A 91,609-nucleotide genomic window follows, 5' to 3' on the forward strand; every position below is an offset into this window, starting at 1 on the left:
CAGCGGAGATTACAGCAAGTGATCAATACGATCCAGATAGTGATCCAACAACAGGTGCCGGGACAGATGAAGATGGAGATGGTAACGGAGATGATGATGATGAGGATACAGTAACAATTGTGCCAGCTCAAGCAGATTTATCATTAACTAAAATAGTTGTCGATGGCGATTTAACACCTTTAGTAGGGACAGAAATAACGTTTCAGATCACAGTATTTAATGATGGACCACAAGACGCAACAGGAGTTACTGTTACGGATTTATTACCATCAGGATATGATTTTGTACTGTTCAGTTCAACAACAGGTGCTTACGATGAGACAACAGGATTATGGACTGTAGGTTCTATTCTTTCAGGTGATTCAGAAACCTTATTAATAGATGTATTAGTAAATGGAACAGGTGATTATTTAAATGTTGCAGAAGTAACTGACTCAGATGTATTAGATATCGATTCTATACCTAATAACGATGACGGAGATCAAAGTGAAGATGATGAAGATAATGCGATAGTGACACCGATTGAATCAATAGCTGATCTATCTTTAACTAAGGAGGTTGTAGATAATGACACTTCACCACTAGTAGGAGAAGAAATTACATTTATTATAACGATTACGAATAGTGGTCCTGAGGACGCAACTGGAGTAGAGGTAACGGATTTATTACCATCAGGGTTTGATTTTATCTTATTTAGTTCTACAGCAGGTACTTATGATGAAATAACGGGCGTATGGTCTATAGGAACTATTGATAACGGTTCTTCAGAAACACTTCTAATAGATGTATTAGTTAATGGAACAGGTGACTATTTAAATATTGCAGAGGTTACAGCTTCGGATATTTCAGATTTAGATTCTGATCCTAACAACGATGATGGAGACCAAAGTGAAGATGATGAAGATAATGTGCTTGTAACACCATTAGATGCAATGGCAGATCTTTCATTATCTAAAACCGTTGTAGATAACGATACAACACCTTTAGTAGGAGAAGAAATTACATTCCAAATCTCGGTCACTAATGCTGGTCCAGATGCTGCCACAGGAGTAGAGGTTGTAGACTTACTTCCAATTGGTTTTGACTTTGTATTGTTCAGTGCTACGTCAGGAATTTATGATGAGACGACAGGTTTATGGACACTTGGTACAATTGCTAGTGGTGACACTGAAACATTATTTATTGATGTAATAGTAAACGCCCCAACAGGAGCTGCAGGTGAGTATTTGAACATAGCAGAAGTTACAGCAAGTGATGTTATAGATCCTAATAGTAGCCCTAATAATGATGACGGTGATCAAAGTGAGAATGATGAAGACAACGTATTAGTTATACCAGTGGAAGCAATGGCAGATTTATCGCTTACTAAAACCGTTGTAGATAATGATATTATGCCAAATGTTGGTGATGAAATTACATTCCAAATTGCAGTGAGTAACGCTGGACCAGATGCAGCTACAGGAGTAGAAGTGACGGATTTATTACCAGCAGGTTTTGACTTTATTCTTTTCAGTGCAACATCTGGAACTTATAATGAAGTAACAGGTTTATGGAATGTTGGTACCGTTGACAGTGGTGATACAGAAATACTATTTATTGATGTTCTTATTAACGAACCTACTGGAGCGGCTGGTGAATATTTTAATACGGCTCAAGTTACAGGAAGTGATGTAATAGATCCGAATAGTAGCCCTAATAATGATGATGGTGATCAAAGTGAAAATGACGAAGATGGTGTCTTAGTAATGACAGAAACTGCTGATTTAAGTTTAAACAAATCAGTAAGTAATGTTAATGCTAACGTTGGTGATGTTGTGACTTTTACACTTCAAATTATTAATGGCGGTGCAAATACGGCAACAGGTGTGGCAGTAGAAGATATTTTACCTATAGGTTATAGTAACATTTCTAATATAAGTAACGGTGGTATATTAACAGGAAACATTATTGAATGGACCAATTTATCGGTTCCTTTGACAGGCTTAGCTTTAACATATGAGGCTACTGTAAATATCCCAACACTAACTGAAGGTGAGTATGTAAATGAAGCTCAAATTACAGCTAGTGATCAATTTGATCCAAATAGTAATCCAGATAATGACGATGGTGATCAAAGTGAGGACGACGAAAGTGCTGTCGCAATAAATACACCAACTACAGATATTGCTGTTAATAAGACTGTAGATAACGGAAACCCTGGTATTTTAGATACTGTAGTGTTTACAATTACTGCAACCAATACAGGTAATATAGATGCTACATCGGTAGAAATTATTGATGTCTTGCCAACAGGTTATCAGTTTGAATCTTTTAATGCAACCTCAGGCGTGTATGATAATTTTACAGGATTATGGACCATTCCAGTTATAGCAGCAGGTTCAACAGAAACTCTCAGTATAACGGTAACTGTATTAGATATTAATGATTATGTTAATACAGCATCTTTAGAATATTTAGATCAGATAGATTCTAATCCAACTAATGATGAGTCAAGTGAAACTATTGATCCAATGTGTTTAAAGATTTATAATGAATTTTCACCAAATGGAAATGGTCTAAATGAGACATTTACTATCGATTGTATTAATGATTATCCTAATAACACATTAGAAATTTATAATAGATGGGGTAACCTTGTCTATAGTAAAGAAGGTTATGATAATACCTTTGATGGAACTTCTAACGGAAGATCAGTATTTAACGTTAATGAAAAATTACCAGTAGGTACATATTACTACATACTTAACTTAGGTGATGGATCTGACAGATATTCTGGTTGGTTATATCTAATGAGATAGTATTATGAACAAAATTAATAGAACATACCTCAAACATAAAAATGATAACATGAAATTAAAAATTCAATTAGTTATAGCTGTAATGCTTTGCTTTCTAAGCTTCGAAAGTAGTGCGCAACAAGATCCTCAATATACGCAGTATATGTATAATACGATGAATGTAAACCCAGCTTACACAGGTTCTCGAGGTCATTTAACCCTAACTGGTTATCATAGATCGCAATGGGTTGGGCTAGACGGTGCACCAACCACGCAGGCACTTACTATAGAATCTCCTGTTGGGAGAAACGTAGGTCTAGGACTTTCATTTGTTAATGACAGATTAGGACCATCAGATGAATTTTATTTTGATGGTAATTTCTCATACACCTTAAATTTGAATAACGGAAGAAAGTTATCGTTTGGAGTAAAAGGTGGTGGGCGTATGTTAAATGTTGATTTTACAAGAGGAACGTTTCAAAGTCAAGAAGATGTGTTTCAAAACAATATTAGAAATAGATTTTTACCAACAGTTGGAGCAGGAATTTATCTTCACGGCGATAAAAGTTATATTGGTTTTTCAGTACCTAATTTCTTAACCAATGAAATTTATGATGAAGTTGCTAATTCCGTTGCAGCAGAACGTTTACACTTTCATTTAATTGGAGGAAAGGTGTTTGACCTTAGTAACACTACAAAGTTTATGCCTGCTGTATTAGGTAAGTTTGTCGTAGGTGCACCAGTCATTGTGGATTTATCAGCTAATTTTATGTTTGATGATGCGTTACGACTTGGATTAGCATACAGATGGGACGACTCTATTAGTGGTTTAATAGGTCTGCAAATAAGCCCAAAGTTACTTATAAGCTATTCTTACGATTATACGACGACACCTCTTCAAGATTTTAATTCTGGTACACACGATATTATGTTACGATTCGAATTAAGATCTAAAGAAAGAAAATTAAAATCCCCACGCTTCTTTTAAAATATTAATAAAAATGAAAAACATTACTAAAATAATTATCGTTTTATTAGTTAGTTTCTCTTACGGACAAACTAAAAACACTAAGGCAGATAAACTGTTTGATAGACTTTGGTACAAGGAAGCTGCTGAGTTATATGAAAAAGAACTCAAGAAGGAGAAAAATTATAGTCTAGAGCTTTTAAAAAGAGCAGGAGATTCGTACTACTTTAATACAGACATGGAAAATGCTTATAAATGGTATGATGTCCTTATAAGTAACTATGGTGATGAAGTTGAATCAGAATATATTTTTAGATATTCTCACAGTTTACAAGGAATAGGAGACTACCGACAAGCTAAACGTTGGATGAAAGAATTCTCAAAAAGAACAAAGTCTGAAGATAATAGGGTAGAACATTTTAATCAAGAAAATCAAAGTATTGAAGATGTCTTGAATATAGAAGGTGAATTCACTCTAAAAAATGTTAAAGTAAATACTGAATATTCAGATTTTGGTGTTCAGTATTACAAAGACCAACTCGTTTATTCTTCAGCTGTAGATTCTTCAAATTTTCATACCAGAATTTACCATTGGAATGAGCAACCATTCTTAAATATGTACTTAGGAAAATTGAACACTTTAGAATCTAATGTTTCTAAAATTGAAGAGTTTTCAGATAAATTAAATACGAGGTATCATGAAGCAACTTTAGCCTTTTCACCAGATTACAAAACAGTTTATTTTACAAGAAATAATTATAATGGTGATTTAGGAAGAGATAATGATGGTACTAATCACCTAAAATTATACAGTGCTCAAGTTAGAAATGATAAAGAAAAGGATAGTAGTTATAATTGGTATAATGTAAAAGAATTGCCTTTTAATAGTGAGAATTATTCAGTTGGTCATCCAACAATTAGTGAAGATGGAAAACTGTTATACTTTGTTTCAGATATGCCAGGTACAATAGGAGCAACAGATATTTTTGTAGTTGATATTTTGGAGTACAATAATGACAAAGAGATGGATTCTACTGGATACTCTCAACCAAGAAATTTAGGTGCAGTTGTTAATACTCCTGGCCGAGAAATGTTTCCTTACATAGCAGGTAATGAGCTTTATTTTGCTTCGGATGGTCATCTGGGTTTAGGTGGTTTAGACGTTTTTCATAGTAGCAAAGAATCTGAAGTTTTTAGTAACCCTATAAACTTAGGTTCACCTTTAAATAGTAAGTTAGATGATTTTAATTTTATAATTAAAGAAGATTTAAACACAGGGTTTGTGTGTTCTAATAGATCAGGTGGTAAAGGTGATGATGATATTTATTCATTTATAAGAGTACCGAGACCCGAAGACATTTGCGAGCAAAAGGTTCGTGGATACGTGTCTAATACAATTACAGGTGAGCGTATTGCGAATGTGGCCTTAGTACTTTTTGATGCAAACAACACTCAAATCGAAGAAACAACAAGCGATTTAAATGGCGCGTACAAGTTTAATACTATAGTGGATTGTGATGCACCTCACCAAGTGAAAGCAAATAAGACAGGATATGCTCCTAAACAAAAAGATTTTAAAACACTAGATGAAACTGGAGAAACAGTAGTTGCATTAGGTATAGAAACTGTAAACGAACTTATTGTTGAAGAAGGTGGTCTTTTAAAAATTAAGATTGGTATTATTTATTTTGATTTAGATAAATCTTACATCCGTAAAAATGATGCAGCGATAGAACTTAACAAAATAGTATTGTTGATGAATGAGTATCCGAATATGGTGATTCAGATAGAATCTCATACAGATACTCGTAATTCTGACAGTTACAATATGGCCTTGTCCGATCGTAGAGCAAAATCTACGAGAGAATATATTATAGCACAAGGTATTTCAGCAGATAGAATTGATAGTGCTAAAGGATTTGGTGAGTCTCAACTTATAAATAGATGTTCTAACGGAGTTCCTTGCTCAGAATCAGAACATCAAATGAACAGACGTAGCGAATTTATAATCGTGAAAATGTAAATAATTTAAGTTTGTTGAGGTTGATTGCGGTTAGGTTCTATCTTATGGAGTTTACTTTGTAAGTTTAATAATTCCCTAAGAATTGATTAATAGTTTAGAACTCTAACCAGAATAAGCGGACGTAAAGTCCGCTTATTTTTTTGTGTATTTATAAAGTTGCTTTAATAAACTATTATCATCAAATGGTTTAGTTATGACATCTTTAATGCCAGAAGCTTTATAACGTTTAATGTCGTCTTTAAACACTTCAGTAGTAAGGGCTAGAATAGGAATCTTTTTAGTGCTTTTTGATGCACTTTGTATGGATAAAGCTAATTCTTCAGCAGAATATCTTTGAATCGTATTAGAAATTAAAATGATGTCTACGTCCTGCTCTAAAATGGATGAAACGACATCCTCTCCATTAGAAATAATATTCATAAAGAAATTACCATCAGAGGATAAAATCTTTAATATAGATAGTTGTATTAATTCAGAATCTTCTATTAAAACTAAATTCTTCTTATTCTTGAATTTATTACGAGGTTTATTTGCGATTGCATTAGTATCTTGAATTGGTTTTTCAGCAATTCTAAGACTAATATTAAAAGTGAATTGAGATCCTTGCTCAACAGAACTCTTCATCGTAATATTTCCATCCATTTCATTAATTAAATACTTAACTATAGAAAGCCCAAGTCCTATATTTCTATTATTCGATTTATGAGCATTAACCTTATTAAATCTTTCAAAAATGAATTCTTGTTGTTCGTCTTCTATACCAATACCTGTATCTGTTATTTCAAATCTCAGATTTGCCTTACCTGCTCTTATATAATTTAATGAGACATCTAAACTCACTAGTCCTTTATAGGTATAAGTAATTGCATTATTTAAAAGATTCCCAATAATTTGTTTTAGTCTATACTCATCAGCAAAAATGAAATCAGGAAGGTTGTGACCTAATTTGACATTAAATTTTAGTCCCTTTTTACTAGCCAATATCTTATAGCCAACACTAATATTTTTTAAGAATTTGTTTAACTCAAATATTGATGCGTTAAGAATGAGCTTGCCGGACTCTATCTTAGCTGTATCTAAAATATCTTCGATTCTATTTTTTAGGTCGGTATTGGCAGAGAGTATTATGTCTAAATAATTTTTTTGTTCAGAGTTTAGATCTGTATTACTTAAAAATTTACTAAAAATTGAAGATGCTGTAATAGGATTTCTTAGCTGATGACTAAAGTTAGCAATAAAGTTATTTTTAAATTGTTCTTTCTCTAAGAGATATTCATTTTTTAGTTCTAGTACTTCATAACTAATTAAAGATTCATTTCTTCTTTGTGCAGTTAATTGGTAATCATTATAATGTTTTGTTAGATCCTCTATAATTATTAAAACAGGTTCTTCTTTTTTTGTGTGTATTATAATATCAACAATAAGAGGGTTATCTAGATTGTCTAGATTAACGCAAGTAAAATCGAATCTTTGATTGTTCATTAAAAACAATTCTGTCATAGATTCAAAAAACGGATGTATATCTTGAATCTTTGCTTTTGGGGTAAGTTTAAAAAGTACATTATCTGATTCTAAGATTGAACCAGATAAATCAACAAGTACATACTGAAAATTAGTTTTATGATATTTCTTTTTGTACTCAGCAAGCATTTTTTTTGAATTAAATTAGTGCTTTAGCTAATTTAGAGAAAAGAAGTTCAACTCTACTACCTGACTTCGCACTTACAAAATAATCGACAAACTGATCGAAAATGACGCTAAATTGCTTTAAATACACTTTTGTAACTAGATCCATCTTATTACCCACAACTTTTATCGGAATGTTTGGAAAATTCTCTTTTATAAAACGAAGTTCAGTCTTAAGGTTTTTGAAAGTTTCTGGTCTTGTTAAATCAAAAACATAGATAAATCCACTTGTTCCTAATAGGTAAGAAGCGCGCGTCTTATGTATATCATCTTGCCCTTCTAAGTCCCAAATGATTAATGCAATAGATTCTGAATCTGAAAGTTGAATTTCTTTTTTAGAAATATGTACACCAATAGTCACTTTATAATCGTCAGAAAATTCATTTTTAACAAATCGCCGGATTAAAGAAGATTTACCAACCCCAAAATGACCTAATAGTACTATTTTTTTAGAGGCTATCATTCTTAAAATACGCTTTGATTTTTTGAGTGAGTTCAGTTTTGTTCTGTATTATATTCTGATTAACATATTTGCTAGTAAATGCTAATAATCGATCTTCTAATTTATCTTTATAAATAATATTATACGCTCCAGATATAACTGCAGCTATATAGTAGGAAGAGAAATTTTGTAAATGTATGTGGTAGTGGTCATACTCAATATAGTTTAAATTTTGATTTTCTTTTTTAAACGCATCTTCCGTAAAACTTTTAATTGCTGTAAGCATGCCTCCAACCATATCTTCATCCATGGTTATCTCCTTTGAGAATTCAGCCAGTACAATTCCTGATCCTTTTTCAATAAAAATAATCTGCTCAATTTTTGGATTAGATTGTTGTTGTAAGATATAATCTGAATTTTTAACTCCTTTAAAATTAGATTTTTTACGTTTAAAATAACGTCTAAATGAAAAGGCTTTATTCAGCTGATTGTTTATACTTTCGGAAAGCATTTTCATCTCATGCTGAATATATTTTTTAATCATTTTACCAAGAATCGGGTAGAGTGCTTCTACCACTGCATCTTGCGAATTTCTAATCTCTTCTTTTAAAGTTTTAGTAATGGTTGGACCTAAAGTATCTGGAATATTTTTTGTAAAGATTTTTAACTTTTCATCAATGATTGGGTCAACTTTATTAGAAAGTAATTCCTTTTTATTAACGGTGTTTTCAAGAGTCGTAATTTTATTCTGAATGTTAGATAGAAACTCTCTCTCATCAGTAAGCAGAATATCTTTGATTATACTTAATTTTTCCTCTTGATTCATTAATTAGGTTTAATTAATCACTAATCTTTTCTCCTAATTTAATAAAGAGATCTCCTAATAGTTTTCTATTTACTTTTGTCTCTTCTAAGTTCTCAACCTTTTCATTGAGACTATCTTCCACTTCGGTGATTCTAATATTTAAATCGGTACCTAATGAATCAATTTTTTGTAAAAGTTCTGATTTTACATCATCAATTAGATGCTCTAATTCTTTTTTCTTTGCGTTAATATCAGCTTTTAAAGTTTCAAATTCTGAATCGTAAGCTTGAATATTTTCCCCAAAAATGAGTTCTTTTATAGCGTCAATTTTTGAGTTTTGATCCTTAACACTACCATTAATTTTTTTAGCGGTCAGTTGTTTTTCTTCTTTTGCCATCTTAGAGAAAGTTTAGCTTGGTTTAATTCAAAAATAGGAAAAGTTTCAATTAAAATAGATGAACTGCAATTAAATGTGTTAACATTTTTTTATGAAATAAAGCGCTTCAGATAAATTTGTCACCAATAAGAGTAATCTTACAAGTTTAAAAAGTTCATAAGTAAAATAGCAAATTGGTTTTAATTCGATTTTAAAAAAATGGGCTTTAATTCTAAAAAAAAAAGCCTTATATATCGCGATACAAGGCTTTTGAAGTGGAGTCGGAGAGAATCGAACTCTCGTCCAAACAAGTAACAAAATAACTTTCTACACGTTTATTCTTTTCTTAGATTTTCGACGTAAAGCTGGTTAAAGACAACCTACTTTTGGCTTAGCTTCTTAATCTCGAAAAGGCATCAAAGCACTACCTAATCTAAGTTAATATTTACGATGCCTCTAGTAAGAACGCCATTAACCAAGGCTTTCTGGAGACATTTAGCTCTCCTACCTAGTAGGACGAGGCTTAATCTTACTATAATTCAGATTATGCAGCTAAAGCGTAGTTATTCTCGCCGTTTAAAATTTGGTCTAGCCTTTTACGTGTTTCAATGCCATTACACGACGTGCTTACTATCTAATTAATCTCGCTGTCAAAACCAGTCGACCCCTTAATGAAACAGTAAATTTTAATTTACTTGATTGAATTAATCCTGAAATGATTTCAGGAACTCATCAACCAATTATATTCCTTTTCTAATAAAAAGGATGGCGAAGTTACGAAAAAAGTTGTGCAACCTCTTAAATCCAATTATTTTCGTGCAAAAATTATTCCATAGTGCAGATTGACAGTTTTGTCAGTTTTTAAAATCTATTCGTATGAAATTTGCCATCATAAAAGAACGTAAGAGTCCACCAGATAGACGTGTTGTCTTTTCACCAGCAACTTTGGCTGAGGCTAGAGATAAATTTCCGAAGGCTGAGTTTGTTGTAGAGTCTTCTGATATTAGAGTCTTTTCTGATGAAGAATACGCTAAATTGGGATTTGAAGTTACAGATGATATTTCTGATGCTGATGTTATGATTGGTGTTAAAGAAGTGCCGCTAGAGTATCTTATACCCAATAAAAAGTATTTCTATTTTTCTCATACCATAAAAAAGCAACCATACAATAGAAAACTTTTAGTTACAATGCTAGAAAGGAATATCGAAATGTATGATCATGAGACCATTGTAAGAGAGAACGGTATGCGACTAATTGGATTTGGCCGTTATGCAGGTTTAGTTGGTGCTTACAATGGGTTTAGAGCATTAGGTATAAGAGATAAATTATTCAATCTACCAAAAGTTGAGACGCTTGCGGATTTAGATGAAGTAAAATCTGAACTCGATAAAATCACTATTCCTAATATAAAAATTCTATTAACAGGAACAGGCAAAGTAGCCTATGGTGCAAAAGAAATATTAGACCATCTGGGAATAAAAGAAATTAGTGATGCTTTATATTTAACTTCAGAATTCACCGAGCCTGTTTATGTAATGGCAGATGTTATGGAATATGCTAAACGAAAAGATGGCACTGTCGGAGATAAGTGGGAATTTTATAAGGATCCTTCTGACTACGAAAGCAATTTTATGCCTTATGCTAAAGAGACGGACTATTTTATTGCTGGCCATTTCTACGGCAATAATGCCCCTTATTTATTTACAAGGAAAGATGCAAAAACTGCTGATTTTAAAATTAATTTAGTGGCCGATATTTCTTGTGATATAGATGGACCTGTTGCTAGTACCATAAGACCATCAACAATCGCTGAACCTTTTTATGGTTATGATGTACAAACAGAAAAAGAAGTTGAGTTTAAAGCTAATAATGCCATAACAGTTATGGCTGTAGATAACTTGCCATGTGAATTGCCTAAAGACGCTAGTGAAGGTTTTGGTGAAACTTTTGTTGAGCATGTTATACCAGCATTTTTTAATGGGGACAAAAATGGAACGCTTAAACGTGCAAAGATTACTGAAAATGGAAAATTGACCGAACGTTTTCTTTATCTTCAGGATTATGTTGATAACAAAAAATAAATTGGTTAAAAGTTTATTTAATTACCGCTTTAGTGTAAAGTGACCATAATGGACATCTCCATTATTTCGTACAGCTCTAAACCAATAATCATTAGATGGTAATTTTACACCTTTATAGGTGCCATCCCAACCTCTATCGTCATAATCTAGTTTCGCCATAATTCTACCATAACGATTTAGAATATAAACTTCGAGATCTTCCTCTTGCAATGAATTAATGATTTGCCAATAGTCATTTACTCCATCTTCATTTGGTGTAAAAAATCTATCATAATATAAAAGGAAAAGGGTATCGCTAACGAACTCTTGCAAACAGTTAGCTTCTCTTACGTAAACTTGATAGTCATCAATGGGCAAGTTGAGCAGTTGGGCTGAAGATTGGTAATTAACGCCATCTACAGAGAATTCGAAATCCCCTTGATTACTTAAAATTACTTCAATAGAATTATGGTTAAGACTCCAGTCTATTACCTTAATATCTTCTACTATTGGTGGTACACCTGTGCTAACAAATATAGTAGTTTGGGCTTCGCATGTAAAAGTTTCAAAATCCTTAATTACTTTTAATGTGTATTGACCATTATTATAGACTATAATCTCTTGAGTTGTTTCTCCTGTAGACCATTCGTAGCTAATAAAACCATCTGGCGCAGTAATTACAACTCCGGTATTATCACAAATATAGTAGTCGCTTGGCATGTCTATGGTTATATATTCTGGTGTTTCAATATTAAACTGAGAAATGTCATAACAAGTAGGATTCAAGGCATTTTCAACTCGTGTCCAAACAGTTTTTGTTCCAATTTCTGGTATATATTCTTCTATACTATTCTCTTTTAATAGGGCGTCTCTTTCAGAAAAGTAATAATAGACTCTGAAGACTGAAGGGTCTAATCCGCCCAAGACATCTTCATTTAAATTTGAGAAAAATATAGTAGTGTCCTCATTACAAAAATAAAGATCATTTAAACTAGGTATACTTGGACTAGGATATATTGTAATGTCTTTGGATTCGGTTTGCAGTAATTGACCAGTAAATTCATCATACACATTTACCGTTACAGTATATGTTCCTGCTGATGCGTAAGTATGTTCTAACTCTTCACCAAAAGCAATTGTTCCATCGCCTAAATCCCATTCATATATAGCTCTACCTACTTCAACATTATAACTAAATTCTGTAGTCTCACGTTCGCATATATTTTTAAATGAAATGCCTTTTGGCTTTTTTGGTAATAAGAAGGTTGGCAAATCTAAAAGATGAGCGCCACTTAAAGTTAAAACATTGCTAGAGTAATTACACCCTTCTCCTATAATATTCGGGTTTTGAATTGCGCCTATGTAAGATCTACCTCTTTGACTACTAAATATTTTACCATCTGGACCACGTTTTAGATAAGGATATATAGCGCTAGGCAATGGTGTAATATTAATACGTGGAGGTATGTTTTCTAAGTCCGAAATGTCATATTGCTGAATACCTTCTGTAATATAAGTTGTGTAGAGTACTTTACTATTTGCTGAAAATTCTACTCCAGTAAATGGACCAGGTATTTCTTGGTCTTCCTCTTCTTCCTCATAAATTAAATCGACTTTACCTGTTAAGTTATTAAATTCTAATAAAAAAAGTTTTCTCAGAATAGGGAAACCAGCAGCTATTAATTTATTGTCTGGTGATATTTCCATAACCCCAAAATTTGCCGAATTTCCATCAAAAAAGCTAATGCCTTCTGTAGATGCAACAGGTGTTGTAGATATACCATTTTCTGTAATTAGGTAGGAATGATAGCGCCCTCTCCGCACACAAATGAGCCATAAATCTTTACCATTGGCATGTTGTGCTGTTACCATAAGTTCTCCTGTAGCGTTAACTATTATTTCGTGATCGTAATTTGGGTCTAAACCACCTAAACCATTGTCTAACGTCATGTCTACTACGTTATAAGTTAGTTTAGTTTTTAGCCCATCTTGCACAGTAACAAAAACATAATATCGATTTGCATTTCCTGGGTCGCGAGCAACAGCGGCTTGTGCATATCTCACGGAGTACTGATCGGTTGGTGAGTTAAGCATATTTTGATGTTCACGATTTTTAAATACGCGTCCATCAGAATAAAACATTAAATTACCCAATTCATCGCTGGCGCAAATAATATTGTCAGGACCTTCTATTTCTCCAAAAACAATATTACGTACAATTGTGTTATTATCTAAACTCCCATAGTTGCCATTGCCATTGTACTTCATACCGGCCAGTATACCAAAGTACCAATGATTTCTTTCGTTTTGCGCACTTATGGATTGCAGTAACAAAAAAGTCATTAATAGAATAAAAACTCTATGTGTTGTTTTAGTGGTCAATTTCTTTAATATTCATAGCCTTATCAAAGATAGAGTTAACTACTTCAACAGATATTAATAAATTATTAAAATTAGCTGAATATCCAAATTAATAGGATGAAAATCAGTTTCTTTAGTTGATTTATAGCTGTGCCTATATGCATCAATAATTATGCCTAATAACAGATTTAATAAGTGTAAAGTGGTAAGGCTAATATTAGTGTAATAAATTGACAATGAACTATTATAAATTTTGCAATGCTAATTATTGTACTGGGTGGTATGACTCGACTTTAAATTGTTGATTTTTTAAGTTAACGTATTGATAATTAATTTTATCTGTAGTATCAAATTCACCATTTTTATTGCTGTCCGTAATACTTCTAAAATATATGCGGTTTAGTGGTGAAACTAATTTCCAATCAATTAGTTGATCTAAGTTCTGAGTTAATTTTTTAAAATTGCTACCATCTATATTACTAATGTATAGTGTTTTTATATCTTCATAATCTAGTTGCGAATCTTTATTCGTATCAGCGTCATAAATAGTGTAAATGAGAAGTTTATTTTCTTCGTCAGCTATTTTATTTAAATATGTTACCGAAGTTATTTTTAGATTATCCTCAGTTAATGTTACTAACTCTTCAGAACCAAAATTTTGAAATTTAATATTTGTTAGCTCACCAGTTATAGTAAAGTTATTATTTCTAGAGATATTATAAGACGACATGTTTCTCATTTTATTAGATTCTGAATATAAGAATGAGCGACTATTGTATGTGTCAATTTTTCCTATTGCATGAATGAGATATTCGGTACTATCTAGATGGATGGGTAAATCTGCACCTTCAATTTGACTAGTGTCTTCTTTGAATACCTTTATTTTTCCATCACTTGTGGCAAAAGTTTTATTGCTTTTATTGCAACTATTTAAAATTATAAGTGCTAATAATATTGTTGTTAAATGTTTCATTATTTTAATTGATTTAGTGTTTGTGAAAGTTCTTAAATATTCCGTATCCAACGACCAGAAAACCACCAAAACCCAATGTGAATAACCAAGCATCTGCATTTTGAAGTGGTGAGATAATTATGTTTAATATATCTGATATCAAAATTTTTGGGTTGCTAATAATTTCCCAAGAGTTATAGCGTAGAAATCTACCAAGATAAACTCCAAAACCGCATAGCAATAGCAGGCAAATAGTAGATATTTCGGTAGGCAACTTCTTAAGTTTTTTACATATCAATTTTTGAAAATCTAAAATGGATAAGTAGAATAAAAGTAATCCACTTAGGGCAAAGGATAAGATAACCAAAACATCGAGCCATAATAATGCATCATTACCAATTCTAATATGTACTAGGTCAGTAACAATATAAGGTGCATTTGGTAAAAAAGCCAACCAAACTAAAAACCATAGACTTAGCTTTAAGTTGCTAATACTTTCTTTAGTGTTTAGATACATGGTTATAGCATAAGGAATAATTGCTAAGAATACATTCCATAATAAAAATAGGTAGAAGAACGATTTGTTCAATTTTATTCGTACCAGGAGTACAACAATGCTAAATGATAGTGCTACAGTGATTAATGATAAGGTTTTATACTTTGATTGTATACGTGTTTTTAAGGTTTCCATATTGTTTTTCGATTATTAAAATGGTTATAATTCCGAGTGTATAAGCTATGAGATCACTTATATGAAAGGTGTTACCAAAAATGAGAGATGCAGTAAAACTATGCTGTAAATTAAAGTAGGCTAAGAAAGATGTGAGTTGAAGAAACTCTATACCATAAGCAATAAAGAGGACGATAATAGCTGAGGCCCTCACACTCAAGCTAGAGCATCCTCTTATAATTGCGTATAGTAAAACGACACATAGATAATCGCCAAGTGTATAGCGAATAAACCCTGTTTTTATAATAAAAGCAATTGCTAATTCTACTAGAAATAAAGAATGTGCAAGCACTAAATAGTTTTTATGGAATTGTAATTTCATACGATTTTAAGGTATTAGAATTGGGTCACCTAGAAATTTGGGTTTTACATTAAAGGCCAAATCTAAACTTGCTTTTGAGCGTGCTAGATACTCCCTAAAATGGGAGTTGTATACGTCTTTGGCGTTAAAACCAATAGCTTTAATTTTGTAATGATTTGCTATATAAATAGCACGATGGTTATGAAATTTTTGTGAAATGAATGTCACTGATGTTTGCCCAAAAATTGCTTTAGCTCTTACAACAGAATCTAAAGTTCTAAAGCCAGCAAAATCTAATATTATTTTTTCTTTAGGAATTCCTTTAGCAATTAAATCGTTTTTAAAATCTGAGGGTTCGTCATAATCTTTTCTACTATTATCTCCGCTCACTAAAATGTATTCTATTTTATTGGCTTCATAAAGTTTTACAGCGGCATCGATTCTATTTTTATAGAAGAGATTAATAGTACCGTTTGCTGTATATTTTCCTGTTCCCAATAATACACCTACTTTATTTTTTGGTATTGTAGTTACATCATTATATACGAGGTTACTTGTTCTAAAACTTATCCAGTGATAGGTTATTATAATACCAAAACCTATCAATACAGTTATTAGTAATATGATTTTGAGTGTTTTCATAATTCGTAGTTTAATTGAAGTTGTTTTAATTCTGACTTAGAAAAAATCATCGCTCTAAAATCTTTAATAGAAATATTTAAAATATTTTTATAATTAAAATGATGAAAAGGGTTTGCTAGTTTTCCAATTGTATAAGATTTATAATAATACTGGTAATAATCTGGCAGGATAGCTACTCCTAAAATAATAGCGCCATATAAATAAGGACTTCGCTTACCGTTGCCATAACATAGACATTGCAGAGCGATTTCATCTTCAACTTCTGTACTATAGCCACAAAGGACATGGTAACAATCATGGCGTTCTACTTTTGGGATAAGTTCAAAATCATTTTTGTGCAAGAATTCTCCCAAATGTCTGCCAAAAGAGGGTTGAGGTAGCTTCAATAAATCAGCCTTTGTTACGTTCCAAGATTCCTGACTTTTGAATAATGAAGTGTATATACGTTGCGAATGCTCAAAAAGGAAAATGATAAGTCGTTTTCTCAGAGATTTTATGATTTTAAATAGGTTGTTCATGGCAGATGAGATTGATTTGGTTTAACAGTATTTTTTTTTTTTATACTTTAAGTTAGTCGATCGTTTCATTATATAGCGCCAGATTAAAAGTGCTAATGTGTAGAGTGAAACAACTAGATATATAACAACTTCGTTAAAGTCATAAATTATAATCAACGACAAGCAAATTGTAAAAAAGACAATAATATAATACGGAAAATAATTCTTGAAAACATGATAGCTATCCTTTGGTTTTTTTGAACACCAAAACACTAATGCTATACTCAATCTTATAATTGTAAAGAGGATTGAGCAAACAATAATTAATCCAAATATCATAATTGCTATCATAATTATTTGGTATCTAATTTTAAATTATCGTACTGCAACTCTTGCCAAGAGTTTGTTTTCAATTCGTGAGTATATCTCCTATATTTTTTATCAATTAATTGTATAGAATTTTGATCTAATTCTTTTAGTTTAGCCTGTTCTTTTAATAGAAAAGTATTGTTATTAGAAAGCTCAATGAGGTAGTTAAAGTCCATTGATTTTGCATTATTAAAATTGTAGTTCGTAATTAGGTTATCCCAATTGATAGTACTTGCTAAAATCAGAACAACAAATGCTGCTTTGGTATTTAATCTTATGAGGTACCAAATATTCTTGATCTGATTAATTTTAAGAAGTGTTGTTATGAGTCCAGTTGCTGAAAGAAGTAGATAGATTAACACACCAATACGTTTGTAAGTAAGACCAAAGTAATAAATGTATTGACCGTTTTTAATGCCTATACTAAGCACTAAAATAATATTGAGAATAATCCAAGTATAGGCTAATCTTTTAACTATAATATTGTCTTTGTAAAAATTGAGATCACCTCTAAAAAAGTAGAGAAGAATAATTATGGCAATAATTATTGAAGCAATCAAAGCATTAATGCCGCTATGTACTTGTTCTGAAAATACAGAAGCTCTAATATCCAAATTGGTGAGTATAAAGGTAACGTCGGTAATTAGAAAAATAACAATTAGAACATTGAGCATAGCTATAAGGATAATGCTTAGTTGATTTTCTTTTTTAAGTTTTAATTCTGAAAAATCATTTGTTTTGTCTAAAAGGTTATTAGTATTTAAGTCTTGGGTAGTTGCAGGTTCTACTTCAACAGGTTTATGTATGTTAGATAATAAGTAATAACCTAATCCTGCAAAAAGTAACCATTGAATATTGATAAAACTAAAATCAACGCGATCAATTAAATCGTTAAATAATGGATTTCCATTTTGATAAAGACCTATAAAAATGATAACAATTATCATAGGTATAAATACAAGTTTTGTTAAATGTATATAGTCTCTATCATGCTTTGATTCTACTTTTTGAGTTGTTTCAATAACAGAGAAATTACGATGAAAAAGACCAGCGATGGTGGAGTAGAGTCCGTTAAGCCAATGGATGTAAATAGATGAATTATGCTCGGATAATAGACCAATCAAAGTAAAAAAGGCAACACAGTTGGCGATTATAGCTAACAATGAATCATGAAAGAATACCGCTAAACCTGTTATTAAATACAAACTAGAATAGAGTATGGTCTTTTGTTTCTTAAAGTCCTTCTTATTATTTATTAAAAGTATTACGAGTGTAAGGATGCTAAACAGAAATAAGTTTAGCCCAATACTTTTGTCAAAGAATAAGCTGCTAAATAAAAATGCTCCAATGAATAATATTATTTTCTTCATGATTAGAATTATTAAAAGTACTTTGAAATACAAAGTAAAAGTTTAAAAAAATATGTTATGTTTTATTAATTAATTTTTCTAGAGCTTCAATATGTTTTTTAAATTCTGCTTTACCAAGTTTTGATGCACTATACCTGGTATTAGGTTTACGTCCAATAAATTGTTTCTCTACGGTTATATATTCAGCTTTTTCAAGGGCTTTTGTATGGCTCGCAAGGTTTCCATCTGTAGCGCCCAATAATTCTTTTAGCATATTAAAATCAGCGTATTCATTTACCATTAGAACAGACATAATGCCAAGTCTAATTCTATGATCAAAAAGCTTATTTATGTTTGTTATTATACTCACGTTAATAGTTCAAAATTCATATTCAAAGTTACTGAAACTTGCGACTGAAACTGCTAACTATTTCGTGTCATATTTAAAATGCATCCAAGTTCCGTAAACAATGTGCATAATTCCAAAACCAAGAACCCATAACCAGAATCCATAACCAGGGTAATAGCTTGCAATTAATCCTAGAATTATTTGAATATATCCTAAATACTGTATATCTCCAATACTATATTTAGAAGCACTGACTAAAGCTAGTCCGTAAAAAACAAGCATTAAGCCACCTGTTTGTCCATATCTTCCTTGACTCAAAATTATTATACAATAAATACCACCAACTGCTAAAGGAACTAAAAAGTTAAAGAGTAATCTACGAGAAGAATTATCCCATATTTTTTCATTATTCTTTTTTGCCTTTTTGGTGGTGAGTATAATCCCAGTTGTTGCGCTTAATAAAGCTATAGCAAATAAAACTGCCATACATGTCCAAAATACCCAACCATAAAATATAAATAATGTTCCACCACTGTAATTAATTACTAAATAATAAGCAATGGCTGCGCCAATTAAAGCATAGATGCCAGCCAAAACTCCAGACAAACCGCTCAATGAAATAAAACGAGAGGACTTATTCATTAAGTTTTTTATCTCACTAATGTCTTTTAAATAATCTTCGTTACTCATAATTTAAAGTACTTTGAAATACAAAGTAAAACATTTTATTTCAAAGAAGCAAAACTATTTTAGAAGATTTTAACTAAATTGATGATCTAATAATTAAACCATTATAAGATTATGATAGGATTACTTTTAATAATAGCCAATATTTCAGGCGGAATTTTACTCGGATTAGCAACTCTCGATAAATGGGATGGAGAAAGTAACTTTTTTAATAAAATAGCTAGTTTTTTAGCACCTTTTCAAACCATTATTGGTTGTGCACTTATTGTGTTAGCTATTTTAACCTTTTGGGGAAATATACTTTTTAGTGTAGCAAGTATTTTAGGAGGGCTTTTATTATTAACACATGTTTTTGGTAAGGTGCCCGCTTTAGAAACAAGCCTTAGAAAGCTCTCGGCTAAATTGATGCCTTTTAAAGCTATCATAGGAATTGGACTAATTGCTATTGGTCTTTGGGGTTTGTTTTAATTTATTTTGAATCCAGCAGAACTCTACATATTAAATCAGAGTGAGCCTTATAAGTCAATTTTGCTTCAACTTCAGGCGATTATAGTGGCAATTGCTCCAGATGCGGAATTATTATACAAATGGAAAATCCCATTTTACTATTACAATGGAATACCGCTATGCTATCTTAATCAAACAAAAGATTATGTGGATTTAGCCTTTTGGCATTTTGATAAAATGGAAGAGTTTACTGAATACTTTACAGATGCTAACCGAAAATCAATTAGGTCATTACGTTATAAATCTACAGATGATATTAGAGATGAGGTTGTTGTTTATGTTCTTCAAAAACAGTTAGAAGTTAATACCAATCCGTTTAAGTTAATATTAAAAAAACAATCTTCTAAAAAGTAGAAACGAGTTTTCTAATAGCCACTAAATTACTCAACAAACCTTCCAAATTATCTAAGTGTAACATGTTGGCTCCGTCGCTCTTCGCATTTGCAGGATCGAAGTGAGTCTCTATAAATAACCCATCGACGCTGTTTACAACACCAGCTCTAGCAATAGTCTCTATCATGTCTGGTCGTCCACCAGTAACACCAATACTTTGGTTAGGTTGTTGTAAAGAATGTGTGACGTCTAAAACAGTTGGTGCAATTTTTCGCATCGTTGGAATACCTCTAAAATCTACAATCATATCTTGGTAACCAAACATAGTACCTCTATCTGTAATCCATGCTTGGTCATTACCTGCATCTTTAACCTTCTGCACAGCATGTTTCATGGCTTCAGGACTCATAAATTGCCCTTTCTTTAAGTTCACCACTTTGCCTGTTTCAGCGGCAGCTACCACTAAGTCAGTTTGTCTTACTAAGAAAGCAGGAATTTGCAAAACATCAACATATTCTGCAGCCATAGCAGCATCAGATGCTTCATGTATATCTGTTACTGTCGGTACATCAAACGTTTCAGAAACTTTTCTAAGAATTTTTAGAGCTTTTTCATTTCCGATTCCTGTAAAACTATCAATTCTACTTCTGTTAGCTTTCTTAAAACTACCTTTAAAAACATAAGGAATATGAAGTTTGTCTGTTATAGAAATAACTTTTTCGGCAATACGAAGTGCCATATCTTCACCTTCAATGGCACATGGGCCACAAAGCAAGAAAAAATTATCAGATTCGTTGTGTTTTAATTTCGGAATTGTAATCAAAGTAAAATGCTTAAGTATTAGGCAACAAAGATAACAATTTAAAAGACCTTTTTTATGCTATTTCTAATAATCCAGAGTGACATTATAAAGTTTCCTACAACTAATACACCACCATAAAATAATAAGCGTTTTAGCGCTTCAGACCAGTTTACAATATTGAGCAAATCAAAAAGATAGGCGAATATAAGATAGGAAGAAAGACAAACAAAAATTATACCTAAAGAGAAGTTTAATTTTCTATTTGGTTTTATTAATTGCCACAAAAAAGGAATGCCAAATAATAGGATAGGATAGGCCGACACTCCATCAGTTCTATTAATATTAGTAAACCAATAAATAATTATTGATAAAAAATACAGATAAGGTATGAATTTTGCGTATTTGCTAATTGTTTGCATCTGGGTTATTTTAAGGGTTCAGACGTAAATAGCCCAATTAGCGATTGATTTTTTTGGGTTAGGCTTTTTACTTTTTATAAGTTATGAAACGGTAAAATACAATTCTAAATTGTTTGAAAATTAAAATATAACATATTATTAACGAAGTGCGGAGAATAAGATGTACCTTTGCGCGCTTAAAATCAGCATATATTATGGCTAATATTAAAAATATTGCAATCATTGCACACGTCGATCATGGGAAGACAACTTTAGTAGATAAAATTATGTATCACTGTCAGTTATTTCGTGAAAATGAAAATACTGGTGATCTAATTTTAGATAACAACGATTTAGAAAGAGAAAGAGGTATTACAATAACTTCAAAGAATGTTTCTGTTGTTTATAAAGATACTAAGATTAATGTTATAGATACTCCAGGTCACGCCGATTTTGGTGGCGAAGTTGAGCGTGTATTAAATATGGCAGATGGTGTTTTACTTTTAGTAGATGCCTTTGAAGGTCCTATGCCTCAAACACGTTTTGTTTTGCAAAAAGCAATTGATTTAGGTTTAAAGCCATGTGTTGTTGTAAATAAAGTAGATAAAGAAAACTGTACACCAGACGAGGTACACGAAAAAGTTTTTGACTTAATGTTTGAGTTAGGTGCAGAAGAATGGCAACTAGATTTTCCTACAGTATACGGTTCTGCAAAAAACAACTGGATGAGTGATGATTGGCAGAATGAAACAGATAATGTAGAGCCATTATTAGATATGGTTATTGAGCATATACCTGAGCCTAAAATTGAAGAAGGTACTACACAGATGTTAATTACATCTTTAGATTTTTCTTCATTTACGGGTCGTATTGCTATTGGTCGTTTAACAAGAGGTGGTTTAAAAGTAAATCAGCAGATATCTTTGGTAAAAAGAGATGGTTCTATTGTTAAGAGTAAAATAAAAGAGTTACACACCTTCGAGGGTGTAGGTCGTAAAAAAGTTGAAGAAGTACAAACAGGTGATATCTGTGCTATTGTAGGTTTAGAAGGATTTGAGATTGGTGATACTGTCGCTGATATCGAAAACCCTGAAGGTTTAAAAACGATAGCTATTGATGAGCCTACAATGAGTATGTTATTTACTATTAACGATTCTCCATTTTTTGGTAAAGATGGAAAATATGTAACTTCTCGTCATATTAAAGACCGTTTAACTAAGGAACTTGAAAAAAACTTAGCACTGCGTGTTGAAGAAACTGACAGTGCTGATAAATTTATGGTTTTTGGAAGAGGTGTACTGCATTTATCTGTCTTGATTGAGACAATGCGACGCGAAGGTTACGAGCTTCAAATAGGACAACCACAAGTTATCATTAAAGAAGTTGATGGTGTTAAATGTGAACCTTTTGAAGAAATGACGATTGATTTACCAGAACATGTATCTGGTAAAGCGATTGAAATGGTTACTATGCGTAAAGGTGAAATGGTAAGTATGGAAGCTAAAGGTGACCGAATGGTATGTGAGTTTATTGTGCCATCACGTGGTATAATAGGGTTACGTAATCAACTACTAACAGCAACAGCAGGTGAAGCTATTATGGCGCATCGTTTTGTAGATTATAGACCATTAAAAGGTGGAATACCAGAAAGACAGAATGGTAGTTTAGTCTCTATGGAAAACGGGCAAGCAATTCCTTATTCTATTGATAAATTACAAGATCGTGGTAAGTTTTTTGTAAATCCTGGTGAAGATATTTACGGTGGTCAAGTGATTGGTGAGAATTCTCGTGGAGATGATATGGCTGTTAATGTTACTAAAACTAAAAAGTTAAGTAATGTACGTTCGTCTGGTGCAGATGATAAAGCTAAAATTATACCAGCAATTAAGTTTTCATTAGAAGAGGCTTTAGAATATATTCAGAAAGATGAGTATGTAGAAGTTACACCTAACCATATAAGGTTGCGTAAAATCTTTTTAAGTGAAGTTGAGCGCAAGCGCAACAAGAACATATAATATTAAATTATATTTTAAAAAAAATTGAAAGAGAAATACTGAAAAGTGTTTCTCTTTTTTTATGATAAATAAACTTTAGAAGTTTTATATTTACAAAAACAATGACAATGCATTTTCTTTATTTCGATCCAGGTTTAGGTGCTATGATTATTCAAACAATTATTGCTGCAGTAGCTGGTGTAATTTTGTTTTCTAAAAACCTTATGCATAAAATAAAAGTGTTTTTAGGGATTACAAAACCCTTAGAAGATGATGTTTTTGATGATATTGAAGTTAAAGATTCTGAAATAGAAAACAAAAATTCTAGTGAACGCTAAAAACGCGCATTCTTCTTCATTTAGAGATCCATCAGGTTATGTGTTCGTAGAAAATGAAGACATTAAAAGAGTTATACATCCTATTTATTTTGAACAATATAAATCACTTACAGATAGTGGTTTTTACAATACATTGTTTAAAAACGAATTATTGATTTCTCATATTGAACTTGAAAAAAATGAATCGGAAATAGTAATTAAAGCAGAGAAAATTCCTTTTATAACTTATCCTTACGAGTGGAGTTTCAATATGTACAAAGAAGCTGCTCTACTAACCCTAAAACTTCAAAAATTTAGTTTAGAAAATGGTTTCTCATTAAAAGATGCTTCTGCTTTTAATATTACATTTTATAAAGGAAAGGCCATATTTATTGATACACTTTCATTTGATTTCTACAGAGAGAATTCCCCCTGGAGAGCATACAAACAATTTATTACGCACTTTTTTGGACCTCTACTTTTGGCGCATTATCATGGAGCTCAGCAGTTAAAATTATTAAGTAATTTTATTGATGGGATACCTGTAAAGATCATTAGTTCTATGTTGCCATCTAAGACGAAACTAAGTCCTTTGTTATATTCTAATATCCATTTGCTAGCAAAATTAGAAGATAAGCATAATGAAGATTATAAAGGTGACGCAAAGACAGCTTCATTAACAAAGAAAGGTCAACTTAACATTATTAAAAGTCTTTATGACTACATTAAAAAGCTAGAGTTAAAAGAGCACTCTGAATGGGGAAATTATTACAATAAAACGAATTACACTGACGATGCTTTTTTACAAAAATCACAAATTATTAATACTTGGGTAAAGGCTATACAGCCCAATAAATTAATTGACGTTGGTGGTAATGATGGGACATTTGTTAGAAAGCTAAAAGATGAGACTAAAATAGCTTTAGTTTGCGATATCGATAACAATGCTGTAGATTTTAATCATAAGACGATGAAAATTAATAAGGAGCATTTTATGCTTCCTTTTGTTTTAGATGTATTAAATCCTTCTGCTAGTATCGGTCTCAACAATAAGGAGCGCGATTCTTTTCTAAACCGAATTGGTGACTTTGCTCCAGATGTTACTTTTGCCTTAGCTGTAATTCATCATATGTCTTTATCTGGTAATGTGCCTTTTAGAGAATCGGCTAAGTTCTTTAGTTCATTTTCTAAGTATTTAATTATAGAATTTCCAAAACGTGAAGATTCTTGGGTTCAAAGACTTTTAAACAATAAAGCTGATTTTAAGAGTCACTTTGATTTTTATAGTCAGGTAAATTTTGAAGACGCTTATTCTCAATATTTTAATATAGAAGGTAAGGAAGTAATTGAGTCATCAGAACGTGTTTTATATCTATTAAAAGCTCTATGATTAATGGATTGCAAAAGTTTATTGCGGGTTATTTAAACAGTGAGAAGCAATTTCCTACGCTTGCAGCAATAGCCTCTGGTCTTTATCCATTATTACATTACTATAGTGGTAATTTTTTAATGGTTAACTCATGGCCACAATTCATATGGTTTTTTTCGATATTTATTATTATTCCTATTTTAATTTTCAATATAGCTACTTTTTTGGTGAGAACTTTATTAGTATTTAAACCTATTAAGCCTTATGTTTTAGTTGGTCTAAATATTTTCACTTTTGGAATATTATCATTATTTATTACTCTCGGATTAACAAAAAAAAGTATTCTTATAATTGGGTTAATTACAGTCCTTTTAATGATTCTGCTTTATAAGCATATAAAAAAGGTTGTACTTCTTCAGCTTATATTAAGTGCGCTTAGCTTAGGTTTTTTTATCCCAAAGGTTATTAGTTATTTGAGTTATTCAGATCATTGGATGCAACTCACTGATGATATAGATGACACAGTGCTTAAAGAGGTACCCAACATATATGTAATTCAACCAGATGGATACGTTAATTTCTCAGAAGTAGAGAAATACCCATATGGTTATGATAATTCTCTATTTAGAACTTATTTAGAGGATAATAACTTTAGTGTATATGACCAAAACAGAAGCAACTATTTTACTACCTTAACGTCCAATGCCTCCATGTTTGCCATGAAGCATCATTACTATATGAATCACTTAGATCCTGACAAATCTCATTATGATTACCGTAAAGGTTTGGCAGGAGACAATAATGTTATTAATATACTGAAGAAGAATGGCTATAAGACCTTTATGCTGTTAGATTATCCTTATATAATTATAAATAGACCTAATCAGGTATTAGATTATATTAATTATGATTACAATACCATGAGCTATATAGGCAATCAATGGAAAGGTAAAGAACCGTTAGATACATTAGAATACCTAATTAAAATCAACAAAGAAACTTCTAACTTTTTCTTTATTGAAAAAATATTACCAACTCATATTGAAAATTTAAAAGCAAACAGCAAAGGGGTAGAAGGTGAGCGCTTATCATATTTAAAGCGTTTAGAGCAAAGTAATATTTGGTTAAAGGAAACTATTACAACTATAATAAAGCAGGATTCTAATGGTATTATCATTTTAGTTTCAGATCATGGTGGCTATGTTGGTTTAGAATCGGCAGAAGACCTTTATGCTAAAATCGATGATGCAGATCTTAAAAGGTCCATTTTTTCTTCATTATTGGCTATAAAATGGTCCAATCACAAAATGACAAATATTGATAGTGAAATAAAAACGAATGTAAATTTATTTAGAGTTTTGTTCTCACATCTGAGTAAAAATGCATTTCTATTAGAAAATAGAGAAGAGGATAAAAGCTATATTAGTATCAATAATGGATCTGATAAGGGTGTGTTTGAGTATTTTGATGGAAATAATTCATCTGTTTTTAAAATTAAAGAATGAGGCTTAAAAAGGGAGTTATAAATTATCTAAACGATCAAAAGCAATACCCAACTGCAATTGCAATTGCTTCTGGTCTTTACCCAATGCTCTATTGTTATTCTAAGAATTTTTCACTAGTAAATTCGGTGAGTCATTTTATTTATTTCACTTGTGTTTTTATTGTAATCCCTGTAGTTCTATTTAATCTTGTCTATTGGTTTCTAAAAAAAAATGAATTAGAAAAATATAGTCTATTTATTCTAGCAACTCTTAATGTATTTACGTTTCTATTTCTAATTAAAACTATTACTTATTCTAGTGCTCAGCGTAAAATAACATTACTTGTAGTTGTTTTATCTTTTTTATTCGCTTGGTTTTTAAGAAGGTACTTAAAAAAGTTGGTTGTTTTGCAGTACTTATTAGCTTTATTAAGTTTTAGTAGTTTGCTGTTTATTATTTATACTAATTTGACGATTTCTAATGGTTGGCAACAACAACCAGATTCAATTTTAAGCGCAGAGTTTAAGAAAAAACCAAACGTATATGTTATTCAACCAGATGGCTACGTTAATTTTTCTGAATTAAGTAAAGGTTTTTATAATTACGATAATTCACAATTTGAATCTTTTTTAGAAGAATCTAATTTTACCATATACCCTAATTTTAGAAGTAATTACTCTACCACTTTATCGTCGAATTCATCTTTTTTTATGATGAGACATCATTACTATAATAACCGTATTTCTAATTACGAGCTTTATAATGCTCGAAATATGATTGTCTCTAATAACCCAGTTTTAGATATTTTTAAGTCCAATGATTATAAGACTTATTTTATTACAGAAACAGGATATATGATGTTTAATAAGCCTAAAATGGGTTATGATTATTGTAACTTTAGTTATAATGACATTCCTTATATAAGACCAGGCATATCAGATCCTATTGATATAAGAACTGAATTGTCAGTCTCCATCTCTGAGAACATAGATCAACCAAAGTTTTTCTTTATACAAATGCTAAAACCATGGCATATTAAAAGTAAGTCCTCTAACTCTAGTAACGATAAAAATATTGAAAGAGAAAAATGGTTAGAAAATTTAGAGAAATCTAATGATATGTTAACAGAGACCATCAAATTAATTAAAGAAAAAGATACTGATGCTCTAATTGTAATTATGGCAGATCATGGAGGTTATGTTGGTATGAAATATACTGGCCAAGGTGATGAAATGACGCAAAACAGAGATTTAATTTATTCTATTTATGGTAGCCAATTATCTATCCTTTGGCCAAAAAATAAAGTTCCAAAATTTAATGATAGTTTTAAGTCTTCAGTTAATGTATTTAGATTATTATTTTCATATTTATCAGAAGATGAAAGTTATTTAGCTCATTTACAACCAGATGTAAGTTATAAGGTGTTGAGAGAGAATGTTTCTACAGGGATTTATGAGTATATCAACGCTGAAGGTGCAATTACCTTAAAAGAGCATAGGAAGTAATGTTTATTTTTTTAATCCTAGAATACTAAAAAATAAACTAAATAATATGGCCTGTATGCCCAATTGTATAGTTGTTACTGCGGGTATTATTAGTCGTAAGGTGGTGCTAGCATTTAGATTACCAAAATCAGTAGAACTCCAAACAGAATAACCTTTATAACTCAAAATTAAGCCTGTACTGAGAAGTAAAAAACCAATAACAAGTCCTTTTTCTAGATTTAAGATTTTAAAAAGTTTGTTGTAGCGATTAGATTTAGGAAGTAATTCGTTTTCTACGGCAAAAATCTTTGTTAAACCATAGAAAATAATAAATTGAAAGCCAACTAATAAAAATGCAGATGCATATAATAGTGTATGTACATCTAAATTAAAATCATCAAACTCTAGAGGTTTAATGACTAATAAGGTTGAAAATACTAAACCAATAAGGGTCAGTATTATTCCTGGAAATAGAAATAACCAATTTGGTGCATATAGCATTAAAAATCTAAGGTGTCTCCAACCATCACTCCAAGTTTTTAGATGTGGTTTACGTGTTCTTCCATCTTTTTTTAAAGTAGTTGGTACTTCTACGATTTTCAAATTGCTTAGCTTAGATTTAACAACCATCTCTGAGGCAAATTCCATACCTGTAGTTTTTAAATTCATTTTAAGGTATGCTGTTTTAGAAAAGCCTCGTAATCCGCAATGAAAATCATTAATATTAATTTTAAAAAAAAGCTTACCAATAAATGAGAGAACAGGATTTCCAAGGTATTTATGTAAAGCAGGCATTGCATCTTTGTCAATTCCTCCTTTAAATCGGTTTCCCATTACCAAATCATTACCATTTCTTAATTTCTCTAGGAAAGGCATTAAATTTGAAAAATCATAGCTATCATCAGCATCACCCATAATAATAAATTTACCACTAGCGCCTTCAATACCACCTTTAAGTGCGCTGCCATATCCTTTCTTTGCTACTGTTATAACTTTAGCACCAAGTGATTCTGCAATAGTAATAGAGCCGTCGGTACTGCCATTATCTGCAATAATAACTTCACCTATAATATTAGAACTATTAATAAAGTGCTGAGCTTTTTCTATGCATATAGCAATAGTTTCAGCTTCATTTAAACAGGGCATAAGTATTGATAATTCAGGCTGCACGTTCACGTTTAAGTAGATTAATTATAATAATTAATATTAAAAATAGAAGTCCATAATTATAAAAAAGATAACGTTGAATGGAGTGTACAGCAAAAGCTATAAACATGGCATTAGATAATATTAAAGATGAAAATAAAAATAATGAGATGTTGTCTTTATTGGCATTTTTGTAACTTTTTATCAAGCTAAAGAAAAATAGACAAACTATAAAGTATAAAATTAAAGGAGATTGAAATCCATAATTAATATTGGAATAATAAAGTTTTAGCCATTTTTGAAAATTATCAATAATTAGAACCTTGGTAAATTCTTTACAAGCTTCCTCAGTTTCAAAAAAGGGATAAGAAGCTATTTGATTTGCGCTCCAATCTTTAGGGGTTGGTCTTTTGTAATAGTAATCAAAACCTTGAACTCTAACTGTTTGATTGCATATTTTAGGCAAATTATCGTGAAAAAATTTATAAGATGCTTTTGCAGAATAATCAGCTTTTGGGAATAGTTCTTTTTTATTTAGCGTGTCATAACTTATTTTAAGAATTTGACGGTAGTGTTCATTTTCAATTAAGTTGTAATCAGTTGTGTCCGAAACGTAAATTGGTGCAGTAGATGCGCTTGTAAAACCTAAAGGAGTTGGTTTAAAAAAACCATCCTTAAGTTTATGGTAAGTGCGTTCAGTTAAACTTGCTACTAACATGACTCCGCAAAAAAGCATAACCCTAATTAAGTGACCACGAGTTATAATTGATTTTCTATAAATTAAGAAATAAGTACCTGCAAATATGAGTGTTGAGAAAATAAACTGACTTCTCATAAAAACTAAGGCCAAATAAACGATCACATAGCGTTTTAAACTTTTTTGTTTAGCGTTGAAGAGAATATCTAAGCCTATTGTAATATATATAAGGTATAATCCATAGCTTAAGCCTTCAGAACAAATATTGTTAGCAATACTTAATGGAGGAAAAAATGGTAAAAGTAAAATAACTATATACGGTATTTTTAAGTAGAGGTTTAGTTGAAATAATTTTGAAGTTTTATAAAAGAAAAAGTGCACAGCTGCAAGACTGAATATAGTATGTGTAATAACAACAGCGGTGTCAAAAAAAGAACCAAATATGGCACTGTAGGTTTTTAAAAATATCACATAGCCTAATTGCCTGTAGGGCATTGCTCTGAGATAACTATAGGTGTCGTGAGAATAAATAGGTTCGGATAGGATGCAATAAACAAAAACACTTAGGTATGCTAAGAGTAAAATATAAAGTTGCGTATTAGATTTATTAAAATTTATTTTTAACATTTAGAGTTATAGACTTACTGCGTAAAAGTAGGAAAAGAATTTGCAATATTTATTTTTTAGCAATTGCATAAGTGCTAATGCCAAAAGGGAAATTCAAATAATTTAAAATTTTGTTTTCAGAATTTAAAAGAAATAAAAGCGGTTTATTTAATAATCCAATATTGTAAAGATCTCCATTGTTGTTTTTGCTTTTTTTTGTTGGAAATAAATTACTTAGACCTCTAATAACGTACAATGGTAAAAACAAAGTGAAATTCCAATACCCAGATTTTTTAATTTCTAATTGGTTATCAATTAATATATTGGTGAGCTGCTTTTTTTTATATCTACGAAAATGCATATTAACAACATCGTGGTTACTCCATAAGCTCTTAAACGCAGGTACAAAAACAAACATTTTTCCTCCAATTTTAAGGCTTTGTTTCCAGTTTTTTACTGCATCCGTATCTCTTTCAATATGTTCTAAGCAATCGGATGCAATTATTATATCAAAATTTTGCTGAATGGTTATGTTTTCGCCAGACATTACAAAGCAATTATTAAGACCATTGCTTTTGCAATTGTCAATGGCTTTTTTACTAATATCAATACCAAATAAATTTTCCTTTTTAAACCCGATATTTTCTAAATCTTTGAGCAATAAACCCGACGAGCATCCAATATCTAATATTCTACTATTTCGATTTTCATCTTTTAGTAATTGTAAAATATAATTTCGTCTTGATTTAAACCAAAAATGAGAATCTTCAATTTCGTGATATTTTAATTCGTACGTCTTATCCATTGATTTTTATGAATTATGTAAATATCTCAAACAGATTCGTTATTTCATTGATTTTTTTATTAAAATTCAATATAAGAGGTATTGTGAGACGTATGCATCTTATATTTTGAATCTTAAACTTATATTAGCGGTAAACAAAGTAGTAATGAAAATTGGTTCCTTTTTTAAGAACAAATTGTCTGTGGCAATTGTAATAATTGTTTTTGTGCAAATAGTCCTTATGTTTCAAGGTTTTGATATCTGTGATGACGGCTTTGTACTTACATTCTATCAACAAATATTTTCTGACCCAGTAAGTGTAGAATATAATTTTTTATATTGGTTTTCTGGAATTTTAGGCGGTATTTGGTATCAAATTTATGAAGATGGTGGTATTCTCTGGTTTAGAATATTAGGTGTTGTTTTAAATACAGGAACCTTTATTGTTAGCTTTCATGTTTTAAAAAGATATGTCCCAAATTTATTTTTAATTTTAGGTTTAGTGATGGTTCTTTTTGTTAATGATTATGGTTTTTTAACCTTTTATCATAATCAAATCACATCCTTCTTTACGGTGTTAATAGTATATTGTATTAGCAATGCACTATTTAGAAAAAAGTATAATTTATTATTTCTAGCAGGTTTTATTTTTGTTTTAAATGGACTAACAAGAATACCAAACTTTATTTTAGGGACCTTGTTTCTTGCAATTCCGTTATATCACTACTTAAACAAAAACTCTTTTAAATCCTCAATAAAACCAATTATAATATCGAGTTTTGGCATATTCTCTGGTTTTATTTTTGCGTATCTAATACTGTTATTTAGCGGACAAATTGAGGTTATTGAAAATGCGCTTTATACAATGATGGATGTGGGTAATACAGAGGGTAGTTCGCATAATTTTAAGTCGGTATTTATGGCTCAATATTATAATTACTATGCAATAGTTTATGCTTTTATTCCTCTCATTTTAATTTTTATTGCAGTTACACTTTTGTTTAGATTTATAAAAAACAGTAAACCTTTAATGTATATTCTTGCTACTGTTTTTATGCTAGTAATGGTTTTTTGGTTTCAAAGAAATGGTATTTTTTCAATTTATACATTGGCATATATTGGTGCGATTTGGATTACGTTGTCAAAAAAATCTGCAGTGGAGGCTAGGATTGTTGCTTTTTTGGCATTTGTTATGTTGTTTACAATGACACTAGGTTCTGGTGGTGGTGTAAAAAATAGTGGATATATGGCTATATGGATTGGTTTTCCATTATTCTATTTGGCATTACCATTAATTTTAAAAGGACAGGATAATTTATTAAGATTATTCTATCCAAATAGTAAAAGCGAGAGTGATAAATATTCGATTTCAAAAATTCTAGTGTATACTATTACCCTAGCTTTTTTATTGCTTAAAGCCCATAATATTTCTGGAAAGGCATATTTTGATAATGGGAGTAGGCTAGACAAAACGTATGCAATAAATAATATCAAAGCGAGATACATTTATACGACAAAAAAAAGGGCGGATATTGTAAATAACGTGTTGTTAAATCTAGGGAAATATGTGAAACCAGGCGATTATCTATTTGCCTATGATCATATTCCAATGATTCATTTTTTAACTGAAACAAAAGCTTACACATATAATCCATGGCCTGGAATTTATGACCATTACTCTTTTAATAAAAAGATTAAAAAAGCAGAAAATAATATTGCAGATTTACCGATTGTTTTACTGCAAAAGTTTGAGACAATTAAAGATTTTTCGGACCCACTACCTAATTATATGATTCCAGAAAAAAACGATGCTATATTACATGGAAGTAAGTCAATCAAAGCAATGAATGCTTTTTTAGAAAGACATAATTATAAAGAGGTTTGGAGCGATAGTTACTTTACCATTTATAAATCTTATAATTCTTCTAATAGAGTTAACTGATTTCTTTTATCTTAGCAACGATTCGTAAAATCAAGTAATGTCTATACATAAAATATCAGTTATTGTTCCTGTTTTTAATGAAGTCAAAAATCTTTCAGAACTTTATGATAGATTAAAAATTACGTTAGAATCTATTACTGAACAATACCAAATAATCTTTGTTAATGATGGAAGTACCGACAACTCTTTAGAGAAAATATTAGAATTTTCAGAAAAGAATGCCAATGTATTCTATCTTAATTTAAGTAGAAATTTTGGGCATCAAATAGCAGTGTCAGCTGGTTTAGAATATTGTGATGCAGAAAGTGTAGTTATTATAGATTCAGATTTACAAGATCCGCCAGAATTGATAGTGCAACTTTTTCAAAAGCATAAAGAAGGCTATGACGTAGTATACGCAAAACGCAATAGTAGGCAAGGTGAATCAATTTTAAAAAAACTAACCGCGAAAATTTACTATAGATTATTAAAGCGTATAGTGTCTTTTGAAATCCCTTTAGATGCTGGTGATTTTAGATTGCTCTCAAGAAAAGTTGTAGAAGCTATAAATAAAATGCCTGAAAAAAATAAATTTTTGCGAGGTCAGGTAGCCTGGTTAGGTTTTAGGCAAACCTACGTTGCCTTTGATAGAAAAACAAGAAAACATGGAAAGAGTGGTTATTCTTACGGCAAAATGTTTCGCTTAGCTTTTGATGGTATTACTGGTTTTTCGGATAAGCCTCTTTTATTTGTAAGCAGAATGGGATTTTTAATTTCAATATTTTCATTCCTTTTAATAATTTATGCAATATTTTCTCACTACGTCCTCAAAATAACAATAACCGGTTGGACCTCTTTACTTATAAGTTCAGCTTTTATAGGAGGTATACAGCTTTTGTCAATTGGAGTTATTGGTGAATACATTAGTAGAATTAATAATAACGTAAAAAACCGACCGTTGTATATCGTAGATTCTACAAATCTCAATGATAAAATAAATGGTAAAGTCTAGTCTTATTTCAATTCTAGCAAATCCATTAAAATTTGTACTTTCACGTCGGTAAAACATTAAATTTTTAGTATTATTTATAAGGTTAAAACATATAAGTTTAATGATAAATCTGTTTGGGATAATTTTGTTCTAAATAGCAATCAGGATTCGTTTTTGTTTCAGCGCGATTTTATGGACTATCATAGTAAGCGCTTTCAGGATGCCTCATTACTCATTTTTAAAAACGATAAGCTTATTTCTTTACTGCCTGCTAATAGAGTATCGGATGAGGTTTTTTCTCATCAAGGATTAAGCTATGGAGGATTGATATATGCTAAAGATTTAAAGTCAGAAGATATTATTGAGGTTTTTAAAGTTATGTTAGAATTTCTGCAAGAAAATGGTTTTAAAAATTTTTATCTAAAGATGCTCCCAAGTATTTATTTACATAATCAAACAAATAATCCATTACCTTATTTGTGCTTTAAAACAAAAGCTAATTTGATGAGAGTAGATATGCATTCAGTTATAGGTTTAAATACGAGGTCATTTTCTAAAAGTAGAAAGGAAGGCTTAAAACGTGGGCAAAAACATAATTTGATTGTTAAAGAGACTCAAAGTTTTGATTTGTTTTGGAATAAAATATTAATCCCAAACTTAAAGTCTAAACATGGTGTACAACCCGTACATAGTTTAGAAGAGATTAATTTATTAAAATCTAAGTTTACAAAAAATATTAGACAATTTAATGTCTTTTATGACGATGAAATTGTTGGCGGAACCACGATATTTGAAACAGAAAATGTTACGCATTGCCAGTATATTTCTGGAAATTCTGAAAAGAATGAATTAGGTAGTTTAGATTTTCTACATATTCATCTTTTAGATTCTATTTTTATGAATAAGCCTTATTTTAGTTTTGGAACTTCTAATCTAGAATCAGGACAGAGGATAAATAAAGGTTTACAATTTTGGAAAGAAGGCTTTGGGGCACGTTCCATAACGCAAGAATTTTATAAAATAGATACAAGTAACTTTAAATTATTGGACGATATCCTAATATGATTAAGTTTTTAGATCTACATAAAATTAATAATAGATTTCGTGCTGAATTTGAAATAGCGTTGGGTAAAAGCTTGGATAATTCTAATTATATTTTGGGCCCTAATGTTTCAAAGTTCGAAAATGAATTTGCTCACTATTGTGGAACAAAATATTGCGTTGGCACTGCTAACGGTCTTGACGCGCTTACCTTAATTTTAAAAGGTTATATTCATTTAGGTAAAATTAAAAAAGGGGATAAAGTCATTGTGCCAGCTAATACCTTTATTGCGACAATTTTATCAGTATTACACGCAGATTTAGTTCCTGTTTTTGTGGAACCTAATCATAAAACATATAACCTTTCAGCTCATAAGGTATCTGCCGCGATTACTAAAGATGTAAAGGCTATTATAATGGTCCATCTATATGGTCAACTAGCAGATGTAGAGGGTTTAAATGCAATTGCAAAAGCCCAGAATATACTTCTTATTGAAGATGCAGCACAAGCCCATGGTTCTATGTGTGATACAGGTAAAGCTGGGAATTTAGGTAATGCAGCTGCTTTTAGTTTTTATCCTAGTAAGAATTTAGGTGCATTGGGTGATGGAGGTGCTATAACGTCTAATGATTCTGAGTTAAATGAAGTTGTTAAACTTTATAGAAATTATGGTAGCAAAGAAAAGTATACTAATGAAATAGTTGGCTTTAATAGCAGGTTAGACGATTTACAAGCTGCTATTTTAAATATTAAATTAAAGACTTTAGATACTGATAATGAAAGAAGGAGGTTTATTGCAAATTACTATTTAGAGAATATTATAAACCCAAAGATTCAACTGCCGTTTTATAATAAGTCTATGAATCATGTTTTTTATGCATTTGTTGTAGAGGTAGAAAATCGAGATAGATTTATGAGTTATTTAGAAAAAAATGGTATTGAGAGTTTAATTCATTATCCTATTCCTCCGCATCAACAAAAAGCTTTAAAAAATTATGCACATTTAAACCTTCCGATAACCGAAAATATTCATAAAAGAATTGTAAGTCTACCAATAAGTGTAATGCTATCTGATGTAGAAATAAGAATGCTTATTAAAGTTTTAAACGACTATTAATTGAAACGATTTTTTCAATATATAAATAGAGAAGTTTTAGTAAAGGCGGCTGGACTTAGTACAGCTAATATTACTATTAAAATTATTTCAGGAATTGTTATTTCTAAGTTCATTGCATTATTTATAGGTCCGGAAGGAATGGCTTTGATTGGGAATTTAAGAAACTTTTTTAGTACTATTCAGTCCTTGGCAATTGGAGGTCTTTATAAAGGGGTTGTTAAATTTATTAATGAAGCTAAAACTAATGTTTTAGAACTTTCAAAAACATTATCGACTGTATTTTATTCCGGTTTTTTTATCTCAGTATTATTAGCTTTTTTATGCTATTACAATGCTGAGTTTATCAATAGTTTAATCTTTCTAAATAATAACTATACCTACGTTATTGAGGTCCTAGCAATGGTCTTGCCATTTTACGCATTAAACATGTTTGTGTTTGCCATAATGAATGGTTTTTCTAAGTATAAGATACTGTTAATTATAAATATTATTGGGCAAATTGTTGGGCTTTTAATAACAATACTTTTAATTAAACAAGAAAATATAGATGGTGCTTTAATCGCAGTAATAATAACTCCTGCTATAAATTTGTTAATCTCTGTTGTTGGTGTTGCTTTTAGAAAAAATTTGATGCACCATATAAAAGTGACTAGCATTAATTTATCAGTACTTAAAAACCTAAGCCCTTACATGATAATGGCATTGGTTTCTTCAATTGCTCTACCTATTGTTTTTATAATTATAAGAAACTATATAATTTCAGAAATCGGGATTAAAGAGGCTGGATATTGGACTGCAATTACAAGAGTGTCAGATTACTACTTGATGTTTGTAAATGCGTTAATGGCACTTTATATTTTACCTCGTTTTACAGAAATCAATTCGCGTAAAGAGTTTAGACAAGAAGTATTTAGTTTTTATAAAACTATTATGCCAGTCTTTGCAATTTTATTAGGTATTATATATTTGAGTAGGTCATTATTGGTAACGTTTTTATTTACAGAAGAATTTAGACCGATTGAAGATTTATTTGCCTACCAAATTTTAGGAGACTTTATGCGTGTATTATCAATGGTTATAGCTTACAAATTCTTAGCTAATAAAATGTTTATTCATTTTATTATTCTAGAAGTATTTCTATTTGTTATTATGTATATAAGTAGTATATATTTTATTGATATTTTTGGTTTAGAAGGCGCAGTAATGGGCCATTGCTTAAGTTATTTTATGCACTTTGGAATTACATTATTAATTTTTGGAAGTTCCCTTTTTGGTGTTATTAATGAAGATGATACAGATACTTTTTAATTAATATAACGTGAAACTCCCTAAATTTCTTGGCGATAATATTGTACTTAAGATAACATCGCTTAATGCAGTTGTAATTACCATTAGGCTTATTGTTTCTGTTTTCATTCAACGTCTTTTAGCTATTACAGTAGGAGAAGCTGGTATTGCTAACATTGGCCAACTTAGAAATGTTATGGTAATGCTTACCAGTACATCTACACTAGGTACTTTTAGCGGCGTAGTTAAATATATAGCGGAGCATAAAGAGAATAAACCTGAATTGAAAAAACTATTTTCAACAGTTACATTGTTCATAATTGTAGGTTCTTTACTTTCGGCAACTATTCTGTTCTTTGGCTCAAGTTACTTTTCAAACTATCTTTTTAACTCCTTAGATTTTATATATGCTTTTAAGCTATTAGCAGTAATTGTTCCTTTTATAGCTGTAAATAGAGTAGTCAATGGTGTTGTCAGTGGTTTGTCGGAATATAAAAAGTATGCTAAGATTGAGCTTATAAGTTACCTCTTAGCAACTTTAGCAATCCTTATAGGTTTGTATACTTCAGAAATAAAAGGTGTTATTATTGCTATAGCTATTGCACCACTTATTCAACTTATTGTTTTGGGTTTTGTATTTGGTAAGACCTTAAGAGATTATTTTGATTATAAAAATATAAAGCTAAGTCTTGGCTATAAGAACAAACTTTTGGCATTTACTTTAATGTCTTTTATATCAGCATTTTTATTAAATTATGTTGAAATTTACATCAGAACTTTGCTAACGGACGAAATAAACATTAATGAAGCTGGTTATTGGACTGCAATTACATTTATTTCTAAAAACTATATGGTTTTTGCTACAGGTTTATTTACACTTTATGTAATACCAAAATTCGCTAATATTCATAGTGAAGTTGATTTTAAAGGTGAAGTACTAAATATTTATAAAACTATTTTGCCAATTTTTGGCTTAGGTATGCTTTTAGTTTATTTGCTGAGAGATCTAATTATAGAAATAATATACCCAGACTTTGTAGGGATGGAGCCATTATTTAAGTGGCAATTAATAGGAGATTTTATAAGGCTTTGTGCTTTAGTGTTGGCGCATCAGTTTCTTGCGAAACGACTAGTTAAAAGTTTTGTGATTACAGAAATTGTCTCTTTAGTCCTATTTTTTGTGCTATCTAAATATTTCGTTGGGATATACGGAACAGAAGGTGTGGTAATAGCTCATTTAGTGCGTTATGTTATTTATTTTATTGTAGTGCTTTTTGTAATTAGAGACTACTATAAAAATAGAATTACTACGGCTTAATTTTTTTTCCAGACGTCTAGATAATGTTTTGCACAATCTATGTAATTGTGATGCTTTTCAATAAATGCCCTAGCGTTCACAGAAATATTACTAATTTTTTTTGGGTTTTCAATAAGCCACTCTAGTTTTTCGGCGATTGATTTAGCATTGGGTAATGCATTAATTGCTATAGAGTCTTCTTCGATCTGATAATGATTTAGCCATTCTGTTTCTGCACCAGTAAAGACAACTTTACCTTTTGCCATGGCCTCTAAAGCATTGTAACCTTGATCATAAGCATATATCTGGTCTAATAGTATATGCGCAGAATCGTAAGCGTTAATATATTCCCTATATGGAAGACTTCTAACGGTTAAAATTTCTATTTTATCTGAGTATTTCTTATTTATAATAGCTAAGGCATCTTCAAAAATATCATTACCTTTTTTATAGTAGTTGTTATTATTTATACCATGAAAAATAATAATCTTATTACTTTGTTTTAAACTTTTAAATTTTAATAAATCAATATTAATAGGGTTAGGTATTAACCCTAAATACTTTGGGTTATTTCTAAGAGGTAAGTGGTAATCAATGTCTGAGGCAATAACACCAGTAATATTTTTATAAATATGATTGTGAAGTGCTATAAAATCGGGTTGTAAAAACTTTAATCCATAGCTCGTCATAGACTGATGTTTGCCATTTTTATAAGGCGTAAGTATAGAGTATTTTAGGTTATTATTATAGGCGTATTTTACACTTATATGATCAGTTCCACAAGACAATAGAAACAACTTTTTATTCCAACTATGTATGAGGTTGAAAATATCTTTTTCAACCTTTGCGGTACAACCAAAAGGTCCTTCGTTAATAAATTGCACAATATCATAATTACTAAGCTTAGGTTTCAGTTCTTTAATTCTTTTCTTTACATGTTGAGATTCTAGATCGAAACCAGTGATTTTATATAACGTATTTTTAATGAGTTTTTTTAACCCTTTTTGAAAACGTTTATGTATTGGTATATCTACAGTGTAATTTTTAAAGCCGTCCTTAGAAGCTACTATCGTAACGTCGTGGTTTAAGTGAGTTAATCCTTCTTTTAAAGAATTATGAAGTCTACTATATTCACCAACCAATAAAATTTTCATTTATATCGTTACATTTGTTTCAAAGATAATTGTAAATGAATAAACCCACCACTAAAAAGATATGTATTGTTGTTTCTTCTCTTGGTGGTGGCGGAGCAGAAAAGTCTTCGGCTATTTTGTCCGAGTTATTATTTGATATGGGTTTTGATATTCATATTGTTTCGGTACTAGATCAAATAGACTATCCTTATAGAGGAAAGTTACTTAATCTCGGTAAATTAAAATCGGCGGATGATTCTACATTAGGAAGATTTAAGAGATTAAAAGTGTTTAGAAATTATCTAAGACAGCATAACTTCGATTTTGTTATAGATAATAGAACACGTGTTGGTTTATTAAAAGAACTAGTGATTTCCAAGTGGGTTTATAAGCCTAAGGATACACTGTATTGTGTTCGTAGTTATAAGACGGATAATTATATAAACTCAAATCGATTTTTTGCAAGATTTTTATATGGTTCTGCTAATAAAATTATTACTGTGTCAAATGGTATTTTAGACAAATTAAAAACTGAATATGGTTTTAATAACTTAAAGGTTATATATAATCCTATTGATACAGTTAATGAAACTCATTTAGATAAAGACAAAAAGGAAGAGCAGTATATTTTATTTTATGGAAGATTAAATGATAGTGTTAAAAATATCTCTTTGTTATTAGATGGATATTCTAAATCGAAACTCTCGCAGTTAAATGTTAAATTGAAAATAATCGGGAATGGAGTTGATGAAGAATTCTTAAAGAAAAAAGCAAAAAACTTTAAAAGTCACGTTGAATTTTTAGATTTTCAACCTGATCCAATTCCGTATGTAAAAGCAGCGCAATTTACAGTTTTAACGAGTAAGTACGAAGGGTTTCCGAGAGTTCTAATAGAATCATTAGCTGCAGGAACACCTGTTGTTTCTGTTGATTGTAAATCTGGACCAGATGAAATTATTGAAAATGAGTATAACGGTTTATTGGTAGAAAATAATAATTCAGAAGCTTTAGCTAATGCAATGAATAGAATGTTTGACGATAAAGATTTATTTTTACAATGCGAGGCTAACGCAAAAAGAAGTGTTGAGAAGTTTTCTCGAACTGCTATTGGCTCGGTTTGGAAATCTATTTTAAATTAAATTCATGACAACGATACGAGACACTAAATTAATTGAAATACCAAAAGTACACGATGAGCGTGGTTCTTTAGCTGTTGTAGAAAAAGAGGTAATCCCATTCTCAATTAAAAGGGTATATTATCTATACGATGTGCCGAGTGATAGTTATCGCGGTGGTCATGCTCATAAAGAACAAGAGTCGATAATTATAGCATTAAGTGGTAGTTTTGAGGTTATAATTGATGATGGAAAATCTAGTAAACGTATAATGTTAAACAAACCGACACAAGGCTTGTATATTCCAACACATATTTGGCGAGAGATAGATAACTTCTCATCAGGAGCAGTTTGTTTAGTATTAGCGTCTACCACTTACGATGAATCTGAGTATGTTAGGAATTATAAAGAATTTAAAACTCAGTTTGTAGAATAATAAAGTTTTTCTCCTTTTAAGGATTTAATTTTCAACAGTAGTTTTATTAGCCATTTTGGGCTATTTATTAAAACTTTCTGTTTGTTATTTAATGAGTTTAGTTTTATGTGAGATTTGTAAAATTTAAAACTGTCTTTGTCATTTTGGAGTTTGCTTAAAATAGCCATGGAGTACCTATTTCGATCTAGAAAAGTCTTAACCAAATTATCTTGGTCTTCTTCTTCAAAATACTTGTCGAACTTTGGTTTTTTATCTAATTTAAAAGTTGTGTTAGACAAACTTTCATTATTGTAATTATAGAGTACAAGTTCTCTGTTTATAAAAACGACTTCATAAAATAACCCAAACCTAATCCACATATCTGTATCCTGACCTGAAACTATCGTTGTGTCAAAATAACCTGTTTTATCTAAGACAGATTTATGGAATACTATGCTAGAACTTGTTAGTATAGTATATTTTTGACTAGCCTTAAAATAATTATAGATTGCGTACAGTTCTTTTTGTTTGAAACTATAATTTACAGGTACTGTTTTATGCTTGTATTTTTGAGCAATTGCAACAGAGAAAATGTATGCGTCTGGAAACTTTATAATAGCATTATAAACGGCATTTAAATAATCAGAATGCCAAATATCATCACCATCCAATAATGCTATGTATTGATATTTTGCTTCCTCAATCCCTGTATTTCTAGCTTTTGATGCACCTTGGTTTTTAGTTGAGATTAATCTCAAACGATTATCATTAAAACTATTAATTATTTCAGCACTTTCATCAGTAGATCCATCATTAATAATAATGACTTCGAAGTCTTTAAACGATTGAGCTAAAACAGAGGCTATAGTGCTTCTAATAAAAGCTGCTTTGTTATATACAGTAATAACAACCGAAAAAAATGGTGATTGTGATATCATTTGATGTTGCAAAAGTAGCCTAACTTATAAAAATCAAATAATATAAGAGACGGTTTTGAAGAATTAAAGTTTTTAAATAGCAGAGGTTTACTCAATTTAAAAATTGTAGCTACTAAATAGTCTAAGTGTAGCGATTTTAATTTTCTGTGTAATTTAATAATTTTATTATCATCTACAAGAGGCTTATGAGATAAAACTAATGTCTTTAAATTTAATAATCCACTTTCTGTTTTTTTTATAAAAGTGGTTGCATTTTCTTGCCCATCGTGTATTACTGGGTTATTTATAAAATGCAGTTTTATTGAATTTGTTTTAAGGTTTTTAAAGAATATTAAATCCTCGTATCCATAACTTTTTAAGTCCTCATTAAATGGATGGGATTCTATGTGCGATTTCTTTATTAGAAAATTAGCAGAACTAAGTACATCTTTATTTGTATTTGCTTCTCGTTTCTTTGTGTAAAGCCACCTTAATATAAATGGTTTTTGTGGTTTATTTTCTTTTTCAATCATTCCACCAATAACTACAGGTTTATCTAGTTCTTCTAAATAACTAGTTAAAAAAGTATTTAATTTAGGGAATGTACCAGAGTCAATAAAAAGTAAATTGTCGTAAATAGCCTTTTTGGCTAGTAAATTTCTGATAGAACTTCTTCCAATATTCTGTTTTAAACAAATAAGTTTAGTATAACTAAGCGCATGTATTTGGTCTGCATTGTAATGTTTCTCGGTAGATGCATCATCAATTACAATAATCTCAAAATTAATATTACATTCAACTGCTTGTTTGTGTACCTCTTCAAGTAAAGGAAGTACATTATAATTATAAACAGGTATGAGTATAGATAGCATAATTGTTGATGCAAATATAAATATTGCAAAAAGGTCTAACCTTTGCGCTGTACCACTTCAAAAACTTTATTCTCATCACACTTCAATGTTTTACTAGGATATTTAAGAAGTAAAGCATAATCATGTGTTGCCATTAAGATGGTATTGCCATTTTTATTAATGTCTTGCAATACTTCCATAACTTCAATGCTAGTTTGTGGATCTAAATTACCAGTAGGCTCATCGGCTAATATTAATTCTGGGTCATTTAGTAAGGCACGAGCAATAGCAATACGCTGTTGTTCGCCGCCAGAAAGTTCATGCGGATATTTAAACCCTTTAGTTTTCATAGCTACTTTGTCTAAAACAGCCTCAATACGCTCTTTTATCTTTTCTTTTTCTTTCCAACCTGTTGCCTTTAGCACAAACTCTAAGTTGCCATTTATAGTTCTATCTGGTAATAATTTAAAATCTTGAAATACAATACCCAGTTTTCTGCGCAAAAACGGAATATCACTTTCTTTCATAGTTCGAAGGTTAAAATCTACAACACTGCCTTCACCTTCATTTAATTCTAAGTCCCCATAAAGGGTTTTCATAAAACTACTTTTACCACTACCAGTTTTACCAATGAGATAGACAAAATCGCCCTTTTCCATTTCAAAATTGACATTAGAAAGCACCATACTTTCCCCTTGGTATATTGTTGCATCTTTGAGTTGTAAAACCGTTTCAGACATATTATGGCTTAAAATTTGATTACTGTAAATGTATTATTAATAAAATCAATTATCAAGTTAACTAAGAATAGATTAACGCGTAAGAAGGCCTTTTTACCTATAACGATTTTAACATTTAATAAGTCAGTTTATAATTATACAGAATTTCTATCGTTATAGGTTTTGTATTAATTTATATTTGAATATCAATAAATAATAATCAAAAAACGAAACTAATGCTACTTTTAAAAAGACAATTAATCATCGTTTTTCTTACCTTTTCATTACTAGGTTTTGCTCAGAAATCAGCAGTTTACACTAGTGATTTAAAAGACTACCAGAAAGCATTAACCTTATATAATAATAAGCAATATAAAGCTGCACAGTCTTTATTTGACGATATAAAATACAACACGGATGATGTGGTGTTAAAATCAGATTGTTCATATTACATTGCCAACTGTGCTGTTAGACTAAATCAGAATAACGCTGACGATTTAATTGAAGAATTCGTTGAAGAATATCCAACTAGTACAAAACGTAATACGGCTTTCTTAGATGTTGCTGACTATTATTTTGAAAACTCTAAATATTCCTATGCACGTAAATGGTACCAAAAGGTCGATGAGTTGAGTATTGCGCGTTCTGAGCGTGATCGTTATAACTTTAATTATGGTTATAGCCTGTATTCTACTAGCAGTAAAACACAAGCTACAAAATATTTAAATCGAGTTATTAATTCTAAAGAGTATGGTTCGCAGGCTAAATATTATATAGGCTATATGGCTTATGAAGGAGATGACTATGATACAGCAAATGAATATTTTGACCAAGTCAGTGACAATGAAAAGTATAAAGAGAAACTCTCATACTATCAGGCAGATTTAAATTTTAAATTAGGAAAGTTTGAAAAAGCGATAGAGTTGGCATCAGAACAACTGCCAAAAAGTAATGCGAGAGATAAGTCTGAGTTATCAAAAATTATTGGTGAAAGTTATTTTAATCTCGAAAAATATACTGAAGCAATTCCGTATTTAAAAGACTATAAAGGTAAAGCTGGTAAATGGAATAATATTGACTATTACCAACTAGGTTATGCATTTTACAAGCAAAACGATTTTGAAAAGGCAATTTCAGAATTTAATAAAATTATAGATGCAGATAATCCTGTAGCACAAAATGCATATTATCATTTAGGTGAAAGTTATATAAACCTCGAAAAGAAACAGGAGGCACTAAATGCATTTAGAAATGCATCTGAAATGGACTACGATTTAAAAATTCAAGAAGATGCGTGGTTAAACTACGCTAAGATTAGTTATGAGATAGGTAACCCTTACCAATCGGTACCTCAAGTATTAGCAGGTTATTTAGATAAATACCCAGAGACGTCTTATAAAGAAGAAATTGAAACACTTTTAATAGATTCTTACATCACATCAAAAAACTATAAAGAAGCATTAGTACTTCTTAAAGGAAAAAATAGTTTTGAGAATAAAGTGGCATATCAAAAAGTTGCTTTTTTTAGAGGTATTGAATTATATAATGAAACAAGATATAGTGAAGCTTTAGAATTGTTTACTAATTCATTAAAAGAGCCGCGCGATCCTATTTTTGTAACTAAGGCGACGTTTTGGAAATCTGAAACAGAATATAATCTCACTAATTATAACGATGCATTAATTGGTTTTAAGCAATTTGCTGGTATGTCTGAAGCTTCTAGTTTACCAGAGAATGATAATTTAGATTATAATCTTGCATATACATATTTTAAGCTAAAGGATTACAACAACGCTTCTAAGTATTTTAAGAATTTTATAGATAAAAATGCAAGCGATCGCGTACGAAGAAATGATGCTTATCTGAGGTTAGCCGATGGTTATTTTGTTTCTAGTAACTATCAAAATGCTATAAATGCTTATGATAAGGCAATTCAAATTAATGAAATTGAAACAGATTATGCGTCTTTTCAAAAAGCAATGAGTCATGGGTATTTGGGTAAAAGTTCAACAAAAATTTCAGAGTTAAAAACGTTTATAGAAGGTTACCCTAAATCAGCATTAAGAGATGATGCCATGTATGAGTTGGCTAATTCTTATGTAAAGTCTAGCAATACAGATAAAGCTATGCAAATGTATGACCGATTAAATTCTGAATACAGAAGAAGTGCATTTACTTCTAAAGCATTATTGAGACAAGGGTTAGTGTACTATAACGGAAATGATAACGAGCGCGCTTTAACGAAGTTTAAAAAAGTGGCAAAAGATTTTCCTGGTTCTGGTGAAGCAGTGCAAGCTGTGTCAACAGCACGTTTAATCTACATAGATTTGGGACAGGTAGATGAATATGCACGTTGGGTAAAATCTTTAGATTATGTTGAGGTAACTGATGTTGAATTGGATAATACAATGTATGAAGCAGCTGAAAAACCTTATTTAGATAATGATACAGATAAGGCGATTCGTCAGTTTAATAAATACTTAAATCAATTTCCAAATGGTATCCATGCTTTAAAGTCGCATTTTTACTTAGCACAATTGTACTACAAAAAAGATTTGTTTGAAAATGCACGACCACATTACAAATATGTTGTTGAAGCTTCTAAAAGCGAATATACTGAGCAGGCTACGGTAAGACTTTGCGAAATTTACCTTAATAACGCAGATTGGTCAAAAGCGATCCCAGTATTACAAACGCTAGAAGCCGATGCAGATTATCCACAGAATGTATTATATGCACAATCTAATTTAATGAATGCTTACTATCAAACAGATGATTATGGTAAGGCTGAAACATATGCAGAAAAAGTATTACGTAACAAAAACTTAGACAATAAAGTAAAGAGTGATGCTAAAATTATTATAGCGCGTTCAGCCATAAAAACAGGTAATGAAGATAAAGCAAAGGGAGCTTACGCAGATGTGGAAAAAATTGCTACTGGCAGTGTGGCTGCAGAAGCTTTATTTTATAATGGTTATTTTAAAAATAAGGAAGGAAAGTATGAAGCTTCTAATACTACAATTCAAAAATTAGCTAAAGATTATAGTAGTTATAAGTATTATAGTGCAAAAGGTCTGGTTGTAATGGCCAAGAATTTCTATGCATTAGGAGATGCGTTTCAAGCAACCTATATTTTAGAGAGTGTTATTTCTAATTTCCCAGATTTTGACGATGTTGTGCAAGAAGCTAGAATAGAATTAAATAAAATAAAAGCTGAAGAGGCTAAAACAAATTCATCAATCGAAACAGACGATAACTAAAATCTCTTTGAAAAAATAGATCTTATAATTATCAACGCAATGTTCAATCAAACACGTAAATATGAAAATTAGATATATATATTTAATGATTTTCTCCTTAAGCTTAACTTTAAGTTTTGCCCAAGAACGGACAAAAGACACTATCGATGATCAGGTCGTTAATGTGGTAAAACCATACACACCTACAATTTCTGATGCCTTTAAGATTAAGGATACTCCGATATTAAATGACTCTAATACGATAAAGAAGAAGCAAGTAAAATATAATATATTTTCTATTCCGGTGGCTTCAACATTTACACCAGCAAAAGGCAAGGCTGCAAATGTGGACAAAGCAAAGTTTGTGAAATTATATGACAATTATGCATCATTAGGTGTAGGTACTTACACCACTATTTTAGGCGAAATATACCTCAATCACGAATTAAGTAATACAGAGAATGTAGGTGGTTATTTTAGTCATCATTCATCTCAAGGTGGTATAGAAGGGTTGCTGTTAGATGATAATTTTTCTAAGACAGGTTTAAATGCACACTACTCTCAAAAGTTAAGAGATTTTGCATGGAAAATTGATGCAGGATTTGATTTGTTAACCTTTAACTGGTATGGTTTACCGCAAAATTTCTTTGGTCAGACAGAAGCAAATGTAATTGACCCAAGCCATTCATTTAACAGTTTTAATGTTGGAGGTAAATTAAAGTTTGATGATGCTATTATAAACGATGGTAGCGTACGTTTTAGACGTTTTGGAGATAATCAAGATTCGGGCGAAAATAGATTTATTGCTAAAACAAGTTTTGATATACCAGTCCAAGGTGAAGAAATTAATACCGAATTTTATATTGATTATATAGGTGGTAGTTTTGATAGTGATTATAATGGAACTGCCGAAATTAACTATGGTAATGTAACATTTGGTTTATCACCATCATATCAGCTTAAACAAGATGACTTAACGGTTAATTTGGGTGTGAGATTAGTTTACCTAAATGATACAGAGTTTAATGATAATAAATTCTTTATCTACCCGAATATTGAAGCTAGTTACCGTTTAGTTGATGAGATTTTAATTGCTTATGGTGGAGTAAAAGGGGAGTTACAACAAAATTCATATTATGATTTTGCTAACGAGAATCCATTTGTATCACCAACCTTATTTATTGCTCCAACTGATCAGCGTTATAATGGCTTTATTGGATTAAAAGGTAAACTGTCTAACAATGTAAGTTATAACGTTAAAGGAAATTATTTTTCTGAAGAGGGAAAAGCATTGTATAAAGCTAATGACGCTCAAACTTTTGCAACCCAAGATTATCAATTTGGTAATTCATTTGGTGTCGTTTACGATGATGTCACTACATTTTCTGTGGCAGGTGAATTAAATATTGATGTGAATAGAAACTTTACCTTAGGTCTTAAGGGTGAATATTTTAATTACACAACAGACACCCAAGCTGAAGCATGGAACTTGCCAGATGTTACAGGTTCTATATTTATGGATGTTCAGATTTCAGAAAAATGGTATGCTGGTGCTAGTGCTTTTTATGTTGGCGAAAGAAAAGATCAACAATTGTTAGTTGGCGCATTGGTATTCCCAGACCCATCACCAATAACTTTAGAAAGCTATTTTGATGCCAATGCACATTTAGGCTATAAAATTAATGATCAACTTTCTGTATTTGCCAAAGTGAATAATATGTTGAACCAAGACTATGAACGTTACTTAAATTTCCCGGTACAAGGCATTCAGGCAATAGCAGGTGCTACTTATCAGTTTGATTTTTAATTTGAACGGTTAATTTTGCTAAATAATCATAGTGTTCACCATCTGCAATTTTCTCACAGCTCAAACCAACAGAGATACAAGCTGTTTGTAGAGTTGTAAAATCTAAGTACAACCACATCATTGGATTTTCTTTTTCTCCTTTATAAGAAATAAAATAATCCAATTCTCCAAAATAACGTTCAGAGTAATATGTGTCGTACATGTAAGAAATATCAGATGAGTCAATTAGAATTTGTCCGTTAGGTTTTAAAAGTGATTTTAAATGCTTCAAGTACTTTGCAACCTGAGATAATTCTTCAAAGATTCCTGTGCCATTCATTAATAACAAAATGCTATCAAATGTGTCGGTTTCTTCTAAAAGGGGTTTTAATTCAGCATTACTAACACCGCGTTTTTTAGCCACTTCAATAGCGCCGTTAGAACTATCAATCGCTTTTACGTTATAACCTTTATTTTGCAACCACAAAGCATGGTTACCAGATCCACAACCAACATCTAAAATATTACCCTTACAAAGTTGCAGCGCTTTCTGCTCGAGTTTTGGCATTTCAGAATAGTCTCTAAACAAATAAGGTAGTGGTAATTCATCATTATCCGAAATGTTGGTAGACGTGATAAGGTCTTCCGTGTAATTTCCGTTTTGGTAATCTAATAAGGCTTTTCCTAAGAGGTCTTTCATATTTATTTTAATTCCTTATCTATAGCTTCTATTAATTCATTACAACTTTCAGTGAATAAATTTACTAGCCGTTTTCTCGTTTTACTACTAGATTTATAAAATTTTGCTTTTCTATAAAAACCAGTATAGATTTTAGAATTGACATTATGAATCCAATTGGTATCAATACCCTTAAGATTTATTGGTTTTTCCCGTAATCTATCGATCAGTAAATCTAATGAGGATATATCTTTATTGTTCCTAATATCTTGTCCATTTCTATTAATCTCTAAAAAGGCACTCTCAAATCGCTTTAAAAGGATATAATGGTCATCTATTTGACTTCTTAGAATTTTATTATTAAGTGAATAAAAACTTCCATTATTTAGCATTTCATTATAGGTGCTATTTGTAACTTGGAAGGTCATCCATGTTGTACCTAATAGAGAATCTATGGTTTTAAATTGATATATTGATGAGTAATTTTTTAATAAGTTAATACCTTTAGTATTATCTCTTTCTATAGATGTGTAAATAGAATCTATAACCTTTAATTGGTCTATATTGTTTATCAACTCATCTTTTAGATTACTTAAGTAATTTAATTCTTGTTTGTCGCTTAGCCTATTTTGGTTCCAGCTGTTTATTCCTAATGCTATCAAAATACCAATAACCACTAATACAACTTCACCAATGGCGTATTTAAAATACTTACTGGTTTTACTATTGGCAATAAGGTCTTTACGAATTTTACGAAAAAATTTGAACATAATGAGTTAGTTGATAGCTTATTATCAAATATAAATAAAAATGAAATCTTTGTTTATGCTGAACTTGATTTGACTTATCTTATTAACTAACTTTACGATATGCAAAACCAAATCGATAATCTGCCGAAGTTAGCCAAAGATAAGCACAAGGAAAATAAAGCCTTTTTCACAAAACTTAAGAAGAGGCCACCAAAGAAATTAGATTATATGATGCAAGAGTTGCATGAAGAGGAATTTAAACAAACAAATTGTTTAGATTGCGCTAATTGTTGCAAAACCACAGGACCTTTGTTTACTGATAAGGATATTCAAAGGATTTCTAAGAGTTTTAAGATGAAAGAACAGCAATTTATTAGTACCTATTTGCGATTAGATGAAGAAAATGATTATGTTCTACAATCCGTGCCATGTACGTTTTTAGGTGCAGATAATTATTGCTCTATTTATGAGGTTAGACCAAAGGCATGCAGAGAGTTTCCGCATACAGATCGTAAGAAATTCCAGCAAATTTCTAACCTAACTTTAAAGAACGTTTCAATTTGCCCTGCCGCTTATAATATCGTAGAAGAAATGAAAAAACAAATTCAATTGTAATTATATTAATTTCGGAATAATTTTTGATGCACAAAGTAAAAAATTAAGTATGAAAAAACTTTATATACAATCACTACTTATCTTATTTACAGTTAATGCTTCATTTGCTCAGCAATGGATGACTGACCTTAAAATTGCACAAAGTTTAGCGCAAGTACAGAATAAAATGGTACTTATGGTGTGGGAGGAGACGACGCAATACGAATATCCTGTTTTAGTTAATGACGATAGTGGTCGTACAATTCTAATAACCAATTTGTTTGATGACCAAAACGTAAGCCCTTTAATATGGAAACATTTTGTACCAGTTATAGTTAATGAAAATAAGTATGCTGATTTGTATGAAGAAATTAGAGGGAAGCGAAAGCAAACCTACATAGATAAGTTTAATGATGATTCTATAAAAATAATGGACGTAAATGGTAACATTATTAATGTTAATTATTATACTGAAGAGTTTCAAAATATTTCAAGAATTATAGAGAGTTATTCAATAAACACGAGGATAATTGAAAATGAAATAGAAGGTTATAAAAAAGAAAAGACGTTCTATACTTCTTATTATTTAGCCGCTAAATATTTAGATATGGCCTTATATGTAAATAAAAATGTAAGACCTAATATTATGGCTTTATCAGATATTTATCTTAACGAAGCTATTTCTTTTTTAGAAGGACAAAAACCGGCTGATAGGGTGATTTTAAAACAACGTTGTGATCTATTAAAAATTCAACAAGCTCTAATTTTAAAAAGGTCTAGAAAGGCCTTAAGACAATTGAAAAAAATAAAGGCGGAAGCTATAGAAAAAAGTAATTTGCCTTTTATCTCATTTCTTTATTTTACAGCTTACATTAGTTTAAATGAACCTGAGAATGCAGAATTATGGAAATCTAATATTTCTTCAGTAAATTTGAAAAAAGCATGGTTTATTATTAATCTTAACAAATAGTTTATTGGAAACCTTTATTAATTATTTTGAGACCATTCCATCCTCACATAGAAGTCTGATTTTAGTAGGTGGACTAACTTTTTTTTGGTTGTTAGAAGGTGGATTACCCTTATTTAAATTTAACTACAACAAACTTAGCCATGCGTTGCCAAATTTGTTCTTTACATTAACCACCATAATTATAAATTTTACTCTTGCCTTTTTATTACTTGGTGTTGCGGACTGGGTAAAAGCAAATGATTTTGGCATTATTAATTGGTTGCCAGAAATATCACTTTGGTTATACGCGTTATTAGGAGTGTTATTTTTAGATTTTTTTGGAGCTTATTTGGCACACTTTGTAGAGCATAAAGTAAAACCATTGTGGATGGTGCATTTAGTGCATCATACAGACCATAAAGTAGATACAACAACCGCTAATCGTCATCACCCTATAGAGAGCGTTATTCGTTTCTCTTTTACATTATTAGGTGTTTTTGTAGTAGGTACACCAATTGCATTAGTAATGTTGTATCAGGCCATGTCATTAATTTTTACTCAGTTTACACATGCTAATATTAAATTACCTAAAAGTTTAGATAAAGCCTTGAGTTATTTTTTGGTATCACCAGATATGCACAAAATTCATCACCATTATAGATTACCATATACAGATTCTAATTATGGTAATATTTTTAGTGTTTGGGATAGATTATTTGGAACATACATGTATATGGAACGCGAAAAGTTAGTGTACGGAGTAGATGTTTTTCCAGATGAGAAAAAGAACAGTCATATTGGTGAGCTATTAAAACAACCGTTTCAAAATTACGAGAAGCCAACATTGTCTGCTGATGTTAAAGATTAGTAAATTTCTAATAGTAGTACTCTTTATGAGTTGTAATTCAGAAAAACAAATCGATATACAGGGTCATAGAGGCTGTCGTGGATTATTACCAGAAAATTCATTACAGGCTTTTGAGAAAGCAATCGATCTTGGTGTACATACTTTAGAATTGGATATCGCTATAACAAAAGACTATAAAGTTGTAATCTCACACGAGCCGTTTATGAATCCATTGATTTGTTATAATCCTAAAGGTGATGTGATTCCAGATTCTATGGGAATGCACTATAACTTATATCAAATGACACATGAAGAGATTAAAACATTTGACTGTGGTTCAAAATTTCATCCTACATACAATAATCAAAAAAAATTAAAAACATATAAGCCTCTATTGTCTGAGCTTTTTGAATTAGTTAACGCTAAAAACGCTGATGTAAAATTTAATATAGAAATTAAATCAAAACCTGAATATTATGGTATTTATACTCCTCAACCCATTAACTATGTAGAGATTGTGTTGGGTGAAATAGAGAAGTATGGTAAGTTTGATAAAGCTAATTTACAATCTTTTGATTTGGCAATACTTCAAGAGATTAAGAAGCAATCACCAAAGATGCCAGTGGCATTGTTAGTTGATGAAGATGAAAGTATAGAAGGAAAGCTCAATAAGCTAAATTACAAACCAGAAATTATAAGTCCCTATTATAAGTTACTTTCACGAGAATCTGTAAAGAACTATCAGTCTCAAGATTTTCAAATTATTCCATGGACAATTAATAATAAACTAGATATGCTACAAATGATTAATTGGCAAGTTGATGGTATAATTACGGATTATCCAGATCTTCTTCTAGAACTAATGAAAAAATAAGCTTTAGACCGTTAATCTTTTAAATTAAACATTTCTTCTAAAATATATGCATTTCATAGAGTTTTTAGTCTTCAAATGTCGAAACCAATTATGTTTGCTTCGGATTAATTAATGACTTATTGACAAACACCGCTTTGTATAACTATTTAGTCATGGTCTTTTGAAAAATGTAATCCGTATTTGTCTTGTCGTTATCCTTATTTTTTTACTAAGTTTTACTTTAAAGGCTCAAGAGCGTTTTGCTAAACTAGAGAAGAATGTAAATATTCAAGCTAAAGGTTTAATTCATAAATTAAATGCAACTAAAGACACCTTAATTCTTCAAAGCGATAAAAAAATAAACTATCTATATTCTATTAATAAAGATTATGGTCGAGATTTTGATTTTTATGTGGATACTACATACTATAGATTACCTTTAAATAAACTTCCAAAAGGAAAACATGTACTAGTCGCTGTACAATCTCCGATGCGAATCGTGTTTGTTGTTCGCATTTTAAAAGAAATCCCGAAGCAACAATCAAAAGACCTTTTAGCCGAAGAAATAATAACTACAGAACCAAAACGCATTGTGGTTTCAAATAAAGACTAGTTTAATCGTAGATTAAATAGTTTTGCCTAATTTCTTTGTAAGCTTCCAAATCATCTTGCCATGTTGCTCTAATTTCAGATTCAGACATACCTGACTCTATTTGCTTTTGTAAGGTCTCCGTGCCAGCATGCGTTGTAAAATTTTTAGTGTTAAATACTTCCGACTTAATTTTAGCATTATTATAAGCGTCCATGATATATTTTAAAGTAAATTGTCTTTTTGCTTTTACCTCAGACAAGTCAACACCATAACACACTTTATCCTGATGCTTTGGATACTTTGAGCCAAAATTAGGAATCGGTGTATAACTAAATTGATAATGATTGTTATCTAAAAACGGTGAGCCATAACGTTGAAACTGAAATTCTGTACCTCTACCAGCATTGATATTTGTACCCTCAAATAAACCCAAACTAGGATATAATGTTATTGAAAGGTCGTTTGGTAAATTAGGAGAAGGTCGAATAGGTAAACTATAAAATGAGCTGTGCGAATAATTTTTATTTTCAATTATCGTAATTTCACATCGAACACCATTGGTAAGCCAAGCTTCACCATTTATCATTTTCGCATATTCTCCAATGGTCGTGCCGTGTACCAAAGGAATAGTATGCATACCCAAAAAACTACTATGTTTTTTTTCTAAAACAGGACCATCAATATAATTACCATTAGGATTTGGACGATCTAATATTAAAAGTGGAATATTATTTTCTGCGCAAGCCTCCATCACATAATGTAATGTAGAAATATAAGTATAGAAACGAACACCAACATCCTGAATATCAAAAATCATGATATCGATATCTTCTAATTGAACAGTGGTTGGTTTTTTATGTTTTCCGTGTAATGAGTAAATATTTAAACCTGTTTTTGTGTCTTTACCATCTTTTACTAATTCACCAGCATCAGCTTTACCTCTAAAACCATGTTCTGGTGAGAATACTTTTTTGATGTTAATATTTAACCCTAATAATGAATCTACTAAATGTTTACTTGACTGTATTTTGGTGTATGCTTGATTATTGTCATTAGCAAAATTCGGATTTGTTTTGAGTGTTAGATAGATTGAATCCTTAAATATTACTGATGTCTGATTCGCTACAATACCAACTTGTTTTCCCTTTAATAATGGCAAATACTTTTCCGTTTGGTTAGCACCAACAATGATAGCCTTGTCATCCTTAACTTGTTTACGTATCTCATTAGAAGACAACTCATCTGCCTTTTGTTTGTTGTCTTCCGTCTTCATCTGATTACCACAAGAAATAGCTACCAAGAGAAACAATAAAGCTGTATTTTTGAAGATATTAAAATGCATATTGAAGTTTGAATTTTGAGTTGTTTATAGCTAAACGCATTATTGGTAATAAAGCGTATAAAAGTAGTGTTTCGGCACCAATTATTAAAATTGGTATTGCTGCTATTGCTATTGGTATTATAGTAATGCTCATTGCTATAGCAACAGGTTTAGGTTTACAACAAAAAATAAGAGATAAGGTTGTAGCTTTTAATGGACATATCGAGATTACAAACTATGATACTAATGCATCAGATGAATCTCAAGTGCCAATTACTTTAAACCAAGATTTTTATCCAGAATTTAATTCTGTAGAGGGCGTTAAGCATATTCAAGGAGTGGCATCAAAATTTGCTGTTATTAGGACAGAAACAGATTTTGAAGGAGTTGTAATTAAGGGTGTAGGATCAGATTATAATTGGGAGTATTTTAAAGAATTTTTAGTTGATGGAAGATTACCAGATTTTTCGCAAAAGCGTAATGAAGAGATTTTAATATCCAGTTATTTAGCAAATCGTTTAGGTTTTAAAGTTGGTGACAAATTTCAAACCTTATTTGGTGAGAATCTCGATAAGATGCCTCGTATAATCAATTATAAAATTGTAGGTATATATAGCTCTGGTTTTCAAGAATTAGATGAAAAATTTTGCTTGGCAGATTTACGCCACATCCAAAGACTAAATAAATGGGGAAAAGATGAGATAGGTAGTTTTGAAGTTTTTATAAATGATTTTTCAGAGCTTCAGACTATTAGTGAACATGTGTATTTAGAAACATCGTCAGATCTAAATGCAAGACCGGTAAATAGAAAGTATTACACAGTTTTTCAATGGATAAAGATTTTTGATTCTAATACAAGTATAATCATTGCTATTATGATAATTGTTGCGGGCATAAACATGATAACTGCTTTGTTGGTTCTTATATTAGAACGTACTAATATGATAGGTGTTTTAAAAGCATTAGGAAGTTCTAATTGGACCATTAGAAAAGTCTTTCTCTATAATGCATCATACCTCATTGGCTTAGGTTTGTTTTGGGGAAATTTAATAGGTTTAAGCTTGTTATTTGCTCAGAAGTATTTTAAGTTGTTTCCTTTAAATCCTGATACTTATTATGTTAGTGAAGCTCCTGTTTATATAAGCTTAGATTATATTTTAATTTTAAATATAGGGACATTTGTCGCTTGTCTTTTAATGCTTTTAATCCCATCTATTATTATTTCTAAGATTTCTCCGGTTAAAGCTATACGGTTTGATTAATACTAAGTTTGCGACAATCTTAGAATAAACATATTTTAACTTTCAAATCTTTTCAATTCACGTAAATTTGCAACGCAAAATTATATTATGGACTACGCAGAAAATATACTAGGAACTATTGGCAATACTCCAATGGTTAAAATGAATAAGTTAGTCGAAGGTTTACCTTGTTTGGTTCTAGCTAAGTATGAAACTTTTAATCCAGGTAATTCTGTTAAGGATCGTATGGCCTTAAAAATGATAGAAGATGCTGAAGCTGATGGACGTTTAAAGCCAGGAGGAACAATTATCGAAGGTACATCGGGTAATACGGGAATGGGGCTTGCGCTAGCCGCTATTGTAAAAGGTTATAAATGCATTTTTGTGATGGCAGATAAACAATCTAAGGAAAAGGTAGATATTATGCGTGCGGTAGGTGCGAAAGTAATTGTTTGCCCAACTGCCGTAGAACCTGACGACCCGAGAAGTTATTATTCTGTTTCTAAGCGTTTAGGGGAAGAAACCCCAAATTCATGGTATGTTAATCAATATGATAATCCAAGTAATTGTAAAGCTCATTTTGAAAGTACAGGGCCAGAAATTTGGAAACAGACCGATGGGAAAGTAACACACTTTGTTGTTGGAGTTGGTACAGGTGGTACCATATCTGGAGTGGGTAGTTATCTTAAAATGAAAAATCCAAATGTAAAAGTTTGGGGAGTAGATACTTATGGTTCTGTGTTTAAAAAATATCACGAAACAGGAGTTTTTGATGAGAATGAGATTTACCCTTATGTCACCGAAGGAATTGGTGAAGATATTCTGCCTGCTAATGTTAACTTTGGTGTAATAGATGGTTTTACCAAAGTAACAGATAAGGATGCTTGTGTTTATACACAGCGTTTAGCAAAGGAAGAAGGTATGTTTCTCGGTAATTCTGCGGGTTCTGCGATAAAAGGTGTATTGCAGCTAAAAGAACATTTTAAACCAGAGGATGTTGTTGTGGTTTTATTTCATGACCACGGAAGTCGTTATGTAGGTAAGATGTTTAATGACGATTGGATGCGTGATATGGGTTATATAGAATAATCAAATTTCTGTCAAAGCAGAAATCATATATAAATAAAAAATCCTGAGTATTCACTCAGGATTTTTCAATAGAATTAATATTTAATTAGCTTTTAAAGCAGTTTCTATAGCACTTTCGATATGATCGCCAATCATAGGGAACCCACCTACAATAGCATCTGCAATTTTACCGTCTTTACCGATAATTAAATTTGTGGGATAACCGCTAATACCAAAAGCCGATATAACATCTTTATCATCACTTATAACAGGATAATTTATAGGATATTTTTTTAAAAAATTTTCAACTTTAGGTTTTTGATTAAAAGTTATAGACGCAAATACGATATTCTCGTTATTCTTATATTTTTTATGAATTTTATTGAGTTCAGGAATCTCATTTATACAAGGTTTACAGGTAGTAAACCAAAAATTAAACACCAGGACTTTACCTTTTGTATTTTCTGATGTTATAGAATTACCATCCATATCCGTTAGACTAAATTCAGAAGCTTCCTTTCCAATCATGTCAGAGTTACTTATTTGATCCTTCATCATTTTTTGAATCATTTCTTTTTCTTGTTTTGTAGCTTTTCGCAATTGAATAAAAGAATTACCGCCATCATCAGTTTTCGAATCTATCATCCATTCTCCAGAAGACATTAATTTTGAAAATAAGTCTAGATCTATATTGTTTCCTTCTACATCTTTTATAATAGTAGTTTCATCAATCTTTATGCCTTGAGCCTCGGCAGTAAAGAGATTCATGCCAATAATTAGTGTGAGTAATAAAAGTATCTTTTTCATATCAAATAGTTGTTTAACAATGTGTGAATCAAAGATGAAATAAAAATCAGAAATATTCTATTTATTTAGGTTAACGAGTGTTAACTGTATGTAATTAGTACCGTTTTTTTTATCATACATCAATTTATCGCCTAAAAATCAATGTTTTAAGATAAAATCGCTTTATGTCTCATACAAAAACTTTATATTCGTTAAAATGCATATTTATACGTTAAAGTGTGTTTTGTCCAAATTGAAACCCTAACATAATGAAACTAGAACAATTTTCTCTTTTAGAGAATACTTGGCGGGAGGCTATTTCTCAAATAGAAATATCACCCAATATTATTCTCTTATTTGTTTCTCCATCCTTTGTACCAAAACACGTAATGGTTGCTGAGTTAATGAAAAAGTTCCCTGGTGCTACTATTATGGGCTGTTCTACGGCAGGTGAAATTTCAGACACTTTAGTTTCTGATAAATCTGTATCTCTTACAGCGATTCAATTAGAAAAAACTGAGCACAAATTAGTAAAAGTAGATATCAAGTCTATGGACGAAAGTTTTATGGCTGGCAAAAAATTAGCGAAGCAACTAAATTCTAATGATCTTAAACATATTTTAGTGTTTAGTGATGGGCTTAATGTTAACGGAGCTAATTTAGTATCAGGGTTAAAAAGTGTTCTACCCTCAACAAGTATTACAGGTGGTCTAGCTGGTGATTGCGCAAATTTTAATGAGACATTTGTTATATCTAATAGTTCAATTGCAGATAAAATTATAGTTGGTTTAGGTTTTTATGGAGACCAATTGAAAATTGGATACAGCTCAAAAGGTGGATGGGATAGTTTTGGAATAGACCGTTTGGTAACAAAATCTAAAAATAATGTATTGTTTGAGCTAGATGGACTACCAGCGTTGGAGTTATATAAATCTTTTTTGGGTGCTAAGGCTAAAAACTTACCGAGCTCAGGATTATTATTTCCATTAAGTATGCGTGTTAATGAGCACGATTCTCCAGTAGTTCGCACAATTTTAAGTGTAGATGAAAAGGAACAAAGTTTAACATTTGCAGGTAATATACCTGAAGGCTCACATGTTCGTCTTATGAAGGCAAATGTAGATCGTCTTATTAATGGAGCAAAAGATTCGGCAATAAACGCTTTTTCGACAACCAAGAAAAATGCAGAGTTAGCAATATTAATTAGCTGTGTCGGGAGACGATTAGTCCTTAAACAATTGGTAGAAGAAGAAGTTGAAGTTGTGAGAGAAACGATTGGTAAAAAAACTAAAATTACTGGTTTTTACTCTTATGGAGAGATTGCACCATTTGAGGAATTTTCGCCATGCGAACTGCACAATCAAACAATGACTATAACAACATTATCAGAAGTATAAACAACAAATGCACAGATTACTTAGGCGACAAATAGCTAAGGCAGGTTTTGATAAAAAAGACTTGGAAAAGTTTAAAAGCTTTTTTGATACTGTAGGCGGTACGTATGAAAGTTTTGACAATGATTTTAAGCATATAGAATTAATTCTTTCGGAGAGTTCAGCTGAATACTATAAATTAAATCAAACGTTAAAATCTCAGGTAGATAACGTAGAAAATGAGATAAACACCATAGTGAATACCATAGAAGGTGTCATCTTTAAGACAGACATGAAAGGTAACTTTAAATATCTAAATAAAGCCTGGGAAGATTTATTTGATATGCCTGTAGAGGAAGCTATTCATAAAAATTATAACGATTTACTTTTTGGTATTAACAAAAAGGAACAAGCACGGATAAATGCATTTTTAAAGTCAAAACAAACAGACTATAGTACACTTTTTAAATATTTTAAGCCATCTGGGCAAAAAATATGGGTTCAACTACGTTTAGTTCTTACTTATGACAAAGTTGGTAATGCAACTGGTACTATTGGCACAATGAGCGATGTTACACAACTTAAGGAAACGGAGATAGAATTAAATCATGCAAATAAAACAAAAGATGAATTTTTGTCAACCATGTCTCATGAAATTAGAACTCCTTTAAATGCGGTAATTGGTATGTCTGATATTTTGCTAATGGAGAAGTTTTTACCTGATCAATTAGAAAATCTTCAAGTATTAAAATATTCAAGCGAGCACTTGCTGGCATTGATAAATGATTTACTAGATTTTAACAAATATAAATCTCAAGAAATAAGGTTAACAGTAGATGATTTTAACATTTCTGAATTAGCACAAAATATTCAGTTACATTTTAGGCAAATAGCAGCTAGCAAAGGTTTAGAGTTTAATACAATAATTGATAGTGGTGTTCCTGAGATTTTAAAAGGCGATAGTCTAAAGCTCTCACAAGTTTTAAAGAATCTATTAAGTAATGCATTTAAGTTTACACATAGTGGTAGTGTTACTTTTAAAGTAGAGTTGTTAGAAGGTCATAAAAACTCTTCATTAATTAGGTTTAGTGTAATAGACACTGGTATAGGTGTATCATATAATAAACAAAAAGATATATTTAAAAGTTTTGTACAAGCTACCGATAATACATCAATGCTTTATGGAGGATCTGGTCTAGGATTATATATAAGTAAAGAATTATTGAAAATTCAAGAAAGTTACTTAAAGTTAGACAGTAAAAAAGGCGAAGGCTCAACATTTTGGTTTGATATTTTATTTGAGCATTCGGATTTAAAGCTGTTAGATACTCAGAGTTATATTTCTAAAACAGAACATATTGATTTAAAGGTTCTTGTGGCTGAGGATAATAGTCTTAATGCTTTATTGCTTAAAAAATTGTTTAAAAAGTGGAACATAGACTATGTTATTGCAAAAAATGGAGAAGAACTTTTAGAGAAATTTTCAGAGGATGATTTTAATCTTATTCTAATGGATTTACAAATGCCAATTTTAGATGGTTATGAGACTACTAGATGTATTAGAAAATTGAATGATAGCGGTAAATCAATGATTCCGATTATCGCACTTACCGCATTTTCAAAATCGGAAGTGAGCGATAAAATAAAACGTTATAAAATGAATGGTTATTTGAGTAAGCCATTTAAAGTTAATGAGCTCCATGCCCTTCTTAAGTTTTACAGTAATAAGAAACAGCAGGTAGTGTAATTTTATCAGAACAATTTTTATTATTTTCGATAAATGCAAGAAGACTTTCTTCATTATATCTGGAAACATAAAGCCTTTAAAGGTGCAGAGCTTAGAACTACAAAAGGTGAGATTATTATAGTAAAAAATCTTGGACATCATAATCATAATGCTGGTCCAGATTTTTTTAATTCACATTTACATATAGGCGGTCAATTATGGGCTGGCAATGTTGAAATCCATCTAAAATCATCAGACTGGTATGTTCATAATCATGAAAAGGATAAAGCTTATGATAGTGTAATTCTTCATGTCGTTTGGGAGTATGATACCGAAATTTTTAGAAAAGATAATTCTGAAATACCTACTTTAGAACTTCAGAGCTATGTAAATATTAAATTATTAAATAATTACAAAACCTTAATAGCATCGAAATCATGGATTAATTGTGAATCTGATTTTGGTAAAGTTGATGATTTTCTTCTTAATAATTGGTTAGAGCGCCTATTTATAGAGCGCTTAGAGCGAAAATCTAATGATATTTCAAAATTGCTAAAACACTCCAATAATGATTGGGAAGCTGTGTTATACAAAATGCTATTAAAAAATTTCGGACTAAAAATAAATGGAGAGCCATTTTTAAGTTTAGCAAATTCTGTTGATTATTCAATAATAAGAAAAATTCAGAGCGATGTTATAGAAATGGAGGCCTTATTGTTTGGACAAGCTAATTTATTAGAAGACGATGTGCAGGATAGATACTTTTTAAATTTAAAAGAGCGTTATCAATTTTTAAAACAAAAATTTGGATTAAGTAATGAAGGTGTATTGCCTTTGCATTTTTTTAGATTAAGACCTCCAAATTTTCCAACTGTGCGTTTATCTCAGTTTGCCAATCTTTACACATTAGAACATCAATTATTCTCAAAATTAATAAACCTCAGTAAGAAGGATGATTTTTATATCCTGTTTAAAAAAGGTGTAACAGATTTTTGGATGACCCATTATACATTCGCCAAAACATCTAAAATTTCAAAAAAGGAAATTACTAAATCATTTATAGATTTATTAATAATAAATACAATCATTCCTTTAAAATTCAGTTATGCCAAATCATTAGGTAAGCCTATAGATAAGGAGTTGTTTAATCTTATAAATGAGTTAAAACTCGAAAAAAACAGCATAATCTCTAAATTTTTAGATTTAAAATCGGTTGAAAAAACCGCTCTCAGTTCTCAAGCGCTATTGCAGTTAAAAAATCATTATTGTGATAAAAATAGATGCTTGCAATGTTCCGTTGGTAATAGTCTAATAGCTAAAAATTAAGTAACTTGCAGTCATGGATTTATTCTATGCTTTATTGCATTATTTTCAAAAAAGAGGGTATTACGTTTGTCAGCGAATAGCAGACCGTTTGGGCATTAGAGCCAAAATTGTAAGAACTTCATTTATGTATCTCACTTTTGTAACAGTTGGCTTTGGTTTTGCTGTTTATTTATTTTTAGCATTCTGGATGCGAATTAAAGATATTATATATACAAAACGTTCATCGGTTTTTGACCTTTAATATGAATAACCCATTAATAAGACTTTTTAGATCCAAGATTTATACGGCATTTGTAATGCTTATAGTCTTAATATGTTTTGGTATTATTGGGTATCGATATATCTCTGGTTTAAGTTGGATTGATGCTGTGTATATGACAGTCATAACGATTACGACAGTTGGCTTTGGAGAAGTGCAACCTCTTGGTGTTCCTGCAAAAATATTTACTATATTTTTAATTTTGGCAAGTGTTGTAATTGTCGGTTATGCAATTTCAATTATAACCGAATACATATTGAGTAGAAATAATTTTGAAGATATAAAACAACGTAAAATGGAGAAGAAGATTGATGCAATGTCCGAACATATTATAATCTGCGGATACGGACGAAACGGTAAACAAGCCGCTAAGAAATTACAAGATTATGACAAACCTTATGTCATTATAGAACGTAATAAAGAAATTATAGAAAGGTTACAAGAAGAAGATATTCCTTACGTATTTGGTAATGCTAATGAAGACGAAGTTTTGTTTGAGGCAGGTATAGAAAAGGCAAGTACTTTAATTTGTGCTTTACCTAGTGATGCAGATAATTTGTTCGTTGTATTGTCAGCTAGACAGATCAATAATAAAATGACCATAATTAGCAGAGCGTCACAAGAAACTTCTTATAATAAATTAAAATTGGCTGGTGCTAATAATGTTATCCTGCCAGATCGCATAGGCGGTGATCATATGGCATCTCTAGTTGTTATTCCAGATTTAGTAGAATTTATAGACAATTTGGGGATTGTAGGTGAGAGTAATATCAATGTTGAAGAAGTGAAAATAGAACAACTTTACAATGCCGAGCAAACAAAAACAATTAAAGATCTAGATCTTCGAAGAAAAACAGGATGTACTGTTATAGGTTTTAAGGATGCAAAAGGAGAATATATTGTTAATCCTGAGGCAAATACTGAGTTAGTGCCTGGTTCAAAAATTATTGTTTTGGGCAGACCAGAACAGATAAAACGGCTAAATTCAGAATATAATATTGCTTAGTCACTATGTCCATTTTAACGTCTATGTCTTTAAAAACTCATTTTTTTTTATCATCTTGTCACACTTATTATATTAACTAACTAATAATTAAAATCATGAAGAAATATCTTCTCTCAATTTTTGCGCTTTTATTGCCATTGTTAAATTTTGCTCAAGAAGCTCAAGAGGTTGGGATCGATCAAAAAATAGATGAAGCTTTTGGAGGAGCAACAGGTTGGTTTGTTCAATTTATATTTTATCAGATTCCTTTTACTGACGAAATCAGTGTGTATTGGGTGTTATTTCCCTTAATTATTGGGGCAACCTATTTTACGATATATTTTAAATTTATAAATTTTGGTGGTTTTTTAACATCAATAAATATTGTTAGAGGAAAGTATGACGAATTAGATCATCAAGAACCTCTTGTAGGTGCTGGTGACTCTACACCTGGTGGTGACGCAATTGAAACAATTAAAATTGAAGGTCATGAAGGAGAGGTTTCGCATTTTCAGGCTTTAACAGCAGCTTTATCTGCAACCGTTGGTTTAGGTAATATAGCTGGAGTTGCCATTGCAGTATCTATTGGTGGTGCTGGCGCAACTTTCTGGATGATAGTTGCTGGTTTACTTGGTATGGCTTCCAAATTTGTGGAGTGCACGCTAGGTGTAAAATATAGAGATATTGCGGAGGATGGGACGGTTTATGGTGGTCCAATGTATTATTTAACCAAAGGATTAAAATCTAAAGGGTTAGGTGGTTTAGGTAAAGTATTAGCTGGCTTATTTGCAGTTTTTGTTATTGGTGGGTCTTTTGGTGGTGGAAATATGTTTCAGGTAAATCAAGCTTTCCAATTGGTAGAAAGTATAACTGGTGGTGAAGAATCATTTGTTCATGGATATGGTTGGGCCTTTGGTTTAGTAATGTCTATTTTAGTAGGTATTGTGATTATTGGAGGAATCAAAAAAATAGCAAAGGTTACTGATAAGATTGTACCGTTTATGGTAGTTATTTATGTGGCGGCATCTCTATTTGTGATTTTCGCGAATATTAGTATGGTTGGTGATGCATTTGCTCAAATATTTAATGGAGCATTCAGTCCGGAAGGAATTGCTGGTGGTGCGATTGGAGTATTAATTCAAGGTTTTAGAAGAGCTGCATTTTCAAATGAGGCTGGTATTGGCTCGTCTTCTATTGCACATTCAGCTGTAAAAACAAAATATGCGGCTTCTGAAGGTATGGTTGCATTATTAGAGCCTTTCATCGATACTGTAATAGTATGCACAATGACTGCATTAGTACTAATAATTACGGGTTCGTTAACTGGTACCGGTCCTGCTAACGATGCAGAAGCAATATTATTAACTTCTAGTGCTTTCGGTAGTGTTATTAGTTGGTTCCCATATGTACTTACCGTTGCGGTTGTATTATTTGCATTTTCTACAATGATATCTTGGTCTTATTACGGATTTCAAGGATGGGCCTATTTATTTGGAAGAACTAAAAAAGCAGAGTACACTTACAAAATCATCTTTTGCGTTTTTGTAATTATTGGTGCGGCAGCAAGTTTAGGTTCTGTAATAGGATTCTCTGATGCCATGATTTTTGCAATGATGGTTCCTAATATGATTGGATTAGTTATTCTTGCGCCTAAAGTAAAGGCAGAATTGAAAAAATATACGGATGCTATTAAGGCAAGGAAAGCCTAAGCATTATTAATTATAAATATAATGAAATCCCACTTTCAGTTTTCTAATAAACAACGAAGTGGGATTTTTTTATTAGTAATTCTAATTATTATCGCTCAATGTATTTATGCTTTTGTTGATTTCTCAAAAGAAGTAAAAATTACTAACGAAAATGAGCTAGAGGAATTTCGTTTAGAATTGGATTCATTACGTCTAATTGAGATAGAAAATAAGAAACCAAAAATCTATCCTTTCAACCCAAATTATATTACAGATTATAAAGGTTACACCTTGGGTTTAAGTAATGAAGAAATAGATAGACTTCATAAATTTAGAGGAACCAATAAATGGGTGAATTCGGCTAAAGAATTTCAAAATATTACTAAAGTGTCAGATTCACTTTTAGCAACGATATCTCCATATTTTAAATTTCCTGATTGGGTCACTAATCCAAAGCCGAAAAGTAATTATGTAAATTCATATTCAAACAATAATACAAGCAAGTCCTATGCTCAAAAATTAGACTTAAATAAAGCGTCATCTATTCAACTTCAAAAAGTATATGGAGTAGGTGAAAAGTTATCAGAACGCATTATCAATTATAGAAATAAATTTAAAGGCGGTTTCATTTCTGATGTTGAAATGGCTGAAATTTGGGGCTTATCTCCAGAAGTTATTGAGCGTATTAAAAATGACTTTACTGTCAAAACTCCAAGAAAAATAACAAGGTTTAATTTAAACACTGCTTCTCGAGATGAACTGGTTACTATTCAGTACATAGATTATGAGATTGCAAATAATATAATTGAAGAACGAACCCTTCGGGATGGTTTCAAGTCTTTAGAAGAATTAACAAAAGTTGAAGACTTTCCTGTTAAAAAGATCGATATAATTAAGTTATATTTGCACTTGTAAAATAACCTGATATATGTCAAATTTATATTTCACTGAAGAGCATAATTTATTTAGGGAAAGTCTTAGGTCTTTTCTTCAAAAAGAAGTGGTTCCTCATATTGAGAAATGGGAAGAAACAGGCCATATAGAGCGTTTTATCTGGAAGAAGTTTGGTGACATGGGCTATTTTGGTTTGGCAACTCCAGAGGAATATGGTGGTTTAGATTTAGATTTATTTTACACGATTATTTTTCTCGAAGAAATGCAGCGTATAAACTCAGGAGGTTTTGCCGCAGCGATGTGGGCACATGCCTATTTAGCTATGACACATTTAAATAAGGAGGGAAATGATAGTCAGAAAGCAAAATACTTAACGCCAAGTGCATTAGGTGATGCTATAGGTTGTTTATGTATTACAGAACCTTTTGGTGGTAGTGATGTTGCTGGTATGCGCACAACAGCTGTTAAAAAAGGTGATACTTATATTGTCAACGGATCAAAAACATTTATAACTAATGGGGTTTACAGTGATTATTTAATAGTTGCTGCCAAAACTAAACCAGAACTTGGAAATAAGGGAATCAGTATTTTTGTTATGGATAGAGATACACCAGGTATTTCTGCTACAAAATTAGACAAACTAGGTTGGAGAGCATCTGATACAGGAGAAATTGCATTCGATAATGTAGTAATACCAGCAGAAAATTTAATGGGTGATGAGAATGAAGGTTTTCCATATATCATGCAACATTTTGCGTTAGAACGATTAATAATGGGCGTAAATGCTCATGCAAGGGCAGAATATGCTTTAGAGTATGCTAAGCAATATATGTCAGAAAGATCAGCATTTGGCAGAACTATAGATAAATTTCAAGCGTTAAGGCACACGTATGCCGATAGCGAAACTCAAATGGAGATTTGTAAACAATTTAATTATTATGTTACAAAGCGCTTAGATATGGGTGATTACGTTGTAAAAGAAGCTACGATGTCTAAGTTGCAATCAACAAAAATGGCAGACGATGTAATTTACCAATGCCTTCAGTTTCTAGGTGGTTATGGGTATATGGAAGAGTATCCATTAGCTCGTATGGCAAGAGATAGCCGATTAGGACCAATTGGAGGTGGAACTTCCGAAATACTTAAAGAAATAATTGCAAAGATGGTTATCGATAATAAGGATTATAAACCAGCTACTTAGAAATATACAATATGAATAAAATCCTGCTTCGAGCAGGATTTTTTATTTTATTTTATTAATTCTGATGTAAATCGTTATCTTTAATAAAGTAAGATTAATATGAGTTTAAAGCGCTTTTCGGATTATTTATCATTGGAAAAAAAATATTCTAATCACACTGTTACAGCATACTTAAGAGACTTAGAAATGTTTAAGGATTTCTTAGTTGAGTGTCACAATAAGATAGCTATTAATGATGCTGGTTACTCAGAGATTAGACAGTGGATTGTAGAGCTTGTAGATAGCGGTATATCTAACAGAACTATTAATAGGAAAGTATCCTCTTTGAGTTCCTATTATAAATTTTTACAAAAAGCTGAACTCTTAGATGTAAATCCATTGAATAAGCACAAGGCTTTAAAAGTGGGTAAGAAAATTCATTTACCTTTTTCGGAAGAAGAATTAAAAATAGTTATAGAGAATTCCATTGATGTCGTTGATTTTGAAACAGCAAGAAACAAAGTTATTATAGAGCTGTTCTATGCAACTGGTATAAGAAGGATAGAATTAGTTAATCTCAAATTAACTGATTTGGATCTTAGTAATAAACAAATAAAGGTTTTAGGTAAACGAAATAAAGAAAGATATATTCCTTTAATAGAAACATTGATTATATCCCTAAAGGAATATCTTATTTATAGAGGAGATTTGACCAAAATTGAAGATAAAGAAAATTTATTTCTCACTAAAAAGGGTATTAAAATTTATGAAATGCTTGTCTACAGAATAATAAATAAGTATTTTAGTAATGCATCGTCAAAAGCAAAATGCAGTCCACATGTATTAAGGCACTCATTTGCTACCCACTTATTAAATGAAGGTGCAGATTTAAATGCTGTAAAAGAGCTTCTCGGACATACCAGTTTAGCAGCAACTCAAGTTTATACTCATAATAGTATATCTGAATTGAAAAAAGTATATGCTAAATCCCATCCGAGGAATCACAGTTAAATACTAACCTTAAAACCCAACATAGGTATTGAAATTGATTCAGTGCCATTTAATTTAAAATATAGAGTATGAAAGTAAATACCCAATCCGTTAATTTTTCAGCAGATATTAAGCTTATTGATTTCATTCAAAAAAAGATGGATAAATTAGACATGTTCTATGATAAAATAATTCAATCAGATGTTTATCTAAAAGTAGAAAATACAAGTGATAAAGAAAACAAAATTTTTGAGGCTAAAGTTAGCGTCCCAGGTGATAGTTTTGTTGTTAAAAAACAATGTAAATCTTTTGAAGAAGGGGTCGACATGGCTGTTGCATCACTAGAAAGACAGTTAAAGAAAAGAAAAGAAAAGTTAAGAGCTAGAACTTGATTAATTTTTTTTCAAAAATGTTTTGAATAATTAAATAAAACACTACATTTGCAGTCCGTTAGAAATAGCGGGCTTTTTTATGGTTAAATTTTAGCAATAAAAAAGTATAAAAAGCCGATGTAGCTCAGCTGGCTAGAGCAGCTGATTTGTAATCAGCAGGTCGTGGGTTCGAGTCCCTCCATCGGCTCTTTTAAAAGTTCATTTTATTGTTATTTGGGGAGATACTCAAGCGGCCAACGAGGACAGACTGTAACTCTGTTGTCTTTCGACTTCGCAGGTTCGAATCCTGCTCTCCCCACAAATGATTTTTAATGAGGTATTAATAAAAGTTAGCTTTTGTTGAGCTCAGTTTAAAAATTGTTGGGATTGGGTCACCAATTTTGGATAACCAATCGAAAGAAAGGTTAGTCGAATAAATTTGAAATATTGAAAACCAGTAATTAAGAAGATTTAATTGCGAATGCGAGAGTAGCTCAGTTGGTAGAGCGTCAGCCTTCCAAGCTGAATGTCGCCGGTTCGAACCCGGTCTCTCGCTCAAAATTTCTGCGAAGGCAGGATTCTCATTATTATTAATGAGAGATTAAACACTTTACGCCGGTGTAGCTCAGGGGTAGAGCGTTTCCTTGGTAAGGAAGAGGTCACGAGTTCAAATCTCGTCATTGGCTCTTTTGTTTACAAAGGATAAACTAAAAATTACAATTGAACATTAATAATAATTAAGATTAAAATAAATTAAACATGGCAAAGGCAACTTTCGATCGTTCAAAACCACACCTTAATATAGGTACTATTGGACACGTAGATCACGGTAAAACAACTTTAACTGCTGCTATTACTAAAGTATTAGCTGATGCAGGTTTTTCTGAAGCAAGATCATTTGATCAAATTGATAATGCACCAGAAGAAAAAGAAAGAGGTATAACAATTAATACTTCTCACGTAGAATATGCAACAGATAATCGTCACTACGCGCACGTTGACTGTCCAGGTCACGCGGATTATGTAAAGAATATGGTTACTGGTGCTGCACAGATGGATGGTGCTATTTTAGTTGTTGCTGCAACGGATGGTCCAATGCCTCAAACACGTGAGCATATCTTACTTGGTCGTCAGGTAGGAATTCCTCGTATCGTTGTATTCATGAATAAAGTGGATATGGTAGATGACGAAGAATTGTTAGAATTAGTAGAAATGGAAATCAGAGATTTATTATCATTTTATGAATATGATGGTGATAATGGTCCTGTAGTAGCGGGTTCTGCTTTAGGTGCACTTAACGGTGAACAAAAGTGGGTAGATACTGTATTAGAATTGATGAAAGAAGTTGATGCTTGGATAGAAGAACCAGTTCGTGATATGGACAAGCCTTTCTTAATGCCTATAGAAGATGTATTTTCAATTACAGGTCGTGGTACTGTTGCGACTGGTCGTATTGAGACAGGAGTAGGTAATACGGGTGATCCTGTAGAAATTATTGGTATGGGTGCTGAGAAATTGACATCTACTATTACTGGTATTGAAATGTTCCGTCAAATTTTAGATAGAGGTGAAGCTGGTGATAATGCTGGTATCTTATTAAGAGGTATTGAGAAGTCTCAAATCTCTAGAGGTATGGTTATTACTAAGCCTGGTTCTGTAACTCCGCATGCTAAATTTAAGGCGGAGGTATATATCCTTAAAAAAGAAGAAGGTGGGCGTCACACACCATTCCATAACAACTACCGTCCTCAGTTTTACGTACGTACTACTGATGTAACAGGAAACATTGCGCTTCCTTCAGGTGTTGAAATGGTAATGCCAGGTGATAACTTAACAATAGAAGTTAGTTTAATCCAACCAATTGCAATGAATGTAGGTTTACGTTTCGCTATCCGTGAAGGTGGTAGAACTGTTGGTGCAGGTCAGGTAACTGAGATTTTAGACTAAAAAAAAAATAGTTATAAACTTAATTAAGGTGTCCCGAAATTTCGGGATGCCTTGATTATTGTTTACGGGTTTAGCTCAGTTGGTAGAGCACTGGTCTCCAAAACCAGGTGTCGTGAGTTCGAGTCTCTCAACCCGTGCTAAAATGAATAAAGGTCATTATTTGGCCAAAAAAAATAGAAATCAAATGGCAGGATTAACAACATATATAAAAGAATCGTTTGAAGAGCTAAAAAATCATGTGTCTTGGACACCATGGCCAGAAGCTCAAAGGTTATCAGTTATAGTTGCTGTGTTTTCTATTATTTTCTCATTAGCAATATGGGGTGTGGATACTGTTTTTAGTAGAGCAGTAAAAGCTTATTTTGAATTTATTAATTAACAATATACAAGAAAAGAGGATGTCAGATAAAAAATGGTATGTTGTTAGGGCGGTAAGTGGTCAAGAAAATAAGATCAAGGCTTACATTGAAAATGAAATTTCAAGATTAGGTTTAGATGATTTTGTGGATCAAGTACTTGTGCCAACAGAAAAGGTTATTCAAATCCGTAATGGTAAAAAGATAAATAAGGAAAAAGTTTATTTTCCTGGCTATATAATGGTTCAAGCAAACCTAAGTGGTGAGATTCCACATATTATAAAGTCAATTACAAATGTAATAGGTTTCTTGGGCGAAACTAAAGGTGGTGATCCAGTTCCATTAAGACAATCTGAAGTAAACAGAATGTTAGGGAAAGTAGATGAATTAGCAATTGAAGCTGATGCTAACATTGCAATACCATTTACAAAAGGAGAAACTGTTAAAGTTATTGATGGTCCATTCAATGGATTTGATGGAACTATTGAAAAAATTAATGAAGAAAAGCGTAAGCTAGAGGTAATGGTTAAAATATTCGGAAGAAAAACGCCATTGGAGCTAAGTTATATGCAAGTTGAAAAAGTATAATAATTGTTACAATAAAGATAGCGTGAATATTTAGGCTTCCAACTAGATAGACGCATTAAATTAAAGAAAATGGCAAAAGAACTAGACAAAGTAGTTAAGTTACAAGTTCGGGGAGGTGCAGCGAATCCATCGCCACCGGTAGGACCCGCTTTAGGTGCCGCTGGAGTTAATATCATGGAGTTTTGTAAGCAGTTTAATGCTAGAACTCAAGATAAACCAGGTAAAGTATTACCTGTGGTAATTTCTGTTTACAAAGACAAATCTTTTGAATTTGTAATCAAGACTCCGCCAGCAGCAGTACAATTATTAGAAGCGGCCAAAGTAAAGAAAGGATCAGGTGAACCGAACCGACGTAAAGTAGCTAAAGTAACTTGGGATCAAGTTAAAGCAATAGCTGAAGATAAAATGGTAGATTTAAATGCTTTTGAAATCGGATCAGCAATGAAAATGGTTGCTGGTACAGCTAGATCTATGGGTATCACTGTTAAAGGAGGAGAAGCTCCAAACTAAAATTTACGATATGGCAAGATTAACAAAAAAGCAAAAAGAGGCAGTAGCGAAGGTTGATAAAAACAAGCTTTACTCTGTAGAAGAGGCTTCAGTTTTACTAAAAGAAATTACATATACAAAGTTTGATGCTTCAGTAGATTTAGCAATTAGACTAGGTGTAGATCCACGAAAAGCTAATCAAATGGTTCGTGGTGTTGTTTCTTTACCACATGGTACAGGTAAAGATATGAAGGTTCTTGCATTAGTAACCCCAGATAAAGAAGACGAGGCTAAAGAAGCTGGTGCTGATTATGTAGGGTTAGATGAATACTTACAGAAAATAAAGGAAGGTTGGACAGACGTAGACGTTATTGTTACTATGCCAAGCGTTATGGGTAAGTTAGGACCATTAGGTAGAGTTTTAGGGCCAAGAGGCCTTATGCCAAATCCAAAGACTGGAACAGTGACAATGGATATTGCTAAAGCGGTATCAGAAGTTAAGGCTGGTAAAATTGATTTTAAGGTAGATAAGACAGGTATAGTGCATGCTCCAATAGGAAAGGCATCATTTAGTGCTGATAAGCTAGTGGGTAATGCGAACGAATTGTTAACTACTATAATGAGATTGAAACCAACATCATCTAAAGGGACATATGTAAAGAGTATTTTTATGTCTAGTACGATGAGTCCAAGTATAGCAATAGACACTAAAATAGGATAGTAGTTAAACTTAGAATATTATGACAAGAGAAGAAAAATCCGTAGTAATTGAAGAGTTAACTGCTCAATTAGGAGATAATGCGATTATCTATTTAACAGATATTTCTGGATTAGATGCAGTTGCGACTTCAAATTTAAGAAGAGCATGTTTCAAGTCTAACATAAAATTAGCAGTTGTTAAGAATACACTTTTAGAAAAGGCAATGGAAGCTTCGGATAAAAATTTCGGAGAGTTACCATCAACTTTAAAAGGAAATACTTCGGTAATGTATTCTGAAACTGGTAACGCTCCTGCTAAAGTTATAAAAGCGTTCCGTAAAAAATCGGAAAAGCCTTTATTAAAAGGTGCGTTTATAGAAGAAGCAATTTATGTTGGAGATGATTTATTAGATACGCTAGTAGACATTAAGTCTAAAGAAGAACTTTTAGGAGATATTATTGGATTATTACAATCACCTGCTAAAAATGTTATTTCTGCACTTAAATCTAGTGGTGGAACAATCGCAGGTATTGTAAAAACTTTATCCGAAAGAGAAGGATAATTCAATTAAAACACAATTTAAATTAAAATAACACACACATATTAAAACAATAGAAAAATGGCAGATTTAAAAGATTTCGCAGAACAATTAGTTAACTTAACTGTAAAAGAAGTTAACGAACTAGCAACTATATTAAAAGATGAGTACGGTATTGAGCCGGCTGCTGCTGCTGTTGCAGTTGCTGCAGGTGGTGCTGGAGGTGGTGAAGCCGCTGAAGAAAAGTCAGAATTTGATGTGATTTTAACTGCCGCTGGTGGTTCTAAATTAGCAGTTGTAAAATTAGTTAAGGAATTAACTGGTTTAGGTTTAAAAGATGCTAAAGGTTTAGTAGATGATGCACCAAGCCCAATTAAAGAAGGTGTGCCAAAAGATGAAGCTGAAGCTTTAAAAGCTCAATTAGAGGAAGCAGGAGCTGAGGTTGAGCTTAAGTAAGCTCAAGCTAACCTACAACATATGGTTTAGGTCTAGAGTGATGCTCTAAGACCTAAACCCTTTTGTGTATATAAACGTTATATACATTTATTAGTTTTTATTTATTAAAATCTCGTTCATCAATGTTAGCAAAAAAGGCTGAAAGAATTAATTTCTCTTCTATTGTAAATAGAACAGATTACCCAGACTTTTTGGATATTCAAATTAAATCCTTCCAGGATTTTTTCCAATTAGAAACAAAGTCAGAAGAAAGAGGTGCTGAAGGTTTGTACAATACCTTCATGGAGAACTTCCCAATTACAGACACACGTAATCAATTCGTATTAGAATTTTTAGATTACTTTATAGATCCACCTAGATACTCTATTGAAGAATGTATCGAAAGAGGGTTAACATACAGTGTGCCTTTAAAAGCAAGATTGAAATTATATTGTACGGATCCAGAACATGAGGATTTCGAAACAATAGTACAAGATGTATATTTAGGTACTATACCTTACATGACACCTTCAGGTACTTTCTGTATAAATGGTGCAGAACGTGTAGTAGTATCGCAGTTGCACAGATCACCTGGTGTCTTCTTTAGCCAGTCTTTTCATGCAAATGGAACAAAATTATATTCTGCAAGAGTAATTCCTTTTAAAGGATCTTGGATAGAATTTGCTACAGACATTAATAGTGTGATGTATGCATATATTGATAGAAAGAAAAAATTACCAGTAACAACTCTTTTCCGTGCAATTGGATTTGAACGTGATAAAGATATATTAGAGATTTTTGACCTAGCAGAAGAGGTTAAAGTTTCTAAATCTGGTTTAAAGAAAGTTATTGGTCGTAAACTTGCTGCACGTGTATTAAATACATGGCATGAAGATTTCGTTGATGAAGATACGGGTGAGGTTGTATCTATTGAGCGTAACGAAATTGTGTTAGACCGTGATACTGTTATAGATAAAGAAAATATTGAAGAAATTCTTGAAGCTGACGTAAAAACTATTCTTTTACACAAAGAAAGTGCTCAGCAAGGGGATTACGCAATTATTCATAATACATTACAGAAAGATCCAACAAACTCTGAAAAAGAAGCTGTTGAGCACATCTATCGTCAATTACGTAATGCTGAGCCGCCAGATGAGGAGACAGCACGTGGTATTATTGATAAGTTATTCTTTTCTGATCAACGCTACTCTTTAGGTGAAGTAGGTCGTTATAGAATGAACAAAAAATTACAGTTAGATATTGGTATGGACAAACAAGTTTTGACCAAACTAGATATTATAACTATCATTAAATATTTAATTGAGCTAATCAACTCAAAGGCAGAGATTGATGATATTGATCACTTATCTAATCGTCGTGTACGTACTGTAGGTGAGCAGTTATCTTCTCAGTTTGGCGTTGGTTTAGCGCGTATGGCACGTACGATTCGTGAGCGTATGAACGTACGTGACAACGAAGTCTTTACACCAATAGATTTAATTAACGCAAAAACTTTGTCGTCTGTTATTAATTCTTTCTTTGGAACAAATCAGTTATCTCAATTTATGGATCAAACCAATCCTCTTGCAGAGATTACGCACAAGCGTCGTCTTTCAGCATTAGGGCCAGGAGGTCTATCTAGAGAAAGAGCAGGATTCGAAGTACGTGATGTTCACTATACACACTACGGACGTTTATGTCCTATTGAAACTCCAGAAGGTCCAAATATTGGATTAATTTCTTCATTATCTGTATTTGCGAAAGTAAATCCTATGGGATTCATTGAAACACCATATAGAAAAGTTGAAAACGGTGTTGTAGATATTAAAAATGCGCCAACATATCTAAGTGCTGAAGAAGAGGAAGATATGTTAATTGCGCAAGCTACAATAGAGGTAGATGAAAAAGGAAAAATTATTCCTGAAAAAATTATTTCTCGTCAAGAGGGTGATTTCCCAGTAATAGAGCCTTCTAATGTAAATTATACAGATGTTGCTCCAAACCAGATTGCATCCATTTCAGCATCATTAATTCCATTCTTGGAACATGATGATGCCAACCGTGCACTGATGGGATCTAACATGATGCGTCAGGCTGTACCATTATTACGTCCTGAAGCGCCGATTGTAGGTACAGGTTTAGAGCGTCAAGTAGCATCAGATTCTAGAGTATTAATTAATGCAGAAGGTGCCGGTACTGTTGAGTATGTAGATGCTGATAAAGTTATTATAAAGTATGAGCGTTCTGAAGAAGCTGCAATGGTTAGTTTCGATAGCGATACTAAAGAATATCCTTTAGTTAAGTTTAGAAAAACAAATCAAGGAACTTCAATTAACCTTAAGCCAATTGTTCAAAAAGGTGATAAGGTAGCTAAAGGACAAGTCTTATGCGAAGGTTATGCAACTCAAAAAGGTGAATTAGCCCTTGGTAGAAATATGAAAGTAGCCTTTATGCCTTGGAAAGGGTATAACTTTGAGGATGCTATTGTAATTTCAGAGAAAGTAGTACGTGATGATATATTTACATCTATTCATATAGACGAGTATTCATTAGAAGTTAGAGATACAAAATTAGGTAACGAAGAGTTAACTAATGATATTCCTAACGTTTCTGAGGAAGCGACAAAAGATTTAGATGAGAATGGTATGATTCGCATTGGTGCTGAAATCAAACCAGGAGATATACTAATTGGTAAGATTACACCAAAAGGAGAATCTGATCCAACTCCAGAAGAAAAGTTATTAAGAGCTATTTTTGGTGATAAAGCTGGTGATGTAAAAGATGCTTCTTTAAAAGCTTCACCTTCATTGAAAGGTGTGGTAATTGAGAAGAAATTATTCGCCAGAGCAGTTAAAGATAAGCGCAAGAGAGCTCAAGATAAAGAAGATATTGAAGCTTTAGAAAATGCTTATGACAATCGTTTTGATGATTTACAAGCAGTATTAGTTGAAAAATTATTTGCCATCGTAAATGGAAAAACAGCTCAAGGTATTTATAATGATCTTGGTGAAGAAATCATTCCTAAAGGTAAGAAGTATACATTGAAAATGTTAAATGCTGTAGATGATTATACGCATTTAACTTCAGGAAAATGGACTACTGATGATCACACCAATGAAATGGTGGCAGATTTAATCCATAATTATAAAATTAAGGAAAATGACCTTCAAGGATCACTTAGACGTGAGAAGTTTACTATTTCTGTAGGTGACGAGTTACCAGCAGGTATTATTAAACTAGCCAAAGTTTACATTGCTAAAAAACGAAAACTTAAAGTTGGTGATAAAATGGCTGGTCGTCATGGTAATAAGGGTATTGTTGCTCGTATCGTACGTCAAGAAGATATGCCTTTCTTAGAAGATGGAACGCCAGTTGATATTGTATTAAATCCACTTGGTGTACCTTCTCGTATGAATATTGGACAGATTTATGAAACCGTTTTAGGTTGGGCTGGACAAGATTTAGGAAGAACATATGCAACTCCAATTTTTGATGGTGCTACATTAGATCAGATTAATACCTTTACTGATGAAGCTGGTATTCCAAGATTTGGACATACTTATCTTTATGATGGTGGAACAGGTGATCGTTTTGATCAACCAGCAACCGTTGGTGTGATTTATATGATTAAACTTGGTCACATGATTGATGATAAGATGCACGCACGTTCAATAGGACCTTACTCGTTAATTACACAACAACCATTAGGTGGTAAAGCACAGTTTGGTGGTCAACGTTTTGGTGAAATGGAGGTATGGGCACTAGAGGCTTATGGAGCTTCAAGTACACTACGTGAAATCTTAACTGTAAAATCAGATGATGTAATTGGTAGAGCTAAAACTTACGAAGCAATCGTTAAGGGAGAGCCAATGCCAGAACCAGGACTACCAGAATCGTTCAACGTACTTATGCACGAATTGAAAGGTTTAGGATTAGATATAAGATTAGAAGAATAAATTTAGGTGAGTAGGTAGCAGTTTTAATCCTTTAAGACTGTTACTACAAACTGAATACTATAAAGAACATGGCAAGAAGACAAGATAAGAATACAATTCAGAAATTTAACAAGATTTCTATCGGTTTAGCATCACCTGAATCTGTTTTAGGAGCATCTCGTGGTGAAGTATTAAAGCCAGAAACTATTAATTATCGAACTCACAAACCTGAGCGTGATGGTTTGTTCTGTGAGCGTATTTTCGGTCCTGTAAAGGATTTTGAATGTGCTTGTGGTAAATATAAAAGAATACGTTACAAAGGAATCGTTTGTGATCGTTGTGGTGTAGAAGTAACAGAAAAAAAAGTACGTAGAGATAGAGTTGGTCACATCAATTTAGTTGTGCCAGTAGCTCATATCTGGTATTTTAGATCTTTACCAAATAAAATAGGTTATTTACTTGGATTACCATCTAAGAAATTAGATATGATAATCTATTATGAGCGTTATGTAGTTATACAAGCTGGTATTGCTATGAATGCAGAAGGAGAACCAGTGCAGAAAATGGATTTTTTAACGGAAGAGGAATATTTAAATATTCTCGAAACTATTCCGCAAGAAAACCAATATTTAGATGATACAGACCCTAATAAGTTTATTGCTAAAATGGGTGCGGAATGTTTAATAGATATTTTAGCAAGAATTGATTTAGATCAATTATCTTATGACTTAAGACACAAAGCAAACAACGAAACATCTAAGCAACGTAAGACAGAAGCTTTAAAGCGTTTACAAGTAGTTGAAGCGTTCAGAGAGTCTAACGAACATAGAGAGAATAAGCCAGAATGGATGATCATGAAGGCTGTTCCTGTAATACCACCAGAGTTAAGACCTTTAGTACCTTTAGATGGTGGTCGTTTTGCAACTTCAGATTTAAATGATCTTTACCGTCGTGTAATTATCCGTAACAACCGTCTTAAAAGGTTAGTTGAGATAAAAGCGCCAGAAGTAATTTTGCGTAATGAAAAGCGTATGTTACAAGAATCAGTAGATTCATTATTTGATAACACGCGTAAGTCTTCTGCAGTTAAAACAGATTCTAATAGACCATTAAAATCATTATCAGATTCATTAAAAGGTAAGCAAGGACGTTTCCGTCAAAACTTACTTGGTAAGCGTGTTGATTATTCTGCACGTTCTGTAATTGTTGTAGGTCCAGAATTAAAGTTATTTGAATGTGGATTGCCAAAAGATATGGCAGCAGAACTTTACAAGCCTTTTATCATTAGAAAGCTAATCGAAAGAGGAATTGTAAAAACTGTAAAATCTGCAAAGAAAATTATAGATAGAAAAGAACCTGTAGTTTGGGATATTTTAGAGAATGTTTTAAAAGGACATCCAGTTCTTTTAAATCGTGCTCCTACGTTACACAGACTTGGTATTCAGGCTTTTCAACCAAAACTTATTGAAGGTAAAGCAATTCAGTTGCACCCATTAGTATGTACTGCATTTAATGCGGATTTTGACGGTGACCAGATGGCTGTGCATTTACCTCTTGGACCTGAAGCGATTTTAGAAGCACAACTTTTAATGTTGGCGTCACATAATATTTTGAATCCTGCTAATGGAGCACCAGTTACCGTTCCTTCTCAGGATATGGTTCTTGGTCTTTATTACATGACTAAACATAGAAAATCGACTAAAGAAGTGCCAATAATTGGTGAGGGCTTAACTTTTTATTCACCGGAAGAAGTTACTATTGCTTACAATGAGAAGAAAGTTGACTTAAATGCAGGTATTAAGGTAAGAACGATAGATTTCAATGAAGAAGGCGAACTTACTCAGCAAATTATAGAAACAACTGTTGGTCGTGTACTTTTTAATGAAAAAGTACCAGCAGCAGCAGGATATATCAATGAAGTTTTAACTAAAAAGTCTTTAAGAAATATCATACACGGTATTCTAAAGAAAACTAGTGTGCCAGAAACAGCTGAATTTCTTGATGAAATTAAGACTCAAGGATACAAGTTTGCATTTCAAGGTGGATTATCATTTAGTTTAGGTGATATTATTATTCCTCAAGAGAAGCACACAATGATTGCTGATGCTAATAAGAAAGTAGACGGTATTATGGGTAACTATAATATGGGACTTATTACTAATAATGAAAGATATAACCAAGTTATTGATATCTGGACATCTACAAATGCTGAATTGACAGAACTTTCAATGAAGCGTATTAGAGAAGATCAGCAAGGATTTAATTCAGTGTTTATGATGCTAGACTCTGGTGCTCGTGGATCTAAAGAACAGATTCGTCAGTTAACTGGTATGCGTGGATTAATGGCAAAGCCTAAAAAATCTAATGCAGGTGGTGGTGAAATTATTGAAAATCCAATTCTTTCTAACTTTAAAGAAGGACTTTCAATTTTAGAATACTTTATATCTACTCACGGTGCTCGTAAAGGACTTGCAGATACGGCTCTTAAAACTGCCGATGCAGGTTATTTAACACGTCGTTTGGTTGATGTTTCTCAAGATGTAATTGTATATGAAGAAGATTGTGGTACATTAAGAGGTATTGAGGTTTCTGCTCTCAAGAAAAACGAAGAAATTGTTGAAAACTTAGAAGCTAGAATTGTTGGTAGAACATCACTTAATGATGTCTTTGATCCTTTAACAGAAGAGCTTATTATAGAAGCGGGTGGTCATATTAATGATGCCATTGCGAAGCAAATAGGTGATTCTGCAATAGAATCTATTGAAGTACGTTCGCCATTAACATGTGAAGCTAAGAAAGGTATCTGTGTTAAATGTTATGGTCGTAACCTAGCTACTGGTAAAATGGTACAGAGAGGTGAGGCTGTTGGCGTTGTTGCTGCGCAATCAATTGGTGAGCCTGGTACACAATTAACATTACGTACATTCCACGTAGGTGGTATTGCTGGTAACATTTCAGAAGAGAATAAGTTAACTGTTAAGTTTGATGGTATTGCTGAGATAGAAGATCTTAAGACAGTAAAAAGTAAGGATAAAGAGGGTAATGAAGTGGATGTTGTTATTTCAAGAACTTCAGAACTTAAATTAGTAGATCCTAAAACAGGAATTGTTTTAAGTACTAATAATATTCCTTATGGTTCTGATATCTTTGTTAAACCAGGAGCTAAAGTAAAAAAAGGAGATGTTATTTGCCAGTGGGATCCATATAATGGTGTTATTATTTCTGAGTTTGCTGGTAAAGTAAGATATGAAAATATCGAACAAGGTATTACATACCAAGTAGAGATAGATGAACAAACTGGTTTCCAAGAGAAAGTTATTTCAGAATCTAGAAATAAAAAGCTAATTCCAACTTTATTAATTGAAGATTCTAAAGGTGAAACGATACGTTCATACAATTTACCAGTAGGCGCTCACATAATGATTGATGATGGTGATAAGATTGATATTGGAAAGATTTTAGTTAAAATACCTCGTAAGTCAGCAAAAGCTGGTGATATTACTGGTGGACTTCCTCGTGTGACTGAATTATTTGAAGCACGTAACCCTTCTAATCCTGCCGTAGTAAGTGCGATTGATGGTGTTGTATCATTTGGTAAAATTAAACGTGGTAACCGTGAGATTATAATCGAATCTAAATTGGGTGAGGTTAAAAAGTACTTAGTGAAATTATCTAATCAGATTCTTGTACAAGAGAATGATTATGTAAAAGCAGGTATGCCTTTATCAGATGGTTCTATTACACCGAACGATATCTTAAATATTAAAGGCCCTTCAGCGGTTCAGCAATATTTAGTGAATGAAGTACAAGAAGTATATCGTCTACAAGGGGTGAAAATTAATGATAAACACTTCGAAGTAGTTGTTAGACAGATGATGCGTAAAGTAAGAATTATCGATTCTGGTGATACAATCTTCTTAGAAAATCAATTAGTGCATAAATCAGATTTCATAGAAGAGAATGATAAAATGTTCGGAATGAAAATTGTTGAGGATGCTGGTGATTCAGAGAATTTAAAGTCTGGTCAGATTGTAACCGTAAGAACATTAAGAGATGAAAATTCGAGCTTAAGAAGAGAGGATAAAAATCTTGTAACTGCTAAAGATGTAAGTCCTGCGACTGCAACTCCAATCTTACAAGGTATAACAAGAGCATCTCTACAAACTAAATCATTCATTTCTGCTGCATCTTTCCAGGAAACAACTAAGGTTCTTAATGAAGCTGCCGTTAATGGAAAAGTTGATACACTTGAAGGACTTAAAGAAAATGTAATTGTTGGTCATAGAATACCAGCAGGTACAGGAGTTAGAGAGTATGAACACATTATAGTAGGTTCTAAAGAAGAGTTTAACGAAATGATGAAAGCTAAAGAGGAAATGAATTTCAACTAATTCATGTTTTTTCTTTAAGTACTTAATAAAGATTAGAAGCCTTCATGTTAATAGACCTGAAGGCTTTTATAATTTAACAATAACGGTAATATTATAATAAATATATAAAATGGCAGAGAATAAAAACGATCCTAAAAAAGGGCAAATAAATATAGAATTGGATGAAAAAGTGGCTGAAGGTACATATTCTAATTTAGCTATTATAAATCATTCAGTTTCAGAATTTGTCGTAGATTTTGTAAGTATTATGCCTGGTACACCAAAAAGTAAAGTAAAGTCTAGAATTATCTTAACACCTCAACATGCAAAACGTTTACTGAAGGCCTTAGGTGATAATGTAACCAGGTTTGAAAAAGCACATGGTGAAATTAAAGATTACGAGCAACCGCCAATTCCTTTGAATTTTGGGCCAACAGGGCAAGCTTAATTTTAAATAATTAAAGTGTATTTTATATACGTAACTCGTCTATTAAAAAAAGCTATTGAATTGTTCAATGGCTTTTTTTAATTACTGCAAATTAGGCATATTCCGTCTTATGAATATTATACTGCAATGCGCCCGAAGGACATTTGTTAATTTGATTAATAATTGTTTTTGTTTTGGCTCCATTTAAATCAATCCATGGAATTACGGAACTTCTAAAAACGTCAGATAATTGCCTTGCACAAATCCCAGCGTTTATACAACAACTAGGATCGTAGGTCACAGTAATATCATCATTACTGAAATTGTTTTTATTTATCTCCATAATGGGTAGGTTAATTTGGGTTGTTTAAATTTAATTAGAGTAAATATTCCTGAAATCAAAATTACCGTTAAAATGCTATAAAAATTCGATAAAAAGTAAATTTTATAGATTTATTCGATGAACTGCATAAATTTTATGAAAACTCTGAGGTCATATGAAAGGTTATACTTGGATATTTTTGTTGCGTCATTTGTAGTGAAAACATTGAATCAGCCAAAAACACTAATTGATTATGTTTGTCTCTAGCCAAAAAACGTTGCTTTACTCTTAAAAACTCTTTAAATTCTTCGCTCTTTAGATTTTCAGTCTCTACCCAACATGCCTTATGTACATTTAGGTTCTCATATGTACATTTTGCACCATATTCGTGTTCTAATCTATATTGTATAACTTCATATTGAAGTGCTCCTACAGTTCCAATAACTTTTCTTCCATTAAGGTCTAATGTAAATAATTGAGCTACACCTTCATCCATTAATTGATCTATACCTTTATATAACTGCTTTGCCTTCATCGGGTCTGCATTATTAATATATCTAAAATGTTCTGGTGAAAAACTAGGTACACCTTTATAGTTTAATATTTCTCCTTCTGTTAAAGTATCACCAATCTTAAAAGTACCGCTATCCTGAAGGCCAACAATATCACCTGGATATGAAATATCTACAATTTCTTTTTTTTCAGCGAAAAATGCATTTGGACTGGAAAACTTCACGTTCTTATTATGCCTTACATGTAAATAAGGAACATTGCGTTTGAATTCTCCCGAAACAATTTTAACAAATGCAAGCCTATTTCGATGGTTAGGATCCATATTTGCATGGATTTTGAACACGAATCCAGTAAATTTCCTTTCGTCTGGTTTAACTAAGCGTTCTTCACTTTGTTTTGGTCTTGGTTTTGGAGCAATTTCAACAAAACAATCTAATAATTCCCTTACTCCAAAATTATTTAATGCAGAACCAAAAAATACGGGCTGTTGATTGCCTTCTAAATATTCTGATTTGTTAAAATTGGGATAAATACCCTCAACAAGTTCTATTTCTTCTCTTAATGTATTTGCTGAATTTTCACCTATTAATTGATCTAATTCTGGTGATGATAAATCTGAGATTTCAATAGTCTCCTCAATATCTTTTCGACTATCACCAGAAAATAAATTAATATTCTTTTCCCATAGATTATAAATCCCTTTAAAATCATAGCCCATACCTATAGGGAAACTCAATGGTGTAACTTTTAATCCAAGCTTTTGCTCTACTTCGTCTAATAAATCAAAAGCATCTTTACCTTCCCTATCTAGTTTATTAATAAAAACAATCATTGGGATGTTACGCATTCTACAAACTTCAACAAGCTTTTCAGTCTGCTCTTCAACACCTTTTGCTACATCAATAACTACTATTACACTATCTACAGCGGTTAAAGTTCTAAACGTATCTTCAGCAAAGTCTTTATGACCAGGAGTATCAAGGATGTTAATCTTAATACCATTATACTCAAAAGCTAAAACAGAAGTAGCAACAGAAATTCCACGTTGGCGTTCAATCTCCATAAAATCACTAGTAGCACCTTTTTTAATTTTGTTGCTTTTTACAGCTCCAGCTTCTTGTATGGCGCCACCAAATAATAGTAGTTTTTCTGTAAGGGTAGTTTTACCGGCATCAGGATGAGAGATAATCCCAAAAGTACGTCGTCTATTTATTTCTTTTAAAAAACTCATAAGGTTGTATTGATAAGCGGATGCAAATATAGAAGTATAAATAGATTAAATATAATCCACTTTTATAAAAACTGCTCTTTATGTTAATTCGTATATTAAAAGAAAACATATTAAAGTTTTTTGTAATTTTGAATTTAGAAAATTTTATTAATTATTATTAATTATTTTCTTACGAGTTTTTGAAGTTGATTAATAGCAAGTCTCTTCATTTTAGAACTTTATAAAAGTATTCAGATTATTAAATGTGACATCAAGACATCCTAACGTGTCTTATCATTTAGTAATGGTGATAGAATATTCTGTATTTATATGGAATAATTCTGCATATTAATTTGTTTTTTACGCTTTAACGAATATATTTGCGCTTAATCGATAAATTGGTTTATCGAAGCGCCTTATAATTGAATAACACATCAACGATATAATACTATGAAAATCTCTACTCGATTCTCACTTAAATCATCCTTTTTTATATTATTCACTTTACTCAGTTCGCTGCATTATGCGCAGACGGATATTGGTGGTGTTGTAAATGATTATGAATCAATTATTACAATTAATAATCCAGGATGTACAGAGTGTGATACTAATCCCGCTTGTTTAAATGAAATTGAAGTTGGTGATGTATCTGCTTTTTCTGTAGGGGACAAAGCATTAATTGTTCAGTTAAAAGGCGCAACTATAGACGAAACGAATACAGCTTCAGGTGGTACTATTACTGATTTAGGTAATGCGGGTAATTACGAATTTTTTGATATTGGATCTATAACTGGTAGCTCAATATTCCCAGTAGCACCATTAAAAAACAATTATGATACTGCTGGTCTACTTCAATTAATTAGAGTTCCGGTATATCCAGGGGATGTTAATATCGTTTCAGAATTACAGGCTCAGCCATGGGATGATGCGACTGGAGAAGGAGGTGTAATCGCATTGTTTGTAGAAGGTATACTTACTTTAAATGCAGATATAGATGCATCTGGTACAGGTTTTATTGGTGTTGAAATGAATGTAAATGGTGGGCCAGATAATTGTACCATAAATCCTAATGTTCAGTTTAATTTACCAGCAGCTAATAACGATAGTTGGTTTAAAGGTGGTGGTGTTGCGTTGGAAGGTATAAATAATCAAAAAGGTAGATCGCCATTAGGTAATGGTGGTGGTTCTGGTGTTTCTGGTGATTCTGGTGGTGGAGGTGGTGCCAATTTTGGATCAGGTGGAATTGGAGGAGATCGCTGGTGTGATGTTAACGGTGCAACTGCGGGCGGCTTAGGTGGTAACGATTTAGCTTCTTTTATTTCAAATCAAAATAGAGTATTCTTTGGTGGTGCAGGTGGTGCAGGTTTTGTAACCTCTAGTAATTTTGCATCAGCATCTAATGGTGGAGGTATTGTTGTTATTAGGGCAACTACTTTAGTAGGAAATAATTTTAATATAAATGCTTCTGGTTTAGATGCTGAAGCTACGTCCACTGGTATAGATGGCGGTGGAGGTGGAGGTGCTGGTGGTTCAGTTGCCTTCGATATCCAATCCTATACAGGAAATTTAAATATAGATATTACTGGTGGTGATGGTCAAAGCCTAGAAACTGGGACGATTCACGGTCCTGGCGGCGGTGGCGGTGGCGGTGTATTTCTGCATAATTTAGCAACCTTACCAGGAGGAATTAGTGTGTCTTTAACTGGAGGTAATCCGGGCGTACACAATCAAGCTCCAAATATCGGTAATGCACATAACGCTCAGGCTGGTAGTAATGGTGGCATTATACCATATTACAATTTAGTAGAAACAATTAATACGGATGATAATTTAGGGACTGATGATGGTGTCTCGGATTTTTGTGATTTAGATTCAGATAATGATGGGATTTTAGACTCTGTTGAAGATGGTGGATCTGGAGTAGACCCTTCGCAAGATGAAGATGGTGATGGTATACCAAATTATTTAGACCAAAGTGATCCGGGAGTTCCACCTTTCGTAGATTCAAATGGTGATGGCGTTAATGATGTGTATGATACTGATGGAGATGGTACTCCAGATTTTCAAGATATAGATAGTGATAATGATGGTTGTTTCGATTCTATAGAGTCGGGTGGAACAGATAATAATAATGATGGTGCATTAGATGGTGATGGTTTTAATACAGATGGCCAAGTAACTACTGGTGGTGCAATAACTGATGGATATGATGGGTTATCAGGTGATGAAATTATTGCAACAGAAGTAAATTATACAGCACCTACAGACCAAAATGAAACAGCCGGTGATACAGCAACTTTCGAAGTTTCTAGTGCTACCATAACTAGTACAACTGTTTATACAGGTACTACACCAAATACTTCTCCAGATTTTGCAGATCCTTCTGCTACAACTGGTTCTACTGGTTTTTCTTATCAATGGTATTTAGGTGATCCAGCCACAACTGGTGTGGCATTAAGCAATGACGCAACGTACTCCGGAGTAACAACTTCAACACTAGAAATTATAACTAACGCTTCTTTGAGCGGAAATCAATATTGTGTAGTTATTACAAACGCTAATAATTTATGTGAAAATATTGAATGTGCTAACTTAATAGTCAATCCTGACCTATTATGTACGGATGGTGCTACGGTCGGTACACCAACACCTAACGATCCAGATGCTGATGGTATAAATAATATTTGTGATGTAGACGATGATAATGATGGTATCCTAGATGTTTTTGAATACGAATCATGTGGTACTTTAGGTGATCCTAGTTTTGAAAGTTCTAACCCAAGTCCTGCAACAGGTTATGATTCCTTTGCTTCTGATTTTCCAGTTAGTTCTCCTTGGGTAAATTCAAATGGTACAGCAGGCTATTTTACAACATCTAGTCAACCTCCATCAACAAACCCTTTACCAGCAAATGATGGTATAGGTTATGCTGGTTTTCATTCTCAAGGTTCTTTTACAAATGAAGTGTTTAGTAACGTTTTATTAAATAATATAATATCTGGCGAAGATTACATTTTGTCTTTTGATGCTTATCAAATGAATTTAGGTGCAACAGCAGGAGGAGTTTTTAATAACCCAGGTCGAGTTAAGGTTTTTGGTATTAGAGCTGGTACTAGCCCAATACTTAATGCTACAAACCAAGCTAATGTTACAACTTTAGAAGCAGTTGCGAATGTAGATTTACTTATTACTAGCGTTTTAGTAGATAATACAACGGACTGGGAAAGATATTCAATTTCATTTACTCCTAATTTTGATTATGATAGAATTTTAATATCAATCGACGGTGTAGATAGTTATCTCGGTTTTGATAATATAGAAGTGCTATGTACACTAGACACGGATAATGATGGTATAGATGATCATCTTGACCTCGACGCAGATAATGATGGAATCTACGACGTAGATGAAGCAGGTAATGGCATATTAGATACTAATAACGATGGTGTGATAGATGTTAACGATACTGGTTTTAATGATGGAGATGGTAATGGAGCAGACGATACTGCAGAAGCAACAACTCCAATAGACACTGGTAGTGATGGAAGCTTTGATTTTCAAAATACAGATAGTGATGGGGATGGATGCAGCGATGCAAATGAAGCTTATAACGATACGAATGCCGATGGTGGAGATGGTGGTCAATTTGGTGCTGTTGATCCAGCATCGGTTGATTCAACGAATGGTTTAGTTACAGAAACAGCCGTTGATTATACTTTAGGTACAAATTCTGCAGTGACCGATTCAGGAGTTAATTCTGCTTGTGCTGATCCCTGTGACGCAGTTGCTTCTGGTAACTTAGATACAGATAATGATGGTGTAAGTGACTATTGTGATGAAGATGACGATAATGATGGTATTTTAGATTCATTCGATTATGAGTGTGCGCCAGGTCCTTTAGCTTTAGGTCAGACTTTCTCTGATAATACAGGTTCAAATTCTAATCCAGAATTTATAAATAATGTGTATGCTTTTAATGGGGCCGATATTACATTCGGTTATGAATTACGAGGTGGTTCAGCATGGAGTGGAGGTGTTTCTAACCAAAATAATGGAGCAATCTTACCAGATGGTGAATATATTAATACTGTACCTGACGGAACAAGTTTTCCAGATGGAAGGGTAGTAAATTACTACATAACCTTTTCAGAACCAGTATATGATGTTAACTTTAAAATAGGTGGTTTAGATGATTTTGATAGAGCCGATATTATAGCTATTAATGGTTCTGATAATTTGCCTGTTAATATTACTGATATTAATGTTGGTGCTAACCTTACTTTAGTTGGTAATAGTGCCATTACAGGAGCTTCGGCTAATTCTAACGCACCTTTTAATAGTATTAATATTCAGGTTTCAGGACCTGTTTCAGAAATAACGGTCACAGTAGGTAAACAAAATGGTAGTGCTGGAGATGTTGAATTACAATTCTATGAGTTTGAGTATTGTGTTGCTTTTGATACCGACAATGATGGTGTAAATGATATCGTAGATTTAGACAGTGACAATGATGGGATTTATGATATAGATGAGGCTGGTAATGGCTCATTAGACACTAACGGTAATGGTTTTATAGATTCGGGTGATGCAGGGGGTTTAGGTGATGGTGATGGAAATGGAGCAAATGATTCTACACAAGTTACTACACCAATAGATACAGGAAGTGATGGTAGTTCTGATTATCAAAATACAGATAGTGATGGTGATGGATGTGCAGATGCTAATGAAGCTTATGGTTACTCTAGTGCTGCTGGTACAGATAATGGCGAGTTTGGTGAACCAGATCCAGCAAACGTTAATCCATCTAATGGATTAGTAGTGGAAGGAGGAGTTAATTATGGTATAGGTACAAATTCTTCAGTTACTGATTCAGCAATTACAGCCGGTTGTACCCCTTGTGACGCAGCAGCTTCTGGTAATGCGAACAACGATAGTGATAATGTTTCAGATATATGTGATATAGATGATGATAATGATGGTATTTTAGATGAAAATGAGTTAAATTGTTCTAGTGGTCCTATAGCTTTAGGTCAGACTTTCTCTGATAATACTGGTTCAAATTTTAATCCAGAATTTATTAATAATGTATATGCGTATGATGGTGCGGATATAACATTTGGATATGAACTGAGAGGAGGTGCTGCTTGGAGCGGTGGTGTGTCTAGTCAAAATAATGGTGCCATCTTACCAGATGGGGAGTATATCAATACAGTTCCAGATGGAACTAGTTTCCCTGATGGTCGAGTTGTAAATTATTATATAACATTTTCTGAGCCAGTATATAATGTAAACTTTAAAGTAGGTGGATTAGATGATTCTGATAGAGCAGACTTTATAGCTGTTAATGGAGCTCAAAGTGTTCCAGTTAATATTACTGATATTAACGTTGGTGTAAATCTTACCATTAATGGTCAAAGTGCAGTTTCTGGAGCTTCGGCCAATGCTAATGCCCCTTCAAATAGTATTAATATAGAAGTATTAGGAGGAGTTACTGAAATTACTGTAACTGTCGGAAAGCAAAATGGTACTGCAGGGGATGTTGAATTACAGTTTTATGAGTTTGAATATTGTCTAAGTCAAGATACAGATGGTGATGGTGATCCCGACCACCTAGATCTCGATAGTGATAATGATGGCTGTAATGATGTAATAGAATCAGGTGGAACAGATGCAAACGATGATGGCCAATTAGATGGTGATGGTTTTAATGGAAATGGACAAGTTACTTCTGGAGGTGCTATAACAGATGGTTACGATGGTACAACAGGAAATGAAACTGTTGCTACACAGATAACTTCAGATACTAATGTTCCAGGAACTTTGGCAGTTTCAACAGGTGATACTGTTAGTTTTACTTCGAATGCTACGGCTGAGAGCACTATAATTTGGGATACGGTAACACCTTTTGATCCTGACTTCACGACTAATACTGATGTTTCGTCTGGCTTAAATTATGTTTGGGAGTTTGATGATGGTTCAGGTTTTCAACCTTTTATACCCGCTGAGACTTCACAGACTCTGAGTCTGGGGACAGTAACTGGAGCGCAAGATGGTTATGTTTATAGATTGACAATAACACATGATGATAATATTTGTTTAAGTCAAGAACGTACAGTTACATTAAGTGTAGAAGACCCAAGTATAGAAGCCGTAAAGACTGTAGCGATTACCAATGATGTAGCA

General features: G+C 31.9%; 77 protein-coding genes, 5 tRNA genes and 1 other RNA gene. 54 read left to right on the plus strand and 29 right to left on the minus strand.

The genetic code is table 11. The features are described 5' to 3' along the window. The 3 genes from ACFWU4_RS06470 to ACFWU4_RS06480 form a co-directional block, all read left to right on the plus strand. Positions 1-2,798: gliding motility-associated C-terminal domain-containing protein (locus ACFWU4_RS06470; RefSeq protein ID WP_411126015.1), on the plus strand; the 2,798-nt coding region annotated here is incomplete at its 5' end. A 49-nt stretch (positions 2,799-2,847) separates the two neighbouring features. After that, on the plus strand, positions 2,848-3,765 hold the full coding sequence (locus ACFWU4_RS06475; protein ID WP_411126017.1) for a type IX secretion system membrane protein PorP/SprF: 918 nt from the start codon (positions 2,848-2,850) through the stop codon (positions 3,763-3,765). A gap of 13 nt (positions 3,766-3,778) precedes the next feature. Next, positions 3,779-5,767 (plus strand): OmpA family protein, encoded by a 1,989-nt coding sequence (locus tag ACFWU4_RS06480; protein ID WP_411126019.1) that lies wholly within the window; start codon positions 3,779-3,781, stop codon positions 5,765-5,767. A gap of 132 nt (positions 5,768-5,899) precedes the next feature. On the opposite strand, the gene ACFWU4_RS06485 is transcribed toward ACFWU4_RS06480, so the two are convergent. The 5 genes from ACFWU4_RS06485 to ssrA all read right to left on the minus strand — a co-directional run bounded on the left by ACFWU4_RS06485 (position 5,900) and on the right by ssrA (position 9,744). After that, entirely contained in the window at positions 5,900-7,417 is a 1,518-nt protein-coding gene (locus tag ACFWU4_RS06485; RefSeq protein ID WP_411126021.1) for a hybrid sensor histidine kinase/response regulator, read from the minus strand. 10 nt (positions 7,418-7,427) lie between these two features. Then, entirely contained in the window at positions 7,428-7,916 is a 489-nt protein-coding gene (locus ACFWU4_RS06490) for a Rab family GTPase (RefSeq protein ID WP_411126022.1), read from the minus strand. Continuing rightward, positions 7,903-8,721, minus strand: coding sequence for a cell envelope biogenesis protein OmpA (locus ACFWU4_RS06495; RefSeq protein ID WP_411126024.1), 819 nt, complete (start codon positions 8,719-8,721; stop codon positions 7,903-7,905). The genes ACFWU4_RS06490 and ACFWU4_RS06495 overlap by 14 nt, the downstream gene beginning before the upstream one ends. Positions 8,722-8,734: 13 nt before the next feature. Beyond that, the gene (locus ACFWU4_RS06500) at positions 8,735-9,097 is read right to left on the minus strand and encodes a fructose 1,6-bisphosphatase (RefSeq protein ID WP_411126026.1); all 363 of its coding nucleotides are present in this window, start codon (positions 9,095-9,097) and stop codon (positions 8,735-8,737) included. A 252-nt stretch (positions 9,098-9,349) separates the two neighbouring features. Continuing rightward, positions 9,350-9,744, minus strand: a transfer-messenger RNA (tmRNA) gene (ssrA, locus tag ACFWU4_RS06505). 208 nt (positions 9,745-9,952) lie between these two features. Between ssrA and ACFWU4_RS06510 the strand changes: the two genes are divergently transcribed. Beyond that, positions 9,953-11,158, plus strand: coding sequence for an NAD(P)-dependent oxidoreductase (locus ACFWU4_RS06510; protein ID WP_411126028.1), 1,206 nt, complete (start codon positions 9,953-9,955; stop codon positions 11,156-11,158). A 21-nt stretch (positions 11,159-11,179) separates the two neighbouring features. Here ACFWU4_RS06510 and ACFWU4_RS06515 read toward each other — a convergent pair whose 3' ends face one another. The 9 genes from ACFWU4_RS06515 to ACFWU4_RS06555 all read right to left on the minus strand — a co-directional run bounded on the left by ACFWU4_RS06515 (position 11,180) and on the right by ACFWU4_RS06555 (position 19,377). Then, positions 11,180-13,519, minus strand: coding sequence for a T9SS type B sorting domain-containing protein (locus tag ACFWU4_RS06515; RefSeq protein WP_411126030.1), 2,340 nt, complete (start codon positions 13,517-13,519; stop codon positions 11,180-11,182). A 244-nt stretch (positions 13,520-13,763) separates the two neighbouring features. Further along, entirely contained in the window at positions 13,764-14,471 is a 708-nt protein-coding gene (locus ACFWU4_RS06520; RefSeq protein WP_411126032.1) for a hypothetical protein, read from the minus strand. Between the two features lie 13 nt (positions 14,472-14,484). Further along, a complete protein-coding gene (locus tag ACFWU4_RS06525; protein ID WP_411126034.1) occupies positions 14,485-15,141 on the minus strand; it encodes a DUF1361 domain-containing protein in 657 nt (218 codons plus the stop codon). After that, the gene (locus tag ACFWU4_RS06530) at positions 15,104-15,502 is read right to left on the minus strand and encodes a DUF2809 domain-containing protein (RefSeq protein WP_411126036.1); all 399 of its coding nucleotides are present in this window, start codon (positions 15,500-15,502) and stop codon (positions 15,104-15,106) included. The genes ACFWU4_RS06525 and ACFWU4_RS06530 overlap by 38 nt, the downstream gene beginning before the upstream one ends. Before the next feature lie 6 nt (positions 15,503-15,508). Further along, a complete protein-coding gene (locus ACFWU4_RS06535; protein ID WP_411126038.1) occupies positions 15,509-16,123 on the minus strand; it encodes a vancomycin high temperature exclusion protein in 615 nt (204 codons plus the stop codon). After that, positions 16,120-16,641 carry a hypothetical protein gene (locus tag ACFWU4_RS06540; protein ID WP_411126040.1) on the minus strand — a complete coding sequence of 174 codons (522 nt, stop codon included), beginning with the start codon at positions 16,639-16,641 and terminating at the stop codon, positions 16,120-16,122. The genes ACFWU4_RS06535 and ACFWU4_RS06540 overlap by 4 nt, the downstream gene beginning before the upstream one ends. A 332-nt stretch (positions 16,642-16,973) precedes the next feature. Then, complete coding sequence (locus ACFWU4_RS06545) at positions 16,974-18,359, minus strand: DUF4173 domain-containing protein (protein WP_411126042.1); 1,386 nt, start codon at positions 18,357-18,359, stop codon at positions 16,974-16,976. Positions 18,360-18,414: 55 nt separating this feature from the next. Next, on the minus strand, positions 18,415-18,708 hold the full coding sequence (locus ACFWU4_RS06550) for a winged helix-turn-helix domain-containing protein (RefSeq protein WP_411126044.1): 294 nt from the start codon (positions 18,706-18,708) through the stop codon (positions 18,415-18,417). 57 nt (positions 18,709-18,765) lie between these two features. After that, a complete protein-coding gene (locus ACFWU4_RS06555) occupies positions 18,766-19,377 on the minus strand; it encodes a hypothetical protein (protein ID WP_411126046.1) in 612 nt (203 codons plus the stop codon). A gap of 111 nt (positions 19,378-19,488) precedes the next feature. Between ACFWU4_RS06555 and ACFWU4_RS06560 the strand changes: the two genes are divergently transcribed. Next, on the plus strand, positions 19,489-19,842 hold the full coding sequence (locus tag ACFWU4_RS06560; protein ID WP_411126048.1) for a hypothetical protein: 354 nt from the start codon (positions 19,489-19,491) through the stop codon (positions 19,840-19,842). 6 nt (positions 19,843-19,848) lie between these two features. Next, a complete protein-coding gene (locus ACFWU4_RS06565; protein WP_411126050.1) occupies positions 19,849-20,235 on the plus strand; it encodes a DUF1801 domain-containing protein in 387 nt (128 codons plus the stop codon). Here the strand turns inward: ACFWU4_RS06565 and kdsA are convergent. Both kdsA and ACFWU4_RS06575 read right to left on the minus strand, forming a co-directional pair. Continuing rightward, positions 20,225-21,028, minus strand: a complete 804-nt coding sequence (gene kdsA, locus ACFWU4_RS06570) for a 3-deoxy-8-phosphooctulonate synthase (RefSeq protein ID WP_411127238.1) — start codon at positions 21,026-21,028, stop codon at positions 20,225-20,227. The two genes, ACFWU4_RS06565 and kdsA, sit on opposite strands and share 11 nt — an antisense overlap. Positions 21,029-21,075: 47 nt before the next feature. Then, positions 21,076-21,435, minus strand: coding sequence for a hypothetical protein (locus tag ACFWU4_RS06575; protein ID WP_411126051.1), 360 nt, complete (start codon positions 21,433-21,435; stop codon positions 21,076-21,078). A gap of 194 nt (positions 21,436-21,629) precedes the next feature. Here ACFWU4_RS06575 and typA point away from each other — a divergent pair, with 194 nt between their 5' ends. From typA to ACFWU4_RS06600, 5 genes are all read left to right on the plus strand, one after another. After that, entirely contained in the window at positions 21,630-23,429 is a 1,800-nt protein-coding gene (typA, locus tag ACFWU4_RS06580) for a translational GTPase TypA (protein WP_411126053.1), read from the plus strand. 107 nt (positions 23,430-23,536) lie between these two features. Continuing rightward, entirely contained in the window at positions 23,537-23,746 is a 210-nt protein-coding gene (locus ACFWU4_RS06585) for a hypothetical protein (RefSeq protein ID WP_411126055.1), read from the plus strand. Continuing rightward, a complete protein-coding gene (locus tag ACFWU4_RS06590) occupies positions 23,736-25,115 on the plus strand; it encodes a class I SAM-dependent methyltransferase (protein ID WP_411126057.1) in 1,380 nt (459 codons plus the stop codon). The genes ACFWU4_RS06585 and ACFWU4_RS06590 overlap by 11 nt, the downstream gene beginning before the upstream one ends. Then, positions 25,112-26,599, plus strand: a complete 1,488-nt coding sequence (locus tag ACFWU4_RS06595; protein WP_411126059.1) for a hypothetical protein — start codon at positions 25,112-25,114, stop codon at positions 26,597-26,599. Before ACFWU4_RS06590 ends, ACFWU4_RS06595 begins: the two co-directional genes overlap by 4 nt. Next, positions 26,596-28,083 carry a sulfatase-like hydrolase/transferase gene (locus tag ACFWU4_RS06600; RefSeq protein ID WP_411126061.1) on the plus strand — a complete coding sequence of 496 codons (1,488 nt, stop codon included), beginning with the start codon at positions 26,596-26,598 and terminating at the stop codon, positions 28,081-28,083. Before ACFWU4_RS06595 ends, ACFWU4_RS06600 begins: the two co-directional genes overlap by 4 nt. A gap of 3 nt (positions 28,084-28,086) precedes the next feature. Here the strand turns inward: ACFWU4_RS06600 and ACFWU4_RS06605 are convergent, their stop codons facing one another. From ACFWU4_RS06605 to ACFWU4_RS06615, 3 genes are read right to left on the minus strand one after another with little or no spacing between them, the layout of a single operon-like run. After that, the gene (locus tag ACFWU4_RS06605) at positions 28,087-29,208 is read right to left on the minus strand and encodes a glycosyltransferase family 2 protein (protein ID WP_411126063.1); all 1,122 of its coding nucleotides are present in this window, start codon (positions 29,206-29,208) and stop codon (positions 28,087-28,089) included. A gap of 13 nt (positions 29,209-29,221) precedes the next feature. Beyond that, a complete protein-coding gene (locus tag ACFWU4_RS06610) occupies positions 29,222-30,532 on the minus strand; it encodes a hypothetical protein (RefSeq protein WP_411126065.1) in 1,311 nt (436 codons plus the stop codon). Positions 30,533-30,581: 49 nt separating this feature from the next. Next, a complete protein-coding gene (locus ACFWU4_RS06615; RefSeq protein WP_411126067.1) occupies positions 30,582-31,316 on the minus strand; it encodes a class I SAM-dependent methyltransferase in 735 nt (244 codons plus the stop codon). 145 nt (positions 31,317-31,461) lie between these two features. On the opposite strand from ACFWU4_RS06615, the gene ACFWU4_RS06620 reads away from it, so the two are divergent. The 6 genes from ACFWU4_RS06620 to ACFWU4_RS06645 all read left to right on the plus strand — a co-directional run bounded on the left by ACFWU4_RS06620 (position 31,462) and on the right by ACFWU4_RS06645 (position 38,971). Then, the gene (locus ACFWU4_RS06620; RefSeq protein WP_411126069.1) at positions 31,462-33,237 is read left to right on the plus strand and encodes a hypothetical protein; all 1,776 of its coding nucleotides are present in this window, start codon (positions 31,462-31,464) and stop codon (positions 33,235-33,237) included. 37 nt (positions 33,238-33,274) lie between these two features. After that, on the plus strand, positions 33,275-34,228 hold the full coding sequence (locus ACFWU4_RS06625) for a glycosyltransferase family 2 protein (RefSeq protein ID WP_411126070.1): 954 nt from the start codon (positions 33,275-33,277) through the stop codon (positions 34,226-34,228). Between the two features lie 171 nt (positions 34,229-34,399). Continuing rightward, positions 34,400-35,272: a GNAT family N-acetyltransferase gene (locus ACFWU4_RS06630; RefSeq protein ID WP_411126072.1), complete on the plus strand. Its 873-nt coding sequence runs from the start codon at positions 34,400-34,402 to the stop codon at positions 35,270-35,272. Further along, positions 35,269-36,366, plus strand: a complete 1,098-nt coding sequence (locus ACFWU4_RS06635; RefSeq protein ID WP_411126074.1) for a DegT/DnrJ/EryC1/StrS family aminotransferase — start codon at positions 35,269-35,271, stop codon at positions 36,364-36,366. Before ACFWU4_RS06630 ends, ACFWU4_RS06635 begins: the two co-directional genes overlap by 4 nt. Continuing rightward, entirely contained in the window at positions 36,367-37,674 is a 1,308-nt protein-coding gene (locus tag ACFWU4_RS06640; protein WP_411126076.1) for an O-antigen translocase, read from the plus strand. A gap of 10 nt (positions 37,675-37,684) precedes the next feature. Continuing rightward, positions 37,685-38,971: an O-antigen translocase gene (locus ACFWU4_RS06645; protein ID WP_411126078.1), complete on the plus strand. Its 1,287-nt coding sequence runs from the start codon at positions 37,685-37,687 to the stop codon at positions 38,969-38,971. Here ACFWU4_RS06645 and ACFWU4_RS06650 read toward each other — a convergent pair. Further along, the gene (locus ACFWU4_RS06650) at positions 38,968-40,104 is read right to left on the minus strand and encodes a glycosyltransferase (RefSeq protein WP_411126080.1); all 1,137 of its coding nucleotides are present in this window, start codon (positions 40,102-40,104) and stop codon (positions 38,968-38,970) included. The genes ACFWU4_RS06645 and ACFWU4_RS06650 overlap by 4 nt on opposite strands. A 35-nt stretch (positions 40,105-40,139) precedes the next feature. Between ACFWU4_RS06650 and ACFWU4_RS06655 the strand changes: the two genes are divergently transcribed. Further along, entirely contained in the window at positions 40,140-41,222 is a 1,083-nt protein-coding gene (locus ACFWU4_RS06655) for a glycosyltransferase (protein WP_411126082.1), read from the plus strand. A 4-nt stretch (positions 41,223-41,226) separates the two neighbouring features. Further along, positions 41,227-41,634 (plus strand): sugar 3,4-ketoisomerase, encoded by a 408-nt coding sequence (locus ACFWU4_RS06660; protein ID WP_411126084.1) that lies wholly within the window; start codon positions 41,227-41,229, stop codon positions 41,632-41,634. On the opposite strand, the gene ACFWU4_RS06665 is transcribed toward ACFWU4_RS06660, so the two are convergent. Genes ACFWU4_RS06665 through ACFWU4_RS06675 form a run of 3 tightly spaced genes read right to left on the minus strand, consistent with a single transcriptional unit; the run spans position 41,619 to position 44,121 of the window. Further along, positions 41,619-42,551 (minus strand): glycosyltransferase family 2 protein, encoded by a 933-nt coding sequence (locus ACFWU4_RS06665; RefSeq protein ID WP_411126086.1) that lies wholly within the window; start codon positions 42,549-42,551, stop codon positions 41,619-41,621. The two genes, ACFWU4_RS06660 and ACFWU4_RS06665, sit on opposite strands and share 16 nt — an antisense overlap. Then, positions 42,548-43,402, minus strand: a complete 855-nt coding sequence (locus tag ACFWU4_RS06670) for a glycosyltransferase family 2 protein (RefSeq protein WP_411126088.1) — start codon at positions 43,400-43,402, stop codon at positions 42,548-42,550. Before ACFWU4_RS06670 ends, ACFWU4_RS06665 begins: the two co-directional genes overlap by 4 nt. 35 nt (positions 43,403-43,437) lie before the next feature. Beyond that, a complete protein-coding gene (locus ACFWU4_RS06675) occupies positions 43,438-44,121 on the minus strand; it encodes a cell division ATP-binding protein FtsE (RefSeq protein ID WP_411126090.1) in 684 nt (227 codons plus the stop codon). Between the two features lie 215 nt (positions 44,122-44,336). Here ACFWU4_RS06675 and ACFWU4_RS06680 point away from each other — a divergent pair, with 215 nt between their 5' ends. After that, a complete protein-coding gene (locus ACFWU4_RS06680) occupies positions 44,337-47,360 on the plus strand; it encodes a tetratricopeptide repeat protein (protein ID WP_411126092.1) in 3,024 nt (1,007 codons plus the stop codon). A gap of 61 nt (positions 47,361-47,421) precedes the next feature. Further along, positions 47,422-49,146 (plus strand): TonB-dependent receptor, encoded by a 1,725-nt coding sequence (locus tag ACFWU4_RS06685; RefSeq protein WP_411126094.1) that lies wholly within the window; start codon positions 47,422-47,424, stop codon positions 49,144-49,146. On the opposite strand, the gene ACFWU4_RS06690 is transcribed toward ACFWU4_RS06685, so the two are convergent. Next, positions 49,124-49,825, minus strand: a complete 702-nt coding sequence (locus ACFWU4_RS06690; protein ID WP_411126096.1) for a class I SAM-dependent methyltransferase — start codon at positions 49,823-49,825, stop codon at positions 49,124-49,126. The two genes, ACFWU4_RS06685 and ACFWU4_RS06690, sit on opposite strands and share 23 nt — an antisense overlap. A 2-nt stretch (positions 49,826-49,827) precedes the next feature. Continuing rightward, positions 49,828-50,574, minus strand: coding sequence for a DUF6090 family protein (locus tag ACFWU4_RS06695; RefSeq protein WP_411126098.1), 747 nt, complete (start codon positions 50,572-50,574; stop codon positions 49,828-49,830). Between the two features lie 99 nt (positions 50,575-50,673). Between ACFWU4_RS06695 and ACFWU4_RS06700 the strand changes: the two genes are divergently transcribed. From ACFWU4_RS06700 to ACFWU4_RS06720, 5 genes are all read left to right on the plus strand, one after another. Continuing rightward, a complete protein-coding gene (locus tag ACFWU4_RS06700) occupies positions 50,674-51,168 on the plus strand; it encodes a YkgJ family cysteine cluster protein (protein ID WP_411126100.1) in 495 nt (164 codons plus the stop codon). A 49-nt stretch (positions 51,169-51,217) separates the two neighbouring features. Further along, on the plus strand, positions 51,218-52,117 hold the full coding sequence (locus ACFWU4_RS06705; protein WP_411126102.1) for a hypothetical protein: 900 nt from the start codon (positions 51,218-51,220) through the stop codon (positions 52,115-52,117). Positions 52,118-52,121: 4 nt separating this feature from the next. Next, positions 52,122-52,964: a sterol desaturase family protein gene (locus ACFWU4_RS06710; RefSeq protein ID WP_411126104.1), complete on the plus strand. Its 843-nt coding sequence runs from the start codon at positions 52,122-52,124 to the stop codon at positions 52,962-52,964. A 25-nt stretch (positions 52,965-52,989) separates the two neighbouring features. After that, positions 52,990-53,817 carry a glycerophosphodiester phosphodiesterase family protein gene (locus ACFWU4_RS06715; RefSeq protein WP_411126106.1) on the plus strand — a complete coding sequence of 276 codons (828 nt, stop codon included), beginning with the start codon at positions 52,990-52,992 and terminating at the stop codon, positions 53,815-53,817. Positions 53,818-53,977: 160 nt separating this feature from the next. Further along, positions 53,978-54,409 carry a hypothetical protein gene (locus tag ACFWU4_RS06720; RefSeq protein ID WP_411126108.1) on the plus strand — a complete coding sequence of 144 codons (432 nt, stop codon included), beginning with the start codon at positions 53,978-53,980 and terminating at the stop codon, positions 54,407-54,409. 1 nt (position 54,410) lies between these two features. On the opposite strand, the gene ACFWU4_RS06725 is transcribed toward ACFWU4_RS06720, so the two are convergent. Then, positions 54,411-55,730, minus strand: a complete 1,320-nt coding sequence (locus ACFWU4_RS06725) for an exo-beta-N-acetylmuramidase NamZ domain-containing protein (RefSeq protein WP_411126110.1) — start codon at positions 55,728-55,730, stop codon at positions 54,411-54,413. 8 nt (positions 55,731-55,738) lie between these two features. Between ACFWU4_RS06725 and ACFWU4_RS06730 the strand changes: the two genes are divergently transcribed. Then, positions 55,739-56,971, plus strand: a complete 1,233-nt coding sequence (locus tag ACFWU4_RS06730; protein ID WP_411126111.1) for an ABC transporter permease — start codon at positions 55,739-55,741, stop codon at positions 56,969-56,971. Between the two features lie 87 nt (positions 56,972-57,058). Continuing rightward, complete coding sequence (locus ACFWU4_RS06735; protein ID WP_411126113.1) at positions 57,059-58,039, plus strand: PLP-dependent cysteine synthase family protein; 981 nt, start codon at positions 57,059-57,061, stop codon at positions 58,037-58,039. 81 nt (positions 58,040-58,120) lie between these two features. Here the strand turns inward: ACFWU4_RS06735 and ACFWU4_RS06740 are convergent, their stop codons facing one another. After that, a complete protein-coding gene (locus tag ACFWU4_RS06740) occupies positions 58,121-58,825 on the minus strand; it encodes a TlpA family protein disulfide reductase (RefSeq protein WP_411126115.1) in 705 nt (234 codons plus the stop codon). 248 nt (positions 58,826-59,073) lie between these two features. Between ACFWU4_RS06740 and ACFWU4_RS06745 the strand changes: the two genes are divergently transcribed. The 25 genes from ACFWU4_RS06745 to ACFWU4_RS06865 all read left to right on the plus strand — a co-directional run bounded on the left by ACFWU4_RS06745 (position 59,074) and on the right by ACFWU4_RS06865 (position 83,402). Continuing rightward, the gene (locus tag ACFWU4_RS06745; protein ID WP_411126117.1) at positions 59,074-60,201 is read left to right on the plus strand and encodes an FIST signal transduction protein; all 1,128 of its coding nucleotides are present in this window, start codon (positions 59,074-59,076) and stop codon (positions 60,199-60,201) included. A 7-nt stretch (positions 60,202-60,208) separates the two neighbouring features. Beyond that, positions 60,209-61,924 (plus strand): response regulator, encoded by a 1,716-nt coding sequence (locus tag ACFWU4_RS06750; RefSeq protein WP_411126119.1) that lies wholly within the window; start codon positions 60,209-60,211, stop codon positions 61,922-61,924. Positions 61,925-61,957: 33 nt separating this feature from the next. Further along, positions 61,958-63,229 carry a DUF2851 family protein gene (locus tag ACFWU4_RS06755; RefSeq protein WP_411126121.1) on the plus strand — a complete coding sequence of 424 codons (1,272 nt, stop codon included), beginning with the start codon at positions 61,958-61,960 and terminating at the stop codon, positions 63,227-63,229. 13 nt (positions 63,230-63,242) lie between these two features. After that, on the plus strand, positions 63,243-63,470 hold the full coding sequence (locus ACFWU4_RS06760; RefSeq protein WP_411126123.1) for a PspC domain-containing protein: 228 nt from the start codon (positions 63,243-63,245) through the stop codon (positions 63,468-63,470). A 1-nt stretch (position 63,471) separates the two neighbouring features. After that, positions 63,472-64,494 (plus strand): potassium channel family protein, encoded by a 1,023-nt coding sequence (locus ACFWU4_RS06765; protein WP_411126125.1) that lies wholly within the window; start codon positions 63,472-63,474, stop codon positions 64,492-64,494. A 95-nt stretch (positions 64,495-64,589) separates the two neighbouring features. Beyond that, entirely contained in the window at positions 64,590-66,182 is a 1,593-nt protein-coding gene (locus tag ACFWU4_RS06770) for an alanine/glycine:cation symporter family protein (RefSeq protein WP_411126127.1), read from the plus strand. A gap of 21 nt (positions 66,183-66,203) precedes the next feature. Continuing rightward, on the plus strand, positions 66,204-67,076 hold the full coding sequence (locus tag ACFWU4_RS06775; RefSeq protein ID WP_411126128.1) for a ComEA family DNA-binding protein: 873 nt from the start codon (positions 66,204-66,206) through the stop codon (positions 67,074-67,076). A 13-nt stretch (positions 67,077-67,089) separates the two neighbouring features. Then, a complete protein-coding gene (locus ACFWU4_RS06780; RefSeq protein ID WP_411126130.1) occupies positions 67,090-68,256 on the plus strand; it encodes an acyl-CoA dehydrogenase family protein in 1,167 nt (388 codons plus the stop codon). A 99-nt stretch (positions 68,257-68,355) separates the two neighbouring features. Next, complete coding sequence (locus ACFWU4_RS06785; RefSeq protein WP_411126132.1) at positions 68,356-69,246, plus strand: tyrosine-type recombinase/integrase; 891 nt, start codon at positions 68,356-68,358, stop codon at positions 69,244-69,246. A 68-nt stretch (positions 69,247-69,314) separates the two neighbouring features. After that, positions 69,315-69,617 carry a ribosome hibernation-promoting factor, HPF/YfiA family gene (hpf, locus tag ACFWU4_RS06790; RefSeq protein WP_411126134.1) on the plus strand — a complete coding sequence of 101 codons (303 nt, stop codon included), beginning with the start codon at positions 69,315-69,317 and terminating at the stop codon, positions 69,615-69,617. A gap of 113 nt (positions 69,618-69,730) precedes the next feature. Continuing rightward, positions 69,731-69,804, plus strand: a tRNA-Thr gene (locus ACFWU4_RS06795). A 28-nt stretch (positions 69,805-69,832) separates the two neighbouring features. Continuing rightward, a tRNA-Tyr gene (locus ACFWU4_RS06800) sits at positions 69,833-69,915 on the plus strand. A gap of 164 nt (positions 69,916-70,079) precedes the next feature. Further along, positions 70,080-70,152: transfer RNA gene (locus tag ACFWU4_RS06805), tRNA-Gly, on the plus strand. Positions 70,153-70,210: 58 nt separating this feature from the next. Continuing rightward, positions 70,211-70,282: transfer RNA gene (locus ACFWU4_RS06810), tRNA-Thr, on the plus strand. Positions 70,283-70,355: 73 nt separating this feature from the next. Next, a complete protein-coding gene (tuf, locus tag ACFWU4_RS06815) occupies positions 70,356-71,543 on the plus strand; it encodes an elongation factor Tu (protein WP_411126136.1) in 1,188 nt (395 codons plus the stop codon). 64 nt (positions 71,544-71,607) lie between these two features. Further along, positions 71,608-71,680 (plus strand) — tRNA-Trp (locus ACFWU4_RS06820). Continuing rightward, entirely contained in the window at positions 71,656-71,922 is a 267-nt protein-coding gene (gene secE / locus ACFWU4_RS06825) for a preprotein translocase subunit SecE (RefSeq protein WP_411126138.1), read from the plus strand. The genes ACFWU4_RS06820 and secE overlap by 25 nt, the downstream gene beginning before the upstream one ends. Before the next feature lie 19 nt (positions 71,923-71,941). Next, positions 71,942-72,487 carry a transcription termination/antitermination protein NusG gene (nusG, locus tag ACFWU4_RS06830; RefSeq protein ID WP_411126140.1) on the plus strand — a complete coding sequence of 182 codons (546 nt, stop codon included), beginning with the start codon at positions 71,942-71,944 and terminating at the stop codon, positions 72,485-72,487. A 69-nt stretch (positions 72,488-72,556) separates the two neighbouring features. Beyond that, positions 72,557-72,997, plus strand: a complete 441-nt coding sequence (gene rplK / locus ACFWU4_RS06835) for a 50S ribosomal protein L11 (protein ID WP_411126142.1) — start codon at positions 72,557-72,559, stop codon at positions 72,995-72,997. A 10-nt stretch (positions 72,998-73,007) separates the two neighbouring features. Further along, positions 73,008-73,697 (plus strand): 50S ribosomal protein L1, encoded by a 690-nt coding sequence (gene rplA, locus ACFWU4_RS06840; protein WP_411126144.1) that lies wholly within the window; start codon positions 73,008-73,010, stop codon positions 73,695-73,697. Positions 73,698-73,716: 19 nt separating this feature from the next. After that, entirely contained in the window at positions 73,717-74,238 is a 522-nt protein-coding gene (gene rplJ, locus ACFWU4_RS06845; RefSeq protein WP_411126146.1) for a 50S ribosomal protein L10, read from the plus strand. Between the two features lie 57 nt (positions 74,239-74,295). After that, on the plus strand, positions 74,296-74,670 hold the full coding sequence (gene rplL, locus ACFWU4_RS06850) for a 50S ribosomal protein L7/L12 (protein WP_411126148.1): 375 nt from the start codon (positions 74,296-74,298) through the stop codon (positions 74,668-74,670). Between the two features lie 122 nt (positions 74,671-74,792). Beyond that, positions 74,793-78,605: a DNA-directed RNA polymerase subunit beta gene (gene rpoB, locus ACFWU4_RS06855; RefSeq protein ID WP_411126150.1), complete on the plus strand. Its 3,813-nt coding sequence runs from the start codon at positions 74,793-74,795 to the stop codon at positions 78,603-78,605. A gap of 68 nt (positions 78,606-78,673) precedes the next feature. Beyond that, complete coding sequence (rpoC, locus tag ACFWU4_RS06860; RefSeq protein ID WP_411126152.1) at positions 78,674-82,975, plus strand: DNA-directed RNA polymerase subunit beta'; 4,302 nt, start codon at positions 78,674-78,676, stop codon at positions 82,973-82,975. A 109-nt stretch (positions 82,976-83,084) separates the two neighbouring features. After that, the gene (locus ACFWU4_RS06865; protein WP_411126154.1) at positions 83,085-83,402 is read left to right on the plus strand and encodes a DUF3467 domain-containing protein; all 318 of its coding nucleotides are present in this window, start codon (positions 83,085-83,087) and stop codon (positions 83,400-83,402) included. A 91-nt stretch (positions 83,403-83,493) separates the two neighbouring features. On the opposite strand, the gene ACFWU4_RS06870 is transcribed toward ACFWU4_RS06865, so the two are convergent. Both ACFWU4_RS06870 and ACFWU4_RS06875 read right to left on the minus strand, forming a co-directional pair. Beyond that, positions 83,494-83,724: a (4Fe-4S)-binding protein gene (locus ACFWU4_RS06870; protein WP_411126156.1), complete on the minus strand. Its 231-nt coding sequence runs from the start codon at positions 83,722-83,724 to the stop codon at positions 83,494-83,496. Between the two features lie 133 nt (positions 83,725-83,857). Continuing rightward, on the minus strand, positions 83,858-85,447 hold the full coding sequence (locus ACFWU4_RS06875; RefSeq protein WP_411126158.1) for a peptide chain release factor 3: 1,590 nt from the start codon (positions 85,445-85,447) through the stop codon (positions 83,858-83,860). 429 nt (positions 85,448-85,876) lie between these two features. Here ACFWU4_RS06875 and ACFWU4_RS06880 point away from each other — a divergent pair. Next, on the plus strand, positions 85,877-91,609 hold a 5,733-nt coding region (locus ACFWU4_RS06880), incomplete at its 3' end, for a beta strand repeat-containing protein (RefSeq protein WP_411126160.1).

It is taken from the genome of Winogradskyella sp. PE311 (assembly GCF_046545555.1).
Taxonomy (GTDB): domain Bacteria; phylum Bacteroidota; class Bacteroidia; order Flavobacteriales; family Flavobacteriaceae; genus Winogradskyella.

What these genes read in the sequence shown, in the direction of transcription:
- ACFWU4_RS06495 (WP_411126024.1), bottom strand. Translation starts at nt 8,721, where the DNA reads ATGAATCAAGAGGAAAAATTAAGTATAATCAAAGATATTCTGCTTACT.
- ACFWU4_RS06690 (WP_411126096.1), bottom strand. Translation starts at nt 49,825, where the DNA reads ATGAAAGACCTCTTAGGAAAAGCCTTATTAGATTACCAAAACGGAAAT.
- ACFWU4_RS06555 (WP_411126046.1), bottom strand. Translation starts at nt 19,377, where the DNA reads ATGAGTAACGAAGATTATTTAAAAGACATTAGTGAGATAAAAAACTTA.
- rplL (WP_411126148.1), top strand. Translation starts at nt 74,296, where the DNA reads ATGGCAGATTTAAAAGATTTCGCAGAACAATTAGTTAACTTAACTGTA.
- ACFWU4_RS06560 (WP_411126048.1), top strand. Translation starts at nt 19,489, where the DNA reads ATGATAGGATTACTTTTAATAATAGCCAATATTTCAGGCGGAATTTTA.
- ACFWU4_RS06765 (WP_411126125.1), top strand. Translation starts at nt 63,472, where the DNA reads ATGAATAACCCATTAATAAGACTTTTTAGATCCAAGATTTATACGGCA.
- ACFWU4_RS06625 (WP_411126070.1), top strand. Translation starts at nt 33,275, where the DNA reads ATGTCTATACATAAAATATCAGTTATTGTTCCTGTTTTTAATGAAGTC.
- rplK (WP_411126142.1), top strand. Translation starts at nt 72,557, where the DNA reads ATGGCAAAAGAACTAGACAAAGTAGTTAAGTTACAAGTTCGGGGAGGT.
- ACFWU4_RS06545 (WP_411126042.1), bottom strand. Translation starts at nt 18,359, where the DNA reads ATGAAGAAAATAATATTATTCATTGGAGCATTTTTATTTAGCAGCTTA.
- ACFWU4_RS06530 (WP_411126036.1), bottom strand. Translation starts at nt 15,502, where the DNA reads ATGAAATTACAATTCCATAAAAACTATTTAGTGCTTGCACATTCTTTA.
- ACFWU4_RS06575 (WP_411126051.1), bottom strand. Translation starts at nt 21,435, where the DNA reads ATGCAAACAATTAGCAAATACGCAAAATTCATACCTTATCTGTATTTT.
- ACFWU4_RS06655 (WP_411126082.1), top strand. Translation starts at nt 40,140, where the DNA reads ATGAATAAACCCACCACTAAAAAGATATGTATTGTTGTTTCTTCTCTT.
- ACFWU4_RS06780 (WP_411126130.1), top strand. Translation starts at nt 67,090, where the DNA reads ATGTCAAATTTATATTTCACTGAAGAGCATAATTTATTTAGGGAAAGT.
- ACFWU4_RS06520 (WP_411126032.1), bottom strand. Translation starts at nt 14,471, where the DNA reads ATGAAACATTTAACAACAATATTATTAGCACTTATAATTTTAAATAGT.
- ACFWU4_RS06480 (WP_411126019.1), top strand. Translation starts at nt 3,779, where the DNA reads ATGAAAAACATTACTAAAATAATTATCGTTTTATTAGTTAGTTTCTCT.
- ACFWU4_RS06605 (WP_411126063.1), bottom strand. Translation starts at nt 29,208, where the DNA reads ATGCCCTGTTTAAATGAAGCTGAAACTATTGCTATATGCATAGAAAAA.
- ACFWU4_RS06670 (WP_411126088.1), bottom strand. Translation starts at nt 43,402, where the DNA reads ATGCTATCTATACTCATACCTGTTTATAATTATAATGTACTTCCTTTA.
- ACFWU4_RS06745 (WP_411126117.1), top strand. Translation starts at nt 59,074, where the DNA reads ATGAAACTAGAACAATTTTCTCTTTTAGAGAATACTTGGCGGGAGGCT.
- ACFWU4_RS06680 (WP_411126092.1), top strand. Translation starts at nt 44,337, where the DNA reads ATGCTACTTTTAAAAAGACAATTAATCATCGTTTTTCTTACCTTTTCA.
- ACFWU4_RS06485 (WP_411126021.1), bottom strand. Translation starts at nt 7,417, where the DNA reads ATGCTTGCTGAGTACAAAAAGAAATATCATAAAACTAATTTTCAGTAT.
- ACFWU4_RS06525 (WP_411126034.1), bottom strand. Translation starts at nt 15,141, where the DNA reads ATGGAAACCTTAAAAACACGTATACAATCAAAGTATAAAACCTTATCA.
- hpf (WP_411126134.1), top strand. Translation starts at nt 69,315, where the DNA reads ATGAAAGTAAATACCCAATCCGTTAATTTTTCAGCAGATATTAAGCTT.
- ACFWU4_RS06755 (WP_411126121.1), top strand. Translation starts at nt 61,958, where the DNA reads ATGCAAGAAGACTTTCTTCATTATATCTGGAAACATAAAGCCTTTAAA.
- typA (WP_411126053.1), top strand. Translation starts at nt 21,630, where the DNA reads ATGGCTAATATTAAAAATATTGCAATCATTGCACACGTCGATCATGGG.
- ACFWU4_RS06750 (WP_411126119.1), top strand. Translation starts at nt 60,209, where the DNA reads ATGCACAGATTACTTAGGCGACAAATAGCTAAGGCAGGTTTTGATAAA.
- ACFWU4_RS06600 (WP_411126061.1), top strand. Translation starts at nt 26,596, where the DNA reads ATGAGGCTTAAAAAGGGAGTTATAAATTATCTAAACGATCAAAAGCAA.
- rpoB (WP_411126150.1), top strand. Translation starts at nt 74,793, where the DNA reads ATGTTAGCAAAAAAGGCTGAAAGAATTAATTTCTCTTCTATTGTAAAT.
- ACFWU4_RS06660 (WP_411126084.1), top strand. Translation starts at nt 41,227, where the DNA reads ATGACAACGATACGAGACACTAAATTAATTGAAATACCAAAAGTACAC.
- ACFWU4_RS06760 (WP_411126123.1), top strand. Translation starts at nt 63,243, where the DNA reads ATGGATTTATTCTATGCTTTATTGCATTATTTTCAAAAAAGAGGGTAT.
- ACFWU4_RS06875 (WP_411126158.1), bottom strand. Translation starts at nt 85,447, where the DNA reads ATGAGTTTTTTAAAAGAAATAAATAGACGACGTACTTTTGGGATTATC.
- ACFWU4_RS06870 (WP_411126156.1), bottom strand. Translation starts at nt 83,724, where the DNA reads ATGGAGATAAATAAAAACAATTTCAGTAATGATGATATTACTGTGACC.
- ACFWU4_RS06535 (WP_411126038.1), bottom strand. Translation starts at nt 16,123, where the DNA reads ATGAAAACACTCAAAATCATATTACTAATAACTGTATTGATAGGTTTT.
- ACFWU4_RS06610 (WP_411126065.1), bottom strand. Translation starts at nt 30,532, where the DNA reads ATGTTAAAAATAAATTTTAATAAATCTAATACGCAACTTTATATTTTA.
- ACFWU4_RS06695 (WP_411126098.1), bottom strand. Translation starts at nt 50,574, where the DNA reads ATGTTCAAATTTTTTCGTAAAATTCGTAAAGACCTTATTGCCAATAGT.
- ACFWU4_RS06620 (WP_411126069.1), top strand. Translation starts at nt 31,462, where the DNA reads ATGAAAATTGGTTCCTTTTTTAAGAACAAATTGTCTGTGGCAATTGTA.
- ACFWU4_RS06540 (WP_411126040.1), bottom strand. Translation starts at nt 16,641, where the DNA reads ATGAACAACCTATTTAAAATCATAAAATCTCTGAGAAAACGACTTATC.
- ACFWU4_RS06635 (WP_411126074.1), top strand. Translation starts at nt 35,269, where the DNA reads ATGATTAAGTTTTTAGATCTACATAAAATTAATAATAGATTTCGTGCT.
- ACFWU4_RS06510 (WP_411126028.1), top strand. Translation starts at nt 9,953, where the DNA reads ATGAAATTTGCCATCATAAAAGAACGTAAGAGTCCACCAGATAGACGT.
- ACFWU4_RS06675 (WP_411126090.1), bottom strand. Translation starts at nt 44,121, where the DNA reads ATGTCTGAAACGGTTTTACAACTCAAAGATGCAACAATATACCAAGGG.
- ACFWU4_RS06700 (WP_411126100.1), top strand. Translation starts at nt 50,674, where the DNA reads ATGCAAAACCAAATCGATAATCTGCCGAAGTTAGCCAAAGATAAGCAC.
- ACFWU4_RS06775 (WP_411126128.1), top strand. Translation starts at nt 66,204, where the DNA reads ATGAAATCCCACTTTCAGTTTTCTAATAAACAACGAAGTGGGATTTTT.
- ACFWU4_RS06715 (WP_411126106.1), top strand. Translation starts at nt 52,990, where the DNA reads ATGAGTTGTAATTCAGAAAAACAAATCGATATACAGGGTCATAGAGGC.
- ACFWU4_RS06705 (WP_411126102.1), top strand. Translation starts at nt 51,218, where the DNA reads ATGAAAAAACTTTATATACAATCACTACTTATCTTATTTACAGTTAAT.
- ACFWU4_RS06735 (WP_411126113.1), top strand. Translation starts at nt 57,059, where the DNA reads ATGGACTACGCAGAAAATATACTAGGAACTATTGGCAATACTCCAATG.
- ACFWU4_RS06785 (WP_411126132.1), top strand. Translation starts at nt 68,356, where the DNA reads ATGAGTTTAAAGCGCTTTTCGGATTATTTATCATTGGAAAAAAAATAT.
- ACFWU4_RS06475 (WP_411126017.1), top strand. Translation starts at nt 2,848, where the DNA reads ATGAAATTAAAAATTCAATTAGTTATAGCTGTAATGCTTTGCTTTCTA.
- ACFWU4_RS06685 (WP_411126094.1), top strand. Translation starts at nt 47,422, where the DNA reads ATGAAAATTAGATATATATATTTAATGATTTTCTCCTTAAGCTTAACT.
- ACFWU4_RS06740 (WP_411126115.1), bottom strand. Translation starts at nt 58,825, where the DNA reads ATGAAAAAGATACTTTTATTACTCACACTAATTATTGGCATGAATCTC.
- ACFWU4_RS06585 (WP_411126055.1), top strand. Translation starts at nt 23,537, where the DNA reads ATGCATTTTCTTTATTTCGATCCAGGTTTAGGTGCTATGATTATTCAA.
- ACFWU4_RS06630 (WP_411126072.1), top strand. Translation starts at nt 34,400, where the DNA reads ATGGACTATCATAGTAAGCGCTTTCAGGATGCCTCATTACTCATTTTT.
- nusG (WP_411126140.1), top strand. Translation starts at nt 71,942, where the DNA reads ATGTCAGATAAAAAATGGTATGTTGTTAGGGCGGTAAGTGGTCAAGAA.
- ACFWU4_RS06865 (WP_411126154.1), top strand. Translation starts at nt 83,085, where the DNA reads ATGGCAGAGAATAAAAACGATCCTAAAAAAGGGCAAATAAATATAGAA.
- rpoC (WP_411126152.1), top strand. Translation starts at nt 78,674, where the DNA reads ATGGCAAGAAGACAAGATAAGAATACAATTCAGAAATTTAACAAGATT.
- rplJ (WP_411126146.1), top strand. Translation starts at nt 73,717, where the DNA reads ATGACAAGAGAAGAAAAATCCGTAGTAATTGAAGAGTTAACTGCTCAA.
- ACFWU4_RS06770 (WP_411126127.1), top strand. Translation starts at nt 64,590, where the DNA reads ATGAAGAAATATCTTCTCTCAATTTTTGCGCTTTTATTGCCATTGTTA.
- rplA (WP_411126144.1), top strand. Translation starts at nt 73,008, where the DNA reads ATGGCAAGATTAACAAAAAAGCAAAAAGAGGCAGTAGCGAAGGTTGAT.
- ACFWU4_RS06490 (WP_411126022.1), bottom strand. Translation starts at nt 7,916, where the DNA reads ATGATAGCCTCTAAAAAAATAGTACTATTAGGTCATTTTGGGGTTGGT.
- ACFWU4_RS06615 (WP_411126067.1), bottom strand. Translation starts at nt 31,316, where the DNA reads ATGGATAAGACGTACGAATTAAAATATCACGAAATTGAAGATTCTCAT.
- ACFWU4_RS06725 (WP_411126110.1), bottom strand. Translation starts at nt 55,730, where the DNA reads ATGCATTTTAATATCTTCAAAAATACAGCTTTATTGTTTCTCTTGGTA.
- ACFWU4_RS06665 (WP_411126086.1), bottom strand. Translation starts at nt 42,551, where the DNA reads ATGATATCACAATCACCATTTTTTTCGGTTGTTATTACTGTATATAAC.
- ACFWU4_RS06500 (WP_411126026.1), bottom strand. Translation starts at nt 9,097, where the DNA reads ATGGCAAAAGAAGAAAAACAACTGACCGCTAAAAAAATTAATGGTAGT.
- ACFWU4_RS06595 (WP_411126059.1), top strand. Translation starts at nt 25,112, where the DNA reads ATGATTAATGGATTGCAAAAGTTTATTGCGGGTTATTTAAACAGTGAG.
- tuf (WP_411126136.1), top strand. Translation starts at nt 70,356, where the DNA reads ATGGCAAAGGCAACTTTCGATCGTTCAAAACCACACCTTAATATAGGT.
- ACFWU4_RS06650 (WP_411126080.1), bottom strand. Translation starts at nt 40,104, where the DNA reads ATGAAAATTTTATTGGTTGGTGAATATAGTAGACTTCATAATTCTTTA.